This window comes from Massilia sp. DWR3-1-1 (assembly GCF_049898325.1).
Taxonomy (GTDB): domain Bacteria; phylum Pseudomonadota; class Gammaproteobacteria; order Burkholderiales; family Burkholderiaceae_D; genus JAFCUW01.
This window is the reverse complement of the sequence record NZ_JAFCXL010000021.1, coordinates 1-90,918: the sequence shown is the minus strand read 5'-3', so window position 1 is coordinate 90,918 and position 90,918 is coordinate 1. Positions and strand designations below refer to the sequence as shown.

Below are 90,918 nucleotides of genomic sequence, written 5' to 3'. Positions count from 1 at the left end.
GGCGCCACGCGCAATTGGAAACTGAAGGACGAGGTGTGGCTCAATCCAGAAAGGGCTGCGCCTGAATTATTGAAGCTGGCCGCATGAACTGACGCGACATCTTTGTTGACAACTACCGTCTGCTGCAATCGCTTGCGAGCAAAGCAAGACGAGAAACGCGCACATTGAGTTCACGAAATTCTTTTGGTTCAAGCGACCTCCTAATTTGATGATGGGAGCTTACGTTTGCCGATGCAATGCATTGACACCACATCAGCATCTTCTCTACCGATTGAGGTGCGATCCTCAATGTCCGCTTGTGGCCGATAGCGGACGCCCGGAACGGCTCAGTGTACGCCGCAGTTGCTTAAATCCCAACAAGATGGTTTTATCAGGCGGTCTGACCCGGCAGCGACGGGCGTTGATGGCTTGAAAGGCGATGGCTTCGCGCACGCGTATGCCGTGGCGCAGCCCGACGCGCTGATGGTCGATGCCTGCCGCGCGCACGAATTTTTTGACAGGCCGCATCAGCGTCGCACACCAGCAGCACATCGGATGGCCAGCCTTCGATGGGGATTGAACGCACCCAGCCGGGTGAACCGGCCGGCGAAATTCGGACGCGCCAGCTTGCCTTGTGCCATGCCGCTCTCACCGCGTGCTGGTGGCGCAGGTTTGACCTGGGCGGTTCAAATCGGTTCGGGGCGACCGGCAGGCAAGGGCGCAAGCGCCAAAAAAAGCCGCCAACTCGTAAAAGATGGCGGCGAATATACTTCGGAGTGAAACAGGACCACTGTGCCCCTGCGCACCGGCAATATCCTTGACTGCCGTCAAGAATCCAAATTTCCCTGCGTGGCAGGCGTTGGCGCCGGAATCAGGTCGCCGATCAGGCGCGCGCCATCGGCCAGCAAAAACTCCTTGAAGGCCCGCGCCACCGGCGGCAGGCGCTTGTCGATGCGGTGCACCACGTACCAGTTGAGCATCAGGGGAAAGCCCTGCACCGGCAGCACCACCAGCGCGCCCGTCTTCAATTCCTGGCCGATGGTGTGGGCCGACAAGAAGCCGATGCCCATGCCGGCGATGATGGCCTGCTTGATCGTTTCCGTGCTGCGAATTTCCATGGCGATGTTCAGTTCTCGCATGTACTGGCCGAAGCCGTCCTGCATCGAATGCCAGGTGTCGGAGCCCTTTTCGCGCACCACGAAGGCTTCCTTGACGAGCGCTTCCATCGAAATTCGCTTGCGCGTGGCCAGCCTGTGCGTGGGCGCGGCGACGATCACGTAAGGGTGGGGGGCGAACGATTCGTTCCGGGTATCGAGGTCGTGCGGCGGGCGCACCATGATGGCCAGGTCGGTCAGGTTGTTCGACAATTCGCCCAGCAGCTCCTCGCGGTTGTGCACCGTCAGGTTGAGCTTGACGCCCGGGTGGCGGCGGGCAAATTCCACCAGCAGGTGCGGAAAAAAATAGTCGCCCGCGCTGATCACCGCCACGTTCAGGCGGCCGCCGGCGATGCCCTTGAAGTGGGCCAGCGCCTCTTCCGCCTCGACAAACTGGCCGATGATGGCGCGCGAGTGGTACAGCAGCTCGGCGCCGCCCTGGGTCAGGTACACCTTCTTGCCCAACTGCTCGAACAGGGCCAGGCCGACATGGCTCTCGAGCGTCTTGATTTGCGTCGATACGGCCGGCTGGGTCAGGTGCAGTTCTTCCGCCGCGCGCGAAAAACTCAGGTGGCGCGCCACCGCTTCAAATACTTTCAATTGTCGCAAGGTGGCATTTTTCATAGGAAGGCGCTCCGATGTATACAGGGTGATGAATGATTATGCTTAATAACTTTAACTATTGCTAATCATTTGTTCCGGTTACATTGGACTCACTGAATTTTCACCGCTTCCCTTTCGGAGAACGCCATGTCCAGCCTTCACAGCAGCCAAGCGAGCCACAGCCACGGCATCCACAGCACCGCCACGGCGCCGCTGGCCGATGCCCACCGCAATGCCTACAACGCCGCCTTCCACGAGCTGGGCCTGCGTTTTCACTGGGACAGCGCGCAGTTCCAGGGCGGCCAGTGTGCCGACGGCGACCGCGAGTGCCTGCGCCGCTACCTGCAAACCGAGCAAGCGCACCTGCTCAAGGCCTACGACGCCGATTTCCTCGTCGATGCCATCGAGGCAGCCAAGCAGCGCTGCTATGCTGCCATGAACGAGGCTGGCTGCCGTCCCGCCGCCTTCATCAACTGGGCGGAAATCCAGCAGCATCACGCGGGTGTTTGATAGCAACTCTGATACCAAATTTCTATCAAATTTCAAAACTTAACCGGGGTCAAGGATATAAAAAAACGCGTCTTCCACAATCGGCCATCTGTCGGCACTTGCGTAATGATGACTCCTCCTTCAAAAAGCCGGAGCATCTGTTGGAAAAATAGCAATACGTTTTTTCCAGCATCGTCAGCGTCGCGCCGGGTTCTTGCAGACTTCGGCAGCAGAACAGTTCTGTGCTTTAAACACCAACCAGGGAGACGCGCAATGACAACCCCGCAGTACCCGCGCAGCGGCGCCGGCATCGAGGCCGCCGCAGCACCTTCCACAGCAATGGCGGGGGCACAACAGCAGTAATGCTGTTTGCACCCCGGACGCGCAAAGACGCGACAACAACACCATCACGGAGACTTGGAAATGACACAAACCGCAAGCATCAACCCAGCAAAACCCGGCGTCAATCGCTGGATGCAGCTGGTCATGGGCATCGTCTGCATGGCGATGATCGCCAACCTGCAATACGGCTGGACCCTGTTCGTCAACCCGATTGCCGACAAATACCACTGGTCGAAAGCGGCCATCCAGGTGGCCTTCACCATCTTCATCCTGACCGAAACCTGGCTGGTGCCGATCGAGGGCTGGGCCGTCGATAAATTCGGTCCCCGTCCCGTCGTGCTGTTCGGCGGCCTGCTGTGCGCACTGGGCTGGGTCCTGAACTCGTTCGCCGACAGCCTGACCCTGCTCTACATCGCCGCCGCCATCTCCGGTATCGGCGCCGGCGCGGTCTACGGTACCTGCGTCGGTTCGGCCCTCAAATGGTTCCCCGATCGTCGCGGCCTGGCTGCTGGCCTCACGGCGGCGGGCTTCGGCGCCGGGTCGGCGGCCACCATCATCCCCATCTCGATGATGATCGCCTCGAAGGGTTACGAGCAGACCTTCCTGTACTTCGGCCTGGGCCAAGGCCTGATCGTCATGCTGCTGGCATTGATGATGGTGCGTCCACCGGCTCACGTGCCAAACGCCATCAAGAAGCAGACCAAGGTGCAACAGGGCAATGCCGAGTTCACCCCGTCGCAAATCGTCCGCAAGCCCGTGTTCTGGGTCATGTATGTGATGTTCGTGCTGGTCGCCGCTGGTGGCCTGATGGCAACGGCGCAAATGGGCCCGATCGCCCAGGACTTTAAAATCGATGGCGTGACCTTCAACGTGATGGGCATGGTGCTGCCGGCCCTGACGTTCGCCCTGGCCATCGACCGCGTCCTCAATGGCTTGACCCGTCCGTTCTTTGGCTGGGTGTCCGATCAGATCGGCCGTGAAAAAACCATGTTCATCGCCTTTGCGATGGAATCGGTGGGCATCCTGGCGCTTTACTACTTCGGTCGTGATCCGATCATGTTCGTCATCCTGACCGGTGTCGTGTTCTTTGCCTGGGGTGAGATCTACAGCCTGTTCCCGGCCACCGCCGCCGATACCTTCGGCACCAAGAACGCCGCCGGTAACGCTGGCCTCTTGTACACCGCCAAGGGCACCGCATCGATCTTCGTGCCTGTCTCGAGCATGATCACTGCCGCCACCGGCAGCTGGGAAGCGGTGTTCTTCGTCGGTTGCGGCCTCAATGCGGCCGCCGCCCTGATGGCCTGGTTCGTGCTCAAACCGATGCGTGCGAAGTTCATGAGCGAGGCGGTCACGCCACCGGCTCCTGGCGCGGCCGACATGGCTGCCGCCGCCCGCATGGCACGCTGATAGCACCTGGCGCCGGCCGGCAACAAGCGCCGGCGCCATCCTTCCAGACCAATCCGGCGTCACAAGAGGTACCACTATGATGATCAAACGCTGGGTTCGTTTCCAACACCAGGACGCGACGTGCTTCGGCACGCTCGAAGGCGACAAGATCCGGGTGTACGAAGGCGATATGTTCGCCAACCCCGAACCGAACGGCCATTCCATGCACCTCGCCGACGTCAAGCTGCTGGCGCCCGTGGTGCCTGGCAGGATGCTGGCGATGTGGAACAACTACCACGCGCTGGGCAAGAAACTGGGACTGGCGCCACCGCCGGAACCGCTGTACCTGGTCAAGACCCCGAATACTTTATTGGCCCCCGGCGGCACCATTCGCCGCCCCCTGCTGGAAAATTCACCCGACTCAAAAGTGGTGTTTGAAGGCGAGCTGGCCATCGTGATCGGCAAGACCGCCTGCAACGTCAGCGAAGCCGATGCGCCGCACTATGTGTTCGGCCTGACCTGCGCCAACGACGTCACCGTCGCCGACATCATCAACCGCGATCCCACGTTTGCACAATGGTGCCGGGCCAAGGGTTTCGATACCTTCTGCCCGCTGGGACCGGTGATCGCGACAGGGCTCGATCCGGCCATGCTGGTGGTGCGCACGATATTGAACGAAGAAGTACGCCAGGATTATCCCGTCAACGACATGGTGTTTTCGGTGGCGCAGCTGGTGAGCAAGATTTCGAAGGACATGACTTTGTATCCGGGCGATGTGCTGCTGTGTGGCACGTCGGTCGGCGTGGGCTCCATGCGACCAAACAGTACGATCGAAATCGAGATCGATGGCATAGGCAAGCTCAAAAACCGGTTCGAGTAAACTAGGTGGGAGCACGTCATGAAAATTGCAATCATTGGAGCAGGAGCAATCGGGGGGTACGTCGGCGCCAAGCTGGCGCTGGCAGGGGAAGAGGTGACGTTCATCGTCCGCGGTGCCAACCTGGAAGCCATTTCGGCCAGGGGCATCAAGCTGATCGATCACGATGGAACGGAACATGTGGCGCCCAACGTCAAGGCGACGGGCGACTACGCCGCGGCAGGTGTGCAGGAGCTGGTGATCCTGGCCTTGAAAGCACACCAGGTCGACGCGGTGGCCGACCAGATCGGTCACCTGGTGGGACCCGATACGGTGGTGGTGACGATGCAGAACGGTATCCCGTTCTGGTACTTCCACCAGCACGGCGGCACGCACGAAGGATACGTCGTCAAGAGCGTCGATCCGACCGGGCTGCTCGCCAGCAAAATCGCACCGCACCATATCCTTGGCTGCGTGGTGTACCCGGCGGCAGAACTGATCGCGCCGGGCGTGATCCAGCACGTCGAAGGCGAGCGCTTTCCCCTTGGCGAACTCGATGGCAGCATCAGCGAGCGCGCCCGGCAGATCTCGGCGGTGTTCCAGCATGCGGGGCTCAAGGCGCCCGTGCTGGAGAACATCCGCGCGGAAATCTGGCTGAAATTGTGGGGCAATGTGTGCTTCAATCCGATCAGTGCGCTGTCGCATTCGACCCTGGTCGACATCTGCCAGTATCCGCTGGCCCGCGAACTGGCGGCGGCGATGATGGAAGAGGCGCAGGCGGTGGCGGCGAAACTGGGTATATCGTTTAGAGTCACGCTCGAACGCCGCATCGAAGGGGCGGAAAAGGTCGGCAAGCACAAAACCTCGATGCTGCAGGATGTGGAAGCGGGGCGGGGTCCCGAGATCGATGCGCTGGTGGGCTCGGTGGTCGAACTGGGCCGCTTGACGGGCACGCCCACGCCGCATATCGACTCGGCCTACGCGCTGGTCAAGATGCTCGAGCGCACCATGCACGAAGAGCATGGCGGGGTCCGCATGCAGAGGCTGGTCGCGGCGTAAGCAGCAGCATTCCCGGCGACGTAGCGCAATAAAAAACGCCCCGCAAGCGGACAGCTTGCGGGGCGTTTTTTTGCATCGTCCTTGATGCTGCGGTCGCAGCATCAAGGACGATTATTTTCAATTACAGGCCGTAGTGGTAGGCGGCATCGGACTTGTCGCCGGCGGTGTCGGCATCGAGTTCTTCGCGCAGGCGGGTCATGAACAGCAGGTCGATGATCGAGGCGAACGAGAACGACGGTGCTGGGTAGGTCGAGCCGGCTGGTGCAGTGTTGGTGATGCTGGACATGTGAAACTCCTGAAGGTTGGTTGGATTCGATGGAGTCAATTATAAACATGTCTGCCGCACCGCACCAATTTCATCTCCTGATATGCGATATAGCGAAAACTGATAGTGCCTATGAGGATTATATCGGGCGCCTTGCTGTCAGCGGCGCCGCCAGTGCAGCCGGCGATGCGGCCCGGGCAGTGTCCCGCCGCAGGCCGGTGTCGCTAGATTTTTCCCTGGTTTTTCAGGCGGCTGAGCGTCTCGGGCGACAGGTTCAGATACGAGGCCAGCTCCTTCTTCGGCAGCCGTTCGAACAGCTCGGGATGCTTGCGCATGAAGCGGTGCACGCGCCCTGGCGCGTCGAGCAGGTGCAAGGTGATGGTGTGGGCCATGATGGCGCTCATCAAGTTCATCACTTCGTATTCGAACGCTTGCTTGACGGCGCTGTGGCTTTCGAGAAATGCCACCCACTGCGACAGCGGCATGCGCGCCACCCGCGCCTTGGTGACGCACACGATGCTGTAGGGCGTGGGCGTGTGCAGGCGCCAGGCCGCGTAACTGGTTTCGATGTCGCGCTCGGCGGGAAAACGCAGGATCATTTCCTTCGCTTCCTGGTTCGTCACAACCCGCTTGAGAATGCCGTCGAGCACGAAATACTGCTCCATGTCGTGCACGCCCTGGTTGAGCAGCATGTCGCCTTTCTGGTGATTTTCCACCGTCAGGAAAGGCTCGAGCGCTTCCATTTCGCTATCGCGCAATTCTTTGAGAACCACGTTCTGTTTCAGCTGGACCCGAATAATGTTTCGGTCTGGATGGTTCGCTACCAATGTCATGAGAGCTTCACTACCTTATTTGACAAGAGCCGACATCATGCGGCGAAAATTGACCTCGGTCAATGAGAGATATGGAGCCGGCTCGCTATGATGGCCGCTATTAAAAGACGGGCTGCCTGACGACTTTCACAGCAAACAGATCAAACTGTGTTGACGATTGACATGCGGCGCCTTTGACGAATCACAAGGAGGAGACATCCATCATGACAGACAGTACCCAAGCACCAGCAATGACCGACGGCTTCCATCTGGTCATCGATGCCCTCAAACATAACGACATCGACACGATTTTCGGTCTCGTCGGCATTCCGATTACCGATCTGGCCCGTCTGGCACAGGCCGAAGGCATGCGTTTCATCGGCTTTCGCCACGAGCAGCATGCGGGCAACGCCGCCGCCATTGCCGGCTACATCACGCAAAAGCCCGGCATCTGCCTGACCGTGTCGGCGCCTGGCTTTCTCAACGGCCTGACCGCTCTGGCCAACGCCACCACCAACTGCTTCCCGATGATCCTGATCTCCGGTTCGTCCGAGCGCGAAATCGTCGACCTGCAACAGGGCGATTACGAGGAAATGGACCAGCTGAACGCTGCCAAGCCCTACGCCAAGGCATCGTACCGCATCAACAAGGCTGAAGACATCGGCATCGGCATCGCCCGCGCCATCCGCGCCGCCGTGTCCGGCCGTCCGGGCGGGGTCTACCTCGACCTGCCAGCCCAGCTGCTGGCGCAGTCGCTCGACGCCGAGCACGGCAAGCGCTCGCTGGTGAAAGTGGTCGATCCGGTGCCACGCCAGATTCCCGCCCCCGATTCGATCCAGCGCGCCCTCGACTTGCTCAAAGGCGCCAAGAAGCCGCTGATCCTGCTGGGCAAGGGCGCCGCTTACGCGCAAGCCGATGCCGACATCCGCGCCTTCGTGGAAAACTCGGGCATTCCTTACCTGCCGATGTCGATGGCCAAGGGCCTGTTGCCGGACAACCACGAACAATCGGCCTCGGCCGCTCGTTCCTTCGTGCTGGCCGAAGCCGACGTCGTCGTGCTGATCGGTGCCCGCCTGAACTGGCTGCTCTCGCATGGCAAAGGCAAGACCTGGGGCGCCGTGCCGAAGAAATTCATCCAGATCGACATCTCGCCCACCGAAATCGACAGCAACGTGGCGATCGCCGCCCCGCTGATCGGCGACATCGGTTCGTGCGTTGCCGCGCTGATCAAGGGCATCGCCGACAACGGTCATGCCAAGCCCGATACGGCCTGGACGAGCGCGATTGCCGAACGCAAGGACAAGAACCTGAGCAAGATGGCGGCTACGCTGGCCTTGAACCCGTCGCCGATGAATTTCCACAGCGCCCTGCGCTCGATCCGCGACATCCTCAAGACCCGTCCCGACATCAACGTCGTCAACGAAGGCGCCAACACGCTCGACTACGCCCGTTCGATCATCGACATGTACGAGCCGCGCAAGCGTTTCGATTCCGGCACCTGGGGCATCATGGGCATCGGCATGGGCTACGCCATCGGCGCGGCCGTCATCACCGGCAAGCCCGTGGTGGCCATCGAGGGCGACAGCGCCTTCGGTTTCTCGGGCATGGAACTGGAAACGATCTGCCGCTACGACCTGCCGGTGGTGACGATTATTTTCAATAACAACGGCGTCTACAAGGGCACCGATCCCAACCTGAACCCGAACGTGCCGAACGACGTGCCAGTGACTTCCTTCGTCAAGGGCGCCCGCTACGACAAGATGATCGAAGCGTTTGGCGGCATCGGCTACAACGTGACGACGCCGGAAGAAATGACGGCCGCCCTGACCGAAGCGATCGCCTCGGGCAAACCATCGCTGATCAACGCGGTCATCGATCCGAACGCGGGCACCGAAAGCGGTCGCCTGACCAACCTCAATCCACAAAGCGCCGCCAGCAAAAAATAAGCAATCTCGTCAGACCAGCCGGCGTCCACAAGGCGCCGGCGACCCGCACGACATCACGCATACACCAAGGAGACACACATGAGCGATAACATCAGCAACAAGCCCTTAGAAGGCATCAAGATCATCGACTTCACCCACGTGCAAGCGGGCCCTGCCTGCACCCAGCTGCTGGCCTGGTTCGGCGCCGACGTCATCAAGGTCGAGCGTCCCGGTTCGGGCGACGTCACCCGCTCGCAGCTGCGCGACATTCCCGGTGTCGATGCGCTGTATTTCACTATGCTCAACAGCAACAAGAAATCGCTGACCCTGGACACCAAGACCGCTGCCGGCAAGGAAATCTTGACCAAGCTGATCAAGGAATCGGACGTGCTGGTGGAAAACTTCGGTCCGGGCGCGCTCGACCGCATGGGCTTCACCTGGGAGCACATCAACTCGCTCAACCCCGGCATGATCGTCGCGTCCGTCAAGGGCTTCTCCGACGGCCACCATTACGAAGACTTGAAAGTCTACGAAAACGTCGCCCAGTGCGCCGGCGGCGCCGCGTCGACCACGGGTTTCGACGACGGCCCACCAACCATTTCGGCGGCAGCGCTGGGTGACTCGAACACCGGCATGCACCTGGCGATCGGCATCCTGACCGCCCTGCGCGGCCGCGACAAGACGGGCAAGGGCCAGAAGGTGGCCGTGTCGATGCAAGACTCCGTGCTCAACCTGTGCCGCGTCAAACTGCGCGACCAGCAGCGCCTGGACCGCGTGGGCTACCTGGAAGAGTATCCACAGTACCCGCACGGCAAATTTTCCGACTTCGTGCCACGCGGCGGCAATGCGGGCGGTGGCGGCCAGCCAGGCTGGGTGCTCAAGTGCAAGGGCTGGGAAACCGACCCCAACGCGTACATCTACTTCACCATCCAGGGTCACGCCTGGGAGCCGATCACGCGCGCCATCGGCAAGCCTGAATGGGCCAACGATCCTGCCTACATGACCGCGGCAGCGCGCCAGGACAAGATTTTCGACATCTTCGCCGTCATCGAAACGTGGTTGGCCGACAAGACCAAGTTCGAAGCGGTCGACATCCTGCGCAAGTTCGACATTCCTTGCGCACCGGTGCTGACGATGAAAGAGATCCTCAACGACGAATCGCTGCGCGCCTCGGGCACCATCGCCGAAGTGGATCACAAGGAACGGGGCAAGTACTTCACCGTGGGCAGCCCGATCAAGTTCTCCGACACCACCGTCGAGATCACCGGTTCGCCGCTGCTGGGCGAGCACACCAACGAAGTGCTGGAGAGCCTGGGCTACAACCAGGAACAGATCGCTGCCTTGCACGAGCAAAAAGTGGTCTGATGGTCAGCGGGGCGGAGAATTAACCGCCCGTGACTGCGCGGCGCGTCGCGGCTTTGGCCGGGACGCGCCGTTGTTGTTTGGTGCGCCGTTTATTTATTAATTGAAGGAAAAAATTATGAGCAGCAGTATCGATTTCAGCCAGTTTGTCGAGGCGCTCGGCGATGCCGTGATTGTCTGCGACGCCGCCGGCGCCATCACGGTGTGGAACCCGGCGGCCACGCGCATCTTCGGCTTCACGGAAAGCGACGCCCTCGGCCAGTCGCTCGACCTGATCATTCCCGAACGCCAGCGCCAGCGCCACTGGGATGGTTACCACAAGACCATGGCGACTGGGCAGACGCGCTACGGCACCGACCTGTTGCGCGTGCCGGCCCTGCACAAGCTAGGCACGCCGCTGTCGATCGCGTTCACGGTGGCGATGCTGCATGCGCCCGACGGCGCCGTCTCGGCCATCGTTGCCATCGTGCGCGATGAAACGCTGCGCTGGAGCGAAGAGCGGGCCCTGAAGGCGAAGCTGGCGCAACTGGAGGCGGCGGGCGCTGCCTGAGGCGAAAATGGCAGGAAGGGCCGCTCTTGCCCTCAGGCGCGCCGCTTGCGGTCATCTTCCTCGGCAATGAGCCGCGCGGCGCCGTACAGATCGGGCGCGATGCGGGTCGGCACGCGCCAGCGTCCCAGCCGCCAGGTCGATTCGGTGCCATTGTCGAGCAAGACGGTGCGGCAGCCGGCGCGGTTGCCAGCTTCGACATCGTCGAGGCGGGCGCCCACCATCCACGACGTGGCCAGGTCGATGTCGTGATCGAAGGCGGCCTGCAGCAACAGGCCCGGTTGCGGTGGCCGGAACAGGCAGGCTGACGCGCCCCCCGGCCGCGCATGCGCGATGCCATGGTCGCAGCAGTAATAGCCCTGCAAGGCCAGTTGCTCGCGAAACAGCAGGTCGCCCAGGCGGTCCAGCGTCAGGTGCGCGGCGCCGGCAGGGGCGGCAGGGCGGCGCAGCTCGTCACTGCCGCCTGCATGATGGGGGGCGCCCATGCCCGCGCCCGGCGCGTCGCCGAGACGGCGGCGGCGGCCGTTGTCGTGCAGGCGGCCCGCCGGCACGATGGTGGCGCTGGCCATGTGGGACGGCGCCGCCGGCTGCCCGCGCCGGGCAGGGCCGGCAGCGACGCTGTCGCTGCCATGGTTGGCAATGGCGGCGGCGTTGCCGTCGTCGAGCACGATCAAGCGAAAGTCGGCGTCGTGCAGCAGGCGCAGACCGACGCCGGCGCCGCAGCGCAGGGTGCAGCGCGTGCCGTGAAATTCGATGAGCGCGCCCGTGCTGACGACAAAGAGGGCTTTCATCGGAAGCGGGCTTTGATCATCACGCGTAGCGCACGCGGTGGCGCACGGCGCCCACCAGGCGCCAGAACAGGGCCACCGGCGGCAGGAACACGGAGGTGGCCAGCACGGCGGCGACATGCGACGGAGTTTTGGCGGTGTCGCGCAGGCGGCGGATGCACAGCATGGCGGTGAGCACGAGCCAGGTGCCGCCGGCCGCGACGGCCAGTACTTCGTGGTGCAGCCACAGGCCGCACAGGGCCAGGGCGAGGGTGGCGACCACGCCGACGTCGTGCCAGTCGGGCGGGCGGCGAATTTTTTCGCGGTACAGGCGCGGATGTTTTTTGTACAGCAGCGCCTCGCCGCTGAGGGTGCGCAGTTGCGACAGGCTGGCGCCCCAGCCGGCGGGCGGCACCGGGTGGGCCACGGTGGCACCCGGCGCCCGGCCCAGGCCGATGCCCGCTTCGAGCAGGCGGAAATGCATGTCGGCATCGGCTGCGCCGCCATCGGCAAAGCGCTCGTCGAAGCCACCCAGGTGCTCGAGCACGCTGCGGCGGCAAAACCAGTTGCAGCCGGCGAATTCGCCGCAGTCGCGCAGGTGCGCCGTGAACTGGAATTCGGTGGGGTGCTTGGGCAGGGTCGAGGCGACGCTGCCGACGACGGCATCGGGCGGCTGCCCTGGCGCCGTCACGGCGAACGGCGCCAGCGCCTGGCGCAACCAGTCGACCGCTGCCACGGTCTCGTCGCTGGTGAAGGCGACAATGGGCGCGTCGGCCGCCTGCCAGCCCAGGTTGCGCGCCACGGCCGGGCCGTGCCGCTCGCCCTGATTGGGCAAATAGCGCAACGCGGCGCCATGGCTGCCGCCGCGGCTGGCCCACTGCGCCACCATGCGCCCTTTTGCGGGATCGGGCTCGTCGTCGACGACGATGATGTCGTAGCGGGCCGGCAGATCCTGTCGCACCAGCGCGTCGAGGCTGCGGTCGAGCTGGTCGAGCTCGCCGCTGCTAGTGACCACCACCGAGATGGCCGCCGGCAGTGGCGCCGACGCCGGTGCCGATGCCGGTGCTGATACGCCCCCGTCGTTCGCGTTCGCCACGGCCGCTCCCTGTCGTCGTCAGTCACGCCAGTTAGAACGACTTGAGGGGTGGCGGTTCCGCCCAGCTTACATTGCTTGGACTTTGCTCAAACTTGCGTTCTTGTGCACGAACTGATCGATGGCATCGAGTGTCGGCGCCAGGCCGCGCAAGGGCGCGGCGATCGAGCCGACCAGGGTGGTGTGGCTGACGCCGTCATAATAAATCTCGGTGACGGGCACGCCACGTTCGCGCAAGCGGGTGGCCAGGCCACCCGTGTTGCGCACGGGATTGACGAGAGTGTCCTTGTTCGCCGCAATCAGCAAGGCCGGCAGTTTTTTGCCGTCCAGGTGATTGACCGGCTGCGACTCAAGGGGGGTATTGGGGAAATGAAACACGGGCTTGGCGGCGGCGTTTTCGATCGGCAGGAAGTCGTAGGGGCCGGCCAGGCCGATCCAGCCGGCCAGGATGGCGGGCGAACTGGCCTGCTTGCCCAGCCAGCGGCTGTCCAGCGCCACCATGGCGGCGTTGTAGGCGCCGGCACTGTGGCCCATCACGAACAGGCTGTTCGCATCGCCACCGTAGGCGCCGATGTGTTGCGCCACCCAGGCCACCGCTTGCGCCGAGTCGTCGAGGAAATCGGGATAGCGTACCTGCGGATAGAGCCGGTAATCGGGGATCACGGCGACGATGCCGCGCGAGGCGAGGGCGCGGCCGACAAAGGCGTAATCCTTGCGCTGGCCCGAATTCCAGTTGCCGCCGTAAAAGAACACCACCACCGGCGCGCCGGCGGCGGGCCTGGCGGGGCGGTACACGTCCAGTTTCAGGCGCGCCCCGATGCCGTAGGCAATATCGGTGCTGGTGTCGGTGCTGCCGGCGGGCGACAGGGCGTTGATGGCGGTCAAGGGAGAGCAGGCGACCAGGCCGCCAACGGCGGCGACGGCGGCAGCGAGCACGTACAGGCTCGATCGGGTCTTGCGCATGGAATACTCGCTAAAAATTGTCATGGACAATTGTAGTTTGTTGACAAAAATCAGCGCGCCCGCCTGGCCCCCACTGCCAGGCCGGACCGGACGGCGTGCTTACAGCGCCTGGCCGCCGAAGGTGTCGCACTGTTTCAGTTGGCCCGATTCGAGACCCTTGCTGAACCAGCGCACGCGCTGCGCGGAGGTGCCGTGGGTGAACGAATCGGGCACCACCTGACCTTGCGACTGGCGTTGCAGGGTGTCGTCGCCGATGGCCGTGGCGGCCGCCAGCGCGCCGTCCACGTCGCCCTGCTCGAGGATGCTGCGGGCCTGGTTGGCGTGGAAGGCCCAGACCCCGGCGAAGCAGTCGGCCTGCAGTTCGAGCTTGACCGACATGGCATTGGCCTGGCGCTCGCTGCCGCGCTGGCGGGCGGCGGCCACCTGCTCATCGATGCCGAGCAGATGCTGGACGTGGTGCCCCACTTCATGGGCGATCACGTACGCCTGGGCAAACTCGCTCGACACGTGAAAGCGCTCCTGCATCAGGCGGTAGAAGGCCAGGTCGATATAGACTTTCTGGTCGCCGGGGCAATAAAACGGGCCGGAGGCGGTACTGCCCGTGCCACAGGCGGTGGCGGTGGCACCCGTAAACAGCACCAGTTTCGGCTTGATGTACTGGGCGTTCTGCGCCTTGAACAGGGTGGTCCAGACGTCTTCGGTGTCGGCCAGCACGGTCGAGACGAACTTGGCCTGGCGGTCGGACGGCGGCGGGCGCTGGGCCGGCGCCTGGCTTTGCTGCACCGGCACCGCGCCGCCGCCACTGATGGCGTTGATAATGGTCATCGGGCTCACGCCCAGGAAGTAGGAGCCGATCAGCGCGATGGCGATGGTGCCGATGCCGATCGAGCCGCCACCGAAGCTGAAGCCGCCACCACCACCGCCGCCGCCGTCGCGCCGGTCCTCCACATTGTCGCTTTCGCGATTGCCTTCCCATTTCATGGTGTTTCTCCAGCGTTGAATTGTTGAATTGCTACTAAATTGCATATTTTGAAGCAATATACCTGTTGCTGCGCCGCCGTGCGCCTGGCCGGCCCTCAATCGTGCGCATGCGGCGACCGGACATCAACCCCCACGCGCATAAAAAAGCCCGCCAGTGCGGCGGGCGGGTTGCCAGGCGGGGTGGCGCCGCCAGGCGCGCCGTCAGTCTGGCGTGCCGTCGCTGCGGCGGCCGACATTGCTTTGCTGCGCCTGCCGCTCCTGCTCCGGGTCCAGGGTCGGCCGGTTGGCGGTGTTCGACAAGCCCGTGTCGTCGTTCATTTTTTCCACCGCCGACTGGCGGCTGCCGCCCGGGCTGACGGGGTCGCCGCCGGTGGCCGTGTTCGGTTGCTGCGGATCGATGCCCCCGAGCGCTTGTGCGCCGGTGTCGACGGTGCCGGCGCGGGCCGAGTTGACGTCGAGTTCATTGCCGCCGTTGCTGGACTGGTTGTTGCCTTCGCTGCGCTCGCTTGCATGCATGCTGGTCTCCTTGATGGTTGGACCAGGCCACGGTGGCCGTCGCCTGTTGAACCCCGATCATGCGCGCCGATCAGTTTGCACAGAATAGGAAGAGGGCGGGCAGTCGTGTAGGACCAGCGCTGACGCGGGCGATCGACCGCGCCCCGTGGTATTGACGATGAGAACTTTTCCCCTCCTCTAGTCCTACACGCGGCGCGACCTGTGTCCTATAGCTCAAGTGCGTAACGCTGCCTAAGATGGAGTGGCGCCGCTCACTCATCGGCATAGTGAGCGGTGGCAAGAGGCCCTTGTCTCTTGCATTGCAGGGCATGGATCACATTCGATGGAGGTCATCATGGCAACGAGCAACCAAGACAAAGGCAACAAACAGTCCGGCAAGGAAGGGGCCAGCCAGGGCAGCACGAAAAACCGGGGCTTCGCCTCGATGGACCCGGCGCGTCAGCGCGAAATCGCCAGCGAGGGGGGCAAGGCGGCCCACCAGAAGGGCACGGCGCACGAATTCACGTCAGAAGAGGCGCGCCGCGCTGGCAGCATGAGTCACGGCAACCGCCAGTCGGCCGAGACGGGCCAACGGGCCGCCTCGAGCAGCACGGGCGGGGCGCAGGCAGGCAAGAGCCGCGCCAGTGAAGGCAACAAGCAGTCGTAAAACAGCGCAGCAGGCAGCGTCGAGTCCCGCCGCAACGTAAGTGCGGCGGCGGCCCGGTGCGGCTATCTGGGTGCCGCTGCGTGCACGCGGCTTGGCATGCCTGGCGCTGGTGTTGACGCAAGTGTTGGCGCAAGCGTTGGCGCCGGTGCCGGTCACGTCTCCTCTGCGCGCGCGTTTGTGCGCGCCCAAGCGCGCGAGCGACCCTGTTTTGACCCAGCAAACCCTGCGAATGGGGTAGAATCGACGCGTTTTTTTGTAATCGTATCTTTGTTTGTTCGATCGTCTTTTTTATCTCATGCGGGGAATTTTGTGGTGAAACCAGCGCTAATCCGTCAAGTCAAAAGCATGGCCATGTCATGCGATCCTGTAGGCAACCTGTTGTTGGCGAAATTTTCCTACGTGGGCGGCAAGGACTCTTGCCTGATCATCCCCGCCAGCATGGTGTTCTGGCTGCTGGAGCACATTCCCGCCAACCAGGATCCCCATTTGCCGCAGCCGCCGCTGCCGCCACAAATCACCCAGTTTGACTGGGACGATCCAACGACGCCGCGCGCCTTCACCGTGCAGTGCAAAGAGTTTCCAAGAGCCATACGCATGACTTTCGAACTCGATCGCAAGCCGGGCCTGGTCCTGCTGCTCGATCCGTCCAATGTTGAACTGTTGCGCCAGATCATGGGCCATTATCACGACGATTTGATGAACCTCGACGCCTGAGTGTTGCCGCCCGCAGCGCGGCGCCGCCGGAGCCGGCGCGCCGTCTCGACCACCGTTTCATTGCCTACAAGTGCCGCCCATGACCATTAAAATCAGCCAGGTATTCGATGCCGGTTCCATCGAGGTCGTCAGCATCGACAGCGCCGCGCGCATCGATCTGAAGTTGCGCAGCGATTCGCATGCCGATATCCACCAGTGGTTTCATTTCCGCTTGCAAGGCGCGCGCGACCTGGCGTGCACGCTGCGCTTTCTCAATGCGGGCCAGGCCACGTATCCGCAAGGTTTCGAGGGCTACCAGGTGGCGGCCAGCTATGACACGGAAACCTGGTTCCGCGTGCCCACCAGTTTCGATGGCCAGGTGATGACCGTCCAGCACACGCCGGAACTCGACAGCATCTATTACGCCTACTTCGAGCCTTATTCGTGGGAGCGTCACCTGCGCCTGCTCGGTGAAATCGCGGAAAATCCCCTGGCCCGCGTGTGCGACATCGGCTCGACCGTCGAAGGGCGCGATATGAACCTGGTGGTGATCGGCGACGAAGCGGCCGAGAAAAAGATTTGGGTCATCGCCCGCCAGCATCCGGGCGAAACCATGGCCGAATGGTTCGTTGAGGGCATGATCGACGCCTTGCTCGACGACGCCAGCCCCACCGCCCGCAAACTGCTGCAGCGCGCCGTGTTCTACATTGTGCCGAATATGAACCCGGATGGCGCCTACCGCGGCAACCTGCGCACCAATGCCGCCGGCGCCAACCTGAACCGCGAATGGATGACGCCCACGCTGGAACGCAGCCCGGAAGTGCTGTGCGTCAAGGCCAAGATCGCGGAAACTGGTTGCGACATGTTTTTCGACATCCACGGCGACGAAGCGCTGCCGTATAACTTTGTCGCCGGTAACGAAATGCTGGCCGATTTCACGGCCGAGCGCGCCGAACGGCAAGCGGCCTTCATCGACCGCTACATCGCCGCGACTCCCGACTTTCAAAAGGCGGTCGGTTATGCCGCCAGCAAGTACAACGCCGACATGCTGACCCTGGCGTCGAAATTCATCGGCCACACCTACCGTTGCCTGTCGCTGACGCTGGAAATGCCGTTCAAGGACAATGCCGACCTGCCGGATGCCCGGACGGGCTGGAATGGCGCGCGCAGCAGCGCGCTGGGCGCGGCGATGCTGCAGCCGATCCTGCAGTCGCTCGATTAATCCCATGGGCGTCGAAATCGAGCGCAAGTTTTTGCTGCTTGGCGATGCCTGGCGCACGCTGGGCACGGCCGTGCCGATGCGCCAGGGGTATCTGTCGTCGAACAAGGCGCGCGTGGTACGCGTGCGCATCGAGGGAGAGCACGCGTATCTCACCATCAAGGGGCAGAGCGTGGGCGCAACACGGGGTGAGTGGGAGTATCCCGTGCCGCTGGCCGATGCCGAGCAATTGCTGGCGCTGTGCGAGCAACCGCTGGTGGAGAAGGTGCGCCGGCGCATCGCGGTGGCCGGGCATACCTGGGAGGTCGATGAATTCTCCGGGGTCAATGCGGGACTGCTTGTCGCGGAGATCGAGCTCGCCTCAGAGGATGAGGCGTTCGAGAAGCCGGCATGGATCGGCGCCGAGGTCACCGTCGACGCGCGTTACTACAACTCCAGCCTGGTGAAGAAGCCTTTTACGACCTGGTAAAAGTCCGCCGGGCACGCAGCAGGGGCTGGCCAGCGCTGAGCGCTGATCAGCCCCTGCTGGTGTTCAATGAAAGTGTTCAGTGCCCGCCGGCGCGTCGTCCGGCATTTCCGGATGCACCAGCTCGCCTGCTGGATCGGCAAACAGGGGCGCGCCGCAATCGTCGCAGAACTCGGTGACGTAACGCTCGCTGTGCTTCTTGATGTGAGTGATGCCCGCTTCGTTCAGGCAGGCGACGATGTCGTCGACGGGGGTTTTCTGATTCTCGTCCAGGCCCAGTCCCAGCGCCGCCAGACCTTCCACCGGGGTGCCGTCTTCGTCTTCCTGGCCGTACAGGGGCCAGACGATGCCGTACATGACGTCCGCTTCCTGGCGCAAGGTAAAGCCCACGCGGTATTCGTCGACCTGGCCATCGGCATGTTCCTCGCCGAAACCGGCCACCACGGCGCGCAGGTCGCTCGGCTCGATCGACAGGGTGTGGGTCAGATAGTGCACGGCGGCGCGGATCGAGACGGGGCGGATGCGCTTGTCGGCTTCGCGGCAGGCCACATAATAGGCTTCAGGCAGCAGCAGTTCGACCCCGCAGCCGGGCAACAGCCGGGTGAAGGTGGGGGTGGCCTGCTCGCGCCACTGGGCCAGCGCCGCGCTGCGCTCGTCGGCGAAACGGGACAGGTGTTCCGGCTCCTGCCAGCGGAAAATCGGTGCGCCTTTCGGCGCCACCACCACGCCCAGCAGGTAGCGGGTGTCGGCCAGGAAGGGCGCCGTTTCCGCCTGGCGTGGCGTGGGCTTGACTGCGCTGCCCTTGAAGGCGGCCTGGGCCAGCTTGTGCGTCATCGCGTAGGCTTCGGCGTGGGTGTGCGGCAATTGATCGATTGAAAACAGGTGCGGCGCCACGGCCAGGCGGGTGTTGCCAGCCAGCAGGTGGGCGCCGAAATGGGCCGACAGGGTGGTCAACAAGTCGCCGGGAATATTGCCTGAACCGATGGAGAAGCGCGTCCAGGCCAGCACCGGCGCGGCCACCAGCAGCGCCTGCCAGGCGGTTTCGACGCCGTCGACCAGCTCCGTCATGGTCGACGATTCGCTGACCGCTTCAGCGTTTTCCAGCAGCACGTCGTAGGCGTTGATATCGTCCTTGAACAGGCTGTTGAGGGTGTTGTCGATGGTGTCCTGGTGCCCCGTTTTAAGCAGTTTTTGCAGGCTCAGTTCGAGCTGCTGCTCGAGCACGCGCTCTTCCAGGCGGCTGCCCGACTGCGAGAGGGACGAGGACAGGGCGATGAGGCGCTGGGCTTCAGCGGACAGCCGGGGAGGGGAAGCTTTGAATGGACGACGCATGGCTATTGAATTAAGTAAAGTGAAGCGATGAAAACGACATAGCCTGTTTGCTTGGCGCAGCTTTGCTACCTTGATCACGTATTGTAGTTGATTCGGCCCCACCCATCGCGCAAGCGCTGCGCATCGCGCAAGCGGGGGGCCAAAAAAAACGCCGGACGAACCCGGCGTTTGATCAGTGCGTTGACGCTAGCGGCTCATTACGCTGCCAGCAACTGACGCAGCACGAATGGCAGGATGCCGCCGTGCTTGTAGTAGTCGACTTCGATCGGCGTATCGATACGCAGCAGGACCGTCACTTCCTGGACATCGCCGTTGGCACGGTGAATGACCAGCGTGGCCAGCTGTTGCGGCTTGATCTCGCCTTCCAGACCGCGCAAGTCGAAGATTTCATTGCCGGTGATGTTGAGCGTCTGCACGCTGTCGTCGCCAATAAATTGCAGAGGCAACACGCCCATGCCCACCAGGTTCGAGCGGTGGATCCGTTCGAACGAGCGGGTGATGACCGCTTTCACGCCCAGCAGCTGGGTGCCCTTGGCAGCCCAGTCGCGCGACGAGCCCGTACCGTACTCTTCGCCACCGAACACCATGGTCGGCACGCCGGCATCGACGTACTGCATGGCCGCGTCGTAGATCGACATCTGCTCGCCCGACGGCTGGTGAATGGTGATGCCGCCTTCGACCGCGGAACCGTCGGCCTTGGCCGGGATCATGCGGTTCTTGATACGGACGTTGGCGAAGGTGCCGCGCATCATGATTTCATGGTTGCCACGGCGCGAGCCGTAGGAGTTGAAATCGGCCTTGAGCACGCCCTTGGCCTTGAGCCATTTGCCTGCAGGACCGTTTTCCTGGATCGAACCGGCCGGCGAGATGTGGTCGGTGGTGATCGAGTCGCCGAACACGCCGAGCGCGCGGGCGCCCGTGATGCGGGTGGCGGCCGCGGTCGGCACCATGGTGAAGTTGTCGAAAAATGGCGGCTCGGCGATGTAGGTCGAGGTGGGCCAGTTGTAGACCTGGCCTTCGACGGTGGTGACTTTTTCCCACAGTTCGCCGGGGGCGTTCTTGACGTCGGCGTAGTTGCTCTTGAAGACGCTGGCGTTCATGGCGAACTTCATCATGGCGGCCACTTCTTTCGAGGTGGGCCAGATGTCGCCCAGGTAGACGTCGCGGCCGTCGGTGCCCTTGCCGACCGGTTCCGTCATCAGGTCTTTCGACATGTTGCCGGCGATGGCGTAGGCGACCACGAGCGGTGGCGAGGCGAGGAAGTTCGAACGGATGTTCGGGTGGATCCGCGCTTCGAAGTTACGGTTGCCCGACAGCACAGCCGAGGCGACGATGTCGTTGTCGGTGATGGCCGCGTTCATTTCCGGCGTCAGGTCGCCGGCATTGCCGATACAGGTGGTGCAACCGTAGGCGGTCACGCCAAAGCCCAGTTGCTCCATGTACGGCAGCAGGCCGGCGGCGGTCAGGTACTCGGTGACGACGCGCGAGCCAGGGGCCAGCGAGGTCTTGATGTGCGGCGCGACCGTCAGGCCCGCTTCGACGGCTTTTTTCGCCAGCAGGCCGGCGGCCAGCATCACGCTCGGGTTCGAGGTGTTGGTGCACGAGGTGATGGCGGCGATGAGCACATCGCCGTTTTTCACGTTCACGCCATTGCTGGTGGTGTAGGTGTGGGTCAGGTCGGCGGCCAGCTTGTTGAAGCCGTTTTCCGTGGTCGGCTTCGAGAACAGTTCGGCGAAGTTCGACTTGACGTTGCCCAGTTCGATACGGTCCTGCGGACGCTTCGGTCCCGCCAGCGATGGCGTGACGGTGGCCAGGTCAAGCGTGACGATGCGGGTGTAATCGATGTCGCCCGCTTGCGGGATGCCGTACATGCCCTGCGCCTTGTAGTAATTCTGGAAGGCGGTGATTTCGTCCTCGGTGCGGCCGGTGCCCTGGAAGTATTCGACGGTGGCGTCGTCGACCGGGAAGAAGCCCATGGTGGCGCCGTATTCGGGGGCCATGTTGGCGATCGTGGCGCGGTCCGTCAGCGACAGCGACGCGGTGCCTTCGCCGAAGAACTCGACGAACTTGCCGACGACTTTTTCCTTGCGCAGCAGTTCGGTGATCGTCAGCACCAGGTCGGTGGCGGTGCAGCCTTCGCGCAGCTGGCCTTGCAGGTGCACGCCGATGACGTCGGGGGTGAGGAAGTAGACGGGCTGGCCCAGCATGCCCGCTTCGGCTTCGATGCCGCCCACGCCCCAGCCGACCACGCCGATGCCGTTGATCATGGTGGTGTGCGAGTCGGTGCCCACCAGGGTGTCAGGGTAATACGTGTTTTCCTGCTTGTGCACGCCGCGCGCCAGGTACTCGAGGTTGACCTGGTGGACGATGCCAAAGCCCGGCGGGACCACGCCGAAGGTGTCGAAGGCTTGCATGCCCCATTTCATGAACTGGTAGCGCTCGTTGTTGCGCGAGAATTCCAGTTTCATGTTCAGGTCGAGTGCGCCTTTTTCACGGAAATGGTCGATGGTGACGGAGTGGTCGACGACGAGGTCGACCGGCACCAGCGGCTCGATATTTTTTGGGTTGATGCCCATCTTGTGGGCGACGTTGCGCATCGCGGCCAGGTCGGCCAGCAGGGGCACGCCGGTGAAGTCCTGCAGCACCACGCGGGCGACGACGAAAGGAATCTCGTCGGTGCGATCGCCGTTCGGCGCCCAGTTCGCCAGCTGGCGCACGTGTTCTTCCGTGACCTTCTTGCCGTCGCAGTTGCGCAGCACGGACTCGAGCACGATACGGATCGAAACCGGCAGGCGCGAGATGTTCACGCCCAGGCTTTTTTCCAGCGCCGGAAGCGAGTAAAACTGGCCTTTTTTGCCAGCCGATAGTTTGAAATCCTTGAGCGTGTTCAGGGTGTTGCGGGACATGACCTCTCCTTCAGTGGTGTTTGTTATTGCAGGTGCTGCGACGTTGGACCCGGTGTTCTGGATGGGCTTTCTTGGTGTAATTACTTGATGACGGCCGATCACTTGCCAACTGGCGCCGGCAATGGCTGCTTGTCGACCGGCACGATCGGCTCGATTTTTTCGATCACCTTGGACGACGGCATGTCGGTCGAGCGGATGACCGGCTTGATGGCCAGTTCGCCCCGCTCCTGGTCGGCATTCTTGCATTCGTTGGCCAGTTGGCGGTTCAGCTTGGCGTCGAGCAGCATGCCTTTCGAGGGGATGCCGATCCAGATCAGGCCGAACGTGGCGTTCTGGTAGCGCTGGGCGCCGGTGGTGGTGCCCACCTTGTCGAGCCGGTGGATGCGTTTTTTCCAGCGCAGGGCGATGTGGGTATCGTCGTCGGCATGCTGGAAGATGGTCAGCGTGTTGCCCAGTTCACAGCGATAGTCGGTGCTGACGGTGTCGCCCTCGTCCGCTTCGGACGGGCCGGCTTCTTCATCGGCCTTGACGGCTTTTTCGTGGGCGCGCGTTTTCGCCGGGGTCTTCTTGTCGGCAATTTTTTTGTCGACGACTTTTTTCTCGACGACTTTTTTCTCGGCAGCCATGGCGGCCGGTGCGCTGCACAGGCCGGCGGCGACGAGCGCGAGGCTGGCGGCGAGCAGGGTTTTTTTCAGGGTCAGGAACATGGATTGGGGTCCGGTAAGGGGGCGGCAGGCGTCAGCAGGGCCATGGCGGCTTCGGGCAAGCCCAGGCCAGCCAGTTTGGCGCGCTGCAGGACGGTCCAGTAATAACGGTAGCTGGCGCGATCATGCAGGCGGCCATGCTGGGAAATGGGGCCCCAGTTCGCCTGCATGGCCTCGTTGAGGATGGCGGCAGCTTCGTTCACTTCCGACAGTCGCGGCGTGAAGGCCTTGACGATCGGCTTGATTTGATCGGGGTGAATGCTCCACATGCGCGTATAACCGAATTCGCCGCCGGCGCGGGTGGCGTCGTTGGCGACGACGGCGGTATCGCGGATGTCGGTGGTCACATTGTGAGAAGGCACCTTGCCATGGGCATGGCAGGCGGCGGCGATGTCGAGCTTGGCGCGCACCACCAGCGGGTGGGTGAACTGGCCGGGCGTGCGCATGGCGGCAGCCGGCACGGCGCCGTAATGGGCGGACACGAAATCCATGATGCCGAACGACAGACACTCGACCTGCGGCAAGGCGGCGATGTCCCAGGCGTCGTGCAGCGCGCCGTGGGTTTCGATGAGTACGTGGATGGGAATGAGTCGCGTGTGGCCGCCAGCGTGGGCATGGCGGTTGACGAACTCGATGACTTTTCTGACGTCGGAGACGCTGTCGACCTTGGGGATCACCAGGTAGGCGAGGCGGGCGGCGGCGGCGCCCATGATGGTGGCGACGTCAGCGGCGAAATGGGGGCTGCGGGGGTCGTGCACGCGCGCGCCGATGCGGTCGAAGCGGTTGCCGGAGCTGTTGATCAGCTCGGCGACCAGGCGTGCGTGTTCCAGCTCGGTGCCGGTGGCGGCGCCGTCTTCGCAATCGAAGGTGATGTCAAACACGGGACCGAGCTCTTCCTGCAATGCCATCGACTTGCGCATCAGCTTGCTCGAACCGGCGTAGTGATCGCAGGCTGGCAACAACAAGGGCTGGCGCTTGCCCTGGAACAGGACGCTGGACGGATGCATGCTCGAAGCGGGTGTGGTCATTGCGGGATCAAGCGCGTCCGTGCCGCTCGGGGCGGCACGGCGCGTTTGGCGACCAGGTGGAAGAGTTTCCGCCACGGTGTGCGCCAGTTACAACTTAGGCCAGCAGGTGGGCGACGCCGTCACGCTCTTCGGTCAGTTCCTTGAGCGTCAGGTTGATGCGCTCTTGCGAGAAGTCGTCGATTGGCAGGCCTTGCACGATGCTGTATTCGCCGTTTTCAACGGTGACGGGGAAGCCGAACATGGTGTCTTTCGGGATGCCGTAGGAGCCGTCCGAAGGGATGCCCATGGTGGTCCATTTGCCGGCGGTGCCCAGGTGCCAGTCGTGCATGTGGTCGATGGCGGCGTTGGCGGCCGAGGCAGCCGACGACAGGCCGCGCGCTTCGATGATGGCGCCGCCACGCTTGCCCACGGTTGGCAGGAAGGTGTCGCGGTTCCAGGCGTCGTCGTTGATCAGGTCCTTGACGGAGGCGCCATCGATGGTGGCGAAGCGGTAGTCGGCGTACATGGACGGCGAGTGGTTGCCCCAGACGGCCATTTTTTCGATCGATGCGACCGGCTTGCCCGTCTTGGCAGCCACTTGCGACAGGGCGCGGTTGTGGTCCAGGCGCAGCATGGCGGTGAAGTTTTTCGCCGGCAGCGATGGTGCCGATTTCATGGCGATGTAGGCGTTGGTGTTGGCAGGATTGCCCACCACCAGCACTTTGACGTTGCGCGAGGCGACCGCGTCGAGTGCCTTGCCTTGCACGGTGAAGATCTGGGCGTTCGCTTCGAGCAGGTCCTTGCGTTCCATGCCGGGGCCACGTGGGCGGGCGCCAACCAGCAGGGCGAAATCGGCATCCTTGAAGGCGGTCAGGGGATCGCTGTGGGCGGTCATGCCGGCCAGCAGGGGGAAGGCGCAGTCATCGATTTCCATCATCACGCCCTTGAGCGCTTTCTGGGCTTTCTCGTCGGCGATTTCCAGCAGTTGCAGGATGACGGGCTGGTCTTTACCGAGCATGTCGCCATTGGCGATGCGGAACAGCAGGGAATAGCCGATCTGGCCGGCAGCGCCGGTGACAGCAATGCGCAGTGGGGTATTAGCCATGAAAATCTCCAAAGTGGGAAAGAAAACAGTCGAATCCGCCGATGCGCCGTGCATGGCGCCCGCGCCAGCTCCAAGTGCGCTGCCGCCGCCGGTCCGGGAAAACAAACATCATACCAAAATCCCCTGCGCGCGCCTGTCATTGTCGTCGCCGCCAGCACCGCGGTGGGGGGCGGCGCGCAGCGCGTACCAGCGCCCGTCGGGACTGCCGTCGATACGCGTCGGCGGGGCGCGCAAGGCGGATCGACCGCGAGTGTAGGCCCCTGCGGCGCAACTGTCAATTTATATCATATGTCTTATATAAGACATATAACTTTTCCTGTTTTCACTAGACTGCGGTGGGCAATTGTGGTGCAATAGTGGTCTATGACTTCCCTCCCATTCCCGGGTGCCGACGACGCCAGCAGCCCCACCGGGACTGCGGCCCCAGCCGGTGCCAGTCTGCCCACCTTCAGCCCGCTCTACCAGCAGATCAAGGCCTTGCTGACCCAGTCGTTGCAGGCGGGCGAGTGGAAGCCGGGCGAGATGATGCCCAGCGAAGTGGAGCTGGCGGGGCGCTTCAAGGTTAGCCAGGGCACGGTGCGCAAGGCGATCGACGAGCTCGCTGCGGAAAACCTGGTGCTGCGGCGCCAAGGCAAGGGCACCTTTGTCGCCACCCACCATGAAGAGCGCGCCCACTTCCGCTTTCTCAAGCTGATGCCGGACGCCGGCGTGCCGCACCATCCCGACAACACCATCATCGATGTTCGCCGCCTGCGCGCGCCGCCGGACGTGGCGGCGCTGCTCGACCTGAAGTCGGGCGACGCGGTGGTGTACATCAAGCGCCTGATGTCGTTCGACGGCGCCCCCACCATCCTCGAGGAGTTATGGCTGCCGGGCGCCATCTTCAAGGGCCTCACCGCCGAGCGCATCGACCAGTACAAGGGCCCCATGTACGGCCTGTTCGAGTCTGAATTTGGCACCCGCATGATCCGCGCCGCCGAAAAGCTGCGCGCCGTCGGCGCCGGGGCCGATGCGGCCGAATGGCTCGGCGTGGCAGCCGGTACCCCCCTGCTGCAGGCCGAGCGGGTGTCGTTCACGTACGGCGACAAGGCGGTCGAATTACGCCGCGGCCTGTACCTGACCTTGCATCACCATTATCAGAATGACCTTTCCTGAACGGGCACTGCTTGCACTGGTGCAAGTGAGGCGTTTCAAACGCGGGGCAGCGCGCTGCAGCAAAACGGGCCGATCGGCTTTTGTATAGGAGAGCAGGGCCGGACCAGGGGCCGCTCAGCGGGCAGCAGGAAAATCCGTGCGGGATTAAAATGCGGGGTGTTGTGTATAGGTTTATGCAATAACGTGCATAAGTAGGACAGAATTTTCAGGATTCGGTAATTTGATATTGTTGCAGTACAACAAATCATCGAAAATAGCGGTTTTTACATTTGTCTGTAGTTTCAATGGAGGTGTTTGATGTCCGAAGCCGTGAGAGAGGCTCCAAAAAAACAGCGGCCGCAATTCCGTAACATTCACGTTACCGAGTTGGGCAATTACCGCATGCCCCTGGCCAGTATCGTTTCGATCCTGCACCGTATCAGCGGCTTCATCATGTTCGCCGGCCTGCCGGTGATCCTGTACATGCTGCAGCAGAGCTTGCTGTCGGAAGACACCTTTAAATATTTCGCCGCCATCATGGCGCACCCGCTGGTCAAGCTGGTGACGCTGGGCCTGCTGTGGGGCTACTTCCACCACTTCTGCGCCGGCGTACGTCACCTGTTCATGGACATGCACATCGGCATCGAGAAAAATTCCTCGCGCCAGAGCGCTGCCACCGTCCTGGTGATCAGCCTGCTGCTGACTTTTATCACCGCCCTCAAATTGTTTGGAGTGTTCTGAGATGGCTGACCTCAACGTGGCAAACAATCACAACGACGGCAGCAATGTCGGCCCCAAGCGCCTGGTCGTGGGCGCCCATTACGGCCTGCGCGACTGGCTGGCCCAGCGCGTCACCGCCGTCATCATGGTGCTCTACACGGCCACCTTGCTGATCGCCTTCCTGACGGGCCAGAATTTCACCTATGAAGGCTGGGCCGGGCTGTTCGCCCGCCAGTGGTTCAAACTGTTCAGTCTCGTCACCCTGGCCGGCCTGTTCTTCCACGCCTGGGTCGGCGTGCGCGACATCTGGATGGACTACGTCAAGGCCGTCGGCCTGCGTCTGACCCTGCAAATCATCAGCATCGTGTGGCTCGTCGTTTGCGCCGCATGGGCCGTACAAATTCTTTGGAGCGTGTAATCGTGGCAGCCACCAAAACTGCAAGCAGAACTGCAATCCCTACCCGCCGCTTCGACGCGGTCATCATCGGCGCCGGCGGCTCGGGCATGCGCGCGTCGCTGCAACTGGCCGAAGCGGGCCTGAACGTGGCCGTGCTGTCGAAGGTCTTCCCGACCCGCTCGCACACGGTGGCAGCGCAGGGCGGCATCGGCGCCTCGCTGGGCAATATGAGCGAGGACGACTGGTACTGGCACATGTTCGACACCGTCAAGGGTGGCGACTACCTGGGCGACCAGGATGCGATCGAATTCATGTGCCGCGAAGCGCCGAAAGTCGTGTACGAACTCGAACACTTCGGCATGCCTTTCGACCGCAATCCCGATGGCACCATTTATCAGCGCCCGTTCGGCGGCCACACGGCCAACTTCGGTGAAAAGCCCGTCCAGCGCGCTTGCGCCGCGGCCGACCGCACCGGTCACGCCCTGCTGCACACCCTGTACCAGCGCAACGTCCGCGCCCGCACCCATTTCTTCGTTGAATGGATGGCCCTCGACCTGATCCGCGACGCCGACGGCGACGTCATCGGCGTCGTCGCCCTCGAGATGGAAACGGGCGAGTGCATGATCCTCGAAGCGAAGACCACCATCATGGCCACCGGCGGCGCGGGACGTATTTTCGCCGCCTCGACCAACGCCTTCATCAACACCGGCGACGGCATGGGCATGGCGGCACGTGCCGGCCTGCCCCTGCAGGACATGGAATTCTGGCAGTTCCACCCCACCGGCGTGGCCGGCGCGGGCGTCCTGATCACCGAAGGCGTGCGCGGCGAAGGCGGCATCCTGATCAACAGCAACGGCGAGCGCTTCATGGAGCGTTACGCGCCGACCCTGAAAGACCTGGCGCCGCGCGACTTTGTCTCGCGTTCGATGGACCAGGAAATCAAGGAAGGCCGTGGCTGCGGTCCCAACAAGGACCACGTGCTGCTCGACCTGCGTCACATCGGCGCCGACACCATCGCCAAGCGCCTGCCGTCGATCCTGGAAATCGGCCACAAGTTCGCCAACGTCGACGCCACCAAGGAACCGATCCCCGTCGTGCCGACGATTCACTACCAGATGGGTGGTATCCCCACCAACATCCATGGCCAGGTGGTCTCGCCGAAAGATGGCAACCCCGTCGCCGTCGTCAACGGTCTGTACGCCATCGGCGAGTGCGCCTGCGTCTCGGTGCACGGCGCCAACCGCCTGGGCACCAACTCGCTGCTCGACCTGGTGGTGTTCGGCCGCGCCGCCGGCAACCACGTGGTGGCCTCGAACCTGAAGGCCAAAGAGAACAAGCCGCTGCCAGCCGGCGCTGCCGATTTCGCCATGAACCGCCTGAACGCGCTGGAAGACTCGAAAGGCACGGAAAAAGTGCAGGACGTCGCCAACGCCATCCGCGCCGCCATGCAGAAATACTGCGGCGTGTTCCGCACCACCGAGCTGCTGCAGCAGGGCTACGACGCCATCATGCTGCTCGACGAGCGCCGCAAGCACGTCGCCTTCAAGGACAAATCGAAGGTGTTCAACACGGCGCGCGTCGAAGCGCTCGAGCTCGACAACCTGATCGAAACGGCCAAGGCCACCATCACCTCGGCACTGGCACGCAAGGAATCGCGCGGCGCCCACGCGCAGAGCGATTTCCCCACCCGCGACGACGATGTCTGGATGAAGCACACCTTGTGGTTCTCCGAGGGCAATCGCCTCGAGTACAAGCCGGTCATCACCAAGCCGCTGACGGTCGATACCTTCAAGCCGAAACCACGTACTTTCTAAGGTCAGAACATGACACGCACCGTAAAACTGAAAATCTACCGTTACGATCCGGACACCGACGCCAAGCCGTACATGCAGGACGTCACGGTCGAGCTGCAAGACAACGACAAGATGCTGCTCGACGCTTTGCAGCGCATCAAGTCGGACGTCGACGATTCGCTGTCGCTGCGCCGCTCGTGCCGCGAGGGCGTCTGCGGCTCGGACGCCATGAACATCAATGGCAAGAACGGCCTGGCCTGCACCACCAACCTGAACGAACTGACCCAGCCGATCGTGCTGCGTCCGCTGCCAGGTTTGCCGGTGATCCGCGACCTGATCGTCGACATGACGCAGTTCTTCAAGCAGTACGATTCGATCAAGCCTTACCTGATCAACGATTCGATCCGTCCTGAAAAAGAACGCCTGCAGACCCCCACCGAGCGCGAAGAGCTCGACGGCCTGTACGAGTGCATCCTGTGCGCCTGCTGCTCGACGTCGTGCCCGTCGTTCTGGTGGAATCCGGACAAGTTCGTCGGTCCCGCCGGCCTGCTGCAAGCGTACCGTTTCATCGCCGATTCGCGCGACGAGGCGACCGCCCAGCGTCTCGACAACCTGGAAGACCCGTACCGCCTGTTCCGCTGCCATTCGATCATGAATTGCGTCGATGTCTGTCCGAAGGGCTTAAACCCGAACAAGGCCATCGGCAAGATCAAGGAACTGATGGTACGCCGCGCGGTCTAGGCCTGCGGATCTAGAACAGTTGCACTAACTACAGTATTACTACCGTACTGTCGAAGCAGGGCAGGCGGAGTATGATGTTGACCCAAGATCGGACTCAAGAGTGACAACGAACGCGACTACGCATCAATCCGACCCGGCCAATCGCACCCGCTTGCGCTGGCGCAGCCGCCGGGGGCTGCTGGAAAACGACCTGATCCTGACACGCTTTCTCGACGCCCATGGCGACGACCTGAGCGACGACGATGTCGATGCCCTGACCCGGCTGCTCGATCTGGCTGACCAGCCGCTGCTGGACCTGATCCTGGCGCGCCGCGAGCCTGAAGGCGAGGTCGATCTGCCCAACGTGCACGCCTTGCTGGTGCGGCTGCGGCAAGCGTAGTGGCGGTGTGCGCGGCAAGCTCGAAGCGCAGTCCGTATTTTTATATTAAATTCGCATCCAAGAAGGAAGTGCCATGAATATCTCCGATACCAAAGCCACCCTGTCGTTCTCCGATGGCAGTGCGGCCATCGACATGCCAATCTACAAGGGCACCGTCGGCCCGGACGTCATCGACATCCGCAAGCTGTATGCCCAGACCGGCAAATTCACCTACGACCCGGGCTTCATGTCGACGGCCGCCTGCAACTCGTCGATCACCTACATCGACGGCGACAAGGGCGAGCTGCAGTATCGTGGCTACCCGATCGAGCAACTGGCGGAAAACTGCGACTTCCTGGAAACCTGCTACCTGTTGCTGAACGGCGAACTGCCGAACGCGGCCCAGGCCAAGGAATTCTCCGACACCGTCACCAAGCACACGATGGTGCACGACCAGATGCAATTTTTCTTCCGCGGTTTCCGTCGTGACGCGCACCCGATGTCGGTATTGGTGGGGACCGTGGGCGCGCTCGCCTCGTTCTACCACGATTCGCTCGACATCAACGATCCCCAGCAGCGCGAAATTTCCGCGATCCGCCTGATCGCCAAGATGCCGACCCTGGTCGCGATGGCCTACAAGTACTCGATCGGCCAGCCCTTCATGTACCCGCGCAACGACCTGTCGTACAGCGCCAATTTCATGCGCATGATGTTCGGCAATCCGTGCGAAGAGTACGTCATCAACGATGTGCTGGTGCGCGCGCTCGACCGCATCCTGATCCTGCACGCCGATCACGAGCAGAACGCGTCGACCTCGACCGTCCGCCTGGCCGGTTCGTCGGGTGCCAACCCGTTCGCCTGTATCGCGGCCGGTATCGCCTGCCTGTGGGGCCCTGCCCACGGCGGCGCCAACGAAGCGGCACTGAACATGCTCAAGGAAATCGGCTCCGTCGAGAACATTCCTGCGTTCATCGAAAAAGTCAAAGACAAGAACTCCGGCGTCAAGCTGATGGGTTTTGGTCACCGCGTGTACAAGAACTTCGACCCCCGCGCCAAGCTCATGCGCGAAACCTGCCACGAAGTGCTCGACGAACTGGGCCTGCACGACGACCCTTTGTTCAAGCTGGCCATGGCGCTGGAAAAAATCGCCCTGGAAGACGAATATTTCGTCTCGCGCAAGCTGTACCCGAACGTCGATTTCTACTCGGGTATCGTGCAGTCGGCGCTGGGCATCCCCGTGTCGCTGTTCACCGGCATCTTCGCCATGGCCCGCACCATCGGCTGGATCGCCCAGTGGAACGAAATGATCGCTGATCCGGAACAGAAAATCGGCCGTCCACGCCAGTTGTTCATCGGCGCCACCGTGCGCGATGTGCCGGCGATCGACCAGCGTTAATCGGTTTTGTGCTTGCAAAAAAGCGGACTTCGGTCCGCTTTTTTTATGGGCTGATTGCTAGGGCATCAGGCATTTGCCCCGCAGCGCCTGCACGGCGATGACGGGGATGGCCAGCAGGCCCAGCCCGCCCGTCGACGGTGACAGGCAGGGCGCCACCTTGGCCTCGCTGAAATCGCGGGCGAATTTTTCGCTGGCCGCCGCGCTGATCACCACCCGCTGCAGCGTGCCCTGCTGGTTGGGCGCCGTCTCCCGCTCGGGCGCGGCGGCGACGACGGCGGCCACCGCCTCGCTGATGCGGGGATCGACCAGGATGGTGCGCGGGACCGGCGCGGGCGGTGCCGCCCACTGTTCGCTGATCAGGACGCTCGTTGGCGCGCTCGATTGCACAACAGGGGGCAGGGCAAGATCGGCAATGACAAACATGGGCTTCCTTGGCAGGCAATTGTCCGGGGTGCCGGTGCGTTAATGTAGCGCAGAATAGTGATTTACATGAAAGATTTCGACCTTCGTCAGCGGGCGTGGCCGGTGTACAATCGGCGCGCCGGATTGTCCCGGTGTTGACCCTGGAGCCCCCATGAAACGCCGCGTCCTTGCTGTTGTTGCCGCCTGTACTTTGTCGCTGTCGGCGCCCGGCGTGTTTGCCGCCAGTGCGGACCCGGCGCTGAGCCGGCAGGTGAGCGCCTTTATCGACGCCTGGCACGACGACGCCGCCCATGCCCGCATGGCGTATTTCGACAAGATCGCCGCCGACGGCGTGTATATCGGCACCGACAAGACGGAACTGTGGGGCAAGGCTGCCTTTGAAACCTGGGCCAAGCCGTATTTCGACAAGAAGTCCGCATGGGCGTTCAAGGCTGTCTCCCGCAATGTCTACACCAGTGGCGACGGCAAGATCGTCTGGTTCGACGAATTGCTCGATACCCAGATGGGGCCGTGCCAGGCCAGCGGCGTGCTACGCAAGACCGCCAATGGGTTTGAAATCGAACACTATCAGCTGTCGATGGCGGTGCCGAACGAACTGGGCAAGTCGGTGACCGACCTGATCACGGCGCACGCCAACAAGGCCGCCGCGAAATAGAGGCGCGATGAACGCCAGTTACATCGGCCGCTTCGCGCCGTCGCCGACGGGGCCGCTGCACGCCGGCTCGCTGGTGGCGGCGCTGGCCAGCTATCTCGATGCGAAAGTGCATGGCGGCCAGTGGCTGGTGCGCATCGAGGATGTCGACGAAGGCCGCAGCGTGGCCGGCGCCGCCGACGCGGCGCTGGCGCTGTTGGCCCGGCTGGGCATGCAGTGGGATGGCGAGGTGGTGTGGCAAAGCCGCCGCACGGACCTGTACCAGGCCGCCTGCGCGCGGCTCGGCGCGCTGGTCTATCCCTGCGGCTGCAACCGCCGCGAAATCGCCGATTCGCGGCTGGCTCTGGCGGCGGACGGTTCGGCGATCTATCCGGGCACCTGCCGCCACGGCATCGCGCCGGGCAAGCTGGCGCGCAGCCTGCGCCTGCGCGTGCCCGCAGCGGGCGAGGACGCCATCGGATTCATCGACCGCTGCGCCGGCCCCGTCGACGCGCAACTGGCGCGCGACGCCGGCGATTTTATCCTGCAACGGGGCGACGGTTACTGGGCCTACCAGCTGGCGGTGGTGGTCGACGATGCCGCCCAGGGCATCACCGACGTGGTGCGGGGCGCCGACCTGCTCGACTCGACGCCCCGCCAGATCTACCTGCAGCGGCTATTGCAGCTGCCGACCCCGCGTTACCTGCACGTGCCCGTGCTGCGCAACGCGCGCGGCGAAAAATTGTCCAAGCAAACGGGGGCAGAGGCCGTCACCGCCCACGACGACGCGGCCGTGCTGCGGGTGCTGCTGGCGGCGGCAGCGGCGCTGGGGCTGGCGCCGTGGCTCGGTGCGGTCGATGGCCTGGCGGCGTTCTGGCGCGCTGCCGTGCCGGCCTGGGCGTGCAAGCTGCAGGCGCACCAGCACGCGCCCGTGCTGCACGGTTGAACAGGTCCACGCAGCACGCATAGCTATTTCGAGCTATGATCGCGCCTTTCGGTCAAGCCCTGTCACATTGAACGGCGCCCGTATGTACGGGCGCGCGGCGAAATCGCGGGGCTTTGGCCAGTACCGATCAGCACCTTCATGCGACCAGGAAACCGGACTGGACCGCCATGACCATGCTGTATTCATAAGGCGCACCATGCATCGTCACCACCTGCTCGCCCCGGCCCTGGGCCTGGCACTGGCCAGCGGCTTTACCGCCGCCCAGGATACCTCCCTGCTCGTTGGCAGCCTCGACAATCACAAGGTGGACGAACGCTCGTTCGCGGTGCAGCTCAGTTTCGCGCAGCGCGTCAACGAGGTCGTCGGGCTCAGCGCCGAATACCTCAACGAGGGCCATCCCAGCCGCCATCACCGCGACGGCCTGGCCATGCAGGGCTGGCTGCACACGCCCGTTCCACAGCGGGGGGCGTCGTTCTCCATCGGCGTGGGGCCCTATTATTATTTCGACACCACCATCGGCAAGGGCGCTTTCGCGGAATACCAGAACGATCATGGCTGGGGCGTGCTGGCCAGTGTCGGCGCCAAGTGGCACCTGGCCAGGCGCAGCTATGTGGAAGCGCGTATCAACCACGTGCATGCCAGGGGCGCCGGCAATTCCAACAGCGTGCTGATCGGCCTGGGCTATGAATTGGACCAGGTGCCTGACCGCGAGCGCCAGCGCACCGAGCGGGCCGGCGACCGCCTGCTGATGGTGCTGGGCGGCCAGGCCATCGTCAACAGTTTCGATTCCGAACGCGCGCGCTCGTATGGCCTGGAATACCGCGACACGGTGACGCAAAACATGGAATGGAGCGTGACGGCGCTCAACGAGGGCAAGATCGGCCTGGCCCAGCGGCGCGGCATCGCCGCCCAGTTATGGTTGCTGCGCCCGTTCACCGACCGCACCGTGCTGGAACTGGGGGGCGGCGGCTACCTGATGCGCGACCGCGACGATCGCGACAGCACGGCGGCCTCGTCGGATACCCGGATGGTGCCGATCGTTACCATCGGCATGCGCTACCGCCTGACGCCTGCCTGGCGCACCCAACTGAGCTGGAGTCGCGTGATCACCGGCTATCACCGCGACTCGGACGTGCTGTTGCTGGGCCTGGGCAAGGTGTTTTAACTTTCGCGGTCGAGTATCGCCTGGATTTCCGCCCGCTCCTTCGGCGTCACGTGGCCGCGCAGGGCGGCCAGCACCAGGTCCTTGCCGGAACCGGAGAAGGCCTTGCGGATCAAGTCCTTGAGCAGGCCCGATTGCAGCGCGTCCTGCGCCTGCGCGGGCGCGTAGACGTGGGCGCGCTGGTGTTCGTCGCGCGTGAGCAGGCCCTTCGTGTGCATCACTTGCAGTTGCCGCAGCACGGTGGCGTAGGCCATGTCGGGGCGCGCGGCAGCCATGGCGGCATGCACCTGCTTGGCGGTGGCGGCACCGTGTTGCCAGAGCACGCCCAGCATTTCCAGCTCGGCGGGGGTGGGTTTTGGAGGCGTGGACATGGCACTAGAATAAATTATCTAGATCCGGATGTCCACGCCGTTCGCGGCGCGGTGGCGGGAGCGCGTCGCCGCAGGCGTAACCAAATGCAACATCATCAGCTTTTCTCATCCACACTCATGACGCATGGGAAGTTTGCATGCTATGCTGGCGGGTCTCAGAAATTCCGTATTACATGTCCTTCCCCCACAACTTGATGTGCGATCCGCTAACCGGTCAGGCCGTGTCGCGGAAGGTTAGATTAACCCGCCAATTTCGCGAAGCGCGAATGAAAGGTGAGCAAGATGATGCAACAACAGACAGCGAACTCGTATCTGTTCGGCGGTAATGCGCCCTACGTAGAAGAGTTATACGAGGCCTACCTCGACAATCCCGGCTCGGTGCCCGACAACTGGCGCGCCTATTTCGACTCGATGCAGAATGTGCCGGCCGTCGATGGTTCCAACAAACCCGACGTGGCCCACGCCTCCGTCATCGCCTCGTTCGCCGAGCGCGCCAAGCAGGGCCCGATGCGCGTCGTCGCCGCCTCCACCGACGCTGAAATGGGCCGCAAGCGCGTCGCCGTCACCCAGTTGATCGCCGCTTACCGTTACCTCGGCTCGCAATGGGCCAACCTGGACCCCCTGCAACGCCAGGAACGTCCTGAAATCCCGGAATTGCAGCCTGCCTTCTACGGCTTCACCGACGCCGATCTCGACACCGTCTTCAACATCAGCAATACCTATTTTGGCCAGGAAACGGCGTCGCTGCGCGACTTGCTCAACTTCTTGCGCGACACCTATTGCCGTTCGATCGGCGCTGAGTTCATGTACATCAGCGACCCGGCCGAAAAGCGCTGGCTGCAGGAAAAGCTCGAATCGATCCGCTCGACGCCGTCGTTCTCGGCCGAGAAAAAACTGCACATCCTCGACCGCCTGACGGCCGCCGAAGGCCTTGAGCGCTATCTGCACACCCGCTACGTGGGCCAGAAGCGCTTCTCGCTGGAAGGCTCGGAATCGTTCATCGCCTCGATCGATGAAACCATCCAGCGCGCCGGCGAAAACGGCGTGCAGGAAATCGTCATCGGCATGGCCCACCGCGGCCGCCTGAACGTGCTGGTCAATACCCTGGGCAAGTCGCCGCAGGAACTGTTCGAAGAATTCGAAGGCAAGCACGGCGACGACCTGCCGTCGGGCGACGTCAAGTACCACCAGGGCTTCTCGAGCGATATCTCGACCGCTGGCGGCCCCGTCCACCTGTCGCTGGCCTTCAATCCGTCCCACCTGGAGATCGTCAACCCGGTCGTCGAGGGTTCGGTCAAGGCGCGCATGGACCGTCGCGGCGACAAGGACGGCGCGCAAGTGCTGCCGATCCTGGTGCACGGCGACGCCGCCTTTGCCGGCCAGGGCGTGGTGATGGAAACGCTGAACCTGGCGCAAACCCGTGGCTACGGCACCGGCGGCACCGTGCACATCGTCATCAACAACCAGATCGGCTTTACCACCTCGGACCCGCGCGACGCCCGTTCGACCCTGTACTGCTCGGACGTGGTCAAGATGATCGAAGCGCCCGTCCTGCACATCAACAGCGATGACCCGGAAGCGGTGGTGCTGGCGACCCAGATCGCGCTCGACTACCGCGTGCAGTTCAAGAAGGACATCGTCCTCGACATCATCAGCTACCGCAAACTGGGCCACAACGAGCAGGACACGCCCGCGCTGACCCAGCCGCTGATGTACAAGAAAATCGCCCAGCACCCGGGCACCCGCAAGCTGTACGCGGACAAGCTGATCGCCCAGGGCACCCTGCCGGCCGACGGCGGCGACAAGATGGTCGCAGCGTTCCGCGATGCCATGGACGCCGGCAAGCACACGGTCGATCCTGTCATCTCCAATTTCAAGAACAAGTACGCCGTCGACTGGCTGCCGTTCCTGAACAAGAAATGGACCGACAGCGCCGACACGGCCGTGCCGCTGACGGAACTGAAACGCCTGGCGCTGCGCATCACCACCTTGCCGGACAACTTCAAGGCCCACACCCTGGTTGAAAAAGTGCTGGGCGACCGCGCCACCATGGGTCGCGGCGAACTGAACCTCGACTGGGGCATGGGCGAACACCTGGCCTACGCGTCGCTGGTGGCGTCCGGTTACGCGATCCGCCTGACGGGCCAGGATGCGGGCCGCGGCACCTTCGTGCACCGCCACGCCGTGCTGCACGATCAGAACCGCGAGCGCTGGGATGCGGGCACCTACGTGCCGCTGCAAAACGTCAGCGAAGGCCAGGCGCCGTTCACGGTGATCGACTCGGTGCTGTCGGAAGAAGCGGTGCTGGCGTTCGAATACGGTTATTCGACGGCCGAGCCGAACACGCTGACCATCTGGGAAGCCCAGTTCGGCGACTTCGCCAACGGCGCCCAGGTCGTCATCGACCAGTTCATCAGCTCCGGCGAAGTCAAGTGGGGCCGCGCTTCGGGCCTGGTGATGATGCTGCCGCACGGTTACGAAGGCCAGGGCCCGGAACACTCGTCGGCCCGTCCCGAGCGTTTCCTGCAACTGTGCGCCGACAACAATATGCAAGTGGTGCAGCCGACCTCGGCCGCACAGATCTTCCACTTGCTGCGTCGCCAGATGGTGCGCCAGTTCCGCAAGCCGCTCGTCATCATGACGCCGAAATCGCTGCTGCGTAACAAGGATGCCGGCTCGGCGCTGGGCGAACTGGCCAAGGGCGGTTTCCAGACCGTGATCGGCGAAGTCGACGAGAAAATCGACGCCAAGAAGGTCAAGCGCGTCATCGCCTGCTCGGGCAAGGTCTACTACGACCTGGTCAACCAGCGCAAGACCCGCAACCAGCTGGACACGGCCATCATCCGCGTCGAACAGTTGTATCCGTTCCCGCACAAGTCGTTCGCGGCCGAACTGAAGAAGTTCCCCAACTTGAACGAGCTGGTTTGGGCACAGGATGAGCCGCAAAATCAGGGCCCATGGTTCCAGATCCAGCACAACATCTTCGAGAGCCTGGAGTCGGGCCAGCGCCTGGCGTATGCCGGTCGTCCCGCTTCGGCTTCGCCTGCGGTCGGTTACTACGACAAGCACTACGCGCAGCAGAAAGAGTTGCTGGAAACGGCATTTTCGAAGCTCAAGGGCTTCATCCTGACCAAATAATAATCAGCGGCGCGCGCCTTCGGTGCGCGCCGCTTACATAAAACAGCTTACGGAGTTTTACATGGCACAAATCGAAGTCAAGGTTCCCCAACTGTCGGAATCGGTAGCAGAAGCGACCATGCTTACATGGCACAAAAAAGTCGGCGAGCCTGTCGCGCGCGACGAGAACCTGATCGACATCGAGACCGACAAGGTCGTCCTCGAATTGCCCGCGCCCGTCGCCGGCATCATCATCCAGATCATCAAGGGCGACGGTTCGACCGTCGTCGCCGGCGAAGTCATCGCCATCATCGATACCGAAGCGTCCGCGCAGGTCAGCCCGATCGCCGTCAAATCGGTGTCCACGCCCAACGCGCCAGTGCCGACCGCTTCGACGCCGTCGCCCCAGTCGAAAGGCGACATCGCCATGCCGGCCGCCGCCAAGATCCTGGCCGATAACGCCATGAGCACCAGCGATGTCTCGGGCACCGGCAAGGACGGCCGCGTCACCAAGGGCGACGTCCTCGGTGCCATCGCCGCCGGCAGCAAGCCAGCCGCGCCGGCCATCGCGCCGTTGGCCGCGCCAGCAGCCAAGCCAGCGTTGCAGCAGGTGTCCGCACCGGCCGCGCCGAACCTGGGCGATCGTCCGGAAGAGCGCGTGCCGATGAGCCGCCTGCGCGCCCGCATCGCCGAGCGCCTGGTGCAGTCGCAGTCGACCAACGCCATCCTGACCACGTTCAATGAAGTGAACATGCAGCCGGTGATCGACCTGCGCAACAAGTACAAGGACAAGTTCGAAAAAGAACACGGCGTCAAGCTGGGCTTCATGTCCTTCTTCGTCAAGGCCGCCGTCGCTGCCCTGAAAAAGTACCCGATGATCAACGCCTCGGTCGATGGCACCGACATCGTCTACCACGGCTACTTCGACATCGGCATCGCCGTCGGTTCGCCACGTGGCCTGGTGGTGCCGATCCTGCGCAACGCCGACCAGATGTCGATCGCCGAAATCGAAAAGAAAATCGGTGAATTCGGCGCCAAGGCCAAGGAAGGCAAGCTCACGCTCGACGACCTCACCGGCGGCACCTTCTCGATCTCCAACGGCGGCACTTTCGGTTCGATGCTGTCGACGCCGATCATCAACCCGCCCCAGTCGGCCATCCTGGGCGTGCATGCGACCAAGGACCGCGCTGTCGTCGAAAACGGCGTCATCGTCGTGCGTCCGATGAACTACCTGGCAATGTCGTATGACCACCGCATCATCGACGGCCGCGAAGCCGTGCTGGGCCTGGTGACCATGAAGGACACGCTGGAAGATCCGGCGCGCCTGCTGCTCGACCTGTAATCGCGCGCTACACTCGTACCACCAGCGCGCTGCGGGTGCAGCGCGTGCCGAACGGTTTTATTTACGGAGGTGCGTCATGAACGTGTCCGATGAAATCAAGCGCTTGCACGAACTGCACCAGGCGGGCGCCCTGAGCGACGCCGAATTCGAACAGGCCAAGGCCAAGGTACTGGCCGCGGCCATCCACCTCGACAAGCCGGGCGACGGCACCGACCTGGCCAGCGAATTTGGTCGCCTGCGCCGTTCGCGCAGCGACCGCTGGCTCGGTGGCGTGTGCGGCGGGCTGGCCAAGGTGTCGAACGTCGAATCGTGGATCTGGCGCCTGGTGTTCACCCTGGTCGCCCTGTGCGGCTTCGGCGTGGGCGTGGTGGTGTATATCCTGATGTGGATCTTCGTGCCCGAAGAATAAGATCCCTGGCCACGCCAGGCGATTCTTGCAGCGCGGTGTTATCTGCGCTGCAACTTAACTGCAACATAAAGAATTGGAATTCCAAATGGCAAAACAATTTGACGTCGTCGTCATCGGCGCCGGCCCCGGCGGCTATATCGCCGCCATCCGCGCCGCCCAACTGGGTTTTTCGGTCGCCTGTATCGATGAGTGGTCCAACGCCAAGGGCGGTCCCGCGCCGGGCGGCACCTGCACCAACGTCGGCTGCATTCCCTCGAAAGCGCTGCTGCAGTCGTCCGAGCATTTCGAGCACGCCGGTCACGCGTTCAAGGAGCACGGCATCGATGTGGCCGGCCTGTCGCTGAATCTGCCACAAATGCTGAAACGCAAGGACACCGTCGTCAAGCAGAACAATGACGGCATCCTGTACCTGTTCAAGAAAAACAAGATCGCCTTCTTCCACGGTCGCGGCGCTTTCGCCGGCACCGCCGAGGGCGTCCACACCGTCAACGTGACGGGCGCCAATGCCGAAACGCTGACCGCCAAGCACGTCGTCATCGCCACCGGCTCGAACGCGCGCGTGCTGCCGGGCGCACCGTTCGACGAAAAGCTGATCCTGTCGAACACCGGCGCGCTGACCATCGACGCCGTGCCCGCCAAGCTGGGCGTGATCGGCGCCGGCGTGATCGGCCTGGAAATGGGCAGCGTCTGGCGCCGTCTTGGCGCCGACGTCACCGTGCTCGAAGGTCTGCCGACCTTCCTCGGCGCCGTCGACGAGCAGATCGCCAAGGAAGCCCATAAATTGTTCGTCAAGCAGGGCTTGAAGATCAACCTGGGCGTGAAAATCGGCGCCATCACCACCGCCGCCGACAAAGTCACCGTCGCTTACGAGGACGCCGCCGGCGCCGCGCAAAGTGTCGAATTCGACAAGCTGATCATCTCGATCGGCCGCGTGCCCAACACCATCGGCCTCAATGCCGAAGCGATCGGCCTGGCGCTCGACGAGCGCGGTTTCGTGGTCGTCGACGACGACTGCAAGACCAGCGTGGCCAATGTGTGGGCGGTGGGCGACGTGGTGCGCGGCCCGATGCTGGCGCACAAGGCCGAGGAAGAGGGCGTGGCGGTGGCCGAGCGGATCGCCGGCCAGCATGGCCACACCAATTTCAACACGATTCCGTGGGTGATCTACACCTCGCCGGAAATCTCGTGGGTCGGCCAGACCGAGCAGCAGTTGAAAGCGGCCGGCGTGGCCTACAAGGCGGGCACCTTCCCGTTCCTGGCCAACGGCCGCGCGCGCGCGCTGGGCGACACCTCGGGCATGGTCAAGGTGCTCGCTGACGCCACCACCGATGAAATCCTCGGCGTGCACATCGTCGGACCGCAAGCGTCCGAGCTGATCGCCGAAGCGGTCGTGGCGATGGAGTTCCGCGCCTCGTCCGAAGACATCGCCCGCATCTGCCACGCGCACCCGTCGCTGTCGGAGTCGACCAAGGAAGCCATGCTCGCCGTTGACAAGCGCGCGCTGAACTTCTGATCGTTTTTTATTCCCGATCGGGCCGGCCACAAGCCGGCCTTTTTCATTGATAAGCTGCCCATGAATGTCCAACAGTTTTATGTCCACGCGCTGGCCCAGCGCGGCTACAGCGCCGACACCGCCCAGCAGAACGCGGTCGACCGCCTGCAGCGCAGCTATGATGAGTGGGTCGCCTACAAGGACCGCCGCTCGTCGAGCTTCAAGCGCCTGATCAACCGCCCGGACGTGCCGCGCGGGGTCTACCTGTGGGGCGGGGTAGGGCGCGGCAAGTCGTTTTTGATGGACAGTTTTTATTCGGTGGTGCCAGTGGTGCGCAAGACGCGCCTGCACTTCCACGAATTCATGCGCGGCGTCCACCGCCAGCTCGACGAACTCAAGGGGGTCGCTGATCCGCTCGACGAAGTGGCCAAGCGCATCGCCAAAAAATACCGCCTGATCTGCTTCGACGAGTTTCACGTCTCCGACATCGCCGACGCCATGATCCTCTACAACCTGCTCTCGGCCCTGTTCGCCAACGGCGTCTCCTTCATCATGACGTCGAACTACGATCCCGACCTGCTGTACCCGGACGGCCTGCATCGCGACCGCATGCTGCCCACCATCGCGCTGTTGAAGGACAAGCTCGATGTGATGAATGTCGATGCCGGCGTCGACTACCGCAAGCGCGCCCTCGAACAGGTCGACAGCTACTACACGCCCCTGAACGCGCACTCGGACGCGGCCCTGCGCGCGGCCTACGCGAAAGTGGCCGAGACGGCCGACGAGGACCCCCGCGTGTTCATCGAGCAGCGCGAGATCCGTGCCTTGCGGCGTGCCGGCGGCGTCATCTGGTTCGATTTCGCCACCCTGTGCGGCGGGCCCCGCTCGCAGAACGATTACCTGGAAATCGCCAGCCGCTTTCACACGGTGGTGTTGTCGGGCATTCCGGCCATGTCGGCCGGGCAGTCGTCGGAGGCGCGCCGCTTCACCTGGCTGATCGACGTGTTTTACGACAACCGGGTGAAATTGCTGATGTCGGCCGCCGTCGTACCGGAAGAACTCTATACCCAGGGCATGCTGGCAAATGAATTTCACCGCACCGTCTCGCGTATCATTGAAATGCAGTCGCTCGAGTACATGGAATCGGATCGCCGCGACGCCGCCGACGCGATCGCGTGAGGGCGGCACACCTGTTTGATTGGAACCTGTATGAGCAAGAAGTTGTGGACTAAATGTTTTGGCGCGCTGGCCACCATGGGCCTGGTGGCGGCCTGCGTGTCCGTCAAGCCGGGCATCGTGGTGGCGCCCGTCGCCCCCACCAGCACCAAGCAGGACGCCAGCCGCAAGCTGGCCCTGGTGAAGGTCGAACGGGCCCGCGCCGAGACGCGCTTCGTCGATGGCGAGCGCCTGTGTTACACGAAGTTTTTCACGAATAACTGCCTCGACAAGGTGCGCGAAGAGCACCGCGCGGCGCTGGCCAATGTGCGCGCCATTGAAATCGAGGCCGAACACTTCGAGCGCAAGACGCGCGCCGACGAGCGCGACGCGGCGCTGCTGCTGTCGCAACAGCAGTTCGAGCAGGAGCAGGCGACACTGCGCGCCAATCCGCCACCGCCGCCCCGCCAGGAGCCGCCGGCGGCAGCGCCACGGCCGCCGGCGAAGGGCGACCGCAGCGCAGAACACGCGGCGCGCCTGAAGCGCATCGCGGCGCAGGAGCAGGCCGGCGCGGCCCAGCGCGACGCCAGCATCAAGGCCTTCGAGGCGCGCAAGGCCGTGTCCGAGCAGCGCTTGCAGGAGGTCGAGCGTAAAAAAGCCGAGACCGCCCGGACGCAGGCGGAGAAGGCGGCCGCCGACAAGGCTGCCGCCGACAAAGCCGCCGCCGACAAGGCGGCGCAGGCGGCCCGGCCGGCGCGCTGAAGCCGCGCCGCCCCGTTTAAACGGCGCGGCCCATCTTCTGCACCGTGTAGTTGGCCGCTTCGCGGGGCGGCTTGACCAGCTTGATGATGGCCATCGAGCAATTGCCGCCCTTGCCCTGGGCGCGCTCGCCCGCTTTGCTGATGAGCATTTCCGCACCCTGCCGTGGCGTCGTCTTGTGCAAGGCCGCGCCCAGTTCGGCATCGGTGAAAAAATGCCACAGGCCTTCCGAGGCCAGCAGAAAAGTGGCGCCCGCTTCCAGCGGCGCATGCTGGCCGACGGCGACGAAGGGGTCCTTGCGGCTGTTGCCCAGCACATTGACCAGCAACTTCGAATGGCGGTGATTGCGGGCCGATTCGAGCGGCAGCTTGTGGCTCTCCATTAACTGCGCGATGTACGGGGCATCGCTGCTGCGCATCTGGCAGTCGCCCTTGTGGAAACGGTACAGGCGGGCGTCGCCCACGTGGGCCCAGACCGCCTCGCCGGCAGGGGTGATGACGAGGCCGGCGAAACTGGCATGCGGCTCGGTGCGGGTGGCGACACCGTTCAGCTTGATCACCTGGTGGGTTTCGTGAACGATTTCGCGCAGCAGTTGTTCGACCCGGGCCGGGGTGGCCCGGTCGCCCGGCTTGAATTCATCGAACAGCAGCTTGGCCGTGTGCAGCACCTGTTCGGCGGCCATCGCGCTGCCGTTCAGTCCCGACGCCAGCACCGCCATCACGTAGCCGGGCGCGCGTGCGCCGGTGAACAGGGCCACCCGGTCATTTTGCTGGGGACGGTTGCCGATGTGCTGCGCGGTGCCGGCTTCGATTTTGTAGGAATTCATAGTTAAGTTGGCGGCATCGTCACGGTAGATTAAACTATGCACTGGGTGGCGTGAATGTTGCAAGAGGTAAATATTCACGTTATCGATTGTAGGCGTTCCGTGAACGCTCTTGCGGCAAAATTGTAATAATCTGTTGGGAATAGCAAACTATGCCAGATGTTCAGGATATCCAGCGCCGCCTCATCGAGCTCGATGTGGAACACCGCGATCTCGATGCGGTGATCGACCTGCTGGTGCTCGACGGCCATCACGACCAGTTACAGTTGCGCCGCCTCAAGAAGCGCAAGTTGCAGCTGAAAGACCATATCACCCTGTTGAAAATGCAATTGGTGCCGGATGTATCGGCCTGATCCGTCTTCGCTTCACTGAAGTGCCACTTTGACCGATACCGTTTCCGTACCCGACGCCCCCGATGGCGTCGCCCCAGTCGTGCCCGATGCCGCCCCGGCAGCGCTCGTCCCCGCCGGCAAATATGACGCCGAGGTCGACCGCCTGTTCGGCGCCAGCGGCCCCCTTGCGCCCGCGGTGGGCGCGTTCACGCCGCGCCGCTCGCAAACCGAGATGGCCAAGGCGATCGCCGAGGCGATTTTCCAGCAGAAAACCTTGATCGCCGAGGCCGGCACCGGCACGGGCAAGACCTTTGCCTACCTGGTGCCGGCGCTGATGTGGGGCGGCAAGACGATCGTCTCCACGGGCACCAAGAACTTGCAGGATCAATTGTTTCTGCGCGACATACCGACCGTGCGCGCGGCCCTGCGCGCGCCCGTCTCGGTGGCCTTGCTCAAGGGGCGTTCGAACTACGTCTGCCATTACCACCTCGAGCGCACCATGCAGAACGGTCGCATGACCTCGCGCGACGACGTCGGCCACCTGCGGGAGATCTCGCGCTTCATCAAGATGAGCAGTTCCGGCGACAAGGCCGAGTTGACCAAGGTGCCGGAAAACGCCAGCATCTGGAACCTGGTCACGTCCACCCGCGACACCTGCATGGGCGCCGAGTGCCAGTACTACCAGGACTGTTTCGTCATGAAGGCGCGCCGCGAGGCGCAGCAGGCCGACGTGGTGGTGGTCAATCACCACCTGTTTTTTGCCGATGTCGCCCTGAAGGACACCGGCGTGGCCGAGCTGCTGCCGTCGGCCAATACCATCATTTTCGATGAAGCGCACCAGTTGCCCGACACCGCCACCCTGTTTTTCGGCCAGACCGTGTCGACCTCCCAGGTGCTCGAGCTGTGCCGCGATGTGCTGGCCGAGGGCCTGGCCCACGCCCGGGGCGGGCCGGACTGGGCCAAAGTGGTGATGGCGGTGGAGAAGGCGGCGCGCGACCTGCGCTTGACGTTCCCGCAAGACATTGTTCGCATGTCGCTGGCGCAGATCGCGCCCTCGTCCGATTTCTTCCCCGCCCTCGACACCGTCAAGGCCCAGCTGGCCGCCATGATCGATGTGCTGGAAGACCAGGCCGCCCGCGCCGAAACCATCGAGCAATGCCGCGTGCGCGCGGTGGAACTGGCGCAGTCGCTCGAGGGCTGGAAAGCCGACGGCAAGGGCAAGATGACGGAGGGCGACGACGCCGTGCTGTGGATCGAGGCCTTCCAGTCCTCGTTGCAGTTGCACAAGACGCCGCTGTCGATCGCGCCGATTTTTAACAACCAGCGCGAAGGCACCCCGCGCAGCTGGATCTTTACATCGGCCACGCTGGCCGTCAAAAACGACTTCAAGCACTTCACGGAACAGATGGGCTTGACGGGCGAGCACGCGCAGACCTGGCCCAGCCCGTTCAATTACGAGCAGCAGGGCATCCTGTATGTGCCGACCGGTTTGCCCGATCCCAACGCGATGGGCTACACCGATGCCGTCGTCGATTGCGCCTTGCCGGTGATCGAAGCGGCCGGCGGGCGCACCTTTTTTCTTTGCACCACCATTCGCGCCGTCAAGCACGTGGCCGAGCGCTTGCGCAAGGATTTTGCCGACCGCGGCCTCGAGTATCCCCTGTTCGTCCAGGGCGAACGGGGCCGCACCGAGTTGCTCGACTCGTTCCGCAACGCGGGCAACGCCGTGCTGGTGGGCAGCCAGAGTTTCTGGGAAGGCGTCGACGTGCGCGGCGAAGCGCTCTCGCTCGTCATCATCGACAAGCTGCCATTCGCCCCGCCCGATGACCCGGTGCTGGCGGCGCGCATCGACGTCATGGAAAAGCAGGGCTTGAACGGCTTCATGCACCACACCCTGCCGGAAGCGATCATCAACCTCAAGCAGGGCGCAGGCCGGCTGATCCGCGATGAAACCGACCGCGGCGTGCTGATGATCTGCGATCCCCGCCTGATTTCGAAGTCGTACGGCAAGCGGGTGTGGCAGAGTTTGCCACCATTCAAGCGCACCCGCCTGCAGGCCGACGTCCTCGATTTTTTCCGCAAACCGGCCGACGCCGCGCCCTGACAGCGGCGCCGCTGCTTACGGCACGATCACCACCTTGCCCGTCACCTTGCGCGCGGCCATGTCGTCCAGCGCGCTCGACGCTTGCGCCAGCGCGTAACGGCCGGAAATGCGGGGCCGGATCTTGCCTTCCGCCAGCCAGCCCAGCAGTTGCCGCATGCCGGCCAGGTTGGCCTTCGGCTCGCGCTTGGCAAATTCGCCCCAGAACACGCCCACCAGCGATGCGCCTTTGAGCAGCATCAAATTGAGCGGCAACTGGGGGATCTCGCCATTGGCAAATCCCACCACCAGGTAGCGGCCGCGCCAGCCGATCGAGCGGAAGGCGGGCTCCGTGTAGATGCCGCCGACGGGATCGTAGATGACGTCCGGGCCCTTGCCGCCGGTGGCCGCCTTGATCGCCGCGCGCAGGTCTTCGGTGCTGTAGTTGATGGTGGCGTCGGCGCCGTGCGCGCGGCACACGGCCAGTTTCTCGTCCGTTGAAGCGCAGGCGATCACGGTGGCCCCCAGCGCCTTGCCGATCTCGATGGCCGCCAGGCCGACACCGCCGGCCGCGCCCAGCACCAGCATGGTTTCGCCCGCTTTGAGACCGGCCCGGTCGACCACCGCGTGGTGCGAGGTGCCGTAGGTGAGGGTGATGGCGGCGGCGGTGTCGAAGTCCATGCCGGGCGGCATCGGCATGACGGCGGCGGCGGACGCCACCGCCTGTTCGGCAAACGCGCCCTGTGCCACAAAAGCGATCACCTGGTCGCCCACCTTGACGTGGCTGACCCCGGCACCCACGCTTGACACCACGCCGGCCAGTTCGCTGCCGGGCGTGAAGGGCAGGGCCGGCTTGACCTGGTACTTGCCCTGGATGATGAGCACGTCGGGGAAATTGACCCCGGCCGCCTTGACATCGATCACCACCTCGCCGTCACCGGCCACCAACGGCGCCAGCTCTTCCACCACCAGGCTCTCGGGCATGCCCCAGGCCTTGCATCGCACTGCTTTCATCGTCTCTCCCCTGTTTTTAAAAAAATAGAACGACCGTTTTTTATTTGATTATGCCGGATTTTAACGTCCTTGTGGCTGGCGCGGCCGCGTGACGGCGACGTTTGCGACGGCACAAGGCCCTTACGCTTGTGCTTGTTACAGTCGTGACAGTGTCGTTGGCATTTTGCAAATAAGGAGGCTGCAATGGCGATCCGTTATGGCTGTTTCATCAGTTATGCACAAGGCCAGTTCGACCTGATGATCAAGTTCAAGAGCGAGCTCACGGCAGCCTTGCGCTGCTACCTCGAGCCGTATCTCGACCACGAAACCGCGCTGTTCATCGACACCGAACAATTGGGCGGCGGCGACGACATCGATCGCAAGATCGCCCGCGCCATGTGCGAGAGCGCTGCCATGATCCTCATCTACACGCCGAAGTACGAGTCGCACAAATTTACCCGGCGCGAGCATGCCGCCATGCAATTGATCGAGGCCGAACGGGCCCAGTGGTACGACTTGCCCAGCCGCCTCATCATTCCCGTGATCATGACGCACCATCCCCTGTCGCTGCCGCCGCAGATCGCCAACTCGACCATGTACGTCGACTTTTCGCGCTTCACGATGGCCACCCCCGACATGAAGTCCAATCCCGACTTTATCCCGGCGATCGAGAAGATCGTCGCGCGAATTGTCGAGCACGTGGAACTGCAAAAAATCTCGACCCCTTCAGGTCACGATTGCAACCAATTCGTGCTTCCCGATGTCCCACCTGAATGGCGTTCACTGCCCACTTTGTCGTTCCCAAAAAAATAAGGATAACCATGGAAAATTACCGCTTTACCTTGCCGCTGCTGTCCACGCCGGGCAAGCTGACCACGGTCTACGCTGTTGACGGCGGCGCCGCCCGCAATGCCGTGCTGACGACGATGGCCAGCTTGCTGGCCGAACGGGCCCGTGCCAGCGTGCCGGTGCTGATGATCGACTGGGACACGGAGGCGCCCGGCCTGCACGATGAGTTCGGCGACCGGGCCGGCCCGGCGCGGCCGGCCCGGTCGCAGCCGGGGCTGATTGAATATTTCGCCGCCTGTCGCGAGCAGCTGGCGCTGTTGCGGGACGGGCCGGTCCAGGCTGGCGTCGACGACGATGACGCCGACGCCGCCGGACTGCGCCGCGCGCGCCAGGTCTTCGAGGCGGTCGACTGGGAGCCGTTCATCGAACGGGTCGACGCCAGCCGGCCCCTGTACCTGATGCGCGCCGGTTGCTTCGACGACAGCTACGGCGAGCGCGCCGCCGGTGCTGACTGGGAAGGGCTGTTTGCCGCCAGTCCCAGCCTGTTCCGCTGCTTTGCCGAACACCTGGGGCGCCGCTTCGCCCACGTGCTCGTGGCCAGCCGGGGCGGGCGCTCGGCCGCGGTGAGTGTCTGCACCAGCCTGCTTGCCGACCGCCTGGTGACCCTGTTTTCGCCCAGTCGCCGCAGCCTCGACGGCATCTGCGGCGTGGTCCGCCGCGCCATCGAGTACCGCGCCAGTCACGAGATGGCACAGCGGCCCCTGCTGGTGTACCCCTTGCCCGTCGACCTCGACGGCGCCGACCAGGCGCGTCGCCTGCGCTGGCGTCACGGCGAAGCCGGCAGCGACGACGGCGGCTATCAAAGCGTGCTCGAGCAGTTGCTGCGCGACAGTTATGCCTTGCCCGAGCTTTCGCTCGACAGCTATCTCGACCATGTCCAGCTGCAGCAGCTCAATCCAATGGCGCAACTGGTGGCGCCGCGCCTGCCGCAGACGGTCGACCGTTTCTCGCTGGCGCGCGGCGTGGCCGACCTGCTCGATTGGGCCGCCGATGGCTGCCTGCCCTGGCAGGGGCGCGCCGAGCTGGCGCTCAGCCACCGGATCGCCGGGGCGCGCGCCGCCGATCCCGACGGCGTCTCGCCGGCCGTCCAGGCGGCGCTGGCCGCCGACTTGTTCGAACTGGGCCGCATGCAGCAGCAGCACGGCCGCAAACGACAGGCGCTGGCCAGCGTCACCGAGGCGGCCACCTTGCAAGCGGCGCTGTGGGGTGCCGGCCACGCCGATACCCGCGCCGGCCGCCAGGCACTGGGCGCGCAGCTGCGCCATTGCGGCCAGCCCGAGGCCGCGCTGGCGCTGTACCGCTGCCTGTTCGACGAGTGCGTGCAAGACCTGGGCCATGGCCATCCCGACACCCTGGCCGCGCGCGCCGGGGTGGCCGCGGCGCTGGCCGATTGCCAGCAGTTCGAGGCCGCGCTGGCGCACGCCGAACAGGTGGTGGCGGGCTGGCGCGAGCGCTGTGGCCTGAGCCACCGCGCCACCCTGGCGGCGCAGGCGGCGCACGCGGGCGTGCTGGCCCGGGCTGGCGACGCGAGCCGCGCCCGCATGCTGCTCGAGCAGGTGCTCGAGGGGCGCGAACGGGTGCTGGGGCTGGAGCACGCCGACACCCTCGAGAGCATCGGCCAGCTGGCCGTGATCCTGCGCCAGATGGGCCAGCTCGACAACGCGCGCAGCCTGCAGGAGCAATTGCTGGCCAGCCGTCAGCGCCTGCTGGGGGGCGATCATGCCGACACCATCGAAACGGGCCTGGCCCTGGCCGATACGCTCGCTGCCCAGTGCGACCTGCACGGGGTGGGCGAACTGTGCGTGCCGCTGGCCGCGGCCTGCCAGCGCCGCTACGGCCGCAGCGAGCCGGCCACCCGCAGCGCCGAACTGACACTTGCGAGCCGGCTGGCCGCCCAGGGTGGTGCTCTGCCGCCGGCGGCGGCGCCGTTGCCGCCGGCATGGCGCGCCGCCGGGGCGCCCCATGAAAGCGGATTTTCCGCCGGGCCCCACGACGCCAACCATACTGGCAGAAGCAGCGCCGGTCACGACGCCCGCGCCATCGGTGCGATCCAGGGCGCCGGCCGCGGCCTGGGCAAGCCGTACAGCAACCGCCAGGCCGACCCGTCGGACATCGAACGGAGCGTGATCCGCCTCGAACAGATGGAAGACCGTGGCGCCGTCGAAGCGCGCGAACTGGCCGACTGCCTGCGTGAGCCGGTGCTCACGGCCGACGTGGCGCCGATGGTCCGCGCACGGGGCGTGCGGGCCATTCTCGAAGTCTATTTTTATCAAGGCGACACCGACGCCCTGGTCGCCTTCATGCAGGAGCAAGGGGAGATCGCGGGGCGCTAAGGCCGAGTCGGCGCCGGGCGCGCTGGCGCCGCCAGCAATGCTTGCCCGGAACAGGGCGGCAGCAGCACACCGGCCGCCCGATGGGCGGCGCGGCCGGACTTTGTTTATTCGTCTCCAACTATTTCATCGGCGGTGATCGATCCCATGCCAGCATCGGGTAAAATTGCCCCATGAGAATACTTATCAGTAACGACGACGGCTATCTCGCTCCCGGCATCGAGGCGCTTGCCAGCGCCCTGGCGCAGGTGGCTGACATCGTCGTATTCGCGCCTGACAGCAACCGTTCCGGCGCCTCCAATTCGCTCTCGCTCGACCGCCCCCTGTCGGTGCAGCAGGCGGCCAATGGCTTCTATGTGGTCAACGGCACGCCCACCGACTGCGTCCACGTGGCGCTCACGGGCGTGCTCGACTACCGCCCCGACCTGATTGTTTCGGGCATCAACAACGGGCCGAACATGGGGGACGACACCTTGTATTCCGGCACCGTTGCCGCCGCCACCGAGGGGTATTTGTTCGGCATCCCGGCGATCGCCTTCTCCCAGGCCGAACACGGCTGGGCGCATATCGATGCGGCCGCCCGCGTCGCCCGCGACATCGTGCTGCGTCGCTTCGACGAGTTGCGCGCACCGTGGTTGATGAACGTGAATATTCCGAACCTGCCCTACGAGCAGATGGGGGCGCTGACCGCCACCCGCCTGGGGCGCCGCCACCAGGCCGAGCCCGTCATCCGCGCGCTCGATCCGCGCGGCCGGCAGATTTTCTGGATCGGCCCGCCCGGCGCCACCCGCGACGCCGGCGAGGGCACCGATTTCCACGCCGTCGCCAACGGCCTGGTATCGATCACGCCGCTGCAGGTCGACCTGACCCACCGCGATCAGCTGCACGAGCTGGCCCGGGGCCTGGCATGACCGAGCGGGAGCGGCGCAGCACGTTTCCCTTGCCCTTGTCGTCAGTGACGGGGCCGGATCGCCGCCTTGGCGGCAGCGGCAGCGCCAACGGCAACGCGGCCAGCGCGCGCGTCGCCACCCCGCAAACGGCCACCCGCAATGCCTCCCAGGGCGGCGCCAAACCGCTCCCGTACGCGATTGCGCCGGGTGCGGCGCCGTCGAAATCGCATAGCGCTGCCTTGCAGCGGGCCCACGAGAACGCCCCGGCGGCGCCCCGTCCCGACCTGATGGTGTCGGCCGCCATCCGCCATGCCATGGTGACGCGGGTGGCCAGGCAGGGCGTCAATGATGCGCAGGTGTTGCAAGCGCTCGACACCGTGCCACGCCACGCCTTCATCGAGCCGGCCTTGTCTGCCCAGGCCTACATCGATGCCTCCTTGCCGATCGGCCACCACCAGACCATTTCCCAGCCGTACATCGTGGCGCGCATGATCGAGGTGATGCGCAACGGCCGCCAGATGGCGCGGGTGCTGGAAATCGGCACGGGCTGCGGTTACCAGGCTGCCGTGCTGTCGTGCCTTGCCAAGGAGATCTATTCGATCGAACGGATCAAGCCTTTGCACGAGCTCGCCAAGGCCAATTTGCGGCCATTACGCATCGCTAACCTCCGTTTGCATTACGGAGATGGTATGCTTGGCCTCCCGCAAGTGGCCCCCTTCGATGGCATTATCCTCGCCGCCGCCGGGCTGGAAGTGCCGCAGGCCTTGCTTGAACAGCTCGCCATCGGCGGCCGCCTGGTCGCGCCGGTGGGCGCGCAGGTTCAGCACTTGCATCTGATTACACGCAGCGGCAAGGCGGAATGGCTGAGCGAAACGCTGGAAGCCTGCCATTTCGTGCCTTTGCGTCCCGGCACCGTCTAGCCCTGCTCGACATATCGAATAAATAATGATTAGAATGAAACAAACCCGCCCCGTAGTGCTGTTGATTTTGTCGCTGGGCCTGCTGGCCGGATGCAGTACCGTCGGCCGCCGCGCACCCGTCGTCGACCGTCCCGGCACGCCCGTGGTGGTGCGGCCAGCGCCCGTGCAGACGAGCACGGCTGAAGACCGCGACGAAGCGCGCGGCATCTACGTGGTCAAGAAAGGCGACACCTTGCTGCGCATCGCCCTCGACCATGGACAGAACTACCGCGACATCTTGTTGTGGAACAATCTGCCGGACCCCAACGACATCAAGACCGACCAGGTGCTGCGCATTGCCCCGCCGCCCCGCAGCAGCAGCGTGGTCAGCACCAACCCCGTGACGATGCCGGAATCGCGGCCATCTGCGCCCGCCCCGGCGCCGAAAAAAGTGCTGCCGCGCGGCGAGAAAAAGCCTTACAGCGAGGCCACGCTGGCCGAGATGAAAAAGGATGACGACGGCAAGCCCGACGCCAAGCCCGACGCCAAGCCCGAGGTGCGCGCCGACAAGCCAGTGGTGGCCGTTGCCGCCGCGTCGGGCAATGCCGGCATCGGCGCCATCGTCAAGGCCGACGACGACGACAAGCTGTCGTGGATGTGGCCGTCCGACGGGCGCATCGTCGCCACCTTCGACGAGGGCAAGAGCAAGGGCGTCGACATCGCCGGCAAGCTGGGCCAGCAGGTGATGGCGGCAGGCGCAGGAAAAGTCATGTACGCCGGTTCCGGCATACGCGGTTATGGTAACCTAGTCATCGTCAAGCACAGTAACAGCCTGCTGTCGGCCTACGCCCACAACCGCGCCATCGTGGTCAAGGAAGGGCAGACGGTCAACAAAGGTGAAAAAATCGCCGAAATGGGCGATTCCGACGCCGATTCGGTCAAGCTGCACTTTGAAATTCGCCAGCAGGGCAAGCCGGTCGATCCGTCGCGGTTCCTGCCCGGCCGCTGAGCCCATTCGGCCCGGCAACCCTGGCGCTTGTGCGACTTGCCGATCATTCATAGTGATGAAGGCCCATGAACCATCCGCATCAGCTCGACCACGACAGCGGTCCTGACGACGACGCGCTTGACGGCGCCGCCATCGACGGCAGCGCGCTCGACGGCGCCGACCACGACGACGGTGTCGTCGATGCCGACGGTGGCGCCGACGAGGCGCCCGACACCCGGGCGCCGGGCGCCGAGGCCGCCGTTGCCAGCGTCGACGAGCTGAAAAAAGTCCTGCAAGCCGAACTGTCCACCGACACCACCCAGCATTACCTGAACCAGATCGGCACCCGGCCACTGCTGTCGGCGCAGGACGAAGTGCGGGTCGCCACCCTGGCCAAGGGGGGCGATTTCAGCGCCCGCCAGATGATGATCGAGCACAATCTGCGGCTGGTGGTGTCGATCGCCAAGCACTACATCAACCGCGGCGTGGTCCTGCTCGACATGATCGAGGAGGGCAACATCGGCCTGATGCGCGCCATCGACAAGTTCGAACCGGAACGGGGCTTTCGTTTTTCCACCTACGCCACCTGGTGGATCCGCCAAAGCATCGAACGGGCCATCATGAACCAGGCCCGCACGGTGCGCCTGCCGGTGCACATGGTGCGCGAACTGAACCAGGTGCTGCGCGCCAAATATCACCTCGAAGCCCAGCACCACGACGGCAAGGATGCCACCGTCGAGGACATCGCCCACCTGGTCGGCCGGCCTGTCGAAGAAGTGCAGGACATCCTGGCCCTGTCCGAACACGCCACCTCGCTCGACGCCCCGCTCGACAACGATCCCCAGTCCAGCCTGATGGACATGCTGCCCGGCGACAGCGACGACGCTCCCGACGCGCGCGCCGAACACCATGAAATGACGGTGCTGGTGCGTGACTGGCTCACCAAGTTGCCCGACAAGCAGCGCATCGTCGTCATGCGCCGCTTCGGCCTGGACAACGACGATCCCGCCACCCTCGAAACGCTGGCCGAGGAGATGGGCGTCACCCGCGAGCGCGTGCGCCAGATCCAGCAGGAAGCTCTTATCAAGCTTAAGCGGGCCATGGCAGCCCGTGGCGTCGTCCGCGATTCCTTGCTATGATGCGCGCGGGCTGCATGGCCCGCGTCCGCAGTTTTCCTGAACCCATCAACGTCCCTTGGCCGGCATCAACCCCTGCCGCGCTCTTCTATGCCAGATACCCAGATCGACATCACTTCCCTCGACATGGACGCCCGCGGCGTCGGCCACCTGATCAATGAGGACGGCTCGTCCGGCAAGGTGATTTTTGTTGAAGGCGCCTTGCCCGGCGAACGGGTCAGTTTTTTGAGCTTCAAGAAGAAAAAGAACTGGGAGGCGGCGCGCATGACGGCGCTGCACAAGCCGTCGTCGATGCGGGTGACGCCACCGTGCCCCCATTTTGACTACTGCGGCGGCTGCTCGATGCAGCACCTGGAGCCGACGGCCCAGGTGGCGATGAAGCAGCGTGTGCTTGAAGACAATCTTTGGCACATCAGCAAGGTCAAATCCGACAACATCATGCGCCCCATGCATGGCCCCACCTGGGGCTACCGCTTCCGGGCGCGCCTGTCGGTGCGCCACGTGGCCAAGAAGGACACCGTGCTGGTGGGCTTTCACGAGAAACGCTCGGCCTTCGTGGCCGACATCAGCACCTGCCTGATCCTGCCCAAGCACGTCGCCGCCATGCTGCTGCCCCTGCGCGCGCTGATCGGCGCACTGTCGATTTACGACCAGGTGCCGCAGATCGAAGTGGCGATCGGCGAGGGCCTGACGGTGCTGGTGCTGCGCGTCATGGCGCCGCTCAGTCGTGCCGACAAGGTCCTGCTCGAAGCGTTTGCCGACCAGTGGGAGATCCAGTTCTGGCTACAAACGAAGGGACCGGAGACGGCCGCGCCGTTCTATCCGCTGGACAAGCCGCTGTACTACACCTTGCCCGAATTCGGCGTCAACATGCCGTTCAAGCCCACTGACTTTACCCAGGTCAATCACCAGATCAACCGCGTGCTGGTGGGCACGGCGCTGCGCCTGCTCGACGTCCGGCCCCAGCACCGGGTGGCCGACCTGTTCTGCGGCCTGGGCAATTTCACCTTGCCGCTGGCTACGCTGGCGCGCGAGGTTGTCGGCATCGAGGGCAGCACGGCGCTGACCGAGCGGGCGCTGGAGAATGCCAGGGCCAACGGCCTGGACGGCAAGACCCATTTCGAGACGCGCAACCTGTTCGACGTCAGCACCGAGGATTTGATTGCGCTGGGCAAATTCGATCGCATGCTGATCGATCCGCCCCGCGACGGCGCGATGGCGCTGGCCGAAGCGCTGGCAGGGCTCAAGCTGGCGCGGCCGGACCTGCTGCCGGAAAAAATCGTCTACGTCTCGTGCAGTCCGTCCACGCTGGCGCGCGACGCGGGCATTCTGACGCACCAGGCCGGTTACGTGCTCAAGAAGGCGGGGGTGGTCAATATGTTCCCCCATACCTCGCACGTGGAGTCGATGGCGGTGTTCGAGCTGGCGGCCCCGGCCTGATGGCGGGGACGCGATACCCGGACGGGACAAGGGCATAAAAAAAGCCGACCTCGCGGTCGGCTTTTTAGCAAGCGCATTGCCGTGATCAATCGCGGCTGCCGCCACCGATGCCCAGCAAGGAAAGCAGGCTGGTGAAGATGTTGTACACATCGAGATAAATCGACAGGGTGGCGCTGATGTAGTTGGTCTCGCCGCCGTTGATGATGCGCTGGACGTCATACAGGATGAAGGCCGAGAAGATGCCGATGGCCAGTACCGAGATCGTCATCGCCAGCGCCGACAGGCCCAGGAAGATGTTGGCGACCGAAGCCAGGATCAGCATGATGACGCCGGCGAACAGCCATTTGCCCATCATGGAGAAATCGCGCTTCGACACTGTGGCCCAGCTTGCCATGACGGCGAAGATGCAGGCGGTGCCGCCGAAGGCCGTCATGATCAGGGTACCGCCGTTGCTGAAACCCAGGGTGCGGGTCAGGATGGGCGTGAGCATCAAACCCATGAAGAAGGTAAAACCCAGCAGCACGAACACGCCGACGGCGCTGTCCTTGGTTTTTTCGATGCCCCAGATAAAGCCAAAGGCGATCGCCAGGAAAGCCAGCATGCCCATCATGCCGCCTGGCATTGCCAGGTGCAGCTGCACGCCGACGACCGCGCCCAGCACGGTCGGAATCATCGACAGGGCCAGCAGCCAGTAAGTGTTGCGCAGCACGCGATGGCGCACTGCCTGGCCGCTGGACGCGACATCAAAGCTTTGCATAGTGGGTATCATGGTGCCTCCAGTTGGTAAATGAGCCTATACGTAAAGCATAGCACGACGTGGAGAATTCGTGGTTTGACGGGATTTCCCGCGCCGGCGGGCCAGCCTGCCAGGGCCAGCCGGCGCGATCTAGGTCAACTGGGGCATCTATGGTAAAATCAAAGGTTGATTGAGTACTTTATTTCTCGATTTAAACCTTTCTTTTTATTGGAGTTTTTACAAATGGCAATCGAACGCACCCTGTCGATCATCAAACCAGACGCAGTGGCGAAAAACGTCATCGGCCAAATCTACAGCCGCTTTGAAAATGCTGGCCTGAAGATCGTCGCAGCTCGCATGACCCAACTGTCGCGCGAACAGGCTGAAGGCTTCTACGCTGCCCACAAAGAGCGCGGCTTCTTCAAGGACCTGGTCGACTTCATGGTGTCCGGCCCTGTCATGATCCAGGCCCTGGAAGGCGAAAACGCCGTCCTGGCCCACCGCGACCTGATGGGCGCTACCGATCCGAAAAAAGCTGAGCCGGGCACCATCCGCGCCGACTTCGCCGATTCGATCGATGCCAACGCCGTCCATGGTTCGGACGCTGTCGACGCTGCAAAAGTTGAAATCGCTTACTTCTTCCCAGAAGTAAAGTAATCGTTACACCGTCACACCCGCCGTTCGCCGCCGCTCATGCGCGCGGGAGCGGCTTTTTGGAATACAGAATATGACCACACTCACCAACTTGCTGGATTTTGATCCTGCGCAACTAGTCGCTTACTGCGCCGAGTTGGGGGAGAAGCCGTTTCGCGCCAAGCAGTTGCAGCGCTGGATACACCAGTTCGGCGCCAGCGATTTCGACAGCATGACCGACCTGGCCAAGTCGCTGCGCGACAAGCTGCGCACGCGCGCGGAAATCCGCGCGCCCGCCATCATCAGCGACAACACCTCGACGGACGGCACGCGCAAGTGGCTGGTCGACGTCGGCAACGGCAACGCCGTCGAAACCGTGTTCATCCCGGAAGAAAACCGCGGCACCCTGTGCATCTCCACCCAGGCCGGTTGCGCCGTCAATTGCCGCTTCTGCTCGACGGGCAAGCAGGGTTTTAACCGCAACCTGAGCGTGGCCGAAATCATTGGCCAGCTGTGGATGGCCGAATTCGAGCTGCGCCGTACCAAGGGCATCGAGCCGGGCCCGAAAGGCGAACGCCAGATCACCAACGTCGTCATGATGGGCATGGGCGAGCCGCTGCTGAACTTCGAGCCGACCACCACCGCCTTGAAACTCATGCTCGACGACAACGCCTACGGCTTGTCGCGCCGCCGCGTGACCCTGTCCACCTCGGGCGTGGTGCCCATGATCGACAAGCTGGCGCAAGAAGTGCCGGTGGCGCTGGCGGTGTCGCTGCACGCCTCGAACGACGCGCTGCGCGACGGCCTGGTGCCGCTGAACAAGAAATACCCGCTGCGCGAACTGATGGCCGCCTGCAAGCGCTACCTGGCGTACGCCCCGCGCGACTTCATCACGTTCGAGTACTGCATGCTCGACGGCGTCAACGACAGCGACGAGAACGCGCGCGAACTGCTGGCGCTGGTGAACGACCCGGTGGTCGGGGTGTCGTGCAAGTTCAACCTGATCCCCTTCAACCCCTTCCCGGAATCGGGCCTGTTGCGCTCGAAAAATCCGCGCATCAAGGCCTTCGCCCAGATCCTGCTCGATGGCGGCCTCGTCACCACCATCCGCAAGACGCGCGGCGACGACATCGATGCCGCCTGCGGCCAGCTGGCCGGCGAAGTGCAGGACCGCACCCGGGTGCAGGAGCGCATGGAAAAAATGGACGAGTACAAAAACAAGTACGGCGCCAACTTCGGCCGCATCGTGGAGATCGCTTCCTGATGGGCCCCCTCGCGCGCGTGATCGGGCTGGCATGGCTGGCCCTGCTGCTGGGCGCTTGCGCCGGCGGCGGCACGCGCGCGGCCAATGGCGGCAACGACTCGGCCGACATCAAGACCGCGTCCGACCAGACCAGCGTGGAAAAACGCGCCTCGATCCGCCTGCAACTGGCGGTCGGCTATTTTCAGGACGGCAAGCTCGAAGTGGCGCTCGACGAAGTCAAGCAGGCCATCGTCATCAATCCCGCCTTCGCCGATGCCTACGGCGTGCGCGCCCTGATCTACGGCCAGCTGGGCGAGCTGAAACTGGCCGATGAAAGTTATCAGCGGGCCCTGCGCCTGTCGCCCAACAATCCGGAGCTGAGCAATAACTACGGCGGCTTCCTGTGCCAGAACGGCCGCGGCGTCGAGGCGATCGGCTACTATGACGCGGCGATCCGCAATCCGGCCTACCAGTCGCCGTTCAAGGCCATGCAAAATGCGGGCGCCTGCAGCATCCGCCTCAAGCAATACGCCGCCGCTGAACGCTATCTGCTTGACGCCTTGCGTCTGGAGCCCGATCATCCTGCCACCAACGCCTATCTGGCGCGGGTTTATTTCGAGCGGCGCGACTACCAGCGCGCCGGGTTTTTTATCAACCGCGTCAAGACCACTGCCAAGCTCGACGACCTGGGCGCCGATATCCTGTGGCTGGCCGTGCGGATCGACCGCCGCCTGGGCGACAAGGAATCGGAGGCGAGCATGGCAACTTTGCTGCGCCGCCACCATCCCGGCTCGACCGAGTTTGCAGCGTTGCAGCGCGGTGCATTTGATGAATGAGACAGGAAACAGCATGAGTTCAGAACGGGCAGAACAAGCAGGCACGAGCACCGGCGCCAGCGTCGCCGACAGCAGCGCCGCGCCGGGCCAGATTCTCGCCGCCCAGCGCCAGGCGATGGGTTGGACCGTCGAGCAGGTGGCCGACCAGCTCAAGCTGGCCGTGCGCCAGGTGGTCGCCATCGAAGCGGGCGACAGCGCCGCGCTGCCGGGACCGGCCGTGGTGCGTGGTTTCGTGCGCGCCTACGCCAAGATCGTCCGGCTCGACCCGATCCCGCTGGTGGCCAGGATTTCGCTCGACACCCCCGGCCCCAGCGACGCCACCCACACCCACTTGCGCCACAACAAGCCGGCCTCGTTCTCGGAAGTGCGCTTTCCCAGCCACGGCCGGCGCGCCGCGCTGCCCATCGTGCCGATCCTGGCCGTGCTGGTGCTGGTCGGCGCCGCCGCCGCGGCCTGGCATTTCGGCCTGCTGGCAAAATTGACGGGCCGCGCCGACAGCGCCACTGCCAGCAACATGGTGGCCGCGCCGATCGGCGCGGCGTCCGTTGCCAGCACGCCGCTGGTGGTCACGGTCCCGCAGGGCAGCACGGCGAGCCTGCCGGCCAGCCTGCAAAATCCGTCGGTGCCGCTGATCTCGGTGCCGCCGCCGAGCGCCGTCGCTCCCGATTCGCCTTCGGCCGGCGTGGCGCCGGTCGTCGCCGCCACACCGGCTGCCGCCGCCGCGCCCGTTGTCGCCGGCGCCAATGCGCTCGTGGTGACAGTGCGCGAAGACTCCTGGCTGCAGATCAAGCGCGCCAAGGGGGCGCCCCTGATTTCGCGCCTGGTCAAGGCGGGCAGCACGGAAACGTTCGACATCAGCGAGCCGGTGACGATGGTGGTGGGCAAGCCCGCTGGCGTCAGCGCCACCCTGCGAGGCGCCACCGTCGAACTGCCGGCCAACAAGGGTAGCGCCGCCCGCGTCGAACTGAAATAAGCCGCGCGCGGCGGCCCCTGCGGCCGCCGCCGGCACTCCCATTGAACCAGTCATCATCCGCGCAGCCAAGCGCGCAATAAAGTCAGAATATTATGGTTTCTTCCAATATGGCGATTCCCTCCGGCCCGATGGCCCGCCGCCTCAGCCGCAAGGTGCTGGTGTCGCACGGCGCCCGCCAGGTGTGGGTGGGCGGCGACGCCCCCGTGGTGGTGCAGTCGATGACCAACACGGACACCGCCGACGCCATCGGCACGGCGATCCAGATCAAGGAACTGGCGCGTGCCGGGTCGGAACTGGTGCGCCTGACGGTGGACCGCCCGGAAGCGGCGGCGGCCGTGCCGGCCATCCGCGAGCAGCTCGACCGCATGGAGATCGACGTGCCGCTGGTGGGCGACTTCCATTACAACGGCCACACCCTGTTGCGCGACTTTCCCGAGTGCGCGCGGGCGCTGTCGAAATACCGCATCAACCCGGGCAACGTAGGCCAGGGCGCCAAGCGCGACAGCCAGTTTGCCCAGATGATTGAAGTGGCGGCCCAGTACGACAAGCCGGTGCGCATCGGCGTGAACTGGGGCTCGCTCGACCAGGCGCTGCTGGCGCGCATCATGGACGAGAACGCGCGCCGCGCGCTGCCGTGGACGGCGCAGGCGGTGATGTACGAAGCGCTGATCACCTCGGCCATCGACAACGCCGTGCGCGCCGAAGAAATCGGCCTGGCGCGCGACAAGATCATCCTGTCCTGTAAAGTGTCGGGCGTGCAGGACCTGATCGCCGTCTACCGCGAGCTGGCGCGCCGCTGCGATTACCCGCTGCACCTGGGCCTGACCGAAGCGGGCATGGGCAGCAAGGGCATCGTCGCCTCGACGGCCGCGCTGTCGGTGCTGCTGCAGGAAGGCATCGGCGACACCATCCGCATTTCGCTCACGCCCGAGCCGGGCGGCGACCGCACCAAAGAGGTCATCGTCGGCCAGGAAATTTTGCAAACGATGGGGCTGCGCAAATTCGCGCCCATGGTGATCGCCTGTCCCGGTTGCGGGCGCACCACCTCGACGACCTTCCAGGAGCTCGCCGACAACATCCAGACCTTCCTGCGCGAGCAGATGCCGGAATGGAAAAAATCGTATCCGGGCGTGGAGGCGATGAATGTCGCCGTGATGGGCTGCATCGTCAATGGTCCCGGCGAATCGAAGCACGCCAACATCGGCATCAGCCTGCCCGGCACGGGCGAATCGCCGGCCGCGCCCGTGTTCGTCGATGGCCAGAAAAAAGTGACCCTGCGCGGCGAGAACATCGTGCAGGAATTCCAGCAGATCGTGCTGGAATATGTGAAAACGAATTACGGTAAATAATAATGTCAGATAACAAAAAACCTGAAAAGATCGTCTCCGTCAAAGGCATGAACGACATCCTGCCGGCCGACGCGCCCCTGTGGGAGCTGCTGGAAAACACCACGGAATCGGTCCTGAAAAGCTACGGCTACCAGAAGATCGTCACCCCGATCCTGGAAGAGACGGGCCTGTTCGCGCGCGCCATCGGCGCCGTCACCGACATCGTCGAAAAAGAAATGTATTCATTCACCGATTCGATGAACGGCGACCTGCTCACGCTGCGCCCCGAAGGCACGGCCGGCACCGTGCGCGCCGTGCTCGAACACAACCTGGTCTACGACGGTCCCAAGCGCCTGTGGTACAAGGGCCCGATGTTCCGCCACGAGCGGCCGCAGCGGGGACGCTATCGCCAGTTCTTCCAGTTCGGCGCCGAAGCGGTGGGTTTCACGGGACCGGACATCGACGCCGAGCTGATCATGCTGTGCCGCCGCCTGTGGGATGACCTGGGCCTGGAAGGCATTCGCCTGGAACTCAATTCGATCGGCGACGCCACCGAGCGCCTGCGCCACCGCGCCGACCTCATTACCTATTTCGAAGCGCACCTCGACACCCTCGACGCGGAAGCCAGGCGCCGCCTGCACAGCAATCCCTTGCGCATTCTCGACACCAAGAATCCCGCCATGCAGGAGCTGGTCAATGCCGCGCCCAAGCTGCTCGACTACATCGAAGGCGAGTCGCTGGCCCACTTCGAAGGCTTGAAGAAGATCCTCGACCACAACAATATTCCGTACACCGTCAACACGCGCCTGGTGCGCGGCATCGATTACTACAACCGCACCGTGTTCGAATGGGTCACCGACGCGCTGGGCGCGCAGGGCACCGTGTGCGCGGGCGGCCGTTACGATCCCCTCATCGAAATGTTCGGCGGCAAGCCAACCCCGGCCGTCGGCTTCGCCATGGGCATGGAACGCCTGATCGAGCTGATGAAGGCAGTGGGCGAGCCGAACGAGCCTTCGCTGTGCGACGTCTACCTGGTGCACCAGGGCGAGGCGGCGCGCATGCAGGCCTTCGTGCTGGCCGAGCGCATCCGCGACGCCGGCCTCGACGTCATCCTCCACTGCGCCACCGCCAGCGGCGCCGGCAGCTTTAAAACGCAGATGAAAAAAGCCGATGGCAGCGGCGCCTCGTTCGCCGTCATCCTGGGCGAGGACGAAGTGGCCAATCACACGGCCACCGTCAAATCGATGCAACGGGACGGGGCCGAGGCGGGCGAGAGCCAGCAGAGCAGCGTGGCCTTCGATGACGTCGTCGAGTACCTGGTCGACCAGGTCATCGGCGGACATGACCACGATCACGAGCACGTCCATTACCACCATTAATTTTTCCCTATTTTCTTCACCTCCCACGACAAGACCATGGCATACGATCACGAAGAACAAGAACAACTCGACTCCCTGAAAGCATTCTGGAACCAGTACGGCAACCTGCTGACCTGGGTCCTGATCATCTTGCTGGGCGCCTACGCCGGCTACAACTACTGGCGCTACACCCAGCGCAACCAGGCGGCCGAGGCCTCGGTGCTGTTCGACCAGTTGCAGAAGTCGCTGCTGGCGGCCGACAACGCCAAGGTCTTGAAGACGGCGGCGGACATCGAAGCGAAGTACGGCTCGACCGCCTACGCGCCGATGGCCGCGCTGGTGGCGGCCAAGTCGGCGTTCGCCGCCAATGACCTCAAAACGGCCAAGGCGCAGCTGCAATGGGCCGCCGAGCACGGCAACGACGAAGTCAAGTCGATCGCCCGCCTGCGCATCGCCGGCATCTTGCTCGACGAAAAAGCCTACGAGGAAGGCCTGAAACTGCTGGCAGGCGATTTCCTGCCACAATTTGCCCCTGCCGTGGCCGACCGCAAGGGCGATATCCTGGTCGCACAGAACAAGCTCGACGAGGCCCGCAAAGCCTATGTCGCCGCGCTGGCCGCCATGACCAAGGCCGATCCCGGCCGCCGCCTGGTGGAAGTCAAGCTCGAATCGATCGGCGGCACGGTGCCCGCCAAACCGGCTGACGCGGCAGCGCCGGCCGCTGCCTAATGCGGGCGGACGGCACGCCGTCCGCCAACCATCGCAAGACAACAAGAACAAGGTTCCTGACAATGATGCGTACTACCCAGAAGCTGATTGGTGTGAGTGTACTGGCCCTGATGGCCGGTTGTTCGACGTTGAGCTCGCTCAATCCCTTCGCCACCAAATCGAAAACCGCCTTGCCGGCGCCACTCGTCGAGCTCAAGGGCACGATGGCCGTGCGCACCGCCTGGAAGCTCGACATCGGCAAGGCGAATAATTACCTGTTCAGCCCCGCTGTCGCCGGCACCAGCGTGATCGTCGCCGGCGGCGAGGGCGCCATCGCCCGCATCGACGGCGTCACCGGCAAGGCCCTGTGGCGCGTCAAGGCGCCCACCGCCCTGTCGGCCGGCGTTGGCACCGACGGCAATCTGATCGTCGTGGGCGGCGTCAAGGGCGCCGTGCATGCCTTTGACATGAACGGCAAGGTCATCTGGACCGCCCAGGCGTCCAGCGAAGTGCTGTCGGCGCCGGTGGTGGGCGAGGGCATCGTGGTGGTGCGCTCGTTCGACAACCGCATCGTCGGCCTGGACGCCAAGACGGGCGAAAAGAAATGGACCGTGCAGCGGCCCTCGCCGCCGCTGACCATCCGCAATGCCCCCGGCATGGTGGTCGCTGGCAAGGACGTCATCGTCGCCCAGCCGGGCGGCAAGCTCGTCGCCATCATCCTGGCCAACGGTTCGCCGCGCTGGGAAGTGGCGGTGGGCGAGGCGCGCGGCGCCACCGAACTCGAGCGTGTCACCGACATCGGCGGCTTGCCGGTGGTGGTTGACAACGACGTGTGCGCCGTGTCCTACCAGGGCCGGGTCGGCTGTTTCGACCTGGCCACGGGCAGCGCCCGCTGGACCAAGGAAATGTCGTCGAACGTCGGCGTCGCCGTCGACCAGCGCTTCGTGTTTGCCGTCGATGACAAGGGCGCCGTCAGCGCGTTTGCCCGCGACGGCGGCGTGAGCGCCTGGAAAAACGACAAACTGGGCTATCGCAACCTGTCGACCCCGGTCTCCTACGGCCGTACCATCGCCGTCGGCGACTACCAGGGTTTCATCCACTTCATCTCGCGTGAAGATGGCACCTTCCTGGCGCGCGCCGCCACCGACGGCAGTGCCGTCATTGCCACCCCGGTGGTAGTCGGCTCGAACCTGATTTTTCAAACACAAAATGGAACTGTGACCGCTATCGCGGTCGAATAATAATGAAGCCGGTAATTGCACTTGTTGGTCGACCCAACGTCGGGAAATCGACCCTTTTCAACCGCCTGACCCGCTCGCGTGACGCGCTGGTGGCGGACCTGCCTGGCCTGACCCGCGATCGCCATTATGGCGAAGGACGTGTCGGCGAGCGCCCATTCCTGGTCATCGACACGGGCGGTTTCGAGCCCGTGGCCAAGGAAGGGATCATGCACCAGATGGCCCTGCAGACCAAGCAGGCGGTGGCCGAAGCGGACGTGGTGGTATTCATCGTCGACGGCCGCCAGGGCCTCACGCCGCATGACAAGACCATCACCGACTTCCTGCGCAAATCAGGTCGCAAGGTGATGCTCGTGGTGAACAAAGCCGAGGGCATGAAGTACACCTCCGTGGTCGCCGAATTCTACGAGCTTGGCATGGGCGACGCCTACGTCATCTCCGCCGCCCACGGCGACGGCGTGTCGGACCTGGTCGAAGAGGCGCTCAACGAAGCGTTCGCCTCGCGACCGCCTGACGCCGAAGAACTCGAGCCGGCCACGCGCGGCATCAAGATCGCCATCGTCGGCCGCCCCAACGTGGGCAAGTCGACCCTGGTCAACACCCTCATCGGTGAAGAGCGCGTGATCGCCTTCGACATGCCGGGCACCACGCGCGACTCGATCGAAGTGCCGTTCGAACGCGACGGCAAGAACTACACGCTGATCGACACCGCCGGCATCCGCCGCCGCGGCAAGGTGTTCGAGGCGATCGAGAAATTTTCGGTCGTCAAAACGCTGCAATCGATCTCCGAAGCGAACGTCGTCATACTGCTGCTCGATGCCCAACAGGACATCTCCGAGCAGGATGCCCACATTGCCGGCTTCATCCTCGAGTCGGGCAGGGCGCTGGTGGTGGCCGTCAACAAGTGGGACGGCCTGACCTCGGACGTGCGCGACGAAATCAAGATCGATCTCGACCGCAAGCTCGATTTCCTGTCCTTCGCCAAGACCCATTTCATTTCGGCCCTGAAAGCGACCAACATCGGTCCCATGATGAAGTCGGTCGATGCCGCCTACGCCGCCGCCACCGCCGACCTGTCGACGCCGCGCCTGACGCGCGCGCTGATCGAAGCGGTCGAGAAGCAGGAACCGCGCCGCAAGGGGTCGATCCGGCCGAAGATGCGCTATGCCCACCAGGGTGGCCAGAATCCGCCGATTATCGTCATCCACGGCAACGCCCTCGATGCCATCGGCGAACCGTATAAACGCTACCTGGAAAAGCATTTCCGCGACACCTTCAACCTGGTGGGCACCCCGCTGCGGATTGAATTGCGCATGGGCAAGAATCCATTCGCCCGCAAGTAAAAAATCCGGGCGCGTGGCCGACATCGGGCGGCAAAACAGGTTACAGTAGATTATCGCTATTCCTGGAATGTCAGGAAAGATGACCTTGGTACTTGAAATTGCCCGAGTCGTCTCCAACTTTTATGCAGGCAGCGGGAAAAGGCCACACTTTGTGGCACCAGCTGCAAGCCGACCAAACTACAACAACACACGGAGCTGTTATGAGCAACAAAGGGCAACTGTTACAAGACCCATTTCTGAATGCCTTGCGCAAGGAGCATGTACCGGTTTCGATCTACCTGGTCAACGGTATCAAGCTGCAAGGTCATATCGAATCGTTCGACCAGTATGTCGTGCTGCTGCGTAACACCGTCACCCAGATGGTGTACAAGCACGCAATCTCCACCGTGGTCCCGGCCCGCGCCGTCAACCTCAACCTTGAGTCCGACGCTGAATAAGGCGGCGGCAGCGATGCTGGCCTCGGCCCCCGCCGCGAAAGCGAGCCCATGCGCGCGGCCTTAGTCGGGATCGACTTCGGCGCTGGCGACTTCGACGCCAGCGTGGACGAACTGTCCCTGCTGGCCCGTTCGGCCGGCGCCGAGCCGATCACCACCATCACCGCCAAGCGTTCGAGCCCCGATGCCGCCTACTTTGTCGGCTCCGGCAAGGCCGACGAAATCGCCCAGGCATGCCTGGCCGAGCAGATTGAGATCGTCATCTTCAATCACGCCCTGTCGCCGGCCCAGCAGCGCAACCTGGAAAAACGCCTGAACGTGCGGGTGCTCGACCGCACCAGCCTGATCCTCGACATTTTCGCCCAGCGCGCCCAGAGCCACGAGGGCAAACTGCAGGTCGAACTGGCCCAGTTGCAGCACCTGGCCACCCGCCTGATTCGCGGCTGGACTCACCTGGAACGGCAAAAGGGCGGTATCGGCCTGCGCGGTCCCGGCGAAACCCAGCTCGAAACGGACCGCCGCCTGATCGGCGAGCGGGTCAAGGCCTTGCGCGCGCGCCTTGTCAAATTGCGCAAGCAGCACGAAACCCAGCGCCGTTCGCGCGGTCGCAACCAGACCTTCTCCGTCTCGCTGGTGGGCTACACCAATGCGGGCAAGTCGACCCTGTTCAACGCCCTGACCAAGGCGGGCGTCTACGTCGCCAACCAATTGTTCGCAACGCTGGACACCACTTCGCGCCGCCTCTACCTGGGCGAAGAAGTGGGCAGCATCGTCATCTCCGACACGGTCGGTTTTGTCCGCGAATTGCCGCACCAACTGGTGGCGGCGTTTCGCGCCACGCTGGAAGAAACCATCCACGCCGACCTGCTGCTGCACGTCGTCGATGGCGCCAGCCCCGTGCGCATGGAGCAGATCGAACAGGTCAACGTGGTGCTGCGTGAAATCGGCGCCGATCATATTCCGCAAATTTTGGTATGGAACAAGATCGACGTGGCAGGTTTCGAGCCGGCAATTGAGCGTGATGAATATGATAAAATCAGCCGCGTTTTTGTCAGCGCCGCCAAGGGCGACGGTCTCGACCTGCTGCGCGAAGCGATCGTCGAAGCGGCCAAGGCCGCACCGATCTATCGTCCTGAGGCCGTCAAGCATGACGGCGCCGACGAGGCCGCCGCAGAGTGGGATGGCGAAGAAGACGATGCCGAGCTCACCGCCGATGCCGATGCCGACGCCGACCAATACCCTGACCGCGACAACGCAGTTACTCCATCCTCCACCAACGCCGGATCACGATAGCATGCTCGTTTCTCTCCTCAGGCGCTTCGGCGTCAAGTTGTCGCTCAACGACCCGCGTTGGGGCCACAAGCCCGAAGGCGACAATAAAAAACAAGAAGGCCGGCGGCCGGGCGGCGAAGGTCCGCCCGATCTTGACCAGATGTGGCGCGACTTCAATGCCCGCCTCAACCGCCTGTTCGGCAAGAACGGCAATAATGGCGGCGGCGACAATAACGGCAATGGATTTCGCCCCGACATGAAAGGCGCCAGCGTCACCGCCGGCGTGTTCGGCGTCATCGCGCTGTTCATCTGGCTCGCCAGCGGCGCTTTCATCGTGCAGGAAGGGCAGGTCGGCATCGTCACCACCTTCGGCAAACTGAGCCACAAGACCGGGGCCGGTTTCAACTGGCGCTGGCCGGCGCCGTTCCAGGCCCACACCACCGTCGACGTCTCGCGCGTCCGTACGGCCGAGGTCGGCTATCGGGGCTCGGTGCGCTCGAAAAATACCAAGGAATCGCTGATGCTGACGGACGATGAGAACATCATCGACATCCAGTTCGCCGTCCAGTACACCCTGAAAGATCCCGTCGCCTGGATCTACAACAACCGCGATTCGAACGACGACACCTTGCGCCAGATCGCCGAAACGGCGATCCGCGAAGTGGTCGGCAAGAGCAAGATGGACTTCGTCCTGTACGAAGGCCGCGAGCAGGTGGCGCTCGACGCCAACAAACTCATGCAGCAGATCGCTGACCGCTATGCACTGGGCGTGCAGATCACCAACGTCACCATGCAGTCGGTGCAGCCGCCCGAGCAGGTCCAGAGCGCCTTCGACGATGCCGTCAAGGCGGGCCAGGACCGCGCCCGCGCCAAGAGCGAAGGCGAAGCCTATGCCAACGACATCATTCCCCGTTCGCGTGGCGCCGCCATTCGCCTGACCCAGGATGCCGAAGCCTACCGTTCGCAAGTGGTCGAGTCGGCCACCGGTAACGCCTCGCGCTTCTCGCAGGTCGTCGCCGAATACCAGAAAGCGCCGGGCGTCACGCGCGACCGGATGTACCTGGAAACCATGCAGCAGATCTTCAGCAGCGCCAGCAAGGTGATGGTCGATGCCAAGGCCGGCAACAGCATGCTGTACCTGCCGCTCGATAAACTCATTGCGCAAACGGCTGCCAACGATGCCGCCATCGGCGCCAAATCCGGACCGGTGCAGGCCGCTCCCGCCGCTACCCCTGCGCCACAAGAGATCATGACCACAGAAACCGCGCGCCAGCGCGACAGCCGCGCCACCGGCCGTGAACGGGAGAGCCGCTGATGAACCGCGTAGTTACTTTATTTGTCGGCGCTTTCGTCGCCCTGATGTTGTTGTGGTCGTGCGTGTTCGTGGTCGACCAGACCAAGTTCGCCATCGTCTTCGCCCTCGGCGAAGTGCGCGACACCATCACCGAACCGGGCCTGCACTTCAAACTGCCGGCGCCGTTGCAAAACGTGGTGATGTTCGACAAGCGTATCCAGACGCTCGATACGCCCGACGCCGACCGTTTCATCACGGCCGAAAAGAAAAACATCCTGGTCGATGCCTTCGTCAAATGGCGCATCATCGATCCCCGCCTGTACTACGTCAGTTTCAATGGCGACGAGGCGCGCGCGCGCGATCGCATGTCGCAGATCGTCAAGGCGGCGCTTAACGATGAAATCACCAAGCGCACCGTGCGCGAGGTCATTTCCGGCGAGCGTGGCAAGGTCATGGAGGGCATCCGCACCAAGGTCGTGCTCGAGGCGAGGCAGATCGGCATCGAAATCGTCGACGTGCGTTTGAAACGCGTCGATTACGTCGAGCAGATCAACGCCTCCGTGTACGACCGCATGAAGGCCGAGCGCACCCGCGTGGCCAACGAACTGCGTTCGACCGGTTCGGCCGAATCGGAAAAAATCCGCGCCGACGCCGACCGCCAGCGCACCGTGATTCTCGCCGAAGCCTACCGCGACGCCGAAAAAATCAAGGGCGAGGGCGATGCCAAGGCATCGGAAATCTACGCCCAGTCGTTTGGCAAGAACCCGGAGTTCTACAAGTTCTACCGCTCGCTCGAAGCTTATCGCGCAACCTTCAAGAGCCATGGTGACGTGATGGTGCTCGATTCGAACTCGGAATTTTTCAAGTATTTCCGCTCGCCAGGCGCTGGCGCCGCCGCCGCCGCGCCGTCGAAGAAGTAACTGACAAAGGGATGGGCACTTGCTGCCCGTCCCTTTGCACGCCGAAGCACTGGCGTCCCCGCGTGCGCGGCCAGTTCCTCACCGCCCGGGCCGCCTAATATTGGCCCGCATCTCCCAATTCAGGTAAAATTGATGGTTCGGCGCATTCTTTTTGCGGTTCCGGCCGCCTGCCCGACTGTTAACATTGACCACTCCACTACACCCCATGCCGACGAATTGGCTTTTGCCTGAAAATATCGCCGACGTCTTGCCGTCCGAGGCGCGCAAGATCGAAGACCTGCGTCGCCGCATGCTCGACAACTTCCGCCTGTACGGCTATGAGCTTGTCATGCCGCCCATGCTCGAATACGTCGATTCGCTCCTCAACGGCGCCGGCGCCGACACCGACCTGCGCACCTTCAAGCTGGTCGACCAGATTTCCGGCCGCATGCTGGGCCTGCGCGCCGACATGACGACGCAGGTGGCGCGCATCGACGCCCACCTGCTCAACCGCGAATCGGTCACCCGCTTGTGTTATGCCGGCAGCGTGCTGCACACCCGTCCGTCGGGCCTGCACGCGACCCGTGAGCCGCTGCAGATCGGCGCCGAAATCTACGGCCATGCAGGACTGGAAGCGGACGCAGAAATCCAGGAACTGGCGCTGGCCTCGCTGGCCATGGCCGGCTTCGATGACGTGCGCCTGGACTTGTCGCACGTGGGCGTGCTGCGCGCCATCCTGCAAGAAGACGCTGCCGCCGCGCGCGACGAGCAGGCCTTGTACGCGCTGCTGCGCGCCAAGGACAGCCCGGGCCTGGCGGCCCTGACGGCCGGCTACGCGCCGGCCACCCGCGCCGCGCTGCTGGCCTTGCCGAACCTGTATGGCGACGTCAGCGTGCTGGCCGAAGCGCGCGCGGTGCTGCCGCCGTTGCCGGGGATCAGCCGCGCGCTGGCCGAGCTGGCGGCGCTGGCCGCCTCCGCGCTGGGGCGCGCCGAAGTGGCGATCGACCTGGCCGACCTGCGCGGCTACCAGTACGAAAGCGGCGCCATGTTCGGCCTGTACGTGCCGGGTCTGCCCAACGCGGTCGCGCGCGGCGGGCGGTACGACCACGTGGGCGAAGCATTCGGCCGCGCCCGTCCCGCCACCGGCTTCTCGCTGGACTTGCGCGAACTGGCCAGGCTGCTGCCGGGGGCGGAGCGCAAGCACGCCATCCGCGCGCCGTGGGGCAATGCCCCGGAATTGCGCGAGCGCATCGCAGCCTTGCGTGCGCTCGAAGAAATCGTGATCCAGAGCTTGCCGGGTCACGAAGACGATCAGGACGAATTCGAGTGCGACCGCGCGCTCGTGTTTGAGGATGGAAACTGGATTCTTAAAAACTTAGGTTGATTGTGATGTCAAAGAAAAACGTGGCAAAGAACGTCGTCGTCATCGGCACCCAGTGGGGCGATGAGGGCAAGGGCAAGATCGTCGATTGGCTGACCGACCATGCGAAGGGCGTCGTGCGCTTCCAGGGCGGCCATAATGCCGGTCACACCCTGGTCATCAAGGGCCAGAAAACCGCCTTGCAGCTGATCCCTTCGGGCATCATGCGCGAAGGCGTCGCCTGCTACATCGGCAATGGCGTGGTGGTGTCGGTGCCCGACATCATGCGCGAAATCGACAAGCTGCAAGCGATCGGCGTGGAAGTGGCCTCGCGCCTGAAAATTTCCGAAGCCTGCCCGGCGATCCTGCCGTACCACGTCGCCATCGACATCGCCCGCGAAAAAGCGCGCGGCGAGAACAAGATCGGCACCACCTGCAAGGGCATCGGCCCGGCCTACGAAGACAAGGTCGCCCGTCGCGCCATCCGTATCGCCGACATGCTCAACCCGGAACGCTTCGCCGAAAAGCTCAAGGAAAACCTGGACTACCATAACTTCGTCCTGGTCAACTACCTCAAGGCCGATCCGATCGACTTCCAGAAAACCTACGACGACGCGATGGCCCTGGTGCCGCGCCTGCGTCCGATGGTGGCCGATGTGCCCACCGCGCTGCACGACACCTACAAGGCGGGCGGCAGCCTGCTGTTCGAAGGCGCGCAAGGCTCCCTGCTCGACGTCGACCACGGCACCTACCCGTATGTGACGTCGTCGAACTGCGTGGCGGGCAATGCCTCGGCCGGCGCCGGCGTCGGCCCTGGCATGCTGCACTACATCATGGGCATCACCAAGGCCTATACCACCCGCGTCGGCTCCGGCCCGTTCCCGTCCGAACTGTCGACCGACGATGGCGTGGGCGAGCACCTCTCGCGCGTGGGCCACGAATTTGGCACCGTGACGGGCCGCGCCCGCCGCTGCGGCTGGTTCGATGCCGCCTTGCTGCGCCGCTCGGTGCAGATCAATGGCGTCACCGGCATGTGCCTGACCAAGCTCGACGTGCTCGACGGCATCGAATCGCTCAAACTGTGCACCGGCTACACCATCGACGGCCGCGCCGTCGACATCTTCCCCGTGGGCGCGGAAGAAGCGGGCCGCTGCGTGCCCGTCTACGAAGAAATGCCGGGCTGGACTGAAAACACGGTGGGCGCCAAGTCGCTGGCCGAGTTGCCGCCCGCCGCCCGTGCCTACATCCGTCGCATCGAAGAATTGGTCGGCGTGCCGATCGACATGGTCTCGACCGGTCCCGACCGCGTCGAAACCATCGTGCTGCGCCACCCATTCGAATAATCCCGCCTGACCAAGAGGAATTGCCATGACCACCCCACCATCAACCGACAAAGACCTGTGGGTCTCCTGGGCCGAATACCACCGCCTGATCGAGCGCCTGGCGCTCAAGGTGTACGAATCGGGCTGGAAATTCGACCAGGTGCTGTGCCTGGCCCGGGGCGGCGTGCGTCCTGGCGACGTCTTCTCGCGCATCTTCGACGTGCCGCTGGCGATCCTGTCGACCAGCTCCTACCGCGAAGAAGCGGGCACCAAGCAGGGTGACCTCGACATCGCCAAGTACATGACGATGACCAAGGGTCCGCTGGCTGGCAAGATCCTGCTGGTCGACGACCTGGCCGACTCCGGCGTCACGCTGGACAAGGTCACCCGTCACCTGAAAGAAAATTTCAGTGGCGTCACCGAAGTGAAATCGGCTGTCATCTGGGTCAAGGGCACCTCGTCGATCCGTCCGGATTATTTCCTCGACGAATTGCCACACAACCCGTGGATCCACCAGCCCTTCGAAGATTACGATGGCTTGCGCCCGCACCAGCTGGCGGCATGGATGAAAAAAGGCGAAGCGTAAGTTTTTGCCGCAGCGTTTCCGAAGGCCAGAGTGATCTGGCCTTTTTCACATCCAACGACAACACCCGCCCATGACCCAGACCTTCCTGCAAACCTTCATCCTGCTCTTGCTGGTGACCGATCCGTTCGGCAACGTGCCCATTTTCGTCAGCGCGCTCGCGCCCGTCGAGCGCAGCCGCCGGCCCCGCATCGTGCTGCGCGAGTGTGCCATCGCCTTCATGGTGCTACTGGTGTTCATGTTTTTCGGGCGGCACCTGCTCACTGCCCTGCAACTGTCGGAAGTGTCGCTGCGCATCGGCGGCAGCGTGATCTTGCTGCTCATTGCCATCCGCATGGTGTTTCCGCACCCCGACGGCGTGCTGGGCAAGACCGATGGCGGCGAACCGTTCATCGTGCCGCTGGCCATTCCCGCGCTGGCCGGGCCGTCGGCGCTGGCGACGGTGCTGCTGTTTTCGCGCGAAACCATGGGCGAAGTGATGATCCACGTGGCCGCGCTGGCGGCCGTGGCGATCGTCTGGCTGGTGGTGTTCCTGGGCGCCGAACGCTTGCAAAAGGCGCTGGGACCGCAGGTGATGACGGCGTTCGAGCGCCTGATGGGCTTGATCCTGACGGCGATGTCGGTGGAAATGCTGCTGGGCGGCATCCGCGCCTTCATTCACTCGCTGTGAGCGGGGCGCCGGCGGACCTCAGCAGCCAATCAAGCTGAACTGCTTGCGCAGTTCAAACAGCGACGCCTGCGCCTGCTTGAGTTGCTCGCGCGAGGCGTCCCGTTCGCGCGCCAGCGCCAACGCCAGCGCCTTGTCGAGCTGGCGGCACTGGGCCTGCGCCGGACTGCTCAGGCGCGCGCGCCGGTTGGCCATGGCCAGTTGTTCGGGGGTGCTGCCAGTGGCGGGCGGGCGCGCCTTGTCGGGCTGCGCGGGGCTGCTGCGCGCGCTATCGGGCGGCATCTCGCCGCTTCGCGGCAGCGCTTGCGCGAGCGCGGCGTGGCCGAACAGCACAAGCAGGGCAGACAAGGAGAGGCGGGCGGCGAGACGCATGCTGGTTCCAGGTGGATGCTACCCCATAAGCATACACATATAAATACACCGGGAACGTGCCGCTTGCCACAAATCGCGGTTTTTTTGCGGGTCAGTTGAAGGCCCCCAGCGCTGCCTGCGCCTCGAGTGCATCGATGACGCAGCGCAGCTTGGGCAGCAAGTGGCGCGTCTGCGGCCACAGTGCATAAATGGCGATGCCCGCATCGGCGGCGTCGTCGAGCACGCTGACCAGGGTGCCGGCCGCCAGCGGCGCGCGCACCATGAAGCCAGGCAGCTGGCAGATGCCGCAGCCGGCCAGCGTCAGCGCCAGCACGGCGTCGCCGTCGCCCACCTGGTGGGTCGGCGGCGGCGCCACTTTGAGCGCAGCCCCGGCGCCGTCCTGCAAGCTCCATTTCATCACCGCGTGGCGGCGCTTGCCCACCACGCAGTCGTGGGCAGCCAGATCGGCGATGGTGGCCGGCACCCCGCGCCGCGCCAGGTAGGCCGGCGCCGCGCACAGCCACTGGCGCTGGCGGCCCAGCCGCCTGGCGACCAGGCCGGCGGGCTCGCCCAGCTCGCCGAAGCGGATCAACAGGTCGATGCCTTCGTCGAACGGGTCGACCAGGTGGTCGGCAAAACTGAGGCTGAAGGTCAGCTGCGGGTGAAGAAGGGCCAGGTCGGCCAGCAGCGGCACCACCACGGCGCGTCCGAACGCCGATGGCATGTCGATGCGGACCCGGCCCACTGCCTGCTGGCGGCCGCTTTGCAGCGCGCGTTCGGCATCGACGACGGCGTCGAGCGCGCCGGCGCAGCTGGCGAAGTAGGCGGCGCCGTCGACGGTGAGGGTAATGCGGCGCGTGGTGCGGTGGAACAGCCGCACCCCCAGCCGGTCTTCCAGGCGGGCGATGCTTTTTCCGACCGCCGACTTGGTCATGCCCAGTTGCGCCGCCGCCGCCGTGAAACTGCTGGCGCGCGCAGCGGCGACGAAGATGGCGATGCCGGCAAATTGTTCGGACATTGGAGAATTCCCGTCTACAGTGTGTGGTTCGTGCGCCGGTTTATCGTCGCCATTAATCACAGTAGACTAACTGATTCTTCTCCATCAGGACATCGCCATGCAAAAATCGGCCCTCATCGTCGGCGCCAGCGGCATCGCCGGCAGCAATCTCGCCACCGAATTACTGGCCCAGGGCTGGACCGTCCACGGCCTGGCGCGCGGTGCCATCGACGGGGGCGCCGGCATGACCGGCATCGCCGCCGACCTGCGCGACCCCGCCTCGCTGCGCGCCGCGCTGGCCGACCTGGCACCCACCCACGTCTTCATCACCGCCTGGATGCGCCAGGCCACCGAAGCGGACAATATCCGCGTCAACGGCGGCATGGTGAAAAACGTGCTCGACGCGCTGGCGCCGAAAAAGTCGCTGCGCCACGTGGCGCTGGTGACGGGCCTGAAGCACTACCTGGGACCATTCGACGCCTACGCCAGCAGCGGCACCCTGCCGCAAACGCCGCTGCGCGAAGACCAGCCCCGCCTGGACCTCGACAATTTTTATTATGCGCAGGAAGACGAACTGTTCGCCGCCGCCGCCCGCGACGGGTTTGCCTGGAATGTGCATCGCCCGCACACCCTGATCGGCAAGGCCGTCGGCAACGCCATGAACATGGGCACCACGCTGGCGGTGTATGCCTCGATCTGCAAGGAGCTTGGCACGCCGTTCCAGTTTCCCGGTTCGCGCGCGCAGTGGGAAGGCCTATCGGACGTGACCGACGCGCGCCAGTTGGCCAGGCAGCTGGTATGGGCGGCCGACACCCCGGCCGCCTTCGATACGGCCTTTAACATCGTCAACGGCGACACCTTCCGCTGGCAGTGGCTGTGGGGCCGCATCGCCGACTGGTTCGGCGTGCAGGCGGGCCCTTTCGACGGCACCGTGCGTCCGCTCGAGGCAGCGATGGCCGATCACGGTCCCCTGTGGACGCAGATGGCGGCCCGCCACGGCCTGGCCGAAGCGCGCATCGAACGCCTCGCCTCGCCCTGGCACACGGACCTCGACTTGAGCCGTCCGCTGGAAGTGATGACGGACATGACGCGCAGCCGCAAGCTGGGTTTTGCCGCCTACCAGTCGACCGAGGACAGCTTTACCGAGCTGTTCGCGCAGTTGCGCGCCGATCGACTGATTCCGTAAGCGCGCGGCTTATCGGGCCGCTGGCTGGGCGGTGGGCTTGAGGTAGCGGTCCAGCCAGCCCAGCACCGTCTGGTGCCACAGCACCGAGTTGGCCGGCTTGAGCACCCAGTGGTTCTCATCGGGGAACACCAGCAACTGGCTGTCGATGCCTTGCCGCTGCAGGGCCGTGAAGGCGCCCAGGCCCTGGCTGAGGGGAATGCGGAAGTCCTTCTCGCCGTGGATCACCAGCATCGGCGTCTTCCACTTGGTGACGTGGTGGACCGGGTTGAATTTCTCGTGTTTTTGCGGGACGGCGAAATAGCTGCCGCCGTTTTCCCACTCGTTGAACCACAGCTCCTCGGTGGCGTAGTACATGGCGCGGTTGTCGAACACGCCGTCGTGGTTGACGATGCACTTGAAGCCGTCCGACCAGTTCCCCTCGATCCAGTTCATCATGTAGCCGCCGTAGGAGGCGCCCAGCGCGCAGGCCTGCCTGGTGTCGAGCCAGGGATACTTTGCGCCGGCCGCGGCCAGGCCTTTCTTGAGGTCTTCCAGCGGGGCGCCGCCCCAGTCGCCGCTGATGGCGTCGGTGAACTTCTGGCCGTAGCCGGTCGAGCCGTGGAAATCGATGAACACGGCGGCGTAACCGGCGCCGGCGTAGGTCTGCGGATTCCAGCGGTAGCTCCAGCTGTTGCCGAAGCTGCCCTGCGGGCCGCCGTGCACCAGGAAGGCGACCGGGTACTTCACGCCCGGCGCCGCATTCCACGGCTTCATGACGTGGCCATACACGGTCTCGCCCTTGGCGCCCTTGAACGAGAACTGCTCGAACTGGCCAAAGCGCACATCGGCCAGCGCCGCTTCGTTCAGGTGCGTGAGCTGCTTCCAGGCGGCGCCGTCGCGTTGATAGAGCTGGGCCGGGCCGGCCAGCGAGGCCTGGCTGGTGACGACGGTGCCGCCGGCGGCATCGAAGCCGCCCACGTAGCCCTTGTCCGTCAGCGCCGTCACCTTGCCGCTTTGCGCGTCGATGGAAAACAGGCGGTGCTGGCCGACGTCGTCGGCGGTGGCCAGCAGCGCCTTGCCGTCCGGCGCCCAGCGGTAGTCGGCCACCGCGCGGTCCCAGTCGGCGGCCAGGGTGCGCTTCTTGCCGCTGGCGACATCCTGCAGCACGATGGTGAAGCGGTCCGCCTCGAAGCCCGGGCGTTTCATCGCCAGGTAGGCCAGCGTGCGCCCGTCCGGCGAGTAGATCGGCCTGGCGTCCCAGGCCAGGTTGTCGGCCGTCAGATTGGCCGGCGTGCCACCGGCGGCGGCCACCTTGTAGACGTCGAAGTTGGTCGACCAGGATTCGGTTTTTCCCGCGATGCGGGCGGCAAACACGATGGTCTGGCCGTCCGGGCTGAAACGGTATTCGTCGGCGTCGCCGAAGGGCTTGGAAGGCACGTCGCCATCGAGCGTGCCCGACAGCGCCACCGGCGCGCCGGCGAGCACGCCGGCGCCGTCGAGCGGCGCCGAAAACAGCACGTTGTTGCGATGGTCGTTCCAGGTGTCCCAGTGGCGCACGAACAGGCGGTTGTAGAGCTGGCCGCTGGACTTGCGCCTGGCGGCGTCTTCTTGCCGTTTCGCGCTGCAGGCCAGGTCGGCGCAGTCGCGGTACACGGCGGCGCTGAAGGCGATCCGGTCGCCCTTGGGCGAGAGGCGGAAGTTGTCGACATCGACGGGCAGGGCGGTGACCTTGACGGCGGCGCCGCCGGCCACGGGCAGGCGCCACACCTGCGCGGCCGACATGTAATAGATGGCGTCGCCCGCGGGCGACCAGGCCGGATCGCTGCTGCTGGCGTCGGCCCGGGTGAGCTGGCGCGGCGCGGCGCCGGCGGTTTTCAGGTCGAGCAGCCACAGTTCGCTGTGGCCGCGGTTTTTCGCCAGGTCGGTGCTGCGCACCGAGTACACCACGGCGCTGCCGTCGGGTGCGAGCACGGGGCTGCCCACGCGCTCGAGGGCGACCAGGTCGTCGACCGTCAGGCCGCGCGGCGCTGCCGCATTCGCGCCGCCGGCGACCAGGGCCGCCGCCACTACCAACATCCGTAATTTCATTGTTCTCCACCTGTCGCAAAAGGGGCCGGCGCGCTGCCGGTCGTGGCGCATGATACCAAGCTTGCGTGCCCGCGTGGGGACGCGCGCCGTGCCCCTTTATTTGCCCAGCAGGGAAACGATATTGTCCGTTCCCGGCGCGCCGAAGGCCTGCTGCTTGAGCACGTGCAGCTGGTCGCGCACCTGCGCCGCTTTTTCGAACTCGAGGTTCTTGGCGTGATCGACCATCAGCTTTTCCAGGCGCTTGATTTCCTTGCTGATCTGCTTCTCGCTCATCGACTCGACCTTCGCCGTCTCCTGCGCCGACTCGAGCGTTTCGCGCGCCTGCTGCGGGCTGTAGACGCCGTCGATCATGTCGCGGATGGTCTTCTTGATGCCCACCGGGGTGATGCCGTTGGCGGCATTGAAGGCGATCTGCCTGGCGCGCCGCCGCTCGGTTTCGTCGATCGCTTTTTTCATCGAATCGGTGACCCGGTCGGCGTACAGGATGGCCACCCCGTTGAGGTTACGGGCGGCGCGGCCGATGGTTTGAATCAGGCTGCGCTCGGAGCGCAAAAAACCTTCCTTGTCGGCGTCGAGGATCGCCACCAGCGACACCTCGGGCAAGTCGAGGCCCTCGCGCAGCAGGTTGATCCCCACCAGCACGTCGAAGGTGCCCAGGCGCAGGTCGCGCAGGATTTCCACCCGCTCGACCGTCTCGATGTCGCTGTGCAGATAGCGCACCTTGATGGCATGGTCGGACAGGTATTCGGTGAGCTGCTCGGCCATCCGCTTGGTCAGGGTGGTGACGAGCACCCGCTCGTCCTTCTTGACGCGGTCCTGGATTTCCGACATCAGGTCGTCGACCTGGCTCAGGGCGGGCTTGACGAAAATGAGCGGGTCGACCAGGCCGGTCGGGCGCACCACCTGTTCGACGACGTTGTCGGCGTGCTTGTTCTCGTAGTCGGCCGGGGTGGCCGAGACGAAAATCGTCTGGCGCATCTTGCGCTCGAATTCCTCGAATTTGAGCGGCCGGTTGTCGAGCGCCGAGGGCAGGCGGAAACCGTAGTCGACCAGGTTGGTCTTGCGCGAGCGGTCGCCGTTGAACATGGCGTTCAACTGGCCGATCAGCACGTGCGACTCGTCGAGGAACATCAGCGCGTCCTTCGGCAGGTAGTCGATCAGGGTCGGCGGCGGCTCGCCCGGCATGGCGCCCGACAGGTGGCGCGAGTAGTTTTCGATGCCCTTGGTAAAACCGATTTCGGCCATCATCTCGAGGTCGAAACGGGTGCGCTGTTCCAGCCGCTGTTCTTCGATCAGCTTGTTCTCGCGCTGGAAGTGTTCGAGGCGGTCGCGCAGTTCGAGCTTGATCGTTTCGATCGCCCGCAGGACGGTCGAGCGGGGCGTGACGTAGTGCGAGCCCGGGTAGACGGTGAAGCGGGGAATTTTCTGGCGCACCCGGCCCGTCAGGGGATCGAACAATTGCAGCGATTCGATCTCGTCGTCGAACATCTCGACGCGGATCGCCAGCTCGGCGTGCTCGGCGGGGAAGATGTCGATGGTGTCGCCGCGCACGCGGAAGGTGCCGCGGCCGAAATCGACTTCATTGCGCGTGTACTGCATCTGGATCAGGCGGGCGATGACGTCGCGCTGGGCCACCTTGTCTTTCGCCCGCAGCGTCAGGATCATCTGGTGGTATTCGCTGGGATTGCCGATACCGTAGATGGCCGAGACGGTGGCGACGATGATCACGTCGCGCCGCTCCATCAGCGACTTGGTGCACGACAGGCGCATCTGCTCGATATGCTCATTGATCGACGAGTCCTTCTCGATGAACAGGTCGCGCTGCGGCACGTAGGCTTCCGGCTGGTAGTAATCGTAGTAGCTGACGAAGTACTCGACGGCGTTTTGCGGGAAGAATTCGCGGAACTCCGCGTACAGCTGCGCGGCCAGGGTCTTGTTGGGCGCGAAGATGATCGCCGGCCGTCCCGCCTGGGCGATCACGTTGGCCATCGTGTAGGTCTTGCCGGAGCCCGTTACGCCCAGCAGGGTCTGGTAGGACAGGCCGTCGTTGATGCCCTCGAGCAGGCCGGCGATCGCCGTCGGCTGGTCGCCCGCGGGCGCGAACGGCTGGTGCAGCTTGAACGGCGAATCGGGATACGTGATGACCGTCGGCGACGGTTCGGGGACCGCGGAGGGCTCGGAAATTAACTTGACTTCAGCCATGCTGTGCTACCTTTGCTAGAATGGGAGTCCGCCCGCGAACATTGATGCGCCATGCGCTTTGCATGGCGCCACCAGCGCTCGCTGTCTATACAACCCTGCGGCGAACCAGCCGTTTATCAAATTCAAACGATGACCTCTACAGCTTCCGCCAGTATCTTCAGTGCCATTGCGATGGCCCCGCGCGACCCGATCCTGGGTATCACCGAAGCGTTCAACGCCGACACCAACGCGGCGAAGATCAATCTCGGCGTGGGGGTCTATTATGACGATAACGGCAAGGTCCCGCTGCTTGAATGCGTGCGCCGCGCCGAGGCCCTGATGGCGGCCCAACCGAGCCCGCGCACCTACCTGCCGATCGAAGGCCTGGCAGCGTATGACAAAGCGGTACAAGAGCTCGTATTTGGTGCCGACAGCCCCGTAATTCAAGAGAAACGTGCCATTACCGTGCAAGCCGTCGGCGGCACGGGCGCCCTGAAAATCGGCGCCGATTTCCTCAAGCGTTTCGCCCCGGACGGCACCAAGGTCTATATCAGCGACCCCAGCTGGGAAAACCACCGCGCCCTGTTCGAAAGCGCCGGCTTCGTCGTCGACAATTATCCGTACTACGACGCCGTCACCCATGGCGTCGATTTTGACGCCATGCTGGCCGCCCTGAAGGCCATGCCGCCCGCCTCGATCGTGGTGCTGCACGCCTGCTGCCACAATCCGACCGGCGCCGACCTGACGTCGAGCCAGTGGGACCAGGTCATCGACGCCGTCAGCGCCGGCGGCCTCGTGCCTTTCCTCGACATGGCCTACCAGGGCTTCGGCGCCGGCATCGCCGAAGACGGCGCGGTGGTGCGCCGCTTCGCTGCCGCCGGCGGCGCGCTGCTGGTGTCGAACTCGTTCTCCAAGTCGTTCTCGCTGTACGGCGAGCGGGTGGGGGCCTTGAGCATCGCCGCCGCCAGCGCCGACGAAGCGGCGCGCGTGCTGTCGCAATTGAAGCGCGTGGTGCGCACCAACTACTCGAACCCGCCGACCCACGGCGGCAAGGTGGTCGCCACCGTGCTGGCCACGCCGGAACTGCGCCAGTTGTGGGAAGAGGAACTCGGCGGCATGCGCGTGCGCATCAAGCAGACGCGCGACAGCTTCGTCGCCAAGCTGCGCGACAAAGCACCGGGCCACGATTTCGAATTCGTGCGCGAGCAGGTCGGCATGTTCTCGTATTCGGGCCTGAGCAAGGAACAGGTCGGCAAGTTGCGCGCCGAATCGATTTACGCCGTCGACACGGGCCGCATCTGCGTCGCCGCGCTGAACTCGAAAAATATCGACCGTGTCATTGACGCGATTGCCAAAGTCCTTTAAACTCTTGTTTCTTCGGATGGCGCAACAGTTCACTGTAGCAAAGTTCTGAGACAATTCCCTGATAGCTCAGTTGGTAGAGCGACGGACTGTTAATCCGCAGGTCCCTGGTTCGAGTCCAGGTCGGGGAGCCAGATTTTAAGGGCCGCATCGAAAGATGCGGCCCTTTTGCTTTTGTATCGTATTTTTTCGTTTTAATTATTTGGATAATCATGAACATGCTCACCAACACCGTGGAATTTTGGGACGAATGGCAAGTGGCGGCGATTGCCGCCGGCGTTGCCGTGCCGCTGGCCGAACTGGGCTGCGCCGTCATGCGCACCCATCGCAAGAATCGCTGGAGCAAGGATTTCCTGGGCGTGGCCGACGACGGCCCCGTCATGCTCGAGATGTGCCTGGAAGACCCGGCCCAGGCCGAGATGCTGTTCCTGGAAAATCTGCATCCCTACGACACCGACTTGCTGACGGCGGCGCGCAAGCGTCTCGGCCTGGCGTAAACGCCAGCCCGCCCTGACAACATTTTCAAAGTCGTCATACTGCTGACACACGCGCTGCCTACCATGGCCTTTTATTCATGGAGGCACTATGCGGAGCAAGCAGGCGGTGGTGGGGCAGGGCGCGGTGGCCGATCGGGGGCGCCGGCAGTTCGTGATCCGGATGGCCTCGGTGGCGGCGGTCATGGGCAGTAGCGGCGTGCTGAGCGCCTGCGGCGGCGGCGGTTCCGCGCTGGGCGGCGAGATGGCGGCCTTCAATTACGGTGTCGCCAGCGGCGATCCGCAGGCCGACCGGGTGATCCTGTGGACCCACGCGAAGACCTCCAGCGAGCAGGCCGTGCCGCTGGTGTGGCAGATGGCCGCCGATGCCAGTTTCGCCACCCTGGTCGCCACCGGCACCACCAGCGCGACGGTCGACAGCGGCTTTACCGCCAAGGTCGATGCGACGGGACTGTCGGCCAACACCGAATATCTGTATCGCTTCGTCGCGCCGAATAACAGCGTGTCGCCGGTGGGGCGCACGCGCACCCTGCCAGTTGGCAACGTGGCCGAAGTGAAACTGGCGGTGTTCTCGTGCAGCGACTATCCGGCCGGCTACTTCAACGCCTATGACGCGGCGACCGCGTCCGGCGCCCAGGTCGCGCTGCACCTGGGCGACTACATTTACGAATACAAGGATGGCGTCTATCCGCCGGCGGCCAGCGCGGTGGCGGCGCGCGTTTCCGCGCCCGCCAACGAAATCGTCACGCTGGCCGACTACCGCGCGCGCCACGCGCTGCACAAGGCCGATCCCTACGCCAAGGCGCTGCACGCGCGCATGCCGATGATTGCCATCTGGGATGACCACGAGTTCGCCAACAACGCCTGGATGGACGGCGCCGAAAACCACAATCCCCTGACCCAGGGCGGCTGGGCGGCGCGCAAGGCCATCGCCAGCCGCGTGTACCACGAATGGATGCCGATCCGCTCGCCGGACCCGGCCAACCTGCTCAAGATCTATCGCTCCTTCGACTTCGGCAATCTGCTCTCGCTGCACATGCTCGACACCCGCATCATTGGTCGCGAGCAGCAGCCCGACCGCAAGATCGACGCCCAGGGGCGCGATGTGGCCGACCCCGCCTTCCTGCCGTATGCCTTCGCGCGCGGCCGGCACATGATGGGCAGCACCCAGCAGGCCTGGCTGGACACGCAGATGGACGCCTCGAAGGCCACCTGGCAAATCCTCGGCAACCAGACGGTGATGGCGCGCATCGTGCTGCCGGCGTCGGTGCTGGCGGCCAACCTGAGCGCGGCGGCCGTCACCGCCTACCTGACGGCCAAGGGCACCCCGGCGGCGCTGCGCACGAGCGCCCAGAACGACTTGCTCGACCCGGCAAAAAATCCCAAGATCTCGTACAACTTCGACAGCTGGGAAGGCTATCCGGACGTGCGCGAGCAGCTGTTCGCCTCGGCCGCCCGGCAGAAGGCGGCCGGCAAGAAATTCGCGGTGCTCTCGGGCGACAGCCACAACGCCTGGTTCAACAAGCTGACCCTGCGCGACGGCACCCAGGTGGGCGCCGAATTTGCCGGCATGTCGGTCACCTCATCCGGCTTCGAAGGCGCGTTTCCACCGGCGCTGTTCCCGCCCGCCACCCTGGCCGGCACCATCAAGGCGCTGGTCGATGATATTGCCTACATCGACACGGCGCGGCGCGGCTACATGCTCATCACCGTCACCCCGGCCCAGGTCAAGGGCGAGTACGTGTACGTCAGTTCGGTGACCGCCTCGAGCTACACGACGGCGGTCGACACCCTGAGCTACGCAGGCTAAGAACCTATCACGGTAGGTCGGAGTCGCTGCTTGCGCGCCTGGCAACCGATGGCGGCGTTGCTCGTCTTCGCATGGCTCGCCATGCGTCATCCTCGCGCCTTGCCCTCGGCTGCCATGCATCGCAATCCGCTTCCTCCTACCTACCGGGATAGGTTCTAAGCCTCACCGTCAGCGGGGAATGAGCACCTTGCCGATCACGTGAATCACGCCATTGCTGGCACGCACGTCGGTCGCCAGGATGGGCGCGGCGCTGGCACTGCTGTCGGTGATGGTCAGGTTGCGGTTGATGACGAGGGTCTGCGCTGGCACCGTCGCCCCGCCCAGGGTGCTGGTATTGAGGGTGGGCACGGGGGTGTCGAAGGGGATGGCGGCGGCGAGCACCTGGCCGGCCACCACGTGGTAGAGCAAGACCGAGCGCACTTGCGCCGTGCTCAGCCCTGTGGGCGCCGCCGCGAAGGCGCTGTTGGTGGGCGCAAACACGGTGAACGGCCCGCTGGCGCCCAGGGCGGGCGCCAGGTCGGTGGCGACGATAGCCGCCACCAGCGCGCTGAAGCTGGCCGGATTGGCCTGCGCCATCTGCACCACGGTCAGCACGCCGGGCGGCACCAGCACCTTGTCCACCGCGTGGATGACGCCATTGTCGGCGCGCACATCGGCGGCGGTCACGGTGGCCGTGGCCAGCACGGCGTCGGTGAGCACTACGCCGCTGCTGGCATTCAGGCCCAGCCTGGCGGCGGCGCCGTCAAAACGGTAGGCGGTGGCCAGGCTGGCGCCGGCGCTGCGCAGTTCGGCGCTGTTGCGGGTGCCGGCGAGCAGGTGATAATTGAGGATGTTCGCCAGAGTCGGTGGCGGCAGGGCGGCGACCATCGCGCCCGCATCGGCAAAGCCCAGTTGCGTGGCCAGCGTGGCGAAGGCGGCGTCGGTGGGCGCAAACACCGTCAAGTCCGCATCGTGGGCCGCCAGGGCGCCGCCAAGGCCGGCCTTGTTCGCTGCCGCCAACAAGGCGTTGAAGCCATTTTTTTGCGCGACGTCCGTCAGCTTGCCGTAGTTCGTGTCGTCACCGCCGCAGCTGGCCAACAATCCTGCCAGCATCAGGGTGGTAAGCCATTTCCACAAGGATTTCATGATTGCCTCCTGAATGAGTGTTTGTATAGGACAGTCGCGCGTTCCAAAAAGTTCGCGCTGGTGTGCTGTCTTTCTCATCCTGCGCTGGCATCCGTGTCAATTTTCCCCTGCGGAAAAATCCTGCCAAGGCCCTCGCCATTTCTTGCCCGGGCGTATATAATATTCGCTCTTTTCCCTGATAGCTCAGTTGGTAGAGCGACGGACTGTTAATCCGCAGGTCCCTGGTTCGAGTCCAGGTCGGGGAGCCAGAATTTTAGTTGTATAGAATCAAGGGGTTGCATGCTTCGGCGTGTAGCCCCTTTTTTCGTTTTGGAACCTATACCGGGGACCAAAAGGCTCAAGTCCGGTGGTCCACTGGCTGGACTCGGAGAAGACCCGCTTGCCCGGCTCGCCTGCAGACAATGGTGCTGGCTTGACCGGCCGGTGAGTGAGCGACAGCCGCCTGGAATGCTCCGCAACGATTCGTTTGGGGGGACTACGTCTTCAATCCAGCCCTTACCGATGCCACTATGGGCAAGACCTTGGCGCTATCTACTCTCTAACAAATTTGCAATGCGCTGAACGCCAGAAACTTCACAGGGGCCGTTGCAATTTTTTTCACAGACCAGTACAGTTGTTGCTCTTGAGATATTGTCTGGTTTGATCAACTACCAACTTCTTGGTGTTTCGATTCACACGACGAATTGGGAAGTCATGAACATCACCGAATTTTGCAAACGCTACAGTTTCGTCCACTACGGGACCCCTACCAATTCGTGGGATTCATTCCATTCTAATGGGTTGATCTTGATGCAGCTTTGGCAGGCTCCAGGTCAACGGATTCGAAATTCGTCTGGGCGAGAAAAGTACCTCCGAGTCAAGTGCCTTGATCAAAAGAATTATCATGAAAAACAGATTGAGCAACGAGTAGGCTATAACGGACGATTCAAGAGCATTGATGCACTGGCGGCGGGTAAGAAAGGTTTCGCCCTAATTGCGTCCCCGCCAACGGAAGAGCATGGCGCCGGCAAGTGGTCGAAGTACGCAAACTTTGATCGTATCTATCCTATAACTGATGTGGAGCGCGAGGTGAATGGTGATATTTTCGTGATCCTCGCCGAACCACTGCCGTCGTCCGAACTCGGGCACATTTAGCCGCAGTCGTCCTCGGATCGCACCTTCGAAAAGATTGCCGGTAGGGAACGACGGCTCACATTCAGATGAGAAGCATTATGGAGAAAAATTGAAGCCTTATACTCGCTCAATTATCGAACTATTCGACGGAAAGAAGCGTTATCTTATTCCGCTATATCAACGACAGTACGCGTGGAAAACCAACCCCGACCTTGAGCTTCTCTGGGAGGATATAGAGAGAGCAGCTCATAGAATTAGAACTAATAGAGCTTCTTTATCCCCTCACTTTATGGGAGCTCTGGTTGTCACCCAGATAAAGACATACGGAAAGCAGGTCCAGGCTTTCGAAATAATCGACGGCCAACAAAGACTTACGACGTTTCAACTATTACTCGCCGCGCTTCGCGATGTGGCTATTGCAAATAAATCAAACTACGCTGCTGAGCTGCAGAAATATTTGTTTAACGATGGAGTGATGGAATCATCAAAAATTGAACGCTTCAAATTATGGCCATCTTCAGCAGATCGTCGCGCGTTTGTTTCTATAATGGACCCGTTCGCCGATCACGATGAGGTTGCGCCAAAACTCTTTGATGAAGATGGTTTCGTACGTCGATCGACAGCTGCTCACGCGTTTTTTCGCGAAAAGATCGAATCCCATGTTCTCATGAAGGGGGAGTTTGATGAGTATTATTTGGAAACTCTATTTGAAGCCTTGAAGGAAGGGCTTGCGGTCGTGTCCATTGAATTGGAAGGTAGTGACGACCCTCAAACAATATTCGAAACGTTGAACAGTAGAGGGGTCGATCTAAGTCCGGCTGATCTTATGCGTAATTTTATTTTTCAGCGCGCAAAAGGATTGGGACTCCAAGATGGCGCTTTGATTGTTGACAAACTATATGAGAGGCACTGGCAGCCACTTGATCGTGCTTTCTGGATTCAGAATGCCTCACGTGGAAGACAAACGCGGACACGACTCGATTGGATGTTGACCGATCATCTGTCCATGAAAGCTGGTGATTCAATTTCAGTTGAGACGCTTTTCGAAAATTATCGTCGCTGGATATTAAACAATCAACCGTTCACGACGGTGGAGGCGGAATTAGAATCCATCAGCGCCACTGCTGAGGTGGAAGGGCGCCTGTTTACGCAGAAAAGAGGCGATCCTATAGGCGAGTTTGGGCGCTTTGCCGATGCATTCGATGTCTCAACTGCGATGCCACTTGTTGTGTACCTCGCCACCGAAGCCGATATTCATAATGAACTTGTGCGTGCTCTGGAAATATTGCAAAGTTATATTCTCCGCAGAGACATTTGCGGCCTTACTACAAAAAGCTATAATCGATTTTTTGTAGGATTGGTTGATCGTTTGCGAGTCGCAGAAGGTAATAAAGTGAACGAGATGTTGGCGTATCTCTCGAATCGCCAGTCGGACATCGATCGTTGGCCTGATGACTCCGAATGGCAGGAAGCATGGCTGGGCCGTGACCAATACAAGGGAGCCCGTCAACCAAGGCTAAGATTCTTGTTCGAAGCGATTGAAATGGCTAAACGAACAGTACTGAACGAGAATATCGAAATTAAGTCAGAATTAACAATTGAACATATCCTACCTCAGCGTTGGAAGGAAAACTGGAATATAGTTGGTTTTGAATCCATGGATGATGATGAGCTGAGCCGCGATTTAGATTATCACAGGAAGCAAATGGAAAGAGATGCAACAATCAATAAAATAGGAAACCTGACCCTTCTAACTGGCCAGTTAAATTCATCGGTTTCAAATGGTCCTTATTCGATAAAAATGCCGGCTTTAAAAGCGCACTCAAGTCTCGCGTTGAATCGCGAGCTCAATAAATTTGATGAATGGAGCGAACTCAGCATTTTAGAACGCGGCCGATCTTTGTTTGGTTATGCACTGCAAATTTGGAAAGGTCCTGACCGCGTATCAGGAATTAGTCCGGTGTCTTCAAACTGGAGTGTTCTGATCAAGCAGGGCATGAGACTCCCACCTGATGGCACCAAAGTGCGGTTCACATTTATGGGCCAGATATACACAGGGATCGTAATTGGGGATGGCTTGCAGATCGATGGGGTAGAGGGGATTTTTTCGTCGTTCTCTGCCGCTTCCGGAGTAATCACAAAAACAAGTCGAAATGGTTGGCATGACTGGTATTTGCTCGATGAATACGGGAGTTGGAAGTTGGCAAATGAGTGGAGGCAAACGTTTGGGCGTACCTGAGCCCATGTCCTTATACATAAGTCATCCAAGCCCATCGCGGAGTGCGCGTAGCGTCTCGGCGGCGGCAAAAACTTGATCAAGCCCGCGCCAGATTGTCTTCGCTCCCGGTTCGCCGTCGCTCTTGCGGCCGAGGAAGCCGCCCACCTGTGCAATCATTCGCACGACCTCATTGAGCGTCGGTGGCGTGGCGGGCATCTTCTTTTTGGTCAGCAGATGGGCGCCGCGGATCTCGTCGGGGTCGAAGAATAACGATGCCGCCAGATCTGGACAGGTTCGCCCCTTGCGCATCAGATATGTAATGCGCCAGGCGACGACCATGAACAGGGCCAGCGCACGCTCAAGGCGCTCCATGCTTGACAGCTGTAGGGCCTCGACTTCGCAGCCGTTTTTTAACACGTGGAAATAAATTTCAATTTCCCAGCGCGCCCTATACCAGTCGATCAGTTCGACGGCGTGTTCTTTTGTCTTGACGACGCGGTTCGTCAGCAAGCGCCATTCGATGGGCTTGACGCCGACAGGCGCGTCCACTTCGCGCGCTACCACGCAGGTCACGCTGATGCGCCCTTTTGCCCCGGTCCTTGATCTCGACTGCGGATGCCCACAGTTGCTGGCGCACGGTGCGCCCTTTCTGATTTTCACGCGAGCCGATGGCGAAGGCGATTTCACCGAGCGGCGCGCCAGCGTTCGTCGCCTCCCACAACTTGGCGCCGTCTTCGTCGGGCAAGCAGCGGTTATGTTTGGCCCGTACCAGCCAGTCGGCCGGGGTGCCTAGATCACGGGCGCAGCGCATCATTTCCACCATGTCCGCTTCGCGGTCGGCGACGTACACCAGCCGCGTGTCGGGCATGTCTGCCGCCATTTCTGCCACGCGTTGATAGCCCTCGACCCAGCGCTTGCTCTCGATCAGGCCCGGCCTGGCGCCATCGGCGCCGCGCTTCTCACGCGCCCACATCCACGCGTCAAGCACGCCAAGCGGCTCGCGATCGGTCGTCACCGCAAAGGTCGGATGCAAGTACATGCCGCGCCGTGCTTCGTAGTTCAGTGGCCCGAGACCGTCGATCTCCTGGCCGTTGAAATCGAGCTCTGTCGTGTCCTGAATGCACAGCGCCACGGACTGCGCACGCATCCGTTCCCCGGTACGCGCCCAGTGCGGCGCAAGGATGGCTTCCCAGTCGACATCGGCATTGCCCAGGAAGCGGTAGGCTGCACAGGTCTCGCTCCAGCTATCGCAGGCATCCGGGATGCTGGCCGTAGGATTGGCCGAAAATCGTTCCATCATTCGCTTCGCCCTCTTGTTGAGGCGGGCATCGCCAAGATCCAGTCCTGCAAACTCTTGTTCCGTCCACTGCTGTGCTACCTTGGTCACGGTAGTTGTCAACAAAGATGTCGCGTCAGTTCATGCGGCCAGCTTCAATAATTCAGGCGCAGCCCTTTCTGGATTGAGCCACACCTCGTCCTTCAGTTTCCAATTGCGCGTGGCGCC

General features: G+C 63.4%; 83 protein-coding genes, 2 tRNA genes and 1 pseudogene. 62 read left to right on the top strand and 24 right to left on the bottom strand.

Translation table 11 applies throughout. The features are described 5' to 3' along the window. Window positions 1-408: 408 nt before the first annotated feature. Complete coding sequence (locus tag ACP7EY_RS19795; protein WP_426196655.1) at window positions 409-759, top strand: hypothetical protein; 351 nt, start codon at window positions 409-411, stop codon at window positions 757-759. 47 nt (window positions 760-806) lie between these two features. Here ACP7EY_RS19795 and ACP7EY_RS19790 read toward each other — a convergent pair whose 3' ends face one another. After that, window positions 807-1,757 (bottom strand): LysR family transcriptional regulator, encoded by a 951-nt coding sequence (locus ACP7EY_RS19790; RefSeq protein WP_426196653.1) that lies wholly within the window; start codon window positions 1,755-1,757, stop codon window positions 807-809. A gap of 126 nt (window positions 1,758-1,883) precedes the next feature. On the opposite strand from ACP7EY_RS19790, the gene ACP7EY_RS19785 reads away from it, so the two are divergent. The 4 genes from ACP7EY_RS19785 (at window position 1,884) to ACP7EY_RS19770 (ending at window position 5,868) form a co-directional block, all read left to right on the top strand. Further along, complete coding sequence (locus ACP7EY_RS19785) at window positions 1,884-2,246, top strand: hypothetical protein (protein WP_426196651.1); 363 nt, start codon at window positions 1,884-1,886, stop codon at window positions 2,244-2,246. A gap of 402 nt (window positions 2,247-2,648) precedes the next feature. Next, entirely contained in the window at window positions 2,649-3,974 is a 1,326-nt protein-coding gene (gene oxlT, locus ACP7EY_RS19780) for an oxalate/formate MFS antiporter (protein WP_426196649.1), read from the top strand. Between the two features lie 79 nt (window positions 3,975-4,053). Beyond that, window positions 4,054-4,833 (top strand): fumarylacetoacetate hydrolase family protein, encoded by a 780-nt coding sequence (locus ACP7EY_RS19775; RefSeq protein ID WP_426196661.1) that lies wholly within the window; start codon window positions 4,054-4,056, stop codon window positions 4,831-4,833. Between the two features lie 18 nt (window positions 4,834-4,851). Continuing rightward, window positions 4,852-5,868: a 2-dehydropantoate 2-reductase gene (locus ACP7EY_RS19770; RefSeq protein WP_426196647.1), complete on the top strand. Its 1,017-nt coding sequence runs from the start codon at window positions 4,852-4,854 to the stop codon at window positions 5,866-5,868. Window positions 5,869-5,989: 121 nt separating this feature from the next. On the opposite strand, the gene ACP7EY_RS19765 is transcribed toward ACP7EY_RS19770, so the two are convergent. Both ACP7EY_RS19765 and ACP7EY_RS19760 read right to left on the bottom strand, forming a co-directional pair. Beyond that, complete coding sequence (locus ACP7EY_RS19765; RefSeq protein ID WP_426196645.1) at window positions 5,990-6,154, bottom strand: hypothetical protein; 165 nt, start codon at window positions 6,152-6,154, stop codon at window positions 5,990-5,992. Window positions 6,155-6,357: 203 nt separating this feature from the next. Next, entirely contained in the window at window positions 6,358-6,966 is a 609-nt protein-coding gene (locus ACP7EY_RS19760; RefSeq protein ID WP_426196643.1) for a Crp/Fnr family transcriptional regulator, read from the bottom strand. Window positions 6,967-7,169: 203 nt separating this feature from the next. On the opposite strand from ACP7EY_RS19760, the gene oxc reads away from it, so the two are divergent. The 3 genes from oxc to ACP7EY_RS19745 all read left to right on the top strand — a co-directional run bounded on the left by oxc (window position 7,170) and on the right by ACP7EY_RS19745 (window position 10,782). Beyond that, complete coding sequence (oxc, locus tag ACP7EY_RS19755) at window positions 7,170-8,891, top strand: oxalyl-CoA decarboxylase (protein ID WP_426196641.1); 1,722 nt, start codon at window positions 7,170-7,172, stop codon at window positions 8,889-8,891. 78 nt (window positions 8,892-8,969) lie between these two features. Further along, a complete protein-coding gene (frc, locus tag ACP7EY_RS19750; RefSeq protein ID WP_426196639.1) occupies window positions 8,970-10,235 on the top strand; it encodes a formyl-CoA transferase in 1,266 nt (421 codons plus the stop codon). A 115-nt stretch (window positions 10,236-10,350) separates the two neighbouring features. Further along, entirely contained in the window at window positions 10,351-10,782 is a 432-nt protein-coding gene (locus tag ACP7EY_RS19745) for a PAS domain-containing protein (RefSeq protein WP_426196637.1), read from the top strand. 32 nt (window positions 10,783-10,814) lie between these two features. Here the strand turns inward: ACP7EY_RS19745 and ACP7EY_RS19740 are convergent, their stop codons facing one another. From ACP7EY_RS19740 to ACP7EY_RS19720, 5 genes are all read right to left on the bottom strand, one after another. Then, a complete protein-coding gene (locus ACP7EY_RS19740; protein ID WP_426196635.1) occupies window positions 10,815-11,570 on the bottom strand; it encodes an HAD hydrolase-like protein in 756 nt (251 codons plus the stop codon). A gap of 19 nt (window positions 11,571-11,589) precedes the next feature. Beyond that, the gene (locus ACP7EY_RS19735) at window positions 11,590-12,642 is read right to left on the bottom strand and encodes a glycosyltransferase family 2 protein (protein ID WP_426196633.1); all 1,053 of its coding nucleotides are present in this window, start codon (window positions 12,640-12,642) and stop codon (window positions 11,590-11,592) included. 66 nt (window positions 12,643-12,708) lie between these two features. Then, window positions 12,709-13,602 (bottom strand): alpha/beta hydrolase, encoded by an 894-nt coding sequence (locus tag ACP7EY_RS19730; protein WP_426196631.1) that lies wholly within the window; start codon window positions 13,600-13,602, stop codon window positions 12,709-12,711. A gap of 99 nt (window positions 13,603-13,701) precedes the next feature. Further along, entirely contained in the window at window positions 13,702-14,583 is an 882-nt protein-coding gene (ypfJ, locus tag ACP7EY_RS19725) for a KPN_02809 family neutral zinc metallopeptidase (protein WP_426196629.1), read from the bottom strand. A 201-nt stretch (window positions 14,584-14,784) separates the two neighbouring features. Further along, the gene (locus ACP7EY_RS19720) at window positions 14,785-15,099 is read right to left on the bottom strand and encodes a hypothetical protein (RefSeq protein WP_426196627.1); all 315 of its coding nucleotides are present in this window, start codon (window positions 15,097-15,099) and stop codon (window positions 14,785-14,787) included. A gap of 334 nt (window positions 15,100-15,433) precedes the next feature. On the opposite strand from ACP7EY_RS19720, the gene ACP7EY_RS19715 reads away from it, so the two are divergent. From ACP7EY_RS19715 to ACP7EY_RS19700, 4 genes are all read left to right on the top strand, one after another. Continuing rightward, entirely contained in the window at window positions 15,434-15,745 is a 312-nt protein-coding gene (locus ACP7EY_RS19715; RefSeq protein WP_426196625.1) for a KGG domain-containing protein, read from the top strand. A gap of 96 nt (window positions 15,746-15,841) precedes the next feature. After that, complete coding sequence (locus tag ACP7EY_RS19710; protein WP_426196623.1) at window positions 15,842-16,459, top strand: hypothetical protein; 618 nt, start codon at window positions 15,842-15,844, stop codon at window positions 16,457-16,459. 79 nt (window positions 16,460-16,538) lie between these two features. After that, window positions 16,539-17,660 (top strand): M14 family metallopeptidase, encoded by a 1,122-nt coding sequence (locus tag ACP7EY_RS19705; protein WP_426196622.1) that lies wholly within the window; start codon window positions 16,539-16,541, stop codon window positions 17,658-17,660. 4 nt (window positions 17,661-17,664) lie between these two features. Then, window positions 17,665-18,126, top strand: a complete 462-nt coding sequence (locus ACP7EY_RS19700; protein WP_426196620.1) for a CYTH domain-containing protein — start codon at window positions 17,665-17,667, stop codon at window positions 18,124-18,126. Window positions 18,127-18,189: 63 nt separating this feature from the next. Here the strand turns inward: ACP7EY_RS19700 and ACP7EY_RS19695 are convergent, their stop codons facing one another. From ACP7EY_RS19695 to ACP7EY_RS19675, 5 genes are all read right to left on the bottom strand, one after another. After that, entirely contained in the window at window positions 18,190-19,455 is a 1,266-nt protein-coding gene (locus ACP7EY_RS19695) for a DUF2863 family protein (protein WP_426196618.1), read from the bottom strand. A 197-nt stretch (window positions 19,456-19,652) separates the two neighbouring features. After that, a complete protein-coding gene (acnA, locus tag ACP7EY_RS19690; RefSeq protein WP_426196616.1) occupies window positions 19,653-22,361 on the bottom strand; it encodes an aconitate hydratase AcnA in 2,709 nt (902 codons plus the stop codon). A gap of 98 nt (window positions 22,362-22,459) precedes the next feature. After that, window positions 22,460-23,068 carry a hypothetical protein gene (locus ACP7EY_RS19685; protein ID WP_426196614.1) on the bottom strand — a complete coding sequence of 203 codons (609 nt, stop codon included), beginning with the start codon at window positions 23,066-23,068 and terminating at the stop codon, window positions 22,460-22,462. Continuing rightward, the gene (locus ACP7EY_RS19680) at window positions 23,059-24,072 is read right to left on the bottom strand and encodes an HpcH/HpaI aldolase/citrate lyase family protein (RefSeq protein ID WP_426196659.1); all 1,014 of its coding nucleotides are present in this window, start codon (window positions 24,070-24,072) and stop codon (window positions 23,059-23,061) included. Before ACP7EY_RS19680 ends, ACP7EY_RS19685 begins: the two co-directional genes overlap by 10 nt. 115 nt (window positions 24,073-24,187) lie before the next feature. Next, the gene (locus ACP7EY_RS19675; RefSeq protein ID WP_426196612.1) at window positions 24,188-25,177 is read right to left on the bottom strand and encodes a malate dehydrogenase; all 990 of its coding nucleotides are present in this window, start codon (window positions 25,175-25,177) and stop codon (window positions 24,188-24,190) included. A 363-nt stretch (window positions 25,178-25,540) separates the two neighbouring features. Between ACP7EY_RS19675 and ACP7EY_RS19670 the strand changes: the two genes are divergently transcribed. From ACP7EY_RS19670 to gltA, 7 genes are all read left to right on the top strand, one after another. Then, window positions 25,541-26,332, top strand: coding sequence for a GntR family transcriptional regulator (locus tag ACP7EY_RS19670; RefSeq protein WP_426196609.1), 792 nt, complete (start codon window positions 25,541-25,543; stop codon window positions 26,330-26,332). Between the two features lie 297 nt (window positions 26,333-26,629). After that, window positions 26,630-27,052, top strand: a complete 423-nt coding sequence (sdhC, locus tag ACP7EY_RS19665; RefSeq protein ID WP_426196607.1) for a succinate dehydrogenase, cytochrome b556 subunit — start codon at window positions 26,630-26,632, stop codon at window positions 27,050-27,052. Window position 27,053: 1 nt separating this feature from the next. Continuing rightward, window positions 27,054-27,449: a succinate dehydrogenase, hydrophobic membrane anchor protein gene (gene sdhD / locus ACP7EY_RS19660; RefSeq protein ID WP_426196605.1), complete on the top strand. Its 396-nt coding sequence runs from the start codon at window positions 27,054-27,056 to the stop codon at window positions 27,447-27,449. Between the two features lie 2 nt (window positions 27,450-27,451). Further along, window positions 27,452-29,242 carry a succinate dehydrogenase flavoprotein subunit gene (gene sdhA, locus ACP7EY_RS19655; RefSeq protein WP_426196603.1) on the top strand — a complete coding sequence of 597 codons (1,791 nt, stop codon included), beginning with the start codon at window positions 27,452-27,454 and terminating at the stop codon, window positions 29,240-29,242. Window positions 29,243-29,251: 9 nt separating this feature from the next. Further along, the gene (locus ACP7EY_RS19650) at window positions 29,252-29,962 is read left to right on the top strand and encodes a succinate dehydrogenase iron-sulfur subunit (RefSeq protein ID WP_426196601.1); all 711 of its coding nucleotides are present in this window, start codon (window positions 29,252-29,254) and stop codon (window positions 29,960-29,962) included. A gap of 100 nt (window positions 29,963-30,062) precedes the next feature. Further along, the gene (locus ACP7EY_RS19645; protein ID WP_426196600.1) at window positions 30,063-30,341 is read left to right on the top strand and encodes a succinate dehydrogenase assembly factor 2; all 279 of its coding nucleotides are present in this window, start codon (window positions 30,063-30,065) and stop codon (window positions 30,339-30,341) included. A gap of 73 nt (window positions 30,342-30,414) precedes the next feature. Continuing rightward, window positions 30,415-31,716, top strand: coding sequence for a citrate synthase (gene gltA, locus ACP7EY_RS19640; protein WP_426196598.1), 1,302 nt, complete (start codon window positions 30,415-30,417; stop codon window positions 31,714-31,716). A 57-nt stretch (window positions 31,717-31,773) separates the two neighbouring features. On the opposite strand, the gene ACP7EY_RS19635 is transcribed toward gltA, so the two are convergent. Then, window positions 31,774-32,139 (bottom strand): hypothetical protein, encoded by a 366-nt coding sequence (locus tag ACP7EY_RS19635; protein ID WP_426196596.1) that lies wholly within the window; start codon window positions 32,137-32,139, stop codon window positions 31,774-31,776. Between the two features lie 151 nt (window positions 32,140-32,290). Between ACP7EY_RS19635 and ACP7EY_RS19630 the strand changes: the two genes are divergently transcribed. From ACP7EY_RS19630 to ACP7EY_RS19620, 3 genes are all read left to right on the top strand, one after another. Then, window positions 32,291-32,794: a nuclear transport factor 2 family protein gene (locus tag ACP7EY_RS19630; RefSeq protein WP_426196594.1), complete on the top strand. Its 504-nt coding sequence runs from the start codon at window positions 32,291-32,293 to the stop codon at window positions 32,792-32,794. Between the two features lie 7 nt (window positions 32,795-32,801). Further along, on the top strand, window positions 32,802-33,716 hold the full coding sequence (gene gluQRS, locus ACP7EY_RS19625; RefSeq protein WP_426196592.1) for a tRNA glutamyl-Q(34) synthetase GluQRS: 915 nt from the start codon (window positions 32,802-32,804) through the stop codon (window positions 33,714-33,716). A 196-nt stretch (window positions 33,717-33,912) separates the two neighbouring features. Continuing rightward, window positions 33,913-34,881, top strand: coding sequence for a hypothetical protein (locus tag ACP7EY_RS19620; RefSeq protein WP_426196590.1), 969 nt, complete (start codon window positions 33,913-33,915; stop codon window positions 34,879-34,881). On the opposite strand, the gene ACP7EY_RS19615 is transcribed toward ACP7EY_RS19620, so the two are convergent. Then, the gene (locus tag ACP7EY_RS19615) at window positions 34,878-35,249 is read right to left on the bottom strand and encodes a BlaI/MecI/CopY family transcriptional regulator (protein ID WP_426196588.1); all 372 of its coding nucleotides are present in this window, start codon (window positions 35,247-35,249) and stop codon (window positions 34,878-34,880) included. The two genes, ACP7EY_RS19620 and ACP7EY_RS19615, sit on opposite strands and share 4 nt — an antisense overlap. A gap of 282 nt (window positions 35,250-35,531) precedes the next feature. Between ACP7EY_RS19615 and ACP7EY_RS19610 the strand changes: the two genes are divergently transcribed. The 6 genes from ACP7EY_RS19610 (at window position 35,532) to ACP7EY_RS19585 (ending at window position 43,526) form a co-directional block, all read left to right on the top strand. Then, on the top strand, window positions 35,532-38,387 hold the full coding sequence (locus ACP7EY_RS19610; RefSeq protein WP_426196586.1) for a 2-oxoglutarate dehydrogenase E1 component: 2,856 nt from the start codon (window positions 35,532-35,534) through the stop codon (window positions 38,385-38,387). A gap of 61 nt (window positions 38,388-38,448) precedes the next feature. Then, window positions 38,449-39,708: a 2-oxoglutarate dehydrogenase complex dihydrolipoyllysine-residue succinyltransferase gene (gene odhB / locus ACP7EY_RS19605; protein ID WP_426196584.1), complete on the top strand. Its 1,260-nt coding sequence runs from the start codon at window positions 38,449-38,451 to the stop codon at window positions 39,706-39,708. 76 nt (window positions 39,709-39,784) lie between these two features. Next, window positions 39,785-40,117 (top strand): PspC domain-containing protein, encoded by a 333-nt coding sequence (locus tag ACP7EY_RS19600; RefSeq protein WP_426196582.1) that lies wholly within the window; start codon window positions 39,785-39,787, stop codon window positions 40,115-40,117. A gap of 85 nt (window positions 40,118-40,202) precedes the next feature. Next, window positions 40,203-41,630, top strand: coding sequence for a dihydrolipoyl dehydrogenase (gene lpdA, locus ACP7EY_RS19595; RefSeq protein WP_426196580.1), 1,428 nt, complete (start codon window positions 40,203-40,205; stop codon window positions 41,628-41,630). A 60-nt stretch (window positions 41,631-41,690) separates the two neighbouring features. Further along, window positions 41,691-42,788: a cell division protein ZapE gene (gene zapE / locus ACP7EY_RS19590; protein ID WP_426196578.1), complete on the top strand. Its 1,098-nt coding sequence runs from the start codon at window positions 41,691-41,693 to the stop codon at window positions 42,786-42,788. A gap of 30 nt (window positions 42,789-42,818) precedes the next feature. Further along, window positions 42,819-43,526, top strand: a complete 708-nt coding sequence (locus ACP7EY_RS19585) for a hypothetical protein (RefSeq protein ID WP_426196576.1) — start codon at window positions 42,819-42,821, stop codon at window positions 43,524-43,526. A gap of 16 nt (window positions 43,527-43,542) precedes the next feature. Here ACP7EY_RS19585 and ACP7EY_RS19580 read toward each other — a convergent pair whose 3' ends face one another. Further along, window positions 43,543-44,349, bottom strand: coding sequence for a PP2C family protein-serine/threonine phosphatase (locus ACP7EY_RS19580; RefSeq protein WP_426196574.1), 807 nt, complete (start codon window positions 44,347-44,349; stop codon window positions 43,543-43,545). 149 nt (window positions 44,350-44,498) lie between these two features. Here ACP7EY_RS19580 and ACP7EY_RS19575 point away from each other — a divergent pair, with 149 nt between their 5' ends. Continuing rightward, window positions 44,499-44,699 (top strand): YdcH family protein, encoded by a 201-nt coding sequence (locus ACP7EY_RS19575; RefSeq protein ID WP_426196572.1) that lies wholly within the window; start codon window positions 44,499-44,501, stop codon window positions 44,697-44,699. 28 nt (window positions 44,700-44,727) lie between these two features. Continuing rightward, complete coding sequence (locus ACP7EY_RS19570; protein WP_426196570.1) at window positions 44,728-46,782, top strand: ATP-dependent DNA helicase; 2,055 nt, start codon at window positions 44,728-44,730, stop codon at window positions 46,780-46,782. A gap of 15 nt (window positions 46,783-46,797) precedes the next feature. On the opposite strand, the gene ACP7EY_RS19565 is transcribed toward ACP7EY_RS19570, so the two are convergent. Further along, window positions 46,798-47,772: an NADPH:quinone oxidoreductase family protein gene (locus ACP7EY_RS19565; RefSeq protein ID WP_426196568.1), complete on the bottom strand. Its 975-nt coding sequence runs from the start codon at window positions 47,770-47,772 to the stop codon at window positions 46,798-46,800. Between the two features lie 183 nt (window positions 47,773-47,955). Between ACP7EY_RS19565 and ACP7EY_RS19560 the strand changes: the two genes are divergently transcribed. The 7 genes from ACP7EY_RS19560 (at window position 47,956) to rlmD (ending at window position 56,283) form a co-directional block, all read left to right on the top strand. Beyond that, entirely contained in the window at window positions 47,956-48,564 is a 609-nt protein-coding gene (locus ACP7EY_RS19560; protein WP_426196567.1) for a toll/interleukin-1 receptor domain-containing protein, read from the top strand. 8 nt (window positions 48,565-48,572) lie between these two features. Continuing rightward, window positions 48,573-50,933 (top strand): tetratricopeptide repeat protein, encoded by a 2,361-nt coding sequence (locus tag ACP7EY_RS19555; protein WP_426196565.1) that lies wholly within the window; start codon window positions 48,573-48,575, stop codon window positions 50,931-50,933. A gap of 170 nt (window positions 50,934-51,103) precedes the next feature. Then, window positions 51,104-51,841, top strand: coding sequence for a 5'/3'-nucleotidase SurE (gene surE, locus ACP7EY_RS19550; RefSeq protein WP_426196563.1), 738 nt, complete (start codon window positions 51,104-51,106; stop codon window positions 51,839-51,841). Beyond that, a complete protein-coding gene (locus tag ACP7EY_RS19545) occupies window positions 51,838-52,740 on the top strand; it encodes a protein-L-isoaspartate(D-aspartate) O-methyltransferase (RefSeq protein WP_426196561.1) in 903 nt (300 codons plus the stop codon). The genes surE and ACP7EY_RS19545 overlap by 4 nt, the downstream gene beginning before the upstream one ends. A gap of 34 nt (window positions 52,741-52,774) precedes the next feature. Beyond that, entirely contained in the window at window positions 52,775-53,728 is a 954-nt protein-coding gene (locus tag ACP7EY_RS19540) for a peptidoglycan DD-metalloendopeptidase family protein (RefSeq protein ID WP_426196559.1), read from the top strand. Between the two features lie 65 nt (window positions 53,729-53,793). After that, window positions 53,794-54,846, top strand: a complete 1,053-nt coding sequence (rpoS, locus tag ACP7EY_RS19535) for an RNA polymerase sigma factor RpoS (RefSeq protein WP_426196557.1) — start codon at window positions 53,794-53,796, stop codon at window positions 54,844-54,846. 87 nt (window positions 54,847-54,933) lie between these two features. After that, on the top strand, window positions 54,934-56,283 hold the full coding sequence (rlmD, locus tag ACP7EY_RS19530) for a 23S rRNA (uracil(1939)-C(5))-methyltransferase RlmD (RefSeq protein WP_426196556.1): 1,350 nt from the start codon (window positions 54,934-54,936) through the stop codon (window positions 56,281-56,283). A gap of 85 nt (window positions 56,284-56,368) precedes the next feature. Here the strand turns inward: rlmD and ACP7EY_RS19525 are convergent, their stop codons facing one another. After that, the gene (locus tag ACP7EY_RS19525; protein ID WP_426196555.1) at window positions 56,369-57,052 is read right to left on the bottom strand and encodes a Bax inhibitor-1/YccA family protein; all 684 of its coding nucleotides are present in this window, start codon (window positions 57,050-57,052) and stop codon (window positions 56,369-56,371) included. A gap of 210 nt (window positions 57,053-57,262) precedes the next feature. Here ACP7EY_RS19525 and ndk point away from each other — a divergent pair, with 210 nt between their 5' ends. From ndk to ACP7EY_RS19440, 17 genes are all read left to right on the top strand, one after another. Continuing rightward, the gene (gene ndk, locus ACP7EY_RS19520; protein ID WP_426196553.1) at window positions 57,263-57,676 is read left to right on the top strand and encodes a nucleoside-diphosphate kinase; all 414 of its coding nucleotides are present in this window, start codon (window positions 57,263-57,265) and stop codon (window positions 57,674-57,676) included. Window positions 57,677-57,746: 70 nt separating this feature from the next. Continuing rightward, window positions 57,747-58,916, top strand: a complete 1,170-nt coding sequence (gene rlmN, locus ACP7EY_RS19515; protein ID WP_426196551.1) for a 23S rRNA (adenine(2503)-C(2))-methyltransferase RlmN — start codon at window positions 57,747-57,749, stop codon at window positions 58,914-58,916. Continuing rightward, window positions 58,916-59,731 (top strand): type IV pilus biogenesis/stability protein PilW, encoded by an 816-nt coding sequence (pilW, locus tag ACP7EY_RS19510; protein ID WP_426196549.1) that lies wholly within the window; start codon window positions 58,916-58,918, stop codon window positions 59,729-59,731. The genes rlmN and pilW overlap by 1 nt, the downstream gene beginning before the upstream one ends. Window positions 59,732-59,744: 13 nt before the next feature. Further along, window positions 59,745-60,704 (top strand): helix-turn-helix domain-containing protein, encoded by a 960-nt coding sequence (locus ACP7EY_RS19505; protein ID WP_426196547.1) that lies wholly within the window; start codon window positions 59,745-59,747, stop codon window positions 60,702-60,704. Window positions 60,705-60,796: 92 nt separating this feature from the next. Then, window positions 60,797-62,053, top strand: coding sequence for a flavodoxin-dependent (E)-4-hydroxy-3-methylbut-2-enyl-diphosphate synthase (ispG, locus tag ACP7EY_RS19500; protein WP_426196545.1), 1,257 nt, complete (start codon window positions 60,797-60,799; stop codon window positions 62,051-62,053). 2 nt (window positions 62,054-62,055) lie between these two features. Beyond that, window positions 62,056-63,411 carry a histidine--tRNA ligase gene (gene hisS / locus ACP7EY_RS19495; RefSeq protein ID WP_426196543.1) on the top strand — a complete coding sequence of 452 codons (1,356 nt, stop codon included), beginning with the start codon at window positions 62,056-62,058 and terminating at the stop codon, window positions 63,409-63,411. Between the two features lie 36 nt (window positions 63,412-63,447). Continuing rightward, window positions 63,448-64,119, top strand: a complete 672-nt coding sequence (locus ACP7EY_RS19490) for a YfgM family protein (protein ID WP_426196541.1) — start codon at window positions 63,448-63,450, stop codon at window positions 64,117-64,119. Between the two features lie 65 nt (window positions 64,120-64,184). Next, window positions 64,185-65,339 (top strand): outer membrane protein assembly factor BamB, encoded by a 1,155-nt coding sequence (gene bamB, locus ACP7EY_RS19485; RefSeq protein WP_426196657.1) that lies wholly within the window; start codon window positions 64,185-64,187, stop codon window positions 65,337-65,339. 2 nt (window positions 65,340-65,341) lie between these two features. Further along, complete coding sequence (der, locus tag ACP7EY_RS19480; RefSeq protein ID WP_426196539.1) at window positions 65,342-66,679, top strand: ribosome biogenesis GTPase Der; 1,338 nt, start codon at window positions 65,342-65,344, stop codon at window positions 66,677-66,679. Window positions 66,680-66,879: 200 nt separating this feature from the next. Further along, window positions 66,880-67,116, top strand: coding sequence for an RNA chaperone Hfq (gene hfq / locus ACP7EY_RS19475; protein WP_136418236.1), 237 nt, complete (start codon window positions 66,880-66,882; stop codon window positions 67,114-67,116). Between the two features lie 48 nt (window positions 67,117-67,164). After that, window positions 67,165-68,406 carry a GTPase HflX gene (gene hflX / locus ACP7EY_RS19470; RefSeq protein WP_426196537.1) on the top strand — a complete coding sequence of 414 codons (1,242 nt, stop codon included), beginning with the start codon at window positions 67,165-67,167 and terminating at the stop codon, window positions 68,404-68,406. A 1-nt stretch (window position 68,407) separates the two neighbouring features. Beyond that, window positions 68,408-69,700, top strand: a complete 1,293-nt coding sequence (gene hflK / locus ACP7EY_RS19465) for an FtsH protease activity modulator HflK (protein ID WP_426196536.1) — start codon at window positions 68,408-68,410, stop codon at window positions 69,698-69,700. Then, the gene (gene hflC, locus ACP7EY_RS19460; protein ID WP_426196534.1) at window positions 69,700-70,599 is read left to right on the top strand and encodes a protease modulator HflC; all 900 of its coding nucleotides are present in this window, start codon (window positions 69,700-69,702) and stop codon (window positions 70,597-70,599) included. The genes hflK and hflC overlap by 1 nt, the downstream gene beginning before the upstream one ends. 205 nt (window positions 70,600-70,804) lie before the next feature. Next, the gene (locus ACP7EY_RS19455; RefSeq protein ID WP_426196532.1) at window positions 70,805-71,962 is read left to right on the top strand and encodes an ATP phosphoribosyltransferase regulatory subunit; all 1,158 of its coding nucleotides are present in this window, start codon (window positions 70,805-70,807) and stop codon (window positions 71,960-71,962) included. Window positions 71,963-71,967: 5 nt separating this feature from the next. Beyond that, on the top strand, window positions 71,968-73,281 hold the full coding sequence (locus ACP7EY_RS19450) for an adenylosuccinate synthase (protein ID WP_426196530.1): 1,314 nt from the start codon (window positions 71,968-71,970) through the stop codon (window positions 73,279-73,281). Between the two features lie 25 nt (window positions 73,282-73,306). Then, complete coding sequence (locus tag ACP7EY_RS19445; RefSeq protein WP_426196528.1) at window positions 73,307-73,846, top strand: phosphoribosyltransferase; 540 nt, start codon at window positions 73,307-73,309, stop codon at window positions 73,844-73,846. A 70-nt stretch (window positions 73,847-73,916) separates the two neighbouring features. Then, window positions 73,917-74,513: a MarC family protein gene (locus ACP7EY_RS19440; protein ID WP_426196527.1), complete on the top strand. Its 597-nt coding sequence runs from the start codon at window positions 73,917-73,919 to the stop codon at window positions 74,511-74,513. An 18-nt stretch (window positions 74,514-74,531) separates the two neighbouring features. Here ACP7EY_RS19440 and ACP7EY_RS19435 read toward each other — a convergent pair whose 3' ends face one another. Then, window positions 74,532-74,882: a hypothetical protein gene (locus ACP7EY_RS19435; protein WP_426196526.1), complete on the bottom strand. Its 351-nt coding sequence runs from the start codon at window positions 74,880-74,882 to the stop codon at window positions 74,532-74,534. A 91-nt stretch (window positions 74,883-74,973) separates the two neighbouring features. Continuing rightward, on the bottom strand, window positions 74,974-75,879 hold the full coding sequence (locus tag ACP7EY_RS19430; protein WP_426196525.1) for a LysR substrate-binding domain-containing protein: 906 nt from the start codon (window positions 75,877-75,879) through the stop codon (window positions 74,974-74,976). Between the two features lie 97 nt (window positions 75,880-75,976). Here ACP7EY_RS19430 and ACP7EY_RS19425 point away from each other — a divergent pair, with 97 nt between their 5' ends. Further along, the gene (locus ACP7EY_RS19425) at window positions 75,977-77,044 is read left to right on the top strand and encodes an SDR family oxidoreductase (protein ID WP_426196524.1); all 1,068 of its coding nucleotides are present in this window, start codon (window positions 75,977-75,979) and stop codon (window positions 77,042-77,044) included. A gap of 9 nt (window positions 77,045-77,053) precedes the next feature. Here ACP7EY_RS19425 and ACP7EY_RS19420 read toward each other — a convergent pair whose 3' ends face one another. After that, window positions 77,054-79,111, bottom strand: coding sequence for a prolyl oligopeptidase family serine peptidase (locus tag ACP7EY_RS19420; protein ID WP_426196522.1), 2,058 nt, complete (start codon window positions 79,109-79,111; stop codon window positions 77,054-77,056). Between the two features lie 96 nt (window positions 79,112-79,207). Beyond that, complete coding sequence (uvrB, locus tag ACP7EY_RS19415) at window positions 79,208-81,313, bottom strand: excinuclease ABC subunit UvrB (protein WP_426196520.1); 2,106 nt, start codon at window positions 81,311-81,313, stop codon at window positions 79,208-79,210. 129 nt (window positions 81,314-81,442) lie between these two features. Here uvrB and ACP7EY_RS19410 point away from each other — a divergent pair, with 129 nt between their 5' ends. From ACP7EY_RS19410 to ACP7EY_RS19395, 4 genes are all read left to right on the top strand, one after another. Continuing rightward, entirely contained in the window at window positions 81,443-82,657 is a 1,215-nt protein-coding gene (locus ACP7EY_RS19410) for an aromatic amino acid transaminase (RefSeq protein ID WP_426196519.1), read from the top strand. A 55-nt stretch (window positions 82,658-82,712) separates the two neighbouring features. After that, window positions 82,713-82,788 (top strand) — tRNA-Asn (locus ACP7EY_RS19405). Window positions 82,789-82,866: 78 nt separating this feature from the next. Then, window positions 82,867-83,151: a hypothetical protein gene (locus ACP7EY_RS19400; RefSeq protein WP_426196517.1), complete on the top strand. Its 285-nt coding sequence runs from the start codon at window positions 82,867-82,869 to the stop codon at window positions 83,149-83,151. An 88-nt stretch (window positions 83,152-83,239) separates the two neighbouring features. Then, complete coding sequence (locus ACP7EY_RS19395) at window positions 83,240-84,958, top strand: alkaline phosphatase D family protein (RefSeq protein WP_426196515.1); 1,719 nt, start codon at window positions 83,240-83,242, stop codon at window positions 84,956-84,958. A gap of 168 nt (window positions 84,959-85,126) precedes the next feature. Here ACP7EY_RS19395 and ACP7EY_RS19390 read toward each other — a convergent pair whose 3' ends face one another. Further along, window positions 85,127-86,083: a fasciclin domain-containing protein gene (locus tag ACP7EY_RS19390; RefSeq protein WP_426196513.1), complete on the bottom strand. Its 957-nt coding sequence runs from the start codon at window positions 86,081-86,083 to the stop codon at window positions 85,127-85,129. Window positions 86,084-86,255: 172 nt separating this feature from the next. On the opposite strand from ACP7EY_RS19390, the gene ACP7EY_RS19385 reads away from it, so the two are divergent. The 3 genes from ACP7EY_RS19385 to ACP7EY_RS19375 all read left to right on the top strand — a co-directional run bounded on the left by ACP7EY_RS19385 (window position 86,256) and on the right by ACP7EY_RS19375 (window position 89,435). Continuing rightward, window positions 86,256-86,331, top strand: a tRNA-Asn gene (locus ACP7EY_RS19385). 445 nt (window positions 86,332-86,776) lie between these two features. After that, window positions 86,777-87,217 carry a hypothetical protein gene (locus ACP7EY_RS19380; RefSeq protein WP_426196511.1) on the top strand — a complete coding sequence of 147 codons (441 nt, stop codon included), beginning with the start codon at window positions 86,777-86,779 and terminating at the stop codon, window positions 87,215-87,217. A gap of 88 nt (window positions 87,218-87,305) precedes the next feature. Next, a complete protein-coding gene (locus ACP7EY_RS19375; RefSeq protein WP_426196509.1) occupies window positions 87,306-89,435 on the top strand; it encodes a DUF262 domain-containing protein in 2,130 nt (709 codons plus the stop codon). 21 nt (window positions 89,436-89,456) lie between these two features. On the opposite strand, the pseudogene ACP7EY_RS19370 reads toward ACP7EY_RS19375, so the two are convergent. Then, window positions 89,457-90,801: pseudogene (locus ACP7EY_RS19370) on the bottom strand (IS4 family transposase). Between the last annotated feature and the right edge of the window lie 117 nt (window positions 90,802-90,918).

Bases quoted from the DNA above. Each gene is read 5' to 3' on its own strand.
- ACP7EY_RS19395 (WP_426196515.1), top strand. From the start codon at position 83,240: ATGCGGAGCAAGCAGGCGGTGGTGGGGCAGGGCGCGGTGGCCGATCGG.
- ACP7EY_RS19745 (WP_426196637.1), top strand. From the start codon at position 10,351: ATGAGCAGCAGTATCGATTTCAGCCAGTTTGTCGAGGCGCTCGGCGAT.
- surE (WP_426196563.1), top strand. From the start codon at position 51,104: ATGAGAATACTTATCAGTAACGACGACGGCTATCTCGCTCCCGGCATC.
- ACP7EY_RS19760 (WP_426196643.1), bottom strand. From the start codon at position 6,966: ATGACATTGGTAGCGAACCATCCAGACCGAAACATTATTCGGGTCCAG.
- uvrB (WP_426196520.1), bottom strand. From the start codon at position 81,313: ATGGCTGAAGTCAAGTTAATTTCCGAGCCCTCCGCGGTCCCCGAACCG.
- hflK (WP_426196536.1), top strand. From the start codon at position 68,408: ATGCTCGTTTCTCTCCTCAGGCGCTTCGGCGTCAAGTTGTCGCTCAAC.
- hflC (WP_426196534.1), top strand. From the start codon at position 69,700: ATGAACCGCGTAGTTACTTTATTTGTCGGCGCTTTCGTCGCCCTGATG.
- ACP7EY_RS19790 (WP_426196653.1), bottom strand. From the start codon at position 1,757: ATGAAAAATGCCACCTTGCGACAATTGAAAGTATTTGAAGCGGTGGCG.
- frc (WP_426196639.1), top strand. From the start codon at position 8,970: ATGAGCGATAACATCAGCAACAAGCCCTTAGAAGGCATCAAGATCATC.
- ACP7EY_RS19450 (WP_426196530.1), top strand. From the start codon at position 71,968: ATGTCAAAGAAAAACGTGGCAAAGAACGTCGTCGTCATCGGCACCCAG.
- der (WP_426196539.1), top strand. From the start codon at position 65,342: ATGAAGCCGGTAATTGCACTTGTTGGTCGACCCAACGTCGGGAAATCG.
- sdhC (WP_426196607.1), top strand. From the start codon at position 26,630: ATGTCCGAAGCCGTGAGAGAGGCTCCAAAAAAACAGCGGCCGCAATTC.
- ACP7EY_RS19770 (WP_426196647.1), top strand. From the start codon at position 4,852: ATGAAAATTGCAATCATTGGAGCAGGAGCAATCGGGGGGTACGTCGGC.
- rlmN (WP_426196551.1), top strand. From the start codon at position 57,747: ATGACCACACTCACCAACTTGCTGGATTTTGATCCTGCGCAACTAGTC.
- gluQRS (WP_426196592.1), top strand. From the start codon at position 32,802: ATGAACGCCAGTTACATCGGCCGCTTCGCGCCGTCGCCGACGGGGCCG.
- ACP7EY_RS19785 (WP_426196651.1), top strand. From the start codon at position 1,884: ATGTCCAGCCTTCACAGCAGCCAAGCGAGCCACAGCCACGGCATCCAC.
- ACP7EY_RS19630 (WP_426196594.1), top strand. From the start codon at position 32,291: ATGAAACGCCGCGTCCTTGCTGTTGTTGCCGCCTGTACTTTGTCGCTG.
- ACP7EY_RS19585 (WP_426196576.1), top strand. From the start codon at position 42,819: ATGAGCAAGAAGTTGTGGACTAAATGTTTTGGCGCGCTGGCCACCATG.
- ACP7EY_RS19490 (WP_426196541.1), top strand. From the start codon at position 63,448: ATGGCATACGATCACGAAGAACAAGAACAACTCGACTCCCTGAAAGCA.
- pilW (WP_426196549.1), top strand. From the start codon at position 58,916: ATGGGCCCCCTCGCGCGCGTGATCGGGCTGGCATGGCTGGCCCTGCTG.
- gltA (WP_426196598.1), top strand. From the start codon at position 30,415: ATGAATATCTCCGATACCAAAGCCACCCTGTCGTTCTCCGATGGCAGT.
- lpdA (WP_426196580.1), top strand. From the start codon at position 40,203: ATGGCAAAACAATTTGACGTCGTCGTCATCGGCGCCGGCCCCGGCGGC.
- ACP7EY_RS19650 (WP_426196601.1), top strand. From the start codon at position 29,252: ATGACACGCACCGTAAAACTGAAAATCTACCGTTACGATCCGGACACC.
- hfq (WP_136418236.1), top strand. From the start codon at position 66,880: ATGAGCAACAAAGGGCAACTGTTACAAGACCCATTTCTGAATGCCTTG.
- ACP7EY_RS19775 (WP_426196661.1), top strand. From the start codon at position 4,054: ATGATCAAACGCTGGGTTCGTTTCCAACACCAGGACGCGACGTGCTTC.
- ACP7EY_RS19540 (WP_426196559.1), top strand. From the start codon at position 52,775: ATGAAACAAACCCGCCCCGTAGTGCTGTTGATTTTGTCGCTGGGCCTG.
- ACP7EY_RS19765 (WP_426196645.1), bottom strand. From the start codon at position 6,154: ATGTCCAGCATCACCAACACTGCACCAGCCGGCTCGACCTACCCAGCA.
- sdhD (WP_426196605.1), top strand. From the start codon at position 27,054: ATGGCTGACCTCAACGTGGCAAACAATCACAACGACGGCAGCAATGTC.
- ACP7EY_RS19380 (WP_426196511.1), top strand. From the start codon at position 86,777: ATGAACATCACCGAATTTTGCAAACGCTACAGTTTCGTCCACTACGGG.
- ACP7EY_RS19545 (WP_426196561.1), top strand. From the start codon at position 51,838: ATGACCGAGCGGGAGCGGCGCAGCACGTTTCCCTTGCCCTTGTCGTCA.
- ACP7EY_RS19670 (WP_426196609.1), top strand. From the start codon at position 25,541: ATGACTTCCCTCCCATTCCCGGGTGCCGACGACGCCAGCAGCCCCACC.
- ACP7EY_RS19685 (WP_426196614.1), bottom strand. From the start codon at position 23,068: ATGTTCCTGACCCTGAAAAAAACCCTGCTCGCCGCCAGCCTCGCGCTC.
- ACP7EY_RS19525 (WP_426196555.1), bottom strand. From the start codon at position 57,052: ATGATACCCACTATGCAAAGCTTTGATGTCGCGTCCAGCGGCCAGGCA.
- oxc (WP_426196641.1), top strand. From the start codon at position 7,170: ATGACAGACAGTACCCAAGCACCAGCAATGACCGACGGCTTCCATCTG.
- ACP7EY_RS19695 (WP_426196618.1), bottom strand. From the start codon at position 19,455: ATGCGTCGTCCATTCAAAGCTTCCCCTCCCCGGCTGTCCGCTGAAGCC.
- ACP7EY_RS19505 (WP_426196547.1), top strand. From the start codon at position 59,745: ATGAGTTCAGAACGGGCAGAACAAGCAGGCACGAGCACCGGCGCCAGC.
- ACP7EY_RS19680 (WP_426196659.1), bottom strand. From the start codon at position 24,072: ATGCATCCGTCCAGCGTCCTGTTCCAGGGCAAGCGCCAGCCCTTGTTG.
- ypfJ (WP_426196629.1), bottom strand. From the start codon at position 14,583: ATGAAATGGGAAGGCAATCGCGAAAGCGACAATGTGGAGGACCGGCGC.
- acnA (WP_426196616.1), bottom strand. From the start codon at position 22,361: ATGTCCCGCAACACCCTGAACACGCTCAAGGATTTCAAACTATCGGCT.
- ACP7EY_RS19620 (WP_426196590.1), top strand. From the start codon at position 33,913: ATGCATCGTCACCACCTGCTCGCCCCGGCCCTGGGCCTGGCACTGGCC.
- ACP7EY_RS19565 (WP_426196568.1), bottom strand. From the start codon at position 47,772: ATGAAAGCAGTGCGATGCAAGGCCTGGGGCATGCCCGAGAGCCTGGTG.
- ACP7EY_RS19705 (WP_426196622.1), top strand. From the start codon at position 16,539: ATGACCATTAAAATCAGCCAGGTATTCGATGCCGGTTCCATCGAGGTC.
- ACP7EY_RS19700 (WP_426196620.1), top strand. From the start codon at position 17,665: ATGGGCGTCGAAATCGAGCGCAAGTTTTTGCTGCTTGGCGATGCCTGG.
- rpoS (WP_426196557.1), top strand. From the start codon at position 53,794: ATGAACCATCCGCATCAGCTCGACCACGACAGCGGTCCTGACGACGAC.
- odhB (WP_426196584.1), top strand. From the start codon at position 38,449: ATGGCACAAATCGAAGTCAAGGTTCCCCAACTGTCGGAATCGGTAGCA.
- ACP7EY_RS19715 (WP_426196625.1), top strand. From the start codon at position 15,434: ATGGCAACGAGCAACCAAGACAAAGGCAACAAACAGTCCGGCAAGGAA.
- bamB (WP_426196657.1), top strand. From the start codon at position 64,185: ATGCGTACTACCCAGAAGCTGATTGGTGTGAGTGTACTGGCCCTGATG.
- ACP7EY_RS19425 (WP_426196524.1), top strand. From the start codon at position 75,977: ATGCAAAAATCGGCCCTCATCGTCGGCGCCAGCGGCATCGCCGGCAGC.
- ispG (WP_426196545.1), top strand. From the start codon at position 60,797: ATGGTTTCTTCCAATATGGCGATTCCCTCCGGCCCGATGGCCCGCCGC.
- zapE (WP_426196578.1), top strand. From the start codon at position 41,691: ATGAATGTCCAACAGTTTTATGTCCACGCGCTGGCCCAGCGCGGCTAC.
- ACP7EY_RS19600 (WP_426196582.1), top strand. From the start codon at position 39,785: ATGAACGTGTCCGATGAAATCAAGCGCTTGCACGAACTGCACCAGGCG.
- ACP7EY_RS19575 (WP_426196572.1), top strand. From the start codon at position 44,499: ATGCCAGATGTTCAGGATATCCAGCGCCGCCTCATCGAGCTCGATGTG.
- ndk (WP_426196553.1), top strand. From the start codon at position 57,263: ATGGCAATCGAACGCACCCTGTCGATCATCAAACCAGACGCAGTGGCG.
- ACP7EY_RS19730 (WP_426196631.1), bottom strand. From the start codon at position 13,602: ATGCGCAAGACCCGATCGAGCCTGTACGTGCTCGCTGCCGCCGTCGCC.
- ACP7EY_RS19435 (WP_426196526.1), bottom strand. From the start codon at position 74,882: ATGCGTCTCGCCGCCCGCCTCTCCTTGTCTGCCCTGCTTGTGCTGTTC.
- ACP7EY_RS19615 (WP_426196588.1), bottom strand. From the start codon at position 35,249: ATGTCCACGCCTCCAAAACCCACCCCCGCCGAGCTGGAAATGCTGGGC.
- ACP7EY_RS19555 (WP_426196565.1), top strand. From the start codon at position 48,573: ATGGAAAATTACCGCTTTACCTTGCCGCTGCTGTCCACGCCGGGCAAG.
- ACP7EY_RS19400 (WP_426196517.1), top strand. From the start codon at position 82,867: ATGAACATGCTCACCAACACCGTGGAATTTTGGGACGAATGGCAAGTG.
- hisS (WP_426196543.1), top strand. From the start codon at position 62,056: ATGTCAGATAACAAAAAACCTGAAAAGATCGTCTCCGTCAAAGGCATG.
- ACP7EY_RS19710 (WP_426196623.1), top strand. From the start codon at position 15,842: ATGCCTGGCGCTGGTGTTGACGCAAGTGTTGGCGCAAGCGTTGGCGCC.
- ACP7EY_RS19675 (WP_426196612.1), bottom strand. From the start codon at position 25,177: ATGGCTAATACCCCACTGCGCATTGCTGTCACCGGCGCTGCCGGCCAG.
- ACP7EY_RS19445 (WP_426196528.1), top strand. From the start codon at position 73,307: ATGACCACCCCACCATCAACCGACAAAGACCTGTGGGTCTCCTGGGCC.
- ACP7EY_RS19720 (WP_426196627.1), bottom strand. From the start codon at position 15,099: ATGCATGCAAGCGAGCGCAGCGAAGGCAACAACCAGTCCAGCAACGGC.
- hflX (WP_426196537.1), top strand. From the start codon at position 67,165: ATGCGCGCGGCCTTAGTCGGGATCGACTTCGGCGCTGGCGACTTCGAC.
- ACP7EY_RS19635 (WP_426196596.1), bottom strand. From the start codon at position 32,139: ATGTTTGTCATTGCCGATCTTGCCCTGCCCCCTGTTGTGCAATCGAGC.
- ACP7EY_RS19740 (WP_426196635.1), bottom strand. From the start codon at position 11,570: ATGAAAGCCCTCTTTGTCGTCAGCACGGGCGCGCTCATCGAATTTCAC.
- ACP7EY_RS19410 (WP_426196519.1), top strand. From the start codon at position 81,443: ATGACCTCTACAGCTTCCGCCAGTATCTTCAGTGCCATTGCGATGGCC.
- ACP7EY_RS19580 (WP_426196574.1), bottom strand. From the start codon at position 44,349: ATGAATTCCTACAAAATCGAAGCCGGCACCGCGCAGCACATCGGCAAC.
- ACP7EY_RS19455 (WP_426196532.1), top strand. From the start codon at position 70,805: ATGCCGACGAATTGGCTTTTGCCTGAAAATATCGCCGACGTCTTGCCG.
- ACP7EY_RS19390 (WP_426196513.1), bottom strand. From the start codon at position 86,083: ATGAAATCCTTGTGGAAATGGCTTACCACCCTGATGCTGGCAGGATTG.
- ACP7EY_RS19560 (WP_426196567.1), top strand. From the start codon at position 47,956: ATGGCGATCCGTTATGGCTGTTTCATCAGTTATGCACAAGGCCAGTTC.
- ACP7EY_RS19420 (WP_426196522.1), bottom strand. From the start codon at position 79,111: ATGAAATTACGGATGTTGGTAGTGGCGGCGGCCCTGGTCGCCGGCGGC.
- oxlT (WP_426196649.1), top strand. From the start codon at position 2,649: ATGACACAAACCGCAAGCATCAACCCAGCAAAACCCGGCGTCAATCGC.
- rlmD (WP_426196556.1), top strand. From the start codon at position 54,934: ATGCCAGATACCCAGATCGACATCACTTCCCTCGACATGGACGCCCGC.
- ACP7EY_RS19440 (WP_426196527.1), top strand. From the start codon at position 73,917: ATGACCCAGACCTTCCTGCAAACCTTCATCCTGCTCTTGCTGGTGACC.
- ACP7EY_RS19430 (WP_426196525.1), bottom strand. From the start codon at position 75,879: ATGTCCGAACAATTTGCCGGCATCGCCATCTTCGTCGCCGCTGCGCGC.
- ACP7EY_RS19610 (WP_426196586.1), top strand. From the start codon at position 35,532: ATGATGCAACAACAGACAGCGAACTCGTATCTGTTCGGCGGTAATGCG.